Source organism: Arenibacterium sp. CAU 1754 (assembly GCF_054482635.1).
In genome coordinates, this window is record NZ_JBTLRG010000005.1 from 120,482 (window position 1) to 230,038 (window position 109,557).

118 protein-coding genes (1 of these 118 running past the window's edge) are annotated in these 109,557 nt (G+C 60.8%); 60 read left to right on the forward strand and 58 right to left on the reverse strand.

The window, feature by feature from the left end; all coding sequences use genetic code 11:
* The 5 genes from atpA to ACXYMO_RS17130 all read left to right on the forward strand — a co-directional run.
* Positions 1-1,364 carry the 3' portion of a F0F1 ATP synthase subunit alpha gene (gene atpA / locus ACXYMO_RS17110; RefSeq protein ID WP_458879951.1) on the forward strand. Its footprint begins 175 nt before the window's first position, so 1,364 of the gene's 1,539 nt are visible here — the last part of the coding sequence; its start codon lies off the left edge, out of view; it ends in the stop codon at positions 1,362-1,364.
* A gap of 14 nt (positions 1,365-1,378) precedes the next feature.
* Positions 1,379-2,260 (forward strand): F0F1 ATP synthase subunit gamma, encoded by an 882-nt coding sequence (locus ACXYMO_RS17115; RefSeq protein WP_458879952.1) that lies wholly within the window; start codon positions 1,379-1,381, stop codon positions 2,258-2,260.
* 18 nt (positions 2,261-2,278) lie between these two features.
* On the forward strand, positions 2,279-3,703 hold the full coding sequence (atpD, locus tag ACXYMO_RS17120) for a F0F1 ATP synthase subunit beta (protein ID WP_458879953.1): 1,425 nt from the start codon (positions 2,279-2,281) through the stop codon (positions 3,701-3,703).
* Positions 3,704-3,714: 11 nt separating this feature from the next.
* Positions 3,715-4,131, forward strand: coding sequence for a F0F1 ATP synthase subunit epsilon (locus tag ACXYMO_RS17125; protein ID WP_458879954.1), 417 nt, complete (start codon positions 3,715-3,717; stop codon positions 4,129-4,131).
* Between the two features lie 116 nt (positions 4,132-4,247).
* Positions 4,248-4,598, forward strand: coding sequence for an H-type lectin domain-containing protein (locus ACXYMO_RS17130; protein ID WP_458879955.1), 351 nt, complete (start codon positions 4,248-4,250; stop codon positions 4,596-4,598).
* A gap of 96 nt (positions 4,599-4,694) precedes the next feature.
* Here the strand turns inward: ACXYMO_RS17130 and ACXYMO_RS17135 are convergent, their stop codons facing one another.
* Entirely contained in the window at positions 4,695-5,714 is a 1,020-nt protein-coding gene (locus ACXYMO_RS17135; RefSeq protein WP_458879956.1) for a ribose-phosphate pyrophosphokinase, read from the reverse strand.
* Positions 5,715-5,820: 106 nt separating this feature from the next.
* Here ACXYMO_RS17135 and ACXYMO_RS17140 point away from each other — a divergent pair, with 106 nt between their 5' ends.
* Positions 5,821-6,423 carry a DsbA family protein gene (locus tag ACXYMO_RS17140; protein WP_458879957.1) on the forward strand — a complete coding sequence of 201 codons (603 nt, stop codon included), beginning with the start codon at positions 5,821-5,823 and terminating at the stop codon, positions 6,421-6,423.
* Between the two features lie 2 nt (positions 6,424-6,425).
* The gene (locus ACXYMO_RS17145) at positions 6,426-7,244 is read left to right on the forward strand and encodes an alpha/beta fold hydrolase (protein ID WP_458880152.1); all 819 of its coding nucleotides are present in this window, start codon (positions 6,426-6,428) and stop codon (positions 7,242-7,244) included.
* On the opposite strand, the gene ACXYMO_RS17150 is transcribed toward ACXYMO_RS17145, so the two are convergent.
* The 9 genes from ACXYMO_RS17150 to ACXYMO_RS17190 form a co-directional block, all read right to left on the reverse strand.
* The gene (locus ACXYMO_RS17150) at positions 7,234-8,277 is read right to left on the reverse strand and encodes a threonine aldolase family protein (RefSeq protein ID WP_458879958.1); all 1,044 of its coding nucleotides are present in this window, start codon (positions 8,275-8,277) and stop codon (positions 7,234-7,236) included. The genes ACXYMO_RS17145 and ACXYMO_RS17150 overlap by 11 nt on opposite strands.
* Positions 8,277-8,747: a YcgN family cysteine cluster protein gene (locus ACXYMO_RS17155; RefSeq protein WP_458879959.1), complete on the reverse strand. Its 471-nt coding sequence runs from the start codon at positions 8,745-8,747 to the stop codon at positions 8,277-8,279. Before ACXYMO_RS17155 ends, ACXYMO_RS17150 begins: the two co-directional genes overlap by 1 nt.
* The gene (locus ACXYMO_RS17160; RefSeq protein WP_458879960.1) at positions 8,744-9,676 is read right to left on the reverse strand and encodes a bifunctional riboflavin kinase/FAD synthetase; all 933 of its coding nucleotides are present in this window, start codon (positions 9,674-9,676) and stop codon (positions 8,744-8,746) included. The genes ACXYMO_RS17155 and ACXYMO_RS17160 overlap by 4 nt, the downstream gene beginning before the upstream one ends.
* Positions 9,677-9,869: 193 nt before the next feature.
* Complete coding sequence (locus ACXYMO_RS17165) at positions 9,870-10,550, reverse strand: aspartate/glutamate racemase family protein (RefSeq protein ID WP_458879961.1); 681 nt, start codon at positions 10,548-10,550, stop codon at positions 9,870-9,872.
* Positions 10,551-10,556: 6 nt separating this feature from the next.
* A complete protein-coding gene (locus ACXYMO_RS17170; protein WP_458879962.1) occupies positions 10,557-11,279 on the reverse strand; it encodes an ABC transporter ATP-binding protein in 723 nt (240 codons plus the stop codon).
* Positions 11,280-11,282: 3 nt separating this feature from the next.
* Positions 11,283-12,065: an ABC transporter ATP-binding protein gene (locus ACXYMO_RS17175; protein ID WP_458879963.1), complete on the reverse strand. Its 783-nt coding sequence runs from the start codon at positions 12,063-12,065 to the stop codon at positions 11,283-11,285.
* Positions 12,062-13,042 (reverse strand): branched-chain amino acid ABC transporter permease, encoded by a 981-nt coding sequence (locus tag ACXYMO_RS17180; RefSeq protein WP_458879964.1) that lies wholly within the window; start codon positions 13,040-13,042, stop codon positions 12,062-12,064. Before ACXYMO_RS17180 ends, ACXYMO_RS17175 begins: the two co-directional genes overlap by 4 nt.
* A 4-nt stretch (positions 13,043-13,046) precedes the next feature.
* Positions 13,047-13,916: a branched-chain amino acid ABC transporter permease gene (locus tag ACXYMO_RS17185; protein ID WP_458879965.1), complete on the reverse strand. Its 870-nt coding sequence runs from the start codon at positions 13,914-13,916 to the stop codon at positions 13,047-13,049.
* Positions 13,917-14,002: 86 nt separating this feature from the next.
* On the reverse strand, positions 14,003-15,190 hold the full coding sequence (locus tag ACXYMO_RS17190; RefSeq protein ID WP_458879966.1) for an ABC transporter substrate-binding protein: 1,188 nt from the start codon (positions 15,188-15,190) through the stop codon (positions 14,003-14,005).
* Between the two features lie 109 nt (positions 15,191-15,299).
* On the opposite strand from ACXYMO_RS17190, the gene ACXYMO_RS17195 reads away from it, so the two are divergent.
* The 4 genes from ACXYMO_RS17195 to ACXYMO_RS17210 all read left to right on the forward strand — a co-directional run bounded on the left by ACXYMO_RS17195 (position 15,300) and on the right by ACXYMO_RS17210 (position 19,588).
* Positions 15,300-16,139 (forward strand): GntR family transcriptional regulator, encoded by an 840-nt coding sequence (locus tag ACXYMO_RS17195; RefSeq protein WP_458879967.1) that lies wholly within the window; start codon positions 15,300-15,302, stop codon positions 16,137-16,139.
* Between the two features lie 291 nt (positions 16,140-16,430).
* Entirely contained in the window at positions 16,431-17,675 is a 1,245-nt protein-coding gene (locus ACXYMO_RS17200) for an efflux RND transporter periplasmic adaptor subunit (protein ID WP_458879968.1), read from the forward strand.
* Positions 17,668-18,372 carry an ABC transporter ATP-binding protein gene (locus ACXYMO_RS17205; protein ID WP_458879969.1) on the forward strand — a complete coding sequence of 235 codons (705 nt, stop codon included), beginning with the start codon at positions 17,668-17,670 and terminating at the stop codon, positions 18,370-18,372. Before ACXYMO_RS17200 ends, ACXYMO_RS17205 begins: the two co-directional genes overlap by 8 nt.
* On the forward strand, positions 18,329-19,588 hold the full coding sequence (locus tag ACXYMO_RS17210) for an ABC transporter permease (RefSeq protein ID WP_458879970.1): 1,260 nt from the start codon (positions 18,329-18,331) through the stop codon (positions 19,586-19,588). The genes ACXYMO_RS17205 and ACXYMO_RS17210 overlap by 44 nt, the downstream gene beginning before the upstream one ends.
* A 171-nt stretch (positions 19,589-19,759) precedes the next feature.
* On the opposite strand, the gene ACXYMO_RS17215 is transcribed toward ACXYMO_RS17210, so the two are convergent.
* Together ACXYMO_RS17215 and ACXYMO_RS17220 are read right to left on the reverse strand one after the other, a co-directional pair.
* Positions 19,760-20,203 (reverse strand): MaoC family dehydratase, encoded by a 444-nt coding sequence (locus ACXYMO_RS17215; RefSeq protein WP_458879971.1) that lies wholly within the window; start codon positions 20,201-20,203, stop codon positions 19,760-19,762.
* A gap of 102 nt (positions 20,204-20,305) precedes the next feature.
* Complete coding sequence (locus ACXYMO_RS17220; protein WP_458879972.1) at positions 20,306-21,181, reverse strand: TIGR01459 family HAD-type hydrolase; 876 nt, start codon at positions 21,179-21,181, stop codon at positions 20,306-20,308.
* A gap of 196 nt (positions 21,182-21,377) precedes the next feature.
* On the opposite strand from ACXYMO_RS17220, the gene ACXYMO_RS17225 reads away from it, so the two are divergent.
* A complete protein-coding gene (locus ACXYMO_RS17225; protein ID WP_458879973.1) occupies positions 21,378-21,749 on the forward strand; it encodes a hypothetical protein in 372 nt (123 codons plus the stop codon).
* Positions 21,750-21,821: 72 nt separating this feature from the next.
* Here ACXYMO_RS17225 and ACXYMO_RS17230 read toward each other — a convergent pair whose 3' ends face one another.
* Complete coding sequence (locus tag ACXYMO_RS17230) at positions 21,822-22,742, reverse strand: manganese-dependent inorganic pyrophosphatase (protein WP_458879974.1); 921 nt, start codon at positions 22,740-22,742, stop codon at positions 21,822-21,824.
* Positions 22,743-22,856: 114 nt separating this feature from the next.
* The gene (locus tag ACXYMO_RS17235) at positions 22,857-23,840 is read right to left on the reverse strand and encodes a TraB/GumN family protein (RefSeq protein ID WP_458879975.1); all 984 of its coding nucleotides are present in this window, start codon (positions 23,838-23,840) and stop codon (positions 22,857-22,859) included.
* Between the two features lie 122 nt (positions 23,841-23,962).
* Here ACXYMO_RS17235 and ACXYMO_RS17240 point away from each other — a divergent pair, with 122 nt between their 5' ends.
* The 3 genes from ACXYMO_RS17240 to groL all read left to right on the forward strand — a co-directional run bounded on the left by ACXYMO_RS17240 (position 23,963) and on the right by groL (position 26,787).
* On the forward strand, positions 23,963-24,634 hold the full coding sequence (locus tag ACXYMO_RS17240) for a DUF2161 domain-containing phosphodiesterase (protein ID WP_458879976.1): 672 nt from the start codon (positions 23,963-23,965) through the stop codon (positions 24,632-24,634).
* 155 nt (positions 24,635-24,789) lie between these two features.
* Complete coding sequence (locus ACXYMO_RS17245; protein ID WP_458879977.1) at positions 24,790-25,077, forward strand: co-chaperone GroES; 288 nt, start codon at positions 24,790-24,792, stop codon at positions 25,075-25,077.
* A 66-nt stretch (positions 25,078-25,143) separates the two neighbouring features.
* Positions 25,144-26,787: a chaperonin GroEL gene (gene groL / locus ACXYMO_RS17250; protein WP_458879978.1), complete on the forward strand. Its 1,644-nt coding sequence runs from the start codon at positions 25,144-25,146 to the stop codon at positions 26,785-26,787.
* 582 nt (positions 26,788-27,369) lie between these two features.
* On the opposite strand, the gene ACXYMO_RS17255 is transcribed toward groL, so the two are convergent.
* From ACXYMO_RS17255 to ACXYMO_RS17265, 3 genes are all read right to left on the reverse strand, one after another.
* Complete coding sequence (locus ACXYMO_RS17255; RefSeq protein ID WP_458880153.1) at positions 27,370-28,008, reverse strand: glutathione S-transferase family protein; 639 nt, start codon at positions 28,006-28,008, stop codon at positions 27,370-27,372.
* 65 nt (positions 28,009-28,073) lie between these two features.
* Positions 28,074-29,018: a glutathione S-transferase family protein gene (locus ACXYMO_RS17260; RefSeq protein ID WP_458879979.1), complete on the reverse strand. Its 945-nt coding sequence runs from the start codon at positions 29,016-29,018 to the stop codon at positions 28,074-28,076.
* A gap of 67 nt (positions 29,019-29,085) precedes the next feature.
* Complete coding sequence (locus ACXYMO_RS17265; RefSeq protein ID WP_458879980.1) at positions 29,086-29,766, reverse strand: haloacid dehalogenase type II; 681 nt, start codon at positions 29,764-29,766, stop codon at positions 29,086-29,088.
* A gap of 480 nt (positions 29,767-30,246) precedes the next feature.
* Here ACXYMO_RS17265 and ACXYMO_RS17270 point away from each other — a divergent pair, with 480 nt between their 5' ends.
* From ACXYMO_RS17270 to ACXYMO_RS17285, 4 genes are all read left to right on the forward strand, one after another.
* Positions 30,247-30,735 carry a GNAT family N-acetyltransferase gene (locus ACXYMO_RS17270; RefSeq protein WP_458879981.1) on the forward strand — a complete coding sequence of 163 codons (489 nt, stop codon included), beginning with the start codon at positions 30,247-30,249 and terminating at the stop codon, positions 30,733-30,735.
* Between the two features lie 68 nt (positions 30,736-30,803).
* The gene (locus ACXYMO_RS17275) at positions 30,804-31,646 is read left to right on the forward strand and encodes a DMT family transporter (protein ID WP_458879982.1); all 843 of its coding nucleotides are present in this window, start codon (positions 30,804-30,806) and stop codon (positions 31,644-31,646) included.
* A 42-nt stretch (positions 31,647-31,688) separates the two neighbouring features.
* Positions 31,689-32,468 carry an esterase/lipase family protein gene (locus ACXYMO_RS17280; protein ID WP_458879983.1) on the forward strand — a complete coding sequence of 260 codons (780 nt, stop codon included), beginning with the start codon at positions 31,689-31,691 and terminating at the stop codon, positions 32,466-32,468.
* Positions 32,465-33,616 carry an alpha-D-ribose 1-methylphosphonate 5-triphosphate diphosphatase gene (locus tag ACXYMO_RS17285; protein WP_458879984.1) on the forward strand — a complete coding sequence of 384 codons (1,152 nt, stop codon included), beginning with the start codon at positions 32,465-32,467 and terminating at the stop codon, positions 33,614-33,616. The genes ACXYMO_RS17280 and ACXYMO_RS17285 overlap by 4 nt, the downstream gene beginning before the upstream one ends.
* A 2-nt stretch (positions 33,617-33,618) precedes the next feature.
* Here the strand turns inward: ACXYMO_RS17285 and ACXYMO_RS17290 are convergent, their stop codons facing one another.
* The 3 genes from ACXYMO_RS17290 to ACXYMO_RS17300 all read right to left on the reverse strand — a co-directional run bounded on the left by ACXYMO_RS17290 (position 33,619) and on the right by ACXYMO_RS17300 (position 35,502).
* Entirely contained in the window at positions 33,619-34,686 is a 1,068-nt protein-coding gene (locus ACXYMO_RS17290) for a 5-(carboxyamino)imidazole ribonucleotide synthase (RefSeq protein ID WP_458879985.1), read from the reverse strand.
* Positions 34,679-35,167, reverse strand: a complete 489-nt coding sequence (purE, locus tag ACXYMO_RS17295) for a 5-(carboxyamino)imidazole ribonucleotide mutase (RefSeq protein ID WP_458879986.1) — start codon at positions 35,165-35,167, stop codon at positions 34,679-34,681. The genes ACXYMO_RS17290 and purE overlap by 8 nt, the downstream gene beginning before the upstream one ends.
* A 110-nt stretch (positions 35,168-35,277) precedes the next feature.
* Complete coding sequence (locus ACXYMO_RS17300) at positions 35,278-35,502, reverse strand: YdcH family protein (protein ID WP_458879987.1); 225 nt, start codon at positions 35,500-35,502, stop codon at positions 35,278-35,280.
* A gap of 163 nt (positions 35,503-35,665) precedes the next feature.
* On the opposite strand from ACXYMO_RS17300, the gene ACXYMO_RS17305 reads away from it, so the two are divergent.
* The 4 genes from ACXYMO_RS17305 to ACXYMO_RS17320 all read left to right on the forward strand — a co-directional run bounded on the left by ACXYMO_RS17305 (position 35,666) and on the right by ACXYMO_RS17320 (position 38,166).
* On the forward strand, positions 35,666-36,079 hold the full coding sequence (locus tag ACXYMO_RS17305) for an Hsp20 family protein (protein WP_458879988.1): 414 nt from the start codon (positions 35,666-35,668) through the stop codon (positions 36,077-36,079).
* Between the two features lie 3 nt (positions 36,080-36,082).
* Positions 36,083-36,307 (forward strand): DUF1150 family protein, encoded by a 225-nt coding sequence (locus ACXYMO_RS17310; protein ID WP_458879989.1) that lies wholly within the window; start codon positions 36,083-36,085, stop codon positions 36,305-36,307.
* A gap of 98 nt (positions 36,308-36,405) precedes the next feature.
* Complete coding sequence (locus ACXYMO_RS17315) at positions 36,406-37,293, forward strand: PhzF family phenazine biosynthesis protein (protein WP_458879990.1); 888 nt, start codon at positions 36,406-36,408, stop codon at positions 37,291-37,293.
* A 6-nt stretch (positions 37,294-37,299) separates the two neighbouring features.
* A complete protein-coding gene (locus tag ACXYMO_RS17320) occupies positions 37,300-38,166 on the forward strand; it encodes a glycosyltransferase family 10 domain-containing protein (protein ID WP_458879991.1) in 867 nt (288 codons plus the stop codon).
* A gap of 165 nt (positions 38,167-38,331) precedes the next feature.
* Here ACXYMO_RS17320 and ACXYMO_RS17325 read toward each other — a convergent pair whose 3' ends face one another.
* The 3 genes from ACXYMO_RS17325 to trxB all read right to left on the reverse strand — a co-directional run bounded on the left by ACXYMO_RS17325 (position 38,332) and on the right by trxB (position 42,943).
* Positions 38,332-40,047 carry a bifunctional sulfate adenylyltransferase/adenylylsulfate kinase gene (locus ACXYMO_RS17325; RefSeq protein ID WP_458879992.1) on the reverse strand — a complete coding sequence of 572 codons (1,716 nt, stop codon included), beginning with the start codon at positions 40,045-40,047 and terminating at the stop codon, positions 38,332-38,334.
* A 210-nt stretch (positions 40,048-40,257) separates the two neighbouring features.
* Positions 40,258-41,901 (reverse strand): adenylate/guanylate cyclase domain-containing protein, encoded by a 1,644-nt coding sequence (locus tag ACXYMO_RS17330; RefSeq protein ID WP_458879993.1) that lies wholly within the window; start codon positions 41,899-41,901, stop codon positions 40,258-40,260.
* 97 nt (positions 41,902-41,998) lie between these two features.
* Positions 41,999-42,943, reverse strand: a complete 945-nt coding sequence (gene trxB, locus ACXYMO_RS17335; RefSeq protein ID WP_458879994.1) for a thioredoxin-disulfide reductase — start codon at positions 42,941-42,943, stop codon at positions 41,999-42,001.
* Positions 42,944-43,157: 214 nt separating this feature from the next.
* Here trxB and ACXYMO_RS17340 point away from each other — a divergent pair, with 214 nt between their 5' ends.
* The gene (locus ACXYMO_RS17340) at positions 43,158-43,658 is read left to right on the forward strand and encodes an Lrp/AsnC family transcriptional regulator (protein WP_458879995.1); all 501 of its coding nucleotides are present in this window, start codon (positions 43,158-43,160) and stop codon (positions 43,656-43,658) included.
* 3 nt (positions 43,659-43,661) lie between these two features.
* Here the strand turns inward: ACXYMO_RS17340 and ACXYMO_RS17345 are convergent, their stop codons facing one another.
* From ACXYMO_RS17345 to lgt, 5 genes are all read right to left on the reverse strand, one after another.
* Positions 43,662-44,453, reverse strand: coding sequence for a Hint domain-containing protein (locus ACXYMO_RS17345; protein WP_458879996.1), 792 nt, complete (start codon positions 44,451-44,453; stop codon positions 43,662-43,664).
* A gap of 355 nt (positions 44,454-44,808) precedes the next feature.
* Positions 44,809-44,961, reverse strand: a complete 153-nt coding sequence (locus ACXYMO_RS17350) for a hypothetical protein (RefSeq protein WP_458879997.1) — start codon at positions 44,959-44,961, stop codon at positions 44,809-44,811.
* Positions 44,962-45,242: 281 nt separating this feature from the next.
* A complete protein-coding gene (pgeF, locus tag ACXYMO_RS17355; protein ID WP_458879998.1) occupies positions 45,243-45,998 on the reverse strand; it encodes a peptidoglycan editing factor PgeF in 756 nt (251 codons plus the stop codon).
* The gene (locus ACXYMO_RS17360; protein ID WP_458879999.1) at positions 45,995-47,062 is read right to left on the reverse strand and encodes a class I SAM-dependent methyltransferase; all 1,068 of its coding nucleotides are present in this window, start codon (positions 47,060-47,062) and stop codon (positions 45,995-45,997) included. Before ACXYMO_RS17360 ends, pgeF begins: the two co-directional genes overlap by 4 nt.
* Positions 47,059-47,955: a prolipoprotein diacylglyceryl transferase gene (gene lgt / locus ACXYMO_RS17365; RefSeq protein WP_458880000.1), complete on the reverse strand. Its 897-nt coding sequence runs from the start codon at positions 47,953-47,955 to the stop codon at positions 47,059-47,061. Before lgt ends, ACXYMO_RS17360 begins: the two co-directional genes overlap by 4 nt.
* A gap of 95 nt (positions 47,956-48,050) precedes the next feature.
* Between lgt and ACXYMO_RS17370 the strand changes: the two genes are divergently transcribed.
* From ACXYMO_RS17370 to ACXYMO_RS17385, 4 genes are all read left to right on the forward strand, one after another.
* A complete protein-coding gene (locus ACXYMO_RS17370) occupies positions 48,051-48,299 on the forward strand; it encodes an accessory factor UbiK family protein (protein ID WP_458880001.1) in 249 nt (82 codons plus the stop codon).
* Between the two features lie 297 nt (positions 48,300-48,596).
* Complete coding sequence (locus ACXYMO_RS17375) at positions 48,597-49,097, forward strand: type III secretion system chaperone family protein (RefSeq protein WP_458880002.1); 501 nt, start codon at positions 48,597-48,599, stop codon at positions 49,095-49,097.
* A 37-nt stretch (positions 49,098-49,134) separates the two neighbouring features.
* The gene (gene proC, locus ACXYMO_RS17380; protein ID WP_458880003.1) at positions 49,135-49,950 is read left to right on the forward strand and encodes a pyrroline-5-carboxylate reductase; all 816 of its coding nucleotides are present in this window, start codon (positions 49,135-49,137) and stop codon (positions 49,948-49,950) included.
* On the forward strand, positions 49,943-50,281 hold the full coding sequence (locus ACXYMO_RS17385) for a tRNA-binding protein (RefSeq protein WP_458880004.1): 339 nt from the start codon (positions 49,943-49,945) through the stop codon (positions 50,279-50,281). Before proC ends, ACXYMO_RS17385 begins: the two co-directional genes overlap by 8 nt.
* Here ACXYMO_RS17385 and ACXYMO_RS17390 read toward each other — a convergent pair.
* Positions 50,278-50,886, reverse strand: a complete 609-nt coding sequence (locus tag ACXYMO_RS17390) for a thymidine kinase (RefSeq protein ID WP_458880005.1) — start codon at positions 50,884-50,886, stop codon at positions 50,278-50,280. The genes ACXYMO_RS17385 and ACXYMO_RS17390 overlap by 4 nt on opposite strands.
* A 471-nt stretch (positions 50,887-51,357) precedes the next feature.
* On the opposite strand from ACXYMO_RS17390, the gene ACXYMO_RS17395 reads away from it, so the two are divergent.
* Positions 51,358-51,816 (forward strand): hypothetical protein, encoded by a 459-nt coding sequence (locus ACXYMO_RS17395; RefSeq protein WP_458880006.1) that lies wholly within the window; start codon positions 51,358-51,360, stop codon positions 51,814-51,816.
* 8 nt (positions 51,817-51,824) lie between these two features.
* Here the strand turns inward: ACXYMO_RS17395 and ACXYMO_RS17400 are convergent, their stop codons facing one another.
* Positions 51,825-52,952, reverse strand: a complete 1,128-nt coding sequence (locus ACXYMO_RS17400; protein ID WP_458880007.1) for a beta-ketoacyl-ACP synthase III — start codon at positions 52,950-52,952, stop codon at positions 51,825-51,827.
* 325 nt (positions 52,953-53,277) lie between these two features.
* Here ACXYMO_RS17400 and ACXYMO_RS17405 point away from each other — a divergent pair, with 325 nt between their 5' ends.
* Positions 53,278-55,071: a PHA/PHB synthase family protein gene (locus ACXYMO_RS17405; RefSeq protein WP_458880008.1), complete on the forward strand. Its 1,794-nt coding sequence runs from the start codon at positions 53,278-53,280 to the stop codon at positions 55,069-55,071.
* Between the two features lie 10 nt (positions 55,072-55,081).
* Here the strand turns inward: ACXYMO_RS17405 and ACXYMO_RS17410 are convergent, their stop codons facing one another.
* The 4 genes from ACXYMO_RS17410 to ACXYMO_RS17425 all read right to left on the reverse strand — a co-directional run bounded on the left by ACXYMO_RS17410 (position 55,082) and on the right by ACXYMO_RS17425 (position 62,795).
* Positions 55,082-55,330: a ParB N-terminal domain-containing protein gene (locus ACXYMO_RS17410; protein WP_458880009.1), complete on the reverse strand. Its 249-nt coding sequence runs from the start codon at positions 55,328-55,330 to the stop codon at positions 55,082-55,084.
* 266 nt (positions 55,331-55,596) lie between these two features.
* Positions 55,597-57,558, reverse strand: coding sequence for an acyltransferase family protein (locus tag ACXYMO_RS17415; protein WP_458880010.1), 1,962 nt, complete (start codon positions 57,556-57,558; stop codon positions 55,597-55,599).
* Positions 57,559-58,057: 499 nt separating this feature from the next.
* On the reverse strand, positions 58,058-61,387 hold the full coding sequence (gene carB / locus ACXYMO_RS17420) for a carbamoyl-phosphate synthase large subunit (protein WP_458880011.1): 3,330 nt from the start codon (positions 61,385-61,387) through the stop codon (positions 58,058-58,060).
* Positions 61,388-61,556: 169 nt separating this feature from the next.
* A complete protein-coding gene (locus ACXYMO_RS17425; RefSeq protein ID WP_458880012.1) occupies positions 61,557-62,795 on the reverse strand; it encodes a class I SAM-dependent methyltransferase in 1,239 nt (412 codons plus the stop codon).
* Between the two features lie 175 nt (positions 62,796-62,970).
* On the opposite strand from ACXYMO_RS17425, the gene aspS reads away from it, so the two are divergent.
* Complete coding sequence (gene aspS, locus ACXYMO_RS17430; RefSeq protein WP_458880013.1) at positions 62,971-64,746, forward strand: aspartate--tRNA ligase; 1,776 nt, start codon at positions 62,971-62,973, stop codon at positions 64,744-64,746.
* Positions 64,747-64,750: 4 nt separating this feature from the next.
* Positions 64,751-65,530, forward strand: coding sequence for a BglII/BstYI family type II restriction endonuclease (locus tag ACXYMO_RS17435; protein ID WP_458880014.1), 780 nt, complete (start codon positions 64,751-64,753; stop codon positions 65,528-65,530).
* Here the strand turns inward: ACXYMO_RS17435 and ACXYMO_RS17440 are convergent.
* Entirely contained in the window at positions 65,510-66,142 is a 633-nt protein-coding gene (locus ACXYMO_RS17440; RefSeq protein WP_458880015.1) for an MT-A70 family methyltransferase, read from the reverse strand. The two genes, ACXYMO_RS17435 and ACXYMO_RS17440, sit on opposite strands and share 21 nt — an antisense overlap.
* A 218-nt stretch (positions 66,143-66,360) precedes the next feature.
* Here ACXYMO_RS17440 and ACXYMO_RS17445 point away from each other — a divergent pair, with 218 nt between their 5' ends.
* From ACXYMO_RS17445 to ACXYMO_RS17455, 3 genes are read left to right on the forward strand one after another with little or no spacing between them, the layout of a single operon-like run.
* Complete coding sequence (locus ACXYMO_RS17445) at positions 66,361-67,737, forward strand: DUF1800 domain-containing protein (protein WP_458880016.1); 1,377 nt, start codon at positions 66,361-66,363, stop codon at positions 67,735-67,737.
* A 10-nt stretch (positions 67,738-67,747) separates the two neighbouring features.
* On the forward strand, positions 67,748-68,968 hold the full coding sequence (locus tag ACXYMO_RS17450; protein ID WP_458880017.1) for a DUF1501 domain-containing protein: 1,221 nt from the start codon (positions 67,748-67,750) through the stop codon (positions 68,966-68,968).
* A 49-nt stretch (positions 68,969-69,017) separates the two neighbouring features.
* The gene (locus ACXYMO_RS17455) at positions 69,018-69,740 is read left to right on the forward strand and encodes a GNAT family N-acetyltransferase (RefSeq protein ID WP_458880018.1); all 723 of its coding nucleotides are present in this window, start codon (positions 69,018-69,020) and stop codon (positions 69,738-69,740) included.
* A 49-nt stretch (positions 69,741-69,789) separates the two neighbouring features.
* On the opposite strand, the gene ACXYMO_RS17460 is transcribed toward ACXYMO_RS17455, so the two are convergent.
* Positions 69,790-69,936, reverse strand: coding sequence for a hypothetical protein (locus ACXYMO_RS17460; RefSeq protein WP_458880019.1), 147 nt, complete (start codon positions 69,934-69,936; stop codon positions 69,790-69,792).
* 1 nt (position 69,937) lies between these two features.
* Positions 69,938-70,657: a response regulator gene (locus ACXYMO_RS17465; RefSeq protein WP_458880020.1), complete on the reverse strand. Its 720-nt coding sequence runs from the start codon at positions 70,655-70,657 to the stop codon at positions 69,938-69,940.
* Between the two features lie 147 nt (positions 70,658-70,804).
* Between ACXYMO_RS17465 and mce the strand changes: the two genes are divergently transcribed.
* The 3 genes from mce to ACXYMO_RS17480 all read left to right on the forward strand — a co-directional run bounded on the left by mce (position 70,805) and on the right by ACXYMO_RS17480 (position 72,970).
* A complete protein-coding gene (gene mce / locus ACXYMO_RS17470) occupies positions 70,805-71,209 on the forward strand; it encodes a methylmalonyl-CoA epimerase (RefSeq protein WP_458880021.1) in 405 nt (134 codons plus the stop codon).
* 30 nt (positions 71,210-71,239) lie between these two features.
* Positions 71,240-71,515, forward strand: coding sequence for a DUF1467 family protein (locus ACXYMO_RS17475; RefSeq protein ID WP_458880022.1), 276 nt, complete (start codon positions 71,240-71,242; stop codon positions 71,513-71,515).
* Between the two features lie 135 nt (positions 71,516-71,650).
* Positions 71,651-72,970 carry a ferredoxin reductase family protein gene (locus ACXYMO_RS17480; protein WP_458880023.1) on the forward strand — a complete coding sequence of 440 codons (1,320 nt, stop codon included), beginning with the start codon at positions 71,651-71,653 and terminating at the stop codon, positions 72,968-72,970.
* 115 nt (positions 72,971-73,085) lie between these two features.
* Here ACXYMO_RS17480 and ACXYMO_RS17485 read toward each other — a convergent pair whose 3' ends face one another.
* The 5 genes from ACXYMO_RS17485 to ACXYMO_RS17505 all read right to left on the reverse strand — a co-directional run bounded on the left by ACXYMO_RS17485 (position 73,086) and on the right by ACXYMO_RS17505 (position 76,649).
* The gene (locus ACXYMO_RS17485; protein WP_458880024.1) at positions 73,086-73,793 is read right to left on the reverse strand and encodes an EI24 domain-containing protein; all 708 of its coding nucleotides are present in this window, start codon (positions 73,791-73,793) and stop codon (positions 73,086-73,088) included.
* Positions 73,778-74,356 carry a nitroreductase family protein gene (locus ACXYMO_RS17490; protein ID WP_458880025.1) on the reverse strand — a complete coding sequence of 193 codons (579 nt, stop codon included), beginning with the start codon at positions 74,354-74,356 and terminating at the stop codon, positions 73,778-73,780. Before ACXYMO_RS17490 ends, ACXYMO_RS17485 begins: the two co-directional genes overlap by 16 nt.
* A 66-nt stretch (positions 74,357-74,422) precedes the next feature.
* Positions 74,423-74,998 (reverse strand): isopropylmalate isomerase, encoded by a 576-nt coding sequence (locus ACXYMO_RS17495; RefSeq protein ID WP_458880026.1) that lies wholly within the window; start codon positions 74,996-74,998, stop codon positions 74,423-74,425.
* Complete coding sequence (locus ACXYMO_RS17500) at positions 74,995-75,549, reverse strand: sugar O-acetyltransferase (protein WP_458880027.1); 555 nt, start codon at positions 75,547-75,549, stop codon at positions 74,995-74,997. Before ACXYMO_RS17500 ends, ACXYMO_RS17495 begins: the two co-directional genes overlap by 4 nt.
* Entirely contained in the window at positions 75,546-76,649 is a 1,104-nt protein-coding gene (locus ACXYMO_RS17505) for a class II histone deacetylase (protein WP_458880028.1), read from the reverse strand. The genes ACXYMO_RS17500 and ACXYMO_RS17505 overlap by 4 nt, the downstream gene beginning before the upstream one ends.
* Before the next feature lie 92 nt (positions 76,650-76,741).
* On the opposite strand from ACXYMO_RS17505, the gene ACXYMO_RS17510 reads away from it, so the two are divergent.
* Positions 76,742-77,032, forward strand: a complete 291-nt coding sequence (locus ACXYMO_RS17510) for a DUF167 domain-containing protein (protein ID WP_458880029.1) — start codon at positions 76,742-76,744, stop codon at positions 77,030-77,032.
* Here the strand turns inward: ACXYMO_RS17510 and ACXYMO_RS17515 are convergent.
* On the reverse strand, positions 77,005-77,247 hold the full coding sequence (locus ACXYMO_RS17515; protein WP_458880030.1) for a hypothetical protein: 243 nt from the start codon (positions 77,245-77,247) through the stop codon (positions 77,005-77,007). The two genes, ACXYMO_RS17510 and ACXYMO_RS17515, sit on opposite strands and share 28 nt — an antisense overlap.
* Positions 77,248-77,370: 123 nt before the next feature.
* On the opposite strand from ACXYMO_RS17515, the gene ACXYMO_RS17520 reads away from it, so the two are divergent.
* From ACXYMO_RS17520 to ACXYMO_RS17530, 3 genes are all read left to right on the forward strand, one after another.
* Positions 77,371-78,093, forward strand: a complete 723-nt coding sequence (locus ACXYMO_RS17520; protein ID WP_458880031.1) for a M48 family metalloprotease — start codon at positions 77,371-77,373, stop codon at positions 78,091-78,093.
* Positions 78,094-78,183: 90 nt separating this feature from the next.
* Positions 78,184-78,441 carry a DUF6455 family protein gene (locus ACXYMO_RS17525; RefSeq protein WP_458880032.1) on the forward strand — a complete coding sequence of 86 codons (258 nt, stop codon included), beginning with the start codon at positions 78,184-78,186 and terminating at the stop codon, positions 78,439-78,441.
* 9 nt (positions 78,442-78,450) lie between these two features.
* Positions 78,451-78,717, forward strand: a complete 267-nt coding sequence (locus ACXYMO_RS17530; protein ID WP_458880033.1) for a DUF6455 family protein — start codon at positions 78,451-78,453, stop codon at positions 78,715-78,717.
* On the opposite strand, the gene ACXYMO_RS17535 is transcribed toward ACXYMO_RS17530, so the two are convergent.
* Positions 78,714-78,956 carry a CDGSH iron-sulfur domain-containing protein gene (locus tag ACXYMO_RS17535; protein ID WP_458880034.1) on the reverse strand — a complete coding sequence of 81 codons (243 nt, stop codon included), beginning with the start codon at positions 78,954-78,956 and terminating at the stop codon, positions 78,714-78,716. The genes ACXYMO_RS17530 and ACXYMO_RS17535 overlap by 4 nt on opposite strands.
* 285 nt (positions 78,957-79,241) lie before the next feature.
* On the opposite strand from ACXYMO_RS17535, the gene ACXYMO_RS17540 reads away from it, so the two are divergent.
* Entirely contained in the window at positions 79,242-79,766 is a 525-nt protein-coding gene (locus tag ACXYMO_RS17540; protein ID WP_458880035.1) for a hypothetical protein, read from the forward strand.
* Here the strand turns inward: ACXYMO_RS17540 and rimO are convergent.
* Positions 79,750-81,120, reverse strand: a complete 1,371-nt coding sequence (gene rimO, locus ACXYMO_RS17545) for a 30S ribosomal protein S12 methylthiotransferase RimO (protein WP_458880036.1) — start codon at positions 81,118-81,120, stop codon at positions 79,750-79,752. The two genes, ACXYMO_RS17540 and rimO, sit on opposite strands and share 17 nt — an antisense overlap.
* A gap of 95 nt (positions 81,121-81,215) precedes the next feature.
* Between rimO and ACXYMO_RS17550 the strand changes: the two genes are divergently transcribed.
* Positions 81,216-83,159: an AsmA family protein gene (locus ACXYMO_RS17550; RefSeq protein WP_458880037.1), complete on the forward strand. Its 1,944-nt coding sequence runs from the start codon at positions 81,216-81,218 to the stop codon at positions 83,157-83,159.
* 59 nt (positions 83,160-83,218) lie between these two features.
* Here ACXYMO_RS17550 and ACXYMO_RS17555 read toward each other — a convergent pair whose 3' ends face one another.
* The 4 genes from ACXYMO_RS17555 to ACXYMO_RS17570 are packed head-to-tail and all read right to left on the reverse strand — an operon-like array spanning position 83,219 to position 87,914.
* Complete coding sequence (locus tag ACXYMO_RS17555; protein ID WP_458880038.1) at positions 83,219-84,715, reverse strand: phosphomannomutase/phosphoglucomutase; 1,497 nt, start codon at positions 84,713-84,715, stop codon at positions 83,219-83,221.
* 22 nt (positions 84,716-84,737) lie between these two features.
* Positions 84,738-85,577: a 3-deoxy-8-phosphooctulonate synthase gene (gene kdsA, locus ACXYMO_RS17560; RefSeq protein ID WP_458880039.1), complete on the reverse strand. Its 840-nt coding sequence runs from the start codon at positions 85,575-85,577 to the stop codon at positions 84,738-84,740.
* Positions 85,574-87,277 carry a capsule biosynthesis protein gene (locus tag ACXYMO_RS17565; RefSeq protein WP_458880040.1) on the reverse strand — a complete coding sequence of 568 codons (1,704 nt, stop codon included), beginning with the start codon at positions 87,275-87,277 and terminating at the stop codon, positions 85,574-85,576. Before ACXYMO_RS17565 ends, kdsA begins: the two co-directional genes overlap by 4 nt.
* Positions 87,255-87,914, reverse strand: a complete 660-nt coding sequence (locus tag ACXYMO_RS17570) for an ABC transporter ATP-binding protein (protein ID WP_458880041.1) — start codon at positions 87,912-87,914, stop codon at positions 87,255-87,257. Before ACXYMO_RS17570 ends, ACXYMO_RS17565 begins: the two co-directional genes overlap by 23 nt.
* A gap of 291 nt (positions 87,915-88,205) precedes the next feature.
* Here ACXYMO_RS17570 and ACXYMO_RS17575 point away from each other — a divergent pair, with 291 nt between their 5' ends.
* The 4 genes from ACXYMO_RS17575 (at position 88,206) to ACXYMO_RS17590 (ending at position 90,658) form a co-directional block, all read left to right on the forward strand.
* Positions 88,206-88,829, forward strand: a complete 624-nt coding sequence (locus ACXYMO_RS17575; RefSeq protein ID WP_458880042.1) for a uracil-DNA glycosylase family protein — start codon at positions 88,206-88,208, stop codon at positions 88,827-88,829.
* Complete coding sequence (locus ACXYMO_RS17580; protein WP_458880043.1) at positions 88,819-89,613, forward strand: SseB family protein; 795 nt, start codon at positions 88,819-88,821, stop codon at positions 89,611-89,613. Before ACXYMO_RS17575 ends, ACXYMO_RS17580 begins: the two co-directional genes overlap by 11 nt.
* Positions 89,614-89,620: 7 nt before the next feature.
* The gene (locus ACXYMO_RS17585) at positions 89,621-89,974 is read left to right on the forward strand and encodes an MmcQ/YjbR family DNA-binding protein (RefSeq protein ID WP_458880044.1); all 354 of its coding nucleotides are present in this window, start codon (positions 89,621-89,623) and stop codon (positions 89,972-89,974) included.
* Positions 89,975-90,142: 168 nt separating this feature from the next.
* Complete coding sequence (locus tag ACXYMO_RS17590) at positions 90,143-90,658, forward strand: YHS domain-containing (seleno)protein (RefSeq protein WP_458880045.1); 516 nt, start codon at positions 90,143-90,145, stop codon at positions 90,656-90,658.
* A gap of 68 nt (positions 90,659-90,726) precedes the next feature.
* Here ACXYMO_RS17590 and ACXYMO_RS17595 read toward each other — a convergent pair whose 3' ends face one another.
* Entirely contained in the window at positions 90,727-91,293 is a 567-nt protein-coding gene (locus ACXYMO_RS17595) for a GcrA family cell cycle regulator (protein WP_458880046.1), read from the reverse strand.
* A 403-nt stretch (positions 91,294-91,696) separates the two neighbouring features.
* Here ACXYMO_RS17595 and ACXYMO_RS17600 point away from each other — a divergent pair, with 403 nt between their 5' ends.
* The 3 genes from ACXYMO_RS17600 to ACXYMO_RS17610 all read left to right on the forward strand — a co-directional run bounded on the left by ACXYMO_RS17600 (position 91,697) and on the right by ACXYMO_RS17610 (position 95,032).
* Positions 91,697-92,872, forward strand: coding sequence for an acetylornithine transaminase (locus tag ACXYMO_RS17600; RefSeq protein WP_458880047.1), 1,176 nt, complete (start codon positions 91,697-91,699; stop codon positions 92,870-92,872).
* A 75-nt stretch (positions 92,873-92,947) separates the two neighbouring features.
* Positions 92,948-93,874: an ornithine carbamoyltransferase gene (argF, locus tag ACXYMO_RS17605; RefSeq protein ID WP_458880049.1), complete on the forward strand. Its 927-nt coding sequence runs from the start codon at positions 92,948-92,950 to the stop codon at positions 93,872-93,874.
* 153 nt (positions 93,875-94,027) lie between these two features.
* Positions 94,028-95,032, forward strand: a complete 1,005-nt coding sequence (locus ACXYMO_RS17610) for a 2-dehydropantoate 2-reductase (protein ID WP_458880050.1) — start codon at positions 94,028-94,030, stop codon at positions 95,030-95,032.
* Here ACXYMO_RS17610 and ACXYMO_RS17615 read toward each other — a convergent pair.
* Together ACXYMO_RS17615 and ACXYMO_RS17620 are read right to left on the reverse strand one after the other, a co-directional pair.
* The gene (locus ACXYMO_RS17615) at positions 95,029-96,510 is read right to left on the reverse strand and encodes an inorganic phosphate transporter (RefSeq protein WP_458880051.1); all 1,482 of its coding nucleotides are present in this window, start codon (positions 96,508-96,510) and stop codon (positions 95,029-95,031) included. The two genes, ACXYMO_RS17610 and ACXYMO_RS17615, sit on opposite strands and share 4 nt — an antisense overlap.
* Positions 96,511-96,618: 108 nt before the next feature.
* Positions 96,619-97,077, reverse strand: coding sequence for an NUDIX hydrolase (locus ACXYMO_RS17620; RefSeq protein WP_458880052.1), 459 nt, complete (start codon positions 97,075-97,077; stop codon positions 96,619-96,621).
* A gap of 188 nt (positions 97,078-97,265) precedes the next feature.
* Between ACXYMO_RS17620 and gndA the strand changes: the two genes are divergently transcribed.
* Both gndA and ACXYMO_RS17630 read left to right on the forward strand, forming a co-directional pair.
* Positions 97,266-98,693: an NADP-dependent phosphogluconate dehydrogenase gene (gene gndA, locus ACXYMO_RS17625; protein WP_458880053.1), complete on the forward strand. Its 1,428-nt coding sequence runs from the start codon at positions 97,266-97,268 to the stop codon at positions 98,691-98,693.
* The gene (locus ACXYMO_RS17630) at positions 98,690-99,442 is read left to right on the forward strand and encodes an SDR family NAD(P)-dependent oxidoreductase (RefSeq protein WP_458880054.1); all 753 of its coding nucleotides are present in this window, start codon (positions 98,690-98,692) and stop codon (positions 99,440-99,442) included. The genes gndA and ACXYMO_RS17630 overlap by 4 nt, the downstream gene beginning before the upstream one ends.
* 14 nt (positions 99,443-99,456) lie before the next feature.
* Here the strand turns inward: ACXYMO_RS17630 and ACXYMO_RS17635 are convergent, their stop codons facing one another.
* The gene (locus ACXYMO_RS17635) at positions 99,457-100,707 is read right to left on the reverse strand and encodes an Hsp70 family protein (protein ID WP_458880055.1); all 1,251 of its coding nucleotides are present in this window, start codon (positions 100,705-100,707) and stop codon (positions 99,457-99,459) included.
* 160 nt (positions 100,708-100,867) lie between these two features.
* Entirely contained in the window at positions 100,868-101,206 is a 339-nt protein-coding gene (locus tag ACXYMO_RS17640; protein ID WP_458880056.1) for a hypothetical protein, read from the reverse strand.
* Positions 101,207-101,386: 180 nt separating this feature from the next.
* Between ACXYMO_RS17640 and lepA the strand changes: the two genes are divergently transcribed.
* Complete coding sequence (gene lepA, locus ACXYMO_RS17645; protein ID WP_458880057.1) at positions 101,387-103,186, forward strand: translation elongation factor 4; 1,800 nt, start codon at positions 101,387-101,389, stop codon at positions 103,184-103,186.
* Between the two features lie 111 nt (positions 103,187-103,297).
* Here lepA and ACXYMO_RS17650 read toward each other — a convergent pair whose 3' ends face one another.
* On the reverse strand, positions 103,298-103,414 hold the full coding sequence (locus ACXYMO_RS17650) for an entericidin A/B family lipoprotein (RefSeq protein WP_458880058.1): 117 nt from the start codon (positions 103,412-103,414) through the stop codon (positions 103,298-103,300).
* 589 nt (positions 103,415-104,003) lie between these two features.
* Here ACXYMO_RS17650 and ACXYMO_RS17655 point away from each other — a divergent pair.
* Both ACXYMO_RS17655 and ACXYMO_RS17660 read left to right on the forward strand, forming a co-directional pair.
* Positions 104,004-104,180: a hypothetical protein gene (locus tag ACXYMO_RS17655; protein WP_458880059.1), complete on the forward strand. Its 177-nt coding sequence runs from the start codon at positions 104,004-104,006 to the stop codon at positions 104,178-104,180.
* 105 nt (positions 104,181-104,285) lie between these two features.
* Entirely contained in the window at positions 104,286-104,795 is a 510-nt protein-coding gene (locus ACXYMO_RS17660) for a PhnA domain-containing protein (protein WP_458880060.1), read from the forward strand.
* Positions 104,796-104,804: 9 nt separating this feature from the next.
* Here the strand turns inward: ACXYMO_RS17660 and ACXYMO_RS17665 are convergent, their stop codons facing one another.
* Together ACXYMO_RS17665 and ACXYMO_RS17670 are read right to left on the reverse strand one after the other, a co-directional pair.
* Entirely contained in the window at positions 104,805-105,008 is a 204-nt protein-coding gene (locus ACXYMO_RS17665) for a hypothetical protein (RefSeq protein WP_458880061.1), read from the reverse strand.
* Between the two features lie 140 nt (positions 105,009-105,148).
* Positions 105,149-105,907, reverse strand: a complete 759-nt coding sequence (locus ACXYMO_RS17670) for an alpha/beta fold hydrolase (protein ID WP_458880062.1) — start codon at positions 105,905-105,907, stop codon at positions 105,149-105,151.
* Between the two features lie 92 nt (positions 105,908-105,999).
* Here ACXYMO_RS17670 and ACXYMO_RS17675 point away from each other — a divergent pair, with 92 nt between their 5' ends.
* From ACXYMO_RS17675 to ACXYMO_RS17690, 4 genes are all read left to right on the forward strand, one after another.
* Positions 106,000-106,374 (forward strand): hypothetical protein, encoded by a 375-nt coding sequence (locus ACXYMO_RS17675; protein WP_458880063.1) that lies wholly within the window; start codon positions 106,000-106,002, stop codon positions 106,372-106,374.
* A gap of 75 nt (positions 106,375-106,449) precedes the next feature.
* Positions 106,450-107,046, forward strand: a complete 597-nt coding sequence (locus ACXYMO_RS17680; RefSeq protein WP_458880064.1) for a TetR/AcrR family transcriptional regulator — start codon at positions 106,450-106,452, stop codon at positions 107,044-107,046.
* 91 nt (positions 107,047-107,137) lie between these two features.
* Positions 107,138-107,809 (forward strand): PspA/IM30 family protein, encoded by a 672-nt coding sequence (locus tag ACXYMO_RS17685; protein WP_458880065.1) that lies wholly within the window; start codon positions 107,138-107,140, stop codon positions 107,807-107,809.
* A 35-nt stretch (positions 107,810-107,844) separates the two neighbouring features.
* Positions 107,845-108,123 (forward strand): hypothetical protein, encoded by a 279-nt coding sequence (locus ACXYMO_RS17690; RefSeq protein ID WP_458880066.1) that lies wholly within the window; start codon positions 107,845-107,847, stop codon positions 108,121-108,123.
* Positions 108,124-108,204: 81 nt separating this feature from the next.
* On the opposite strand, the gene glyA is transcribed toward ACXYMO_RS17690, so the two are convergent.
* Entirely contained in the window at positions 108,205-109,500 is a 1,296-nt protein-coding gene (glyA, locus tag ACXYMO_RS17695) for a serine hydroxymethyltransferase (protein WP_458880067.1), read from the reverse strand.
* Positions 109,501-109,557 lie beyond the last annotated feature (57 nt).

Here is a 109,557-nt window from a genome sequence, read left to right on the forward strand (position 1 = left end):
TCATGGGCATGGCCCTGAACCTGGAAAGCGACAACGTCGGTGTTGTTATCTTCGGCTCGGACCGTGACATCAAAGAAGGTGACACCGTCAAGCGGACCAAATCGATCGTGGACGTTCCGATCGGGGACGAACTGCTGGGCCGCGTCGTTGACGGTCTGGGCAACCCGGTTGACGGCAAGGGTCCGATCAACACGACCAAGCGCGGCGTTGCCGACGTCAAGGCGCCGGGTATCATTCCGCGTAAATCGGTTCACGAACCGATGGCAACCGGCCTGAAATCGGTTGACGCGATGATCCCGATTGGCCGCGGCCAGCGCGAACTGATCATTGGTGACCGCCAGACCGGCAAAACCGCCGTGGCCCTGGACACCATCCTGAACCAGAAATCCTACAACGACGCCGCCGGCGACGACGAAAGCAAGAAGCTGTACTGCATCTACGTTGCGATCGGTCAAAAGCGTTCGACCGTTGCGCAGCTGGTGAAGAAGCTCGAAGAATCCGGTGCCATAGAATACACCACCGTCGTGGCCGCAACCGCGTCCGAGCCTGCTCCGATGCAGTTCCTCGCGCCGTATTCCGCCACCGCGATGGCCGAACACTTCCGCGACAACGGCCGCCATGCCCTGATCATCTATGATGACTTGTCCAAACAGGCCGTATCCTATCGCCAGATGTCGCTGCTGCTGCGTCGCCCGCCCGGCCGCGAAGCGTATCCTGGTGACGTTTTCTATCTCCACTCCCGCCTGCTGGAACGTTCGGCCAAGCTGAACGAAGACAATGGCGCCGGTTCGCTGACGGCTCTGCCGGTCATCGAAACCCAGGGTGGCGACGTGTCGGCCTTTATTCCGACCAACGTGATTTCGATCACCGACGGTCAGATCTTCCTTGAAACCGAACTGTTCTACCAGGGTATCCGCCCTGCCGTGAACACCGGTCTGTCGGTTTCGCGTGTGGGCTCTTCGGCTCAGACCAACGCGATGAAAACCGTTGCCGGTCCGGTGAAACTGGAACTGGCTCAGTACCGCGAAATGGCGGCCTTCGCTCAGTTCGGCTCGGACCTCGATGCGGCGACCCAGCAGCTGCTGAACCGTGGTGCACGTCTGACGGAACTGATGAAACAGCCGCAGTATTCGCCGCTGACCAACGCCGAAATCGTCTGTGTCATCTATGCCGGTACCCACGGGTATCTGGACAAGATCGCCGTCTCCGACGTCGGCCGGTTCGAAACAGGCCTGCTGGCGCATTTGCGCGGCAAGAAACAGGACCTGCTGGACTGGATCACCACGGAAGACCCCAAGATCAAGGGCGACGCCGAGGATAAAATCAAAGCAGCGCTGGACGAATTCGCCGCTGACTTCGCATAAGGGGAGATAAGGCAGTGCCAAATCTCAAGGACCTTAAAAACAGGATCGAGTCGGTCAAATCGACCCGCAAGATCACCAAAGCCATGCAGATGGTGGCCGCGGCGAAACTTCGCCGCGCCCAGGACTCTGCCGAGGCAGCGCGCCCCTATGCCGAACGGTTCAATGCCGTGATGGCGGGGCTGGCCGCATCGGTCGGAGGCAACGACAGCGCGCCCAAACTGCTCAGCGGGACGGGCAACGATCAGGTTCACCTGCTGGTGGTGATGACCGCCGAACGCGGGTTGTGTGGTGGTTTCAACTCCAACATCGCCCGTCTGGCCCGGAATCACGCCGACAAACTGCGTGGCCAGGGCAAGACGGTGAAAATCCTGACTGTTGGCAAAAAAGGCCGCGACTCGATGAAGCGTGACTATGGCGATCTGTTCGTCGGTCACGTCGATCTGAGCGAAGTCAAACGTGTCGGCTATTCCGACGCGCAGGGCATCGCACGGGACGTTCTTTCGCGCTTTGACGCGGGCGAATTCGACGTGGCAACGATCTTCTTTGCCGAGTTCGTTAACGTGGTGACGCAGATCCCCACAGCCAAGCAGATCATCCCGGCCGCCTTTGAGGCGGACGAGGGTGAGGCCGGTGATACCGATACCGTGTTCGACTATGAACCCGGTGAAGAGGAAATCCTCGCCGACCTGCTGCCGCGCGGCGTGGCAACGCAAATCTTCAGCGCCCTGCTGGAGAATGGCGCCTCGGAACAGGGTGCCCGGATGAGCGCGATGGACAACGCAACCCGCAACGCGGGCGATATGATCGACAAGTTGACCATCCAGTACAACCGTTCGCGTCAGGCCGTCATCACCAACGAGCTGATTGAAATTATTTCCGGCGCGGAAGCGCTGTAAGAAAACCGGAGACGAAACATGGCTAATGCAAAAGGCAAGGTCACACAGATCATCGGCGCCGTCGTCGACGTGCAGTTCGATGACGCACTGCCCGAAATTCTGAACGCGTTGAACACGACCAACAACGGTAAAAAGCTGGTGCTGGAAGTTGCTCAGCACCTGGGTGAAAATACCGTTCGCACGATCGCGATGGACGCCACCGAAGGTCTGGTGCGCGGCGCCGAAGTAACCGACACGGGTGCTCCGATTTCGGTTCCGGTTGGCAACGCCACCCTGGGCCGCATCATGAACGTCGTGGGCGAGCCCATTGACGAAAAAGGCCCCGTCAACGCCGACGAAACCCGCCCGATCCACGCCGAAGCGCCGGAATTCGCGGATCAGTCGACAGAATCCGAAATTCTGGTCACGGGCATCAAGGTCGTTGACCTGCTGGCGCCCTATTCCAAGGGTGGTAAGATCGGCCTCTTCGGCGGTGCCGGCGTGGGCAAGACGGTTCTCATCATGGAACTGATCAACAACATCGCCAAAGTGCACTCGGGCTTCTCGGTTTTCGCCGGTGTGGGTGAACGGACCCGCGAAGGGAATGACCTCTACCACGAGATGATCGAATCCAACGTGATCAAGCCCGACAACCTGTCGGAATCGCAAGTGGCACTGGTCTATGGTCAGATGAACGAACCTCCGGGAGCCCGTGCACGCGTTGCTCTGACCGGCCTGACACTGGCCGAACAGTTCCGCGACCAGTCCGGTACCGACGTTCTGTTCTTCGTCGACAACATCTTCCGCTTCACTCAGGCGGGCTCCGAAGTGTCGGCCCTTCTGGGTCGTATTCCTTCGGCTGTGGGTTACCAGCCGACGCTGGCCACCGACATGGGCGCCCTGCAGGAACGCATCACCTCGACCAAGTCGGGCTCGATCACCTCGGTGCAGGCCATCTACGTTCCCGCGGATGACCTTACCGACCCTGCGCCTGCGACTTCGTTTGCGCACCTGGACGCGACCACGGTTCTCAACCGTGCGATTTCGGAAAAGGGTATCTACCCCGCCGTTGACCCGCTCGACTCGACTTCGCGTCTGCTCGACCCGTCGATCGTGGGCGAAGAGCACTACAAGGTTGCAACCGACGTTCAGCAGATTCTTCAGCGGTACAAGTCGCTGCAGGACATCATCGCGATCCTCGGCATGGACGAACTGAGCGAAGAAGACAAACTGACCGTGGCCCGCGCCCGTAAGATCGAGCGTTTCCTCAGCCAGCCCTTCGACGTTGCTCAGGTCTTTACCGGTTCGCCGGGCGTGCAGGTTCCGTTGGACGAAACCATCGCATCGTTCAAGGCCGTTGTGGCCGGCGAATACGATCACCTGCCCGAAGCAGCCTTCCTCATGGTTGGCGGCATCAACGAAGTGATCGCCAAAGCCGAAAAAATGGCTGCTGACGCAGCCTGAGGAGCAGCCTGATGGCAGATACAATGCAATTTGACCTCGTCTCGCCCGAGCGCAGCCTTGCTTCGCTTCAGGTGAAACAGGTCCAGATCCCCGGAGCAGACGGGGACATGACGGCAATGCCCGATCATGCCCCGGTCATCACGACACTGCGCCCCGGTGTATTGCGTGTCGAAGGTCCCGAAGGAACGATGGAATACGTCGTTTCGGGTGGGTTTGCGCAGCTCAACAGCGACAGCCTCTCGGTTCTGGCGGAAAAAGCGATCCCGCTGAACGAAGTGACCCGCGAGCATATCGATGAACTGATCGAAAGCGCCCGCGCCGCCCACGAAGCGGCCAAGGAGACCTTCAAGAACGAACCCGGCCCCGTCGATGACGCGGCCAAGCTGTTGTCGGACATGGTCGCCCTGGGCGAACATATCAACGTCTGACGCGGCGCGCGATACGATGCTTTTTGAAACCGGCCCCATTGCGGGCCGGTTTTCTTTTGCCTCGCATTGGTTCAAAAGCAGATTTGAAAATTTTGTGAAAAGTAAAATGCGGTACCATGAAACGTCTCAGTAATCATTTGATCGGCGTCGAACAGGGCGATGTCGTCATTTTCTCCGACTTCGAAGATGGCGGGGATATGTGGACGGGCTCGGGCCCGCGCGAACGCCGTCGCGCGGTGACGTTCAGCACCGCCTTTACCCAGATTCCGTCGGTTCAGACCTCGGTTTCCTTGTGGGACGTCGATACCGCCTCGGCCATGCGGGCCGAGGTGCTGGCCGAGAACATCACGACAACCGGTTTCGATATCGTGTTCCGCACCTGGCTGGACACCCGTATTGCCCGTATCCGCGTCGCATGGATGGCCATCGGTGAGTTGGAGCACGAAGACAACTGGGATATCGACTGACTGCCCCGGTCCCGCGTCTCTGAAAACAAAACCCCGCCGCCAGCGTATGTGGCGACGGGGTCAGGATGTCGGTGCCTGCCGCTGGCAAGCCTGCGGTCAGTCCATCGCGTAAAGCGACTCGTAAATCGGTGACAGGGTTTCGTCCTCGAACAGCGAGGAGACCGACGTGCCGTTCCAGATGTTCAGGATCGCCTGTGCGAATACCGGCGCGGTGGGCACGATGCGGATGTTGGGCGCGGCCAGAACCGATTTGCTCGGCTGGATCGTGTCGGTAATCACCAGCGATTTCATCACCGAATGGGTCACACGTTCCACGGCAGGGCCGCTCATCACGCCGTGGCTGATATAGGAGTGCACTTCCTTGGCGCCGTTTTCCATCAGCACCTCGGCCGCTTTGCACAGCGTGCCGGCCGTGTCGCACATGTCATCGACGATGAGGCAAATCTTGCCCTCGACATTGCCGATCACGGTCATTTCGGCAACTTCGCCCGGTTTTTCGCGCCGCTTGTCGACGATCGACAGGGGCGAATTGATCCGCTTGGCCAGTTCCCGCGCGCGGGCCACGCCGCCCACGTCGGGGGACACGACCATCAGCTCGTCCATCTGGTTCTTGAACTGCGCCTTGATGTCCAGCGCGAACACGGGCGAGGCATAGAGGTTGTCCACCGGAATATCGAAAAAGCCCTGAATCTGTGCCGCGTGCAGGTCCATGGTCAGGATCCGCTCGATGCCCGTGCCCACCAGCATATTGGCCACCAGCTTGGCCGAAATCGGGGTCCGCGCCTTGGTGCGCCGGTCCTGCCGGGCATAGCCGAAATAGGGCAGAACCGCCGTGACACGCGCCGCCGACGACCGGCGCAGTGCGTCGGCCATGATCAGCAGTTCCATCAGGTTGTCATTGGCCGGATTCGATGTCGGCTGGATAATGAACATGTCCTCGCCGCGGACGTTTTCGAACACCTCGACAAAGATTTCGCCGTCGTTGAACCGCTCGACCCGCGCATCCACCAGACCGGTGTGAACACCGCGATGCATGGTCATACGGCGGGCGATGGCGTTCGCCAAAGGAAGATTGGCGTTCCCAGCGATCAGCTTGGGTTCAGTCATGTTCGGCATGGATTGGTTCCCCGGGGGCAGCAAGGGTATGTGACAGATTCGTGATGTTGACACCGCTTAGCATGGCCTTACCGTCACGCAAAGATTTCCCGGGGAGAAAACACAGATGACCGCCATTGATTACTTTTTTACGACATTGTCGCCCTATACCTACCTGGCCGGCACCCGGTTGGAGCAGATCGCGGCACGACACAACGCGACGATCACCTATAAACCGATCGATTTGATTGCCCTGTTCGGGCGCACCGGTGGCACGCCCCCGGCCCAGCGGCACCCGGCCCGGCAGGAATACCGTGCCCAGGAACTGATGCGCCAATCGCGCAAACTGGCGATGGCGTTCAATCTGAAACCGGCCCACTGGCCGACCAATGCCGCGCCATCCGCCTATGCGATCATCGCCGCCCAGAACGCCGGGGGCGGCGATCTGGGCAAGCTGGTGCATTGCTTTACCCGCGCCTGCTGGGCCGAGGACAAGGACGTTGCCGATGACGCGGTCGTGCGCGCCTGCCTGCAAGACGCCGGTTTCGATCCGGCACTGGCCGACAGCGGCTTGCTTGAGGGGGCCGAAACCTATGCCGCCAATCTGGAAGAAGCCGCCAACCGTGGCGTCTTTGGCGCGCCGTTCTATATCACCCCCGACGATCAGAGGTTCTGGGGCCAGGACCGTCTACCCGATCTGGACGCCCATCTTGAGGAACTGAATTCGTGACCATGGCACTGACACCGGCGCAGCCCCTGGCCAGCCGTACCTTTGGAACTGGCCCGCGCAAGGTGCTGGCCCTGCATTGCACCATCGCCCATGCCGGGGCCTGGCGCGCGCTGGCCAACGCAATGGCGGATGAGATCACCCTGATCGCACCTGACATGCTGTCCCATGGCAAAAGCCCGGATTGGGACAAAAAGGGCGACTTCCAGGATCGCATGGTCAAGGCGGTCGAACCGTTTCTGGATGAGCCGATGGATGTGGTCGGGCATTCCTTTGGTGCCACGGTCGCCTTGCGCCTTGCGGTCGATTACCCTGACAAGGTGCGCAGCCTGACCATGATCGAACCGGTCTATTTTGCCATCGCCGCACAGGACGCGCCCGACATTCTGCGGGAACAGACAGCTAAGGCAAAACCCTTTCACGATGCGGTCACCGCAGGAGAATACGAAAATGCGGCCCGCATCTTCAATCGCAGCTGGTCGGATGCCGACGGCCCTCGCTGGCCGGACCTGCCCGAAGCAACGCGCACCGCGATGACGCGCGGTGTTCAGATCGTCCCGGCCTGCAGCCCGTCCATCATCGACGATTGTCACGGGTTGCTGAAACCCGGGGTTCTGGATCGGGTGGCCATGCCCGTTCTCTTGCTGCGCGGGGATCAGACGGATGAGATCATCGGGATTGTGAACGACGGGCTTGCGCGTCGATTGCCTGATGCCGACAATCAGGTAATCGCCGGGGCAGGGCACATGCTGCCCATTACCAACCCGGTTGAAACCGCCGCCGCATTGCGCAGCGTGTTTGTCCGTGCGCCTCTTACCCCCTGAGCAGGGACAGGAACTGGTCGATCTGCGCCGCGCTGATCGACCAGTCGCAAACCAGCCGCGCAGCGATCATTTCGTCCGGGTCATCGCCCTCAAGCGACCCGTTCCAGATGTAATACTTGGCCCCTGCGTCATGCAGGCGCTGATGCGCCGCACGGGGGAACGCAGCAAAGATCATGTTGGCATCGGGTTGGTGCAGGAACGTGGCCCCCGCCGCCTCAAGCCCCTTGGCCAGGCGGGCACGGTTTTCATTGGCCGCCCGGGCCGAGCGCAGCCAGAGATCATCGCTCAGATAGGCGTCCATTTGTGCCGACAGGTAGCGGTGTTTGGAAAACAGATGCGCCCCGCGCTTGCGGCGCAATTCGAACTCGCGCGCCTTGGCAGGGTCAAACAGAATGACCGCCTCGACACCCATGCATCCGTTTTTGGTGCCGCCGAACGACACCACGTCGACACCGCTTTTCCATGTCATTTCAGCCGGGGTGCATCCCAAAGCGACCAGCGCATTGGCAAACCGCGCTCCGTCCAGATGCACGGGCAGTTCAAACTCTTTCGCGACGCCTGTCAGTGCGCGCAATTCCTCCAGCGTGTACACCGATCCGCGCTCGGTCACCTGTGTAATCGACACCGGTCCGCGCTGGGGGCCGTGCACGTCGCGGGTTTCCTCGTTGGCTATGCTCGCACGCAGCGCCTCGGGCGTCATCTTGTCCCCGCCCGGCACAAGGGTCAGCTTTGCGCCCCCCGAATAAAACTCGGGCGCGTTGCACTCATCCTCGTGGATGTGGGCGACGGGCGAACAGAACACGGTGTCATAGGGGGCCGTCAGGCAGGCGAGCGCCAGCGCATTGGCTGCTGTCCCCGTCGCCACCAGATAGACCGCCGCTTCGGGCGCCTCGAACGCATCGCGGATCCGGGCGCGGACGCTGTCCATGATGCCATCCGCGCCATAGGGCAGGGCGAACCCCTCGTTCGCTGCGCTCAGCGCGTCCATGATTTCCCGGTGCACCGGGCCTGCATTATCCGAGGCGAAATACATCAGGTAGGCTCCTCAATCAGGTAATCTTCCCAGTCTTCTTCGGGCACTTCGAATTCGGGGATGGTCCACCCGCGCACCGACACACCCGCGTGATGCACCGTATCCGGATTGCCCGAAATCAGCGGGTGCCAGTCAAACAGCGGCCGCTCCTCATACACAAGGCGATAGGCGCAGGTGTCAGGCATCCAGTAAAGATGATCCGGGATATTGTCGGGCTTCAGCACGATGCATTCCGGCACGAACTGATGGCGGATCTCATACTGCGCGCACCGGCAGGTGCTGTCGTCCAACAAACGGCAGGCAATTCGCGTCAACGCGATCTGGCCCGTGTCTTCGTCTTCCAGCTTGTTCAGGCAGCATTTCCCGCAACCATCGCACAGCGCTTCCCATTCCTTTTGGGACAGCTTGGTCATGGGCTTACGCTCCCAGTACCGTTTGGCCAACCCGGTGCGGTCGATAGGATCACTCATAAGGGGGCCAAAATCTTGCGGGCGCGGTCGCAATCGGCATCCATCTGCGTGATCAACGCCTCAAGGCTGTCAAATTTCTCTTCCGGGCGCAGATGTTCGATCAGGGCCACCGACAGGGTCGCGCCATAAAGATCGCCCGAGAAATCAAAGACAAAGGTTTCCAGGTTGGGCCGGTTCACGCCAAACATCGGACGCACGCCCAAACTGGCGGCCCCCTTGAAGCTGCCCGCATGGGCGCCATCCAACACGTCAATCAGAACAGCATAGACGCCATGGGCGGGCGGGTGCAGCCCCTCGATCGACATGTTCGCCGTCGGATAGCCCAATTCACGTCCGCGCTGTTCGCCGCGGATCACCTTGCCCTCGATGCGGTGCCAGTGGCCCAGCATCGCGGCGGCATCGCGTGGGCGCGCCTCGCTGAGCGCCGTGCGGATCGCGGTCGATGAGACGGTATTTTCGCTGCGCTCCAACAGCGGTGCAACGGTCACGCCGAACCCGAATTCCCGGCCGAACCGTTCAAGGTCGCGCGCGGTGCCGGTGCGCCCTTTTCCGAAACAGAAATCGGCGCCCACAACCACGTGGGTCATCCCCAGACCATCGCAAATGACGTGGCGGGCAAATTCCATTGGCGTGAGGCTGCTCAGCGCCGAGTTGAAATTCAACTCATAGAGCCGCGCGATCCCCAGCTTTTCCAGCCGGTGACGGCGTGCCTCGGGGCTCATCAGGCGAAAGGGCGGTGCATCGGGGGCGAAGTATTCGCGCGGGTGCGGTTCGAATGTCAGAACGCCCAACGGAGCATCCGGCGCGGCCTGACGGGCCAGATCGATGACCGACTGGTGGCCCAGATGCACGCCGTCAAAATTGCCAATCGCGACGCTTGCGCCGCGATCCATTGGCTCTACGAAGTGATAGTCCCGGATGATCCGCATACTGGTTGCGTAGCGTTCCCCGCCCGCGCGTGCAAGTGGGCGATTATCGCCCTGTGCCGGTAACATCGCGGCATGAAAGAAAAAGACGCTATCTTGCCGTTTTGGATGTCCGCCGTGCGGGACAGATCAGTCAAGGGTCTGCTTCAGATACCTGTATCCATGCCAAGGAACCATCTGAGTATTATCTGAACTATTACGCCGAGTAGGCCCCCATTTTCGAGGTGCGCAGCTTGTTGTTCACCAGTGCCTCGGCAAAGGTGACACCGGCCGTTACGCCGTCGATGACAGGAAGGCCGAATTCCTCGCTCAACTGTGCGAGGAGGTCGGCCATTCCGGCGCATCCCAGAACGATCGCCTCGGCGCTGTCCTGTGCTATTGCGGCACGGAATTCCGAGCGGATTTTTTCAAGCGTTGCAGGATCGCCTTCTTCAAGTTTCAGGACCGGAATGTCTGTCGCGCGAACGCGGGCGCATTTCTGTGCCAGCCCATAGCGCATCAGGTTGTTTTCAATCCCCGGCACGGACCGCGACAGGGTCGTGATGACGCTGAATTTGGTCGCGATCATGCTGGCTGCGTGAAAGGCGGCCTCGCCGATGCCCAGGACGGGCACGTTCACCAAGGTGCGCACGGCATCAAGCCCGGTATCATCAAAACATGCGATGACAATCGCATCGACATCCGGGTACAGCGCAACCTCGTCCAGCAATCCGGGCACACAGGTGGCGACATCCAGAAATCCCTGAATGCTGGCGGGTCCGTTTTTCGAATTGGTCGCAATGATTTCCGTGTCGGGTCGTGCGACGTCACGGGCCACTGCCGCGATTTTCCGCGTCATCGAGGCGGTTGTATTCGGGTTCACGACGAGAATTTTCATGTCCGATCACACCTCCCCGCCCAGATAAGCCGCCTTGATCCGATCGTCATGCAGCAATTCCCTGGAGTTGCCTTCGATCACCACCTTGCCCGTTGCCATGGCATAGGCGCGGTGAGAAATGCTCAGCGCCATGCGGGAGTTCTGTTCGACCAGCAGAACCGAAACACCTTCGTCGCGATTGATCGCAACGATGGAGCGCGCGATGTCCTGTACCAGTTTCGGAGCGATCCCGAGGCTCGGCTCATCCAGCAGCAGGAGCTTGGGCTTGGCCATCAGAGCGCGGCCGATCACCATCATCTGTTGCTCGCCCCCTGACAACGTCCCGGCGGCCTGGCCGTAACGCTCCTTCAGACGAGGGAACCGGGTCAGGATACTGTCCAGCGTGATCTGAATGTCAGCCTTGTCGCTGCGGGTGAAGGCCCCCATCATCAGGTTGTCCTTGACCGACATGAACGGAAACACACGGCGGCCTTCCGGCACCATGGCAATGCCACGCTTGACGATGTCAGAGGGATCGGTGCCGTCGACGCGGGCGCCCTCAAACGTCACCGTTCCCTTCACTGGTTTGGCCAGACCGGTAATCGCGCGCAAAATCGATGACTTGCCCGCGCCGTTGGCCCCGATCAGGGAGACGGTTTCCCCCTGATTTACAGTCAGAGACACACCTTTCAGCGCATAGACATGATCATAATAGAGTTCGACGTCTTTGAAATCCAACATGGGTGTCATGGCTTAGATCCCGATCTCATCGTCGGCGCTGCCAAGATAGGCTTCGATGACTTTTTCATTGTTCTGGATTTCAGAAGGTGTGCCCTCGGCGATCTTTTCGCCAAAGTTCAGCACGACAATCCTGTCTGAAATATTCATGACCGCAGGCATGTCGTGTTCTACCAGCATTACCGTCACGCCGCGTTGATCGCGCACGGATCGCACCAGATTGACCATGTTCATGGTTTCTTCGTGGTTCATGCCCGCAAACGGCTCGTCCAGCAACAGCACCTTGGGATCGGTCGCCAGACCAATTGCAATACCCAGAGCGCGCAGGTTGCCCTGTGGCAGATTGCTGGCCAGCTCGTTGCTGATCTCTGACATGCCCAGGAATTCCAACAGCTCATCAGCATATTTCCCAAATGCGACCACGTCCTCCTTTGCGGTTCTTGACCCCCAGAAATAACCGGCAAGCGAGGCCTTGGCCCTGAGATGCTGGGCGACGACAACGCTTTCGCGCACCGTCATGCTTTTGAAGATCGTGGTTTCCTGAAACGTCCGTACGATGCCTTTGCGTGCAACGATGTGTGGTTTCAGATTCGAGATACGTTCCCCGCGATAGAGCACCTTACCCGACGTGGTCGGCGTAAAAGACGAGATCATCTTGAACAATGTGGACTTGCCGGCCCCGTTCGGCCCAATGACCGAGAGGATCTCGTTTTCGGCCACATCGAAACTGATGTCATTGTTTGCGATGAGGCCACCGTATTTCTTGGTGACGTTTTTCACTTGGACAAGGGCGCTCATTTCTTGCCCCCCTTGCCTAACCGGACGCTGAGCAGGCCGTTGGGAAGAAAGCGGATCAACGCGATCAGGATGATCGAGTAGACAAGCATCTGGTATTTGCCGAGTTCAAACAGCAGGTCCCATCCGAAATAAAGCACCAGTGTGCCAAGCATGGGCCCGAAGACATAGCCGAGGCCGCCGAGGAAGCAGTTCAGCATGAAGTTGACCGAATCCGCGACCTGAAAACTCGAGGGGTAGACCGATTGCGCGATTGACCCGAACATCGCCCCGCCAATTCCACCGAAAAAGCTGGAAATCGCAAAAATCACGATGCGGATATACGATATGTTGACGCCGATGGAGCTGGCGAGCTCTTCGTTCTGTTGCATCGATCGGCAAAGATGTCCAAGCCGGGAATTCACCAACCGGTAAAGCGCGGCATAGGTCACGATCATCAGGATGCAGGCCGTGTAATAGAAGGCAAGCTTGGTGCTTTCCATTGCGCCGAAGTCGGGAACAAGAGGAATCCCGAACAGGGACAGGCCGGATGGCAGCGGAATATTCGAAATGCCCTTGGCCCCGTTGGTAATTGGCAGCGCAAGGGCCGTCAGGGTCACCACCTGGGTCAGCACAAGCGTGATCATAGCGAAATAGACACCGCGCAGCCGCAGAATCGGCAGGCCAATCAGCACTGCAACCAGCGCTGCGAAAAGCCCTGCGGCGGGCAGCGAAATCCAGAAGGACCAACCGGCTTTGACCACCAGAATAGCCGAGACATAGGCCCCGATCAGCGCAAAGGCGCCTTGCCCGATATTGATCCGACCGATGTAGAAGGTCAGCCAGACGCCGGCGCTCGCAATTGCCAGAAGCGCCACGGATGTCAGTGTGAAATAGAAATCCCAGCGACCTGTTGCGCCGATCATGAGGGGGACGCCAACGAAGATGGCAAACAGGAAGATGCCAACTCCGACCAGCTGTTTTGCTGAAAAGTTCAACATGCGCTCACCCCCACGGCTTGCCCATCAGACCCTGCGGCCGGATGGCGAGGAAGATCATCAGAGAGATGAAAATGAGCAGGTAGGTGATGTCACCATATTGCGAAAGCACGGCGAGGCCGATGGCCTCCATGAAGCCCAGAATGATGCCACCCCAAATGGCACCGGAAATCACGCCAGCGCCGCCGATCATTACCATCATGAACGCCTTGATCGATGTTGGCCCGCCCATCCCGAGGTTCACCCCCGTGATCGTGACCAAAAGACCGCCCACAAGGCCAGCCAGCATCGCACCAAGCGCAAAGCCGATCATGGAATAGCGATCCACATTGACGCCCATCAACTGGGCGGCGGTCCGGTCCTGCGCCAGCGCGCGCAGTGCACGGCCCGTTTTCGTGTATTGCATCAGGCCGATGAACGCGACAATCGACAGGATCGCGAGCAGACAGATCAAGATCCGGTCATACGGCATGATCAGTCGGAAATCGTAGTTGAAGACTCCGTTGACGATCTTGGGAACGCCACGCTGTTTTTCACCGAAAATAATGAGGATCAGGGCATCCAGCAGAAAGGCAATGCCTGCCGCCAGCAACATGGTGCTTTCTTCGCGGGCCGACCCCTTGATCACCGGTGCGAAAAGGAATTTCTCGATCAGCGCCCCGAGGATCGCCAAGGTGATACATGACATCACAAGGGCCAGAACGAACGGCACGCCCCATTGTCCGTAGACTGTATAGGTGACGAAACCGCCGATCACATACATCTGCCCATGGGCAAAGTTGAGGACGTTCATCAGGGCAAATATCAGGGTCAGACCAAGCGCGATCATTGCGTACTGCGACCCCAGATAGACACCGTTCGCCAATATCTGTTCCATGCGGGCTTTCTTTCCAGGAAGTGCCCCGGCCCATGCGGCCCGGGGAGGGTCTGCTCACGGACACCCCAAAAGCAGACTGGGTCGCTTCAGTCGACTTCGGCGACGAACAGGGTTTCGAAAGCACCGTCCTGATAGACATTCACCACCAGCGGAACCGCAACCTGACGCTTTTGGCCAAAGGACGACATGCCCACATAGCGCAGCTTTGCATCGCCGTTCATGTAGGGGTTCGGCGCTTCAAACGCGTCCATCGTCGTTTGAAACGCTGCCACGTCTGTCATCGCTGCCGGATTGGATTTCAACGTCTCAAGGATATATTCCAAAGCGTAAACCTTGGTGTTGGACTCGTCATTATACTCGCCAAACATCTTGGTATAGCGATCAACGAACTCATTCATCATCGGCGATGCAAGCTCGGGCGTTGAGGCGCCACCGACCGAGATGAAACCGTTTGCCAGGTCACCGGCCCCTTCCGCCAAAACACCGGCGTCCTGCGCCGTCTCTGTCGAAATCACGCCCTGAAAGCCCAGCTCGCGGGCGGACCGGATCAACTGTGGCGCGTTCGCGGGCGACACACCGGACAGCACCAGAAGGTCAGGTTGTGTGCGCATGACGGGTGTCAGCACGGGGGTGAAATCCGTGGTGTCGACTTGGTAGGTCACGTTTGCCGAAACAACTTCGAGACCAAGAGCCTCGGCCGCAGCAACACCGCCGTCACGCTGGCTCAGCGGGTCGGATTCGTTTGCCGCGATAAAGGCAACGGTTTTGACGCCCTTTTCCTCCATCAGGTATTTATAGATCGCCGGACCAGACTGGTAGTTGGCAACCATGCCAAGAACCGCGTTGGACGCAGGCGCGGTATAAAGTTCCTTGGGGAAGGCATATGGGAAATACATGATCCCGTTGGCCTCGGCCACCGGGCGCACGGCTGCCGCCCCGTCATCAACGTTTGGCCCCACCACATAGTGAATGCCTTCCTGGGCCATCTTCTCCATGCCCGCAATCGCGCGCTTGGGATCTTTTTGATCATCGAAGGACACGATCTCGATATCATAGGTGGTATCGCCGATCGTGTATCCACCGGTCTCATTGATCCAGGCTGCGCGGGTCTCCATCGAGCGTTGATTCGAGATGCCCCAGGCTGCCGCCGGTCCGCTGGTCACGCCAACAAAACCGATTTTCAGAACCGGGTTTTCTGCAAAGGCGGCGCTTGCCCCGAATGCAGACAATGTTGCAGCCGTCAGGGCCGCTTTCATGAGTGATCTTCTTTGCATTGCAAACTCCCGTTGAGTCGATTTCAGCGCCTTGCGCGCCAATCTTGGCCGGCAGTTCGATGGATGCACCATGCTTGCCGCGCCTTTACCCCACGATTGTTAACAATCTGTGTCAACATATTTTCTTATTTCGGTCGACAAAATTGCAGGCCGGGTCATAAGTTGCCTTGAGTATGAGCAGAATATGTCATCCAATGTTACTAATAACGCCGGTTTGGAAAGGTCACCTGTGAACGTCGAGCATCAGAAAAATGCAGTAGAAGAATCGGGTTTTTCGCTTGAAACCGAGGAAAATCTAATCGTTCAGCGGATCTACACAGCAGTTATGGAACAGCGGTTGGCCCCAAGAACGAAGTTGAGCGAAGCGCGCCTGTGCGAAGCGTTTGGCGTAGGCCGTATGCGGGTGCGTCGCGCTCTTCTGCTGCTCTCCAGCCAGGGAATCGTTGATTTGCAGTCGAACCGGGGGGCCTATGTTGCCTGCCCTGACAAGGACGAAGCCAATGACGTTTTTGCAGCCAGAATGCTGATCGAGCCACCGCTGGTCAGACAATTGGCGCAAAACCATAGCGAGACCAATCTGAAACTTCTCACCGATCACATCGCGCTTGAAGACGCCGCGCGAAGGAAGAAAGAACGCACCGAGATTATTCGTCTTTCCGGTGAATTTCATACCAAGCTTGCGCAGGCGACCGGGAACAAATTCATCTCGCGTATGATGCGAGAACTCGTGACCCGCACGTCTTTGATCGTCGGTCTCTTCGGGTCTTCGGAAAATGAAAGCTGTCCTGACGACGAACACACCGATATTCTCGACGCAATTCAGTCCCGCGATCCGGAACGCGCCGAAGAGCTTTTGGTGTCTCATCTGAACCACATTCAAAACGGTCTTGATATGGAAACGCGCCAAAAGCCACAGGACGACCTGATAGAGATTCTTGGCTCAAACTGATCGCATTCGCCGGGTTCGACGGATTACGGTTCTGGATGCTCCAAAACTGGCTGGCGACCGACTATCATCACTGTCCGAGGATGACCCCGCGATTGTTGCGCGCCCCCTCCGTCAAAGCTGTGACCAAAGCCTTGGCCAGGCTGAGGAAACGCGCGAAGCGTAGCGGGTGGTTCGGTCTTACCATGGGTCCGGGGGCAGCCCTGCAGGCCTGGCTCCTGGTCTGATCAGGATCAATGCGGCCTTGAATACAGAAATGTTAGGTTTGCAGCGAAAGCACTTTCAGGATCAGTGATGAACGAAATTCGCGAAGATATCGCGCAGACCTTGCAACTTGGGACGCGGCGGCGGGGCTGGCGGGTCGGGGCCTTTCTCAGTGTTGCCGGGATCATTGCCGCGGCTGTTTTATGGTATGCGGTCATTATGCCCGGAGGGGCCGACCGGGTCCGATACGTCACCGCCACTGCCGGTCGCGGTGATCTAATTGTAACCGTCACTGCCACGGGCACCATCGAACCGACGAACCTTGTTGAAATTTCCAGCGAACTGTCCGGCAAGCTGGCCTCGGTCGAGGTCGACTTCAACGACACGGTGACTGTCGGGACGGTCCTGGCACATCTCGACACGCGCAAACTCGAGGCGCAGTTGATGATTGCCAAAGCGTCGCTTGACGCTGCCATCGCACGCGTCGCTGTCGCACAGGCGTCACTGGACGATGCGCGCGAGAAATACGAAGCGGCGCTTGATCTGGAAGCGCGCGGCGTGACCTCGCATCAAGACTTTTCCACGAAACAAGCAACCTTCAAAAGGGCGCAGGCGGAACTTCAATCGGCGCTGGCCGACAGAAACCTGGCCGAGGCCAGTCTCGATCTGCGCCAGACCGAACTTGATCAGGCCTGCATCTGTTCCCCCATCGAAGGCATCGTTCTGGACCGGGCAGTGGATCCGGGGCAGATCGTGGTGGCTTCGCTTTCGGCACCGGTTCTCTTCACCGTCGCCCAGGATCTGGCGCAGATGGAGTTGCAGGTCAATGTGGACGAAGCTGATATTGGCCGCGTCAGCGTTGGGGAAAAGGCGTCCTTCACTGTCGATGCCTATGACGAAAAGCAGTTCCTGGCCGAAATCTCGGAAGTACGGTTCTCACCAGAGATCGTGGACGGCGTGGTGACGTACAAGACAATCCTGACCGTCGATAATTCAGACCTGTTGCTGCGACCGGGGATGACCGCCACGGCCGAAATCATAGTTGCCGAGATTTCCGATGCTCTGGTTGTTCCCAACGCGGCGCTTCGGTACACGCCGCCGCAAGAATTGGACACCGACGGCGAAGAGGATCGTAGCGGACTTCTTGGCATGCTGATCCCCGACCAGCAGGATGACCGCGCGGCAATCGATGACAAGACGCTTTGGGTTCTGAAGGACGGCGTTCCGATGGAAATCTCGGTAAAGTCAGGCGACAGCGATGGCCGATTCACCACGATCCTACAAGGCCCGCTGTCCGAAGGAGACGTGGTGATCACGGACCAGATCGATGACTGAGGCCGCCGTCGTCGAGATGGAAGACATCAGCCGCGTCTACGGCGAAGGCGACATCGCCGTGCGGGCGCTGGATCACGTTGACCTGACCATTGAGGCCGGAGAGTTCATTGCCATCATGGGGCCCAGCGGTTCCGGAAAATCGACTGCAATGAATGTCATCGGCTGCCTCGATTCCCCGACAAGCGGCCACTACAGGTTCTGCGGGGTTGAGGTCGGGACCCTGACGCGTGACCAGCGCGCACTGCTCAGGCGGCATTACCTGGGTTTTGTATTTCAGGGATACAATCTCCTCCCACGCACCAGTGCGCTGCATAACGTTGAACTGCCTCTGATCTACAAGGGTGTCGGCCGCGCCGACCGCAAGTTGGCGGCGACCGAGGCCCTGCGCAAGGTCGGGCTTGCCGACCGCGCCCATCACGACCCCAGCGAGCTTTCGGGCGGCCAGCAGCAGCGTGTCGCGATTGCCAGGGCGCTTGTCGGCAACCCGCAAGTGATCCTTGCAGACGAGCCGACGGGAAATCTGGATACCAAGTCGTCAGCCGAAATCATCGAGATGTTGCAGAGACTCAACCGTGACGAAGGGCTGACCATCGTCATGGTAACGCACGAAAAAGACATGGCTGCCTACGCGGAGCGGCTGATCTGGATGGTGGATGGTCGGATCGAACGCGACGACCGTAAGGCACGGGTCGCCTGAGATGCTGGGCGAAACCATCCGCCTGGCGATCCAGGCCATCTTCCGGAACACCATGCGGTCGCTTCTCACAGTGCTGGGCATCGTCATCGGTGTGGCAGCTGTAATCGCCATGGTGACCGTCGGTCAGGGCTCGACCGCGCAAGTCACGGCAGATGTCGAGAAGCTGGGAACCAACGTCGTCATGGTGCTGCCGGGGCAGGACACAATGCAGGGTGGACCCGGCGGAACCACTGCTGCCCAGATGTTCACCTTGCGCATGAACGACGAGGTGCAGGACCAGATCGCCGATGTGGTTATTGCCGCCCCAATCAGTCAAAGCCGCGCGCGCGTGATCTTTGGCAATGAGAACCGCCGCACCGATGTGGTCGGAACCGACAATCGGTATTTCGAAGCCGCGCGTTGGGAGTTGAGCCGTGGCCGCCTGTTCGAAACCGGCGAAATTCGATCGGGGCGCACAGTCTGCGTCATAGGTCAAACCGTGCGCGACAGCCTGTTTGGGAACGCCGACCCCATAGGCGAGACGATCCGCATCAAGACATTGTCCTGTGAAATCGTCGGACTTCTGAAGTCCAAGGGCGCATCGACATTCGGCAGCGATCAGGACGACTTTGTGATCATGCCACTGAAAACCTTTCATCGCCGTGTCGCAGGGAATACCGACGTTCAGACATTCTTCCTATCGGTGCGCGACGGCGCCTCGGTCGAACGCGCGATGGACGAGATCACGGTCTTGATGCGCGATTTGCGTCGCATTGGCCGGGGCGAAGAGGATGACTTCGAAGTTCTGGACATGAAACAGTTCGCGACGATGCTGTCGGGCATCACCGACATCCTGACCGGGCTGCTTTCGGCGGTTGCGGCCGTCAGTCTTCTGGTCGGCGGTATCGGGATCATGAACATCATGCTGGTCTCGGTGACAGAACGCACCCGTGAGATCGGCATCCGGCTTGCGATTGGTGCGCAGGCGCGTCAGGTTCTTATGCAGTTTCTTGTCGAAGCCATGATATTGTCCCTGATTGGCGGGCTGATCGGCATCGGTCTGGGGCTCGGGTTTGCAATTCTCGGGGCGAGGTGGCTTTCGATTCCCTTTACTCCGGACTTCGGTGTGATCCTGCTTGCTTTCGGTTTCTCGGCGCTGGTCGGTGTTGTTTTTGGCTTCTTTCCGGCGCGGCGTGCCGCACGGCTCGACCCGATCGAAGCCCTGCGCCATGAGTGACAGAACATCCCGAGGAGAGGCGCCTGATCGTTGGTTCCCAAGGCGGGTTCGCGCTTCACTTCGGACGTGAAAGAGGGCGCTGGGTTCAGGTGATTTCGTTGTGACGTTCAGGTTCGGCACAAAAAAGGCCGGTCAACCCGGCCTGTTTTCTGTTCTTTCCGATCCGGCGGATCAGTCGAACTTGCGGCTGGGCGCCAGAACGGTGGCTTCGCCGATCAGGACCTTCTTGCCGTCGACCGAGCAATGGCAATCCAGACGCACGCGGCGCTTGGCCGGGTCGATGTCGATCACCTTGACCTCGGCATAGACCATGTCGCCGGGGCGGACGGGCGCCAGGAATTTCAGAGACTGGCCCATGTATACCGTACCATGGCCCGGTAGCTGTTCGCCGATCACGGCCGAGATCAGACCCGCGGTCAGCATCCCGTGGGCGATCCGGCCCTCAAAGATCGTGTCGCGGGCATAATCGTCGTCCAGGTGCACCGGGTTCCGGTCGGTCGAAACCTGCGCGAACATTTCAATATCTTCGTCCGTCACCACTTTGCGCAGATGACGAGACATGCCCATTTCGATGTCTTCGATACAGATCGTGCCGCGGGGCAGGTTATCCAACATGGTGTCCTCTTACCTGAACGGGTCAGCAATTTTAAGTCGGGCGACGCCCGGTTCAGGTAACTTTATTACTTTGCAGCCGCAGAAAATCAACCCCTTTTTAGGTCAGCGCAAATGACCGATCGTGTAGGTCGGATTTGACATTTCCCTTGCAAGATAATCACTTAGCGCATCGGCGTCCGGCTGGTGCGACGTTTTTGTTTCCTGCGCGGCAAGTCCGCCGGAAATGAACAGAGAATCGATATCTTCGCCCATCGCGCCGGCGACATCCGTGTGGATGCCGTCGCCAATCGCCAGAATGGCCGAATCCGGCACCGATTTGCCCAACTCGCTCAGGCGGCGGCGCGCCAGGTCATAGATGGGGGGATGCGGTTTCCCGAAATAGAGGCTCTCACCGCCCATCTCGGTATAAAGCCGGGCCAGCGCCCCGGCGCACCATTCCCGCGTGTCGCCACGGTCAACGACGATATCGGGGTTCGCGCACAATAGTTTCAGACCCTTCTGTTTGGCATAGAGGAAATCGGGCCGGTTCACATCCGGGTCGGCCAGCGGATCGAACGGGCCGCAACACACGATGCCTTGGGCCTCGGGCAGGGGGACGCGCGTGATATCGACCGGGTCATCAACCACCTTGATCGGATCAAAGAATTCCTCGTCTGTCTCGGGGTTGCCCATGAAATAAACCTTTTCCCCCACCGCGCCCCGGAACATTGCCGCGCGGGCGCTGTCGCCGGATGAGGCGATCGTGTCCCAGGCGTCGGCGGGCACGCCGAACCCTTCGATCTGGGTCTGCACGCTGGTGCGGGGGCGCGGCGCGTTGGTCAGCAGGACAACGACGCCGCCCCGCTTTCGATAGGCCTGCAATGCGGCGACCGCGTCGGGCAGGGCGGTCACACCATTATGGACACAGCCCCAAAGATCGACAAACAGCGCCTCATAAGGATCCGAGATTTCGGCCAGTGATTGGATGATGCGACTCATGAACGGTGCCTTTCCTGTCAAACCCGGCGCGGGCGCGCCGCTTATCCCAAGATATGCCGGAGATGCCGATGCGGTGCCACAGGGAAAAACCCGACTAAACCGATGGCGGTTTTCTGCTCACGCCATTTGGGCCGGAAAAATTCATGCTTACTTAAACATTCCAAAAGCAATATGTGATTCTCCGTTTTCTTAACAGATGAAAAAGAAAGTCCAATCCATGTTGTCCTCCCCCCTCAATCGATTTCTTGTTCCCGTCCTGGCCGCAGCCGTTCTGAGCGCAAATGCTGGTGCCGGTTATGCCGCGCATGCCAACCCCTGGGCCGATGACGGTGACGTGGTGCAAGAGCAGTTTCACGACGTGAACCAAGGAAAATCTGTTGGAACGCCCGGCGAGGACGAGATGCGCGGCGTGATGAGCCGGAACGCCCATGGCAAGCTGGGTGGCGATGTGGGCCGTGCGGGCATGGCCGGATCGGGTCAGGGCGGCGCGGCTGGCGCAGCTGGCGCTGGCAATGCGGGCGGCGGTCATGGCGGCGGAGCTGGAAACGGGGGCGGGGCGCGCAACTGAACCTGGTCCGCCAGGACGTCCAAACGAAAAAAGGCGCCCCGATGGGCGCCTTTTCTATCTGTTCAAAACGGATCAGATCTTGAGGTTGGGGATGATCTGCTTTTTGCGGCTTACGACGCCGGGCAGAACCACGGTATCGCCGGTCGCCTCGGCACCAAAGCTTTTCGAGGCGACGGTTTTCACCAGATCGTTGGGCACCAGCAGGGTCGATTCCTCGTTCAGGATATCGACGACAAACAGCAGAACCTGCTCGACACCATCCTCGGCGGCGACGGTCTTCATCGTCTCCATCAGGCTGTCCTTGCGGTCCAGAACTGTCGCGGGCGATGTGGTTTCCAGAACCGAAACCCGGAACTTGGTGCCGTCCACTTCGTATTCCTTGCTGTCCATGCGCAGCAGTTCGGCATCCGAAAAGGAGGAAACATCCGACTTGGCGGCGAACATTTCGGCGGCATAGTCGGGGATCGAAATCCCCAGTTCACCGGCCAGCTTTTCAGCAACGGCCTTGTCATGATCGGTCGTGGTAGGCGAGCGGAATTCCAGCGTGTCCGAAAGGATGCAGGTCAGCATCGCGCATTTGACCGGGTCGGGCATTTTTACCATGTCCTCGCCGATCATGTCATACATGATCGTCGCGGTGCAGGCGACCGGGCGGATGGTAATGTCGATCGGGCCTTTGGTTTCCAGGCCGCCAACCAGCTTGTGATGGTCGATGATCGCCTGGATGTCGGCGTCATTGATCCCGTCAGGCAGCTCGGCGGGGTTGTTGGTGTCCACGATCACAACCGGCGCATCGGCGGCCACGCTGCTGATGATGGTGGGCTTGTCCAGTTCCCAACGCTCCAGCATAAACGCGGCCTCTGTATTGGGCTCACCCAGCAGAACCGGGGTCGCAGGGGTGCCTATTACCTCGTTCAGGTACCAGGCCCAGATGATGGGCGAACCGGTTGAATCGGTGTCGGGCGACTTGTGGCCAAAGACTTGGATTGTCATTGCAGCATCCTGTGATCGGTGGAATTTTGCGCGACTTATACGAGCGTGCACATGGCTTGTCACCCTTTGGCGTCGCCCTGCGGCAGAACGTCTGAACCCACCTGATCCGACACATCAGAACGGGGCGCGTTCCAACCGGTATCCGGCCTTTTTCAGCAGGTTCAGAATGCCGTCGCGCCCCGGCAAATGCGCCGCGCCAACCGCAACCACGATGGTGTCGCCCTTGACGCTCATCATCCGGGGTACCCAGTATTTGTTGCGCCGGATCAGCATGTTGCTTTCGTAATGCCGCCACAGCCGGGCCCGGTCGGCGCGCGTTCCGGGCATTTCCGCCATGAACCGCCATTCTTCGATGATCATGCCCTGCGCCACGCGTTGCTCGAAATAGGCCTCGCGCATGGTGAAAAAGCTGTATTCTGCCGATTGCTGCGTGCGCAGTTCGAACATCAGTATGCGCGCGCGGTCCTTGAGGGGGCGTTGTGCCTCAAGATTCGCGTGGTAGTCGGGGTTTTCCAGCGATCCGGTCGGCACCCGCTTGCGCCGGGCCAGTTTTTCGATCCGCATGTCGAGCCCGTTGTCCGCAAACGGCCCGCGTGGCCCGCACGAAGATTGCGACAGCATCAGTGACAACACCCACGGGCGCAGCCGGGCGGCGATTTCGGGGGCAAGCCCGACCGCACGCGCGGCGGTCCCAAGGTCGGCCCAGTCCCGCGCCGACATCACATCGGGGAGGGTTGGACCCGTCTGGATGAAAAAGAAGGGCGAATTTGGGGCCAGCTTGTTCCAGAAACGGTCGAAATCGCGCTGGGTCACTTCGAACAGGACGGCATCGGCCCGTTCGATCACCGGCTGAAGGCGGCGCATGATCGCGGGCAGGCGCGGATCGTTCACATGCATGGTGCCGATCACGTGGATGCTGCGCCCGCCTTTCCTGGCCACCCAGTGATTGCCATAGGAAAACGGCATCGTGGCTTCGGCGCGCTGCAGCGCGGCCTTTTGCGTTGCGCTCAGGCTGGGGCGAATGTCGCGCCCGATGCACTCGGCCGCCGCCGCCAGCGGGGCGAGGCCGAGCAGGGCAATCAGAAGAAACCGTATCATGGCAAACCTTGTGAACCGGCGTTTGTGCGACGCTAGTGACTGGTGGCGCGCGCAGCAAGGCCTCTGCGTTTTTGCCGCACGGGCGGACTTGGAACAGCGCGGACGCCTTGCTAAGAACCCTCATGGTAAAACTGACGGAAACCGCGCTCTATCCACCGGTCAAGGCACTGCTGGAGCGGCAGGGCTATACGGTCAAGGGCGAGGTCGGTGCCGCCGATGTCATGGCGGTGCGCGCCGATGATCCACCGGTGATCGTGGAACTGAAAACCCGGTTCAGCCTCAGCCTGTTCCATCAGGCCATTGCCCGTTTGTCGGTCACCGATCATGTCTATGTGGCCGTGCCCAAACCCACCGGCAAAACCGCGCGCCGCGCGCTCAAGGACAATACCGCATTATGTCGGCGGCTAGGTCTGGGCCTGATCACCGTGCTGGCCGATGGCCGGGCCGAGGTGCAATGTGATCCCGGCCCCTATGCGCCGCGCAAATCGAAAAAGCGAACCGCCCGTCTGTTGCGCGAATTCGACCGGCTTCAGGGGGATCCCAACGCAGGCGGGGCCACGCGCCACGGCATCGTCACCGCCTATCGTCAGGACGCGCTGCGCTGTGCCGCGCATTTGGCTGAACACGGGCCAACCAAGGGCGCGATGGTCGCTAGGGCCGCGCAAGTCCCGCAGGCGACCCGCATCATGGCCGACAATCACTATGGCTGGTTCGAGCGGGTGGAAAAGGGCATTTATGCCCTGACGACCGAAGGGTCCCAAGGCCTGAAACACTGGGCTTACAGCTGGGACTGAAGCCGCGAAAATTTTGCCAACCCCCCTGTTGACTCATCTCGGTCCTGCCCCTAGCTATGCGCCATTAGCACTCAGCCAAGTCGAGTGCTAATGGTCGCCTCGGCAGGGACGGGGGACCGAACGGAAATAACTTTGAGCCTCAAGGAGCTGCAAAGATGGCATTGAAACCGCTTCATGACCGCGTGCTGGTTCGCCGCACGGAAAGCGATGAGAAAACTTCTGGCGGGCTGATTATCCCCGACAGTGCAAAAGAAAAGCCCAGCGAAGGCGAAGTTGTTGCTTGCGGTGAAGGCGCACGCAAGGACAGCGGCGAACTGATCGCGATGGCTGTGAAAGCTGGCGACAAGATCCTGTTCGGCAAATGGTCGGGCACCGAGGTCACCGTCGCAGGCGAAGAACTGCTGATGATGAAGGAAAGCGACATCATGGGGATCATCGAGTAAGCCACCGCGCTGCTCTGATTTCCTATCGCTGAACTGAACAAGACATTCTCAAAAGGAGAAAAAGACATGGCTGCAAAGGACGTCAAATTTGACACCGATGCCCGCAACCGGATGCTCAAGGGTGTGAACATCCTGGCCGACGCGGTAAAAGTGACCCTGGGCCCCAAAGGCCGTAACGTGGTTTTGGACAAATCCTTTGGCGCACCGCGCATCACCAAGGACGGTGTATCGGTTGCCAAGGAAATCGAACTGGAAGACAAGTTCGAGAACATGGGCGCCCAGATGGTCAAGGAAGTTGCTTCCCGGACCAATGACGAGGCCGGCGACGGCACCACCACTGCGACGGTTTTGGCTCAGGCCATCGTCAAGGAAGGCATGAAATCGGTTGCCGCCGGCATGAACCCGATGGACCTCAAGCGCGGCATCGACATGGCAACGCTGAAGGTCGTCGAGGCGATCAAAGCGGCTGCGCGTGACGTGACCGACAGCGATGAAGTCGCTCAGGTCGGCACCATCTCGGCCAACGGCGAAGCCGAAATCGGCCGCCAGATCGCAGACGCGATGCAGAAGGTCGGCAACGAGGGTGTCATCACCGTCGAGGAAAACAAAGGTCTGGAAACCGAAACCGACGTGGTTGAAGGTATGCAGTTCGACCGCGGCTACCTGTCGCCCTATTTTGTCACCAACGCTGACAAGATGACTGCCGAACTGGAAGACTGCATGATCCTGCTGCACGAGAAAAAACTCTCGTCGCTGCAGCCGATGGTTCCCCTGTTGGAATCGGTGATCCAGTCGCAGAAACCCCTGCTGATCATCGCCGAAGACGTCGAAGGCGAAGCGCTGGCAACCCTGGTTGTCAACAAACTGCGCGGCGGTCTGAAAATCGCTGCTGTCAAGGCACCGGGCTTCGGCGATCGTCGCAAGGCCATGCTGCAGGACATCGCGATCCTGACCGGCGGTCAGGTCATCTCCGAAGACCTGGGCATGAAGCTGGAGTCGGTGACCATGGATATGCTTGGCGGTGCCAAGAAAATCCAGATCACCAAGGACGAAACCACCATCGTTGACGGTCACGGCTCCAAGCCCGAAATCGAAGCGCGCGTGGCTCAGATCCGCAACCAGATCGAAGAAACCACGTCCGACTACGACCGTGAAAAGCTGCAGGAACGCGTTGCCAAGCTGGCAGGCGGTGTTGCAGTCATCCGCGTCGGCGGCATGACCGAAGTCGAAGTGAAAGAGCGTAAAGACCGCGTTGACGATGCTCTGAACGCAACCCGCGCTGCTGTGCAGGAAGGCGTTGTTGTGGGCGGCGGTGTTGCTCTGGTTCAGGCGGCCAAAGCGCTGGCCGGTCTGGAAGGCGAGAACAACGACCAGAACGTCGGCATCAACATCGTGCGTAAAGCCATCGAAGCGCCCCTGCGCCAGATCGCTGAAAACGCCGGTGTGGACGGTGCAGTTGTTGCCGGGAAAATCCGCGAAAGCGACGATGTCACCTTTGGCTTCAACGCTCAGACCGAAGAATATGGCGACATGTTCAAGTTCGGCGTGATCGACCCGGCCAAAGTTGTGCGCACTGCTCTGCAGGACGCGGCATCGGTTGCAGCTCTGCTGATCACCACCGAAGCAATGGTTGCCGACAAACCGTCCAAAGACGGCGCGGGCGCCGGTGGCGGCATGCCCGACATGGGCGGAATGGGCGGCATGATGTAAGCCAGCCTATTTGGTAAAAACATTTGAAAGGGGCTGCCAATCGGCGGCCCCTTTTTCCTTGAGGTCCACCGGTTCCCAGCCGACAGGTTTCCTAAATGTGATCTAAAGGGGTTGGCCCATCAGCGGGCGGGCCAGACGGTGGCAATCCGCATGATAACCGCGCGGGCAATCGTGCACGCTACGCGGCGAAAACTCTAGAAATGTTTGGTTGTCCCGTCGCAAGACTGACCCAAATCGAAAAAAGTGTGACGTCTTCTGCGAGCCCACTTTGACAAATGCTGCAAGGTGTCTAAATGACCTGCAAATGGCGGACAGTGACGATTTGGTTGGTCACGACGATAGCCCATGCACATCGGATGACACGCCGCCATGCATCTCGGTAACTACGACGCCGGACACCTGACGGCACCCGAGGAGTGGTTCCAAGATCGGCCGATACTCAACCCAGTCCTGGACCTTTTCACCCCCGCTTATGTAAGTTGATAGCTCTGGTTTTTCGGAGTTTTGGAGGGGAAGGCCGCAATCTCTGCATTCGGATTTAATCCATCCCCTTCCATTGGTCATTTCAACAAAGGGTTTTCGCTAAGGCATGGGAACGTCGGTTGTAAACTTGGGAACAGAATAACCAGCTTGCACCGCCGGGCGTTCAGCGATGCGCAAATACCAGTCCTTGATGTTTGGAAAAGCGTTCAGGTCAACTTCTTGCCATTCAAAGCGGGACACCCACGGCCAGCATGCCATGTCTGCGATTGAATAGGTTCCCCGGTCTGCCCCTGCTATGAAATCGCGCCCTTCCAAGCGAGTGTTCAGAACAGTGTACAAACGCTGCGTTTCGGCGGCGTAACGCTTCTCGGCGTATTCCGATTTGCCTTTGTTATACTTCACAAAGTGATGGGTCTGTCCCAGCATTGGGCCCAAACCGCCCATTTGCCACATCAGCCATTCAACCATCCGCCAATATTCGGGGCCTTTGCATTGAAACTTTTTGTACTTGTCCGCCAGATACATCATGATCGCTCCGGACTCCATCATGTGAATGCCGGTCTCCTGATCGACAATCGCTGGAATGCGGTTGTTCGGCGCTATTTTTAGAAAATCCGGCGCGAATTGCTCATCCTTGGTGATGTCGATTGAATGAGCTTTGTAAGGGATGCCAAGTTCTTCGAGGAGGATCGAAACCTTGCGGCCGTTCGGTGTCGTCCATGTGTAGAGATCTATCATCGGCCAGCCTTTTCCATTTGTTGGTTCACGTCTTGCCATTTTTTGATTTTGAGCAGCGGAACCCATTACAACAAGTCTATCCGGTAGCCGGATCGTGGGAAATGGACGCACACAGTGCCCACATCTTCTGCGAAGCGTTCGATAACGACGGTCTCGGCATCGGCGTAGCGCAACTTCCCTGCGACGGGTTGCTCGCCGCCATTCACGTCAGGTCGGACCGTTACGGACTGCCCGATCGAGAGGCCCTGAGGGTCATGAGGTGCCACACCAGTCTCGGCGGTTGGTTCCAGGTTCTTTGCGCGCGAAATGGCATCCTGCGGGTCCATATCGATGGCGGTTCCATGGCCGATGCCCTGGATATTCGCCTCCCAGCGGACGAGGTCTTTGAATTCCGACAGAAATGATGGCCCGTCTGCCCATCGGCCGCGCAAGAACCAGACCACGTGGTAGAACTGTGCGTCTATCGCTGCAGGCTGCGGACCGAGCAAGAATGCCCGCCCGTCAGACATTTGCGTGTTCAGCCATGACAGCGGCGCGCGCATTTGTGACACCAGATGAGGAAGATCGGCGTTGGCTTGTTTCAACGCTGCCGCCCAGTCCTCTCCGAGGTATAGCCGCCCACGATCCGCCGCAAAATCCTTGTCCAGCTGATCGCCAGCCGCACCCAGAATGTGGCGCACGGTTTGGTCGAACAAGGCCCCGTCCGTCCATCGGCTTAGGCACCACATCAAGCCCTGATCGGACGTGGGCATGAAGGTCGGTGAAGGGAATCGCCGTTCAAGTTCGCGGATGATACATTGGCTATCACAGTAGATGTCCGCTCCGATCTGCATGACCGGTGTGCGCCGATAACCACCGGTCAGCGCCGTCAACATTGGTTTGGGTGGCAGGCGCGGAATTTCCACCTTGCGCCAGGTAAGTCCTTTGATGCCAAAGGCAACCCGAACTTTTTCGGCAACAGGCGATTGCGGGTAGGCGTGGAAGATGACCTCGGACGTTGGATCAGACAATTTGTATTCCTTTTCGGAAGTTTAGCTCGACCATGTCGCAAGTCGTGTTTGGTTTGGGATTGGGTGGTCAGGTGTTCAGTTCGAGGGCGTAGTCCGCAACATCTTGCAGCGATGAGCCAATCCGGTGCGGCTTGACGCCCAAGCGTTCCAGCGGAAGCCCGTATCGATTAAGCCAGATGGTGCGGTACCCGAACCAGGTTGCTCCGCAAATGTCCCAGCAGTTCGAAGAAACGAACAGGATCTCTTTCGCATCAAAGCCCAAGGCATCAGGTCCCATTTGATAGGCTTCCGGCGCTGTCTTGAAACGCTTGACGGTATCGACGCTTAATACATGCTCGAAATATCCTTCAAGCCCGGAGGCTTTGACGGCTTGATCGAGCATCCATGGCGTTCCGTTTGACAGGATCGACAAGGTGATCCCGGCGTCCTTGAGGCGAAGCAATTGCTCAGCGTTCTCGGGAAAGGCAGAAAGCTCGGCGTATTGACCCATCAGGCGGTCCCGTGAGCCAGGGGTCAGTTCCAGGCCAAGTGCCGCACAGGCATAATCCAGGGCGTCGCCTGTCACTTGCCAGAAGTCCGCGTATTTGTCGCACAGGGTGCGTAGGCGGGTGTATTCGATTTGTTTGTCGCGCCAGATAGTGGCAAGTTGCGCGCCTTTTCCGGGGAAAAGCTCTTCGGCCAAAGAACTTACCGAATAGACATCGAATAGGGTTCCGTAGGCGTCAAAGGCGATGGCATTTAGTGGCATTTATTTGTCCTCTGTCATGTTGGTTTAGTATTCTAGGAATACAGGTACATATGGCCTTGCAAATTAAAAACCTGCACACCTGAAAATTGCCCCCGGGGCTTAGCACAAGCCCGCTGTATCGCCTAAAACGCCGACTCAGAGCAAAGCGACAAAACTTAAGGACGAGGCCATACAGGTCCTTTTTCGCAGGAACAATCAACCTCTCACTAGAGGACGTATGCCGAACCAAGAGTAGGGACTTTTTTCGGCGACTTTGTCCGCGTCTGAGACATTCGGTGGTGGGCTTTACTTCAACCGAAATCTGCTGGGTGCTTCCGCCGCAAAATGGGTGGACAGGCTCACCCGAAAACTTTCTTCATCGGGGTTTGGTGAGGCCAAAGGGCGATGACGCCCCGCGGGGCGACAAGATGTACAAATCGAACATCGACCTCCATAAGACGCCTAGAAACCGCACTAATTTCATTTCCCCCGGAGATCTCCATGGCCATCGCCCCCGACTATCTGCGCGAACTCAAAGCGGGCGAAGAGCCCCAGGTCGATGCCTTGCTGCGTCTGGCCTTCGGCGGCCCGGACGAGGCGCAGTTGGTCAAATCCCTGCGCAAGGACCGCGCCATGGCGGGCGAACAGGTGATGACTGCCGAGGGTGCGATCATCGCCTATTGCGCCCTGTCCCACATGACCGCGCCAAAGGGGTGGCTCTGCCTTGCGCCGGTGGCTGTGCACCCTGATTTTCAAGGCCGCCGCATTGGTAAACGCATGGTGGGTCTGGTCGCCGAATGGGCCCGCATTTCGGGCCGGTTCCTGGTGGTTCTGGGCGACGTTGCTTTTTATGAACGCGCCGGGGTCAGCGCCGCGCGTGCCCGCAATCTGACCTCGCCCTATCCCATCGATCATACGCTGCTTGCTGGTCCGGGTGATGCCGCCCCCCAGGAACAACTGATCTATCCCAGGGCCTTTGGCGGCGGGTAAAACGCCCACACGCAACCGTGCGGTCCAAGACCCTTGCGCTTTGGCCCGAAATCCGGCCCAGTGCGCATATGCGTTTGTTTTTGCTTATCCTTCTGACAATGTGCGCCTTTGCGGCCAATTCCATCCTGAACCGTCTTGCGGTCGATGGGGGTCATGCTGATCCGGCAAGTTTCGCGGTGATCCGCGTGCTTTCCGGGGCGGTCGCGCTTGTTGTCCTGGCACGTCTGCGGGGGCGCCTGCTGACATGGGGGCTGCGCCAGCGGGCCGTCGGCGCGGGGACGCTTGCGCTCTATATGGTCGGGTTTTCCGTGGCGTACCTGACGCTGGATGCCGGGCTGGGGGCCCTGATCCTGTTCGGCGTCGTGCAGATGACCATGTTCACAGTCTCTGCCATGAGCGGAACCCGCCCGCCGCCCCGCCAACTGAGCGGCGCGGCCGTCGCCTTTGTTGGTCTGGTTCTGGTACTCTGGCCCGGAGCAGAGGGTGGTGTCACGTTGCGCGGTGCCGCCTTCATGATCGCCGCTGGCATTGGCTGGGGCCTTTATTCCCTGGCGGGTCGCAGCGAACCGGACGCCCTGACCGGGACGGCGGCCAACTTTTGCCTGGCCCTTCCGTTGACCTTGCTGGCCCCGCTTATCGCCGGAGTGCCCATGCTGATTCAACCCACAGGACTCGCCCTGGCTGTCCTGTCCGGCGCGGTCACATCGGGCATGGGGTATGCCTTGTGGTACAGTCTTTTGCCGCGCCTGTCGGCGTCGTTTGCAGCGACATTGCAACTCAGCGTGCCGGTCATCGCCGTGGCCGCAGGTGTGGCTTTTCTGGGGGAAACGGTCGGTCTGCGCTTTGTCGTCGGCGCGGCGCTGGTCCTGGGGGGCATCGCGCTGTCCCTGCGCAAAACACCGGGGAATTAGCCGACCTTCCATGACCGGCAAAATCGGCGTATGCCAGCGCCCATGCGATGGTTGATTGCCCTGCTCCTGTTCCTGCCCCTGCCTGCTGCAGCCGACTGTGTCGTGCTGCTGCATGGTCTGGCGCGCACCGATGCGTCCTTTGCCATCATGGAGGAGGTTCTGTCCGCGCGCGGCTATGAAGTGTACAGCCCTGCCTACCCGTCGACCGATCTGCCCATTCCCGAGCTGGCAGAAACAACGCTTCCGAATGCGTTCAAGCTGTGTGGCGATCAAACCGTGCACCTCGTGTCCCATTCCATGGGCGGCATCCTCATCCGCTATTGGCTCAAGGATCATCGCCCGGAAAACCTGGGCCGTGTCGTCATGCTGGGCCCGCCCAACCAGGGCAGCGAACTGGTGGATGAACTGGGCGACATCGCCGTGTTCGGCCTGTTGAACGGCCCCGCAGGCCTGCAACTGGGGACCGACGAAAACAGCCTGCCCCGCCATTTGCCACCCGCCGATTACACGGTCGGGATCATCGCCGGATACCACACGCTGAACCTGGTGTTTTCCGCGATCATCCCCGGCCCCGATGACGGCAAGGTGTCGGTCCAGTCCACCTTCGTGCGCGGCATGGTCGATCACGTCAGCCTTCCGGTGACCCATACGTTCATGATGAACAACCCGCGCGTCATTGCCGAAACGCTCCACTTCCTTGAATTCGAGCGCTTTCACGCCGAAATCTCGTGGGTGGACGCGATGGCCGAATTGGTGAATGAAACCTGCCGGGGGCTGGGTCTCTGCGAAGACGGCACACAGGAGGGAGAGCCCAGCCGATGACCCCGTTGGAGATGGACCTGACCGGCGCCGAGGTCCTGCACCCAGACGATGGAGTGCGGCGTGCGCCCCTGTCCCTGTCCGGTGGGCAGGTCGTGGGCGACACGACCGGGCGGGCGGTGGACCTGACCGGATACCTGGTTCTGCCGGGCATCATCGACCTGCATGGCGACGGGTTCGAACGCCATCTTGCGCCGCGTCGCGGCGCGATGAAGCAAATGACCGAAGGCGTCATCGCGACCGAGGCGGAACTGGCGGCCAACGGGATCACCACCGCCGTTCTGGCGCAGTTCCACAGCTGGGAAGGGGGCTTGCGCGGCCCTGACTACGCCGCGCAGGTGTTCGAGGCCATCCGCGCCGTGCGCGGCGATCTGGTGACCGACCTGCTGGCGCAATTGCGGTTTGAAACCCATATGCTGGACGATTACGCGGACCTGCCCGCACGAATCGCCCAATGGGGCGTGTCCTATGTCGTGTTCAACGACCACCTGCCGCATGATCGTCTGGCCGAAGGGCGCAAACCGCCCCGGCTGACCGGTCAGGCGCTCAAGGCCGGGCGCAACCCGGACCGTCATTTCGCAATGCTGCTTGACCTGCACGCGAACACGGATCGCGTACCTGCGGCACTGGACGACATTTGCGCCAAACTGTCCGCGCAGGGAATCCGCATCGGCAGCCATGATGACCACAGCGCCGAGGATCGCAAGATTTGGCATGCGCGCGGGGCCAGGATTGCCGAATTTCCCGAAACCGCCGAGGCGGCGGAAACCGCCCGCGCACAGGGGGATCATATCGTTCTGGGCGCGCCCAACCTGGTGCGGGGCGGATCGCATAAGGGCAATGTCAGCGCACTCGATCTGGTTGCCATGGGCCTGTGCGATGCGCTGGCGTCGGATTATCACTACCCGTCGCCGCGCCGTGCCGCGCTGATGCTGGCCCAAAGCGGGCTTTGCGACATGGTACAGGCCTGGGCGCTGGTCTCCTCGGGGCCCGCGCGGGTTCTGGGGCTTGAGGACAGGGGGCAGTTGATACCGGGCCAGCGCGCTGATCTGGTGATCCTCGACGCCGGTACAAAACGCGTTGCCGCCACCATGGCGGCGGGGCGGTTCAGTTACCTGAGCGGCGATGTGGCGGCGCGTTTCTTCGCCTGATCCTAGCGGACAATCCGGTTCACATGGCCCATCTTGCGGCCTGGCTTGACCTCGGCCTTGCCGTAAAGATGCAGCGCGGTATCAGCCGCACCCGCAAGGGCGGGCACCCGGTCCATGTCATCGCCGATCAGGTTTTCCATCACCACATCCGCATAGCGCTGCCCGTTGCCCAGCGGCCAGCCAACCACGGCGCGGATATGCTGTTCGAACTGGTCCACGGTGCAGCCGTTCTGGGTCCAGTGGCCCGAATTGTGCACGCGCGGGGCGATTTCATTGACGATCAATCCTTGGGCGGTGACAAACAGTTCGACCCCCAGAACCCCAACGTAATCCAGCGCATTCAGGATGTTGGCGGCCAGCAGAACCGCATCGGTGCGCTGTGACGGGCTCAGCCGGGCAGGGACCGTAGTGGTGTGCAAAATACCGTCGCGGTGCACGTTTTCACCGGGATCGAAACAGGCCACATCGCCGGTCACGCCGCGTGCCGCAATGACCGAAACCTCGTGGCTGAAATCCACGAACCCTTCCAGCAGGGCGGGCGCGCCATTCATTTCATCCATGGCGTGCGCGGCATCCTCGACCCGGTTCAGTCGTGCCTGTCCCTTGCCGTCATAGCCGAACCGGCGGGTCTTGAGGATCGCGGGCGCGCCGATGTCGCTCAGCGCTGCCTTGAGCGCGGGAAGATCGGGAATGTCGGCAAAAGGCGCGGTTTTCAGGCCCAACCCTTGCAGAAAAGTCTTTTCCGTCAGGCGGTCCTGACTGATCCGCAGTGCCTCGCGCCCCGGACGGATCAGGCGGTGCCGTTCCAGAATGTCCAGCGCGGTGGTGGGGATGTTTTCGAACTCATAGGTGATCACATTGACCGACTGCGCGAAGGCCTCAAGCGCGGCTTTGTCCTCGTAAGAAGCGGTTGTCAACTGCGCCGCAACCTGACCGGCGGGCGGGTTGGCGCCCGGTTCATAGATATGGCAGGCAAACCCAAGCCGCGCCGCCGCGACCGACAGCATCCGGCCCAACTGACCGCCGCCCAGAATTCCGATTGTGGCGCCTGTGGCCAAGGGGTCAGTCATCGCTCGGCTCCTCGGGGATCGAGGCCGAAAGCGCCGCACGCCAGTTGTCCAGCCGCTGGGCAAGCGCCGGGTCCTGCAACGCCAGAATGCCCGCGGCCATCAGCCCCGCGTTGGCCGCGCCCGCCGCGCCGATGGCCATGGTGGCGACCGGAAAGCCGCGCGGCATCTGCAGGATGGAATACAGGGAATCGACACCCGACAGGGCACGTGTCTGCACCGGAACGCCGATCACCGGCACACGCGTCTTGCTGGCCATCATGCCGGGCAGATGTGCAGCCCCGCCCGCGCCCGCGATGATCACCTGCAACCCGCGGTCGACGGCGGTTTTGCCATAGTCCCACAACCGGTCCGGCGTGCGATGGGCCGAGACGATTTTGGCCTCATATGGCACGTCCAGCGCGTCCAGAATTTCGGCGGCCTCCTTCATCGTCGGCCAGTCCGATTGGCTGCCCATGATGATGCCTACTTGGGTCTTTTGCATAACCTGCCCTCGTCGTGAAAGAGCGCGCACTATAGCCAACCCAATGGCTTAGGCAATGTCACGTTGCATATCTGTGTCCGGGGTTGCAGCCATGCCGCGCCTGACCGTGATCAGGCAATGATATCGGGGGTCAGCCGGTCCTCGATCTGGGCGATCAGGTCCTTGAGCCTGAGCTTTTGTTTTTTCAAGCGCCGGATCGTCAACTGATCGCCTGTTCCTTTTTCAACAAGGGCTTCGATCGCCTGATCCAGATCGCGGTGCTGACGGCGAAACACTTCCAGTTCCACACGTAACACATCGTCGGTTTTCATCGACAGATCAGTCGGGGCATTCATCAGGGCGACTCGCGGGTAAGCTTCTGGCGAGCCTTCACTTTACAGGGAGAAGATGTTTTCGCCTAGACCTTGTTAATGCTGGGATTTCTTCCCATATTCCTCTTGCGCGGTTGCCGAACCGGGACCGTGCGCACCGTCGCTTTCGTATCAAAGGACGTATCACGTGTCGAAACTTACACTGGGCTCACACCCGCATATGCTGGGATTTGAGCAATTGGAACGCCTGCTGGAACGTACTGCAAAGTCCGGCAGCGAAGGTTATCCTCCGTTCAATATCGAGCAGACATCAGACCATTCCTATCGCATCACCCTGGCCGTGGCTGGATTTGCCGAGGATGAGCTGGCGATCACCGTTGAAGACCGGCAACTGGTGATCCGTGGACGCCAACGCGACGACAGCGAAGGCCGGGTTTTTCTGCACCGCGGTATCGCGGCACGCCAGTTTCAGCGCGTCTTTGTGCTGGCCGAGGGTGTCGAGGTCGGCGAGGCGATCATGGAAAACGGTCTTTTGCACGTCGATCTGACCCGTGCGGTTCCAGATGCCGTGGTTCAGACGATCAACATCAGGAAAGGGTAAGACATGAACACTCCATTTGATTTCGACGATTCGGACAGCCGCATTGTGTACGTCAAAACGGTTGCTGTTGCGGATCTGCCCAGCGAATTGCGCGACGAGGCGGGCGAGTTGGAACAGCTCTATGCCGTGCACGACGCTGAAGGTCAGCAACTGGCGCTGGTTGCCACGCGTCAACTTGCGTTCACGCTTGCGCGTCAGAACGATTACGCCCCCGTCGCGGTGCATTGATCGGATCGGCCCCAAGGGGCAATAATCACATCTTGCGCCCCGCGTGCTGAACCGCCATGCCTGTGGCACATGGGTTAAAAAGCGACGCGGGGCGACATATGCCGGAATTTCAGTTCGACTGGGTCGATGCCTTTTCCGACCGGGCTTTTGGCGGGAACGGATGTGCCGTGGTGCATGACGGCGCGGGGCTGGATGACCAGACCTGCATGAATTTCGTGCGCGAAACCTCACTTGTCGAATGTACATTCACTGGTCCGTCGGACGTGGCGGACGTGCGGGTCCGGTATTTTCTGGCCAGCCGTGAAATCCCGTTTGCCGGACATCCCACCATTGCTACCGTCGCCGCGATGAAAGACCGGGGCATGATCAAGGGCGGTGACCTGGTTCTGGAAACCGGCGCCGGGCTGGTGCCGATCCGGATCACGGACGATCAGATCGAAATGACCCAGGTCGCGCCGCAGTTCGGGCCGATGGTCGAGCCTGAGATGGTCGCCCAGGCGATCAACCTGACACCCGAAGATATCATTGCGCCGCCGCAGATGGTGTCGACCGGATTGCCGTTCTGTATCACGATATTGCGCGATCATGCCGCCCTGCGCGCCGCGCGGATCAACCCCGAGGCCTTACGCGCGCTGGCGGCATCAAACGGGTATGACGGCGACGACATGGCCGAACCCTTCCTGGTGACATTGAAAGGCGCGACCGAGGCGGGTGAGACGTTTTCGCGGCTGCTTCTTGCGCCGCCCAGCCCGCCCGAGGACCCATTCACAGGGTCTGCGACAGGGGCGATGGCGGCCTATCTCTGGCATCACGGAATGATTGCGGGGGACAGTTTTGTCGCGCAACAGGGCCACTGGATGGACCGGCCCGGCCAAGCGACAGTCACACGTGTCGGCTCGCCCGATGCAATGACGGGCGTGCGCGTGGCAGGCGCCGGGTTCGTGTTGATGCGGGGCAGCGTTTCGCTCCCTGCCGGGCGGGGATAGGTGCGTATGACCGACCAGGACCCTGCCATCGCCATCCTGCCCTATGGCACGCCGCAGAATGTGACACTGGCCGCGCGCTCGACAGAAGATCTGATCTGGCCGCTGGGGTGTCCGGCGCGTCTGAAAGGGGCCACCGTGGGCGATATGGGCGCGGCGGATCACCTGATCGTCTATCCCAAGACCATCTCCCATTTCAGCCCGCGCCGCGGGCTGCGGGCGCAGATTTCGCTGATCCTTGGCGAACCGTCGATCATTCACACCAAGCACCTGAATTTGCTGCGCGTGACGCACCGGCGCTTTTTTCGGGTGCTGACGTTCAATGAAACCCTTCTGGGCCGCATTCCCAACGGCATTTTCTTTCCTTTCGGCTCAACCTGGGTGCCCGAATGGCGTGATCTGCCGCTGAACAAGACCGAGATGACCTCACTGATCGCCTCGGCAAAGCGCGACACGACGGGCCATAAACTGCGCCACAGCGTGGTGGACTGGATCCGCCAAACAGGTCAGCAGGTCGAGGTCATGGGGCGCGGATACACCCCGTTCGAGCGCAAGGCCGACGGGCTTGCGCCGTTTCGCTATTCGGTAGTGATCGAGAACATGCGCGAGCCGAATTATTTTTCCGAAAAGCTAGTCGATGCGGTGCTATGCAGCACGGTGCCAATCTATTGGGGGTGTCCCAACCTGGACCGGTTTGTCGATCCCGACGGCATCATCCAATGTGCGTCGCTGGAGGATATCCAGCGTGCGGTGCAATCGGTGTCCGAGCGGGATTTTGAAGAGCGCCTTCCGAAAATTCAGGCAATGCAGCCGGTTTTGGACAGCTTTGGAGATATCGACAAGCGCGCAGCGCAGGCCATTCGCGACAGTCTCTGACCGCAAAGGCGCGCCTGCGGCGCATTCGATTTGCTTGCGGCACTGCGTGCCGGTTGGGGCGCTGCCCCAAACCCCGGAGTTTTTGGGCAAGATGAAGGGGGTCAGGAAAGAAAAAACCCCGCAGCCCGAAGGCGCGGGGTTTCGGCATGGTCAAGACGGGGCGGATCAGCCCGAAATCAGGCCCATGTTTTCCAGTTTCAGAAGAACCTGGTGGGCGCAGTTGTCCACATCGGTGCCTTCGGTTTCGACCCGCAATTCGGGGTTTTCGGGAACGTCATAGGGGTCGGAGATGCCTGTGAATTCCTTGATCTTGCCTTCGCGGGCCAGTTTGTAGAGCCCCTTGCGGTCGCGGCGTTCGCATTCTTCGATGCTGGTGGCCACGTGGACCTCGACGAAGGCACCAAAGGATTCGATGTCTTCGCGCACGGCCCGGCGGGTGGTGGCATAGGGTGCGATCGGGGCACAGATAGCGATACCGCCGTTCTTGGTGATCTCGGAGGCCACATAGCCGATGCGGCGGATGTTGAGGTCACGGTGCTCCTTGGAGAACCCCAGTTCCGAGCTGAGGTTCTTGCGGACGATGTCGCCATCGAGCAGTGTCACGGGGCGACCGCCCATTTCCATCAGCTTGACCATCAGAGCGTTGGCAATGGTCGATTTTCCCGAGCCCGAGAAACCGGTGAAAAACACGGTGAAGCCCTGCTTGTTGCGCGGCGGACGGGTCCGGCGCAGTTCGTTGACCACCTCGGGGAAGGAGAACCATTCGGGGATTTCCAGACCTTCGGCCAGACGGCGGCGCAGTTCGGTGCCCGAGATGTTCAGGATGGTCACGTCATCCTTGTCGGCGATTTCATCCATGGGTTCATACTGGGCGCGTTCCTGCACCCAGACCATGTGTTTGAAGTCGACCATTTCGACGCCGATCTCGTCCTGGTGTTTGCGGAACAGGTCCTGCGCATCATAGGGGCCGTAGAAATCTTCACCGGCAGAATTCTTGCCGGGTCCGGCGTGGTCGCGGCCGACGATAAAATGGGTGCAGCCGTGGTTCTTGCGGATCAGTCCGTGCCAGACGGCCTCACGCGGGCCGGCCATACGCATTGCCAGGTTGAGCAGCGACATGGTGGTGGTGGCGGCCGGATATTTGTCCAGCACGGCCTCGTAACAGCGCACGCGGGTGAAGTGGTCGACATCACCGGGTTTGGTAAGTCCCACGACCGGGTGGATCAGCAGGTTGGCCTGTGCCTCGCGCGCGGCGCGGAAGGTCAGTTCCTGGTGCGCGCGGTGCAGCGGGTTGCGCGTCTGGAAGGCCACGATACGACGCCAGCCCAGCTTGCGGAAATAGGCGCGCAATTCGTTGGGCGTGTCGCGGCGGGCGCGGAAATCATAATGGATCGGCTGCTGGATGCCGGTTACCGGGCCACCCAGATAGATTTTGCCGGCGGTGTTGTGCAGGTAGTTCACGGCCGGATGGGCATCGTCATCGGCGCCGAAAACCATTTCGGCCTCGTGCGATTTGTTCGGCTCCCACCTGTCGGTGACAGTCATGGTGGCCAGAATGACGCCTTCCTGATCACGCAGGGCGATATCTTCGCCAAGTTCCAGGCCCTTGGCGAAGTCCTCGGTAACATCCAGCGTGATGGGCATCGGCCACAGGCTGCCATCGGCCAGGCGCATGTTGTCGACGACGCCGTCGTAATCCGCCTCGCTCATGAACCCTTTCAGCGGGTTGAAGCCGCCATTCATCAGCAATTCCAAGTCACAGATCTGGCGCGGGCTCAGGTCGTGACTTTTAAGTTCACCTGCCTCAACTTTCAATTTCTGGGCAGAGTCGTGGGAAACATACAGCTCGGGGATCGGAGCCAGATTGCTAAGCATGGTCATGTGAGAACTTTCAGTTTTGCGTGTGCGGCATGGGGCCGTGTGACCCGGTCGGGCAGCGCATAGACCCTGTCGGCGGCAGAAGTCTAGGTGAAGTTTCGGGTTTTTGCGTCATTATGCGGATTTGGCGGCGAAAAACGCCGTTGAGGCCCGGTTTTGGCCCCTAAACTGGCCGGATTGGCGATTTTTGGCCTGTTTTGGCCGTGTCCATGGTCACCTGGCCAGAAGCTGTTCCAGATCGCGCGCCTTGGCGATGGGCAGCGACTCGACCGGGGTGCGCACGCCGCGCAGGTCCATCCGGGTCAGGGGCAGGTCGGCAACGTCAATTCCGGCACTGCTCAGGACGGTCGAGGAGACAAGAACCTCGACCCCGATATCCTTGGTCTTGGCCTCAAGCCGGCTGGCGGCATTCACCGTTTCACCAATGATGGTGCGGGGTGCATTTCCGGCGGCGCCGATTTCACCCAGAACGAGGTTGCCCAGATGCAGGCCGATCCCGATACGCAACTCCGGGGCACCCTCGCGGGCGAGGCTTTGGTTGAACGTCTCCAGCGCGGCGCCGATCCGGGCGGTGGCCTGCAATGCGGCGCGGGCCGAGCTGGATTCATCCGCCGTTTCAAACAGCGCCAGCAGCCCGTCGCCCAGGTATTTGTCAACCACCCCGCCGGTGCCGGTGATGGCCGGAACGATCGCATCAAAGAACCGGTTCAACAGGAACACGACATCATAGGGCAATTGCCCCGTGGTGCGCGCGGTAAAGCCGCGAATGTCCAGAAACAGAACCGCCATGCGCCGTTCCTGACCGGCGCTGGCATGGGCGCGGGCGCGGCGTCCGTCGGGGCGGAACACGCGAAACACCGTCATCGGATGGCTTGGGCGGATTTGGCATGCCAGCCGCGTGCCCGGCGGTGCGTTCACCGCCTGAAGGCTGCGCAGTTCCGCGTCGCTGGGCGGGTGGAGCATATCGGCGCCGTCCTCTATCACGACTCGGCAGGTGGTACAGCGCCCGCGCCCGCCGCACAGCGCGGTGTGTGCCACGCCGTGGGCGCGCGACATTTCAAGAAGGGTGGGCCCGCGTGCTGCGCTGATGTCGGGGCCGTCAACATAGCGCACCCTGACCGATCGGCGGCGCCCGATGATCTTTCGCCCAAAATGCACCACTGCGGTCAGGATCAGTGCCGCCCAGATCACCTGCAGGGTGACCTCGGTTATGCGGGCGAGTGCGGCAAAGGTTGCGCCACTGGGCCAGTTGAACTGCTGCAGCAAGGTGCCCCACTGCGCGCTGTCGGTCTGGAGCGCCGCCAACCGCCGACCCTCGGTCAGAAACCCGGCCAGCGCAAAGGAGGGTACCAGCACCATCGCGGCAACCAGCAGGGGTTGCGCGCGCCGCCACCACGGCAGGTTGCGTAACCAATAATGCAGGCCAATACAGCCATGGGTCCAGACGATCAGCAGCAACAGGCTCTGGCGCCAGCCATCGGGGGTGCCAAAGATCAGGCCAATCAGATACCCCATCCGATCATTCACATCGAACAGTTCATGTGCCGCGCGGGTGTAAACCACGTGTGCCGTCAGAAACAATGGGATCAACAGGCCCAGAGCGATCTGCATCGCCTCGCTCAGAGGCATTCGCAGGGTTCGCCGCCCAGCCAGCTTGACCAGGGCCAGCCCCGCATGGATCAACAGCGCCCCATATAGCAGAACCGAGCCCGGCCAGCTGCGGGTGATGACCTGCCGCCACTCCTGACCGCGCTCCAGCAAGTCGGGCGAGATCAGCCCGAACCCGATGTTCAGGAAATGAAACAGCGCATAGGTGAACAGCACGAGACCCGACGCGATGCGCAAACGGGTTGCCAAATTGCCTCGCCACAGGACGTTCACGCCGCCCGACCTCCGTCCTTGCGCAGTGTCGTCAAACCTTGCGGCGGGGCATGGGCCGGGTCAAGGGCGTGGATCAGTCATCCTGCTCGGCAAGGAAACGTTCGGCATCCAGCGCGGCCATACAGCCCATTCCGGCGCTGGTGACGGCCTGACGATAGACGTGGTCGGTCAGATCGCCCGCGGCGAACACGCCGGGCACCGAGGTTTCGGTGGTTCCCGGTTTGGTTTCCACGTAACCGCCGTTGTGCAGGTCCAGGACATCCTTGACCAGTTCGTTGGCCGGGGCATGCCCAATGGCCACGAAAACGCCCTTGCAGGGAATTTCGGTCACTTCGCCGGTTTGCACGTTCTTGATCTTCACGCCCTCAACGCCCAGCGGGCTGTCGGTGCCGATGACCTCGTCCAGTTGGTGATGCCACAACGGTTCGATCTTTGGATTCTTGAACAGTCGGTCCTGCAGGATCTTTTCGGCGCGCAATTCGTCACGGCGGTGGATCAGCGTGACCTTGCTGGCGAAATTGGTCAGGAACAGCGCCTCTTCGACGGCGGTGTTGCCCCCCCCGATCACGACGATTTCCTGCCCGCGATAAAAGAACCCGTCACAGGTGGCACAGGCGGACACGCCAAAGCCCTTGAATTTTTCTTCGGACGGAAGGCCCAGCCATTTGGCGCGCGCGCCGGTGGCCAGGATGACCGCGTCGGCGGTATAGACCGTGCCGCTATCACCGGTGGCGGTAAAGGGGCGTTTGGACAGGTCCAGATCGGTGATGATGTCGCCGATGATCTCGCATCCCATGGCCTTGGCGTGGGCCTCCATCCGAACCATCAGATCGGGGCCCTGAACCTCGGTATCGCCGGGCCAGTTTTCGACCTCGGTCGTTGTGGTCAACTGTCCGCCGGGCTCGATCCCCTGCACCAGAATGGGGTTCAGCATGGCGCGCGATGCGTAAACACCCGCCGTGTAACCGGCCGGGCCGGACCCGATGATCAGAACCTTGGTGTGACGTGTTTCGGCCATGACTTTTCCCGCTTGGTGAACATGACGGCCCACTGCCGCCGGGCTTTGCATATAGACGGCGATGAAACGGGCTTAAACCCCCTTTGCACGGTGATGTGACCGCAGGGCAGGGCCTGACGCTCAAAGATGTGCGAATATTATTGCGCGCAGACGAAACATTATTGCGCGCGCCTCTGGCGCTGCTATAAGAACCGCAAACCTCAGGGGGAAATTCATGGTCACCACGCGACTCGATCCTATTGATCGCAAAATCCTGTCAGAACTTCAGGACGACGGGAGAATGACCAACGTGGAACTGGCGCGCCGTGTCGGCATTTCCGCGCCGCCCTGTCTGCGCCGGGTGCGCACCCTGGAAGAATCCAAGCTGATCCGCGGATATCATGCCGAGGTGAATGAGCGCGAGCTTGGCTTCGAGGTGCAAGTCTTTGCCATGGTTGGGCTGGACAGCCAGGCCGAGGCCGAACTCAGCGCCTTTGAGGATCGTTGCCGCCAATGGCCGCTGGTGCGAGAATGCCACATGCTGAACGGTGAGGTGGATTTCATCCTGAAATGCGTCGCCCCCGATCTCAGCAGCTTTCAAAGCTTCCTGACCGGCGAATTGCTGACCACGCCCAATGTGGCCAGCGTGAAAACGTCGTTGGTGATCCGTGTCGCCAAGGACGAACCCGGCGTTCCCTTTGATGTACTCGAAGAACGGCTCAGCCAGAATCCCTGAAGCTCAGGCGGTCATGGCCGCCCCACCAATGACGTCACTGTCAGAGCGCGGGTAACACATCGGCCCGAAATCGCTGAAACTGTCCACGTGGCTGAACATGGTCAGGAAAAGTGACCGCAACGAATGGTTCACGATCTTTCCGGCGTCTTCGCCCGGATGATAGGTTTCAAACTCAAGCCCGCCAATACAGATGGTGCTGTGCGTCTTCAGGCACAGGTGGAACATTTCCACCGCCGTCGGCGGCGCGGTTTCGATCACATTGTTGCCGTCTATGAATTCGCGCACCGGGGTCAGCATCTGGATGCCGCCGGCCACGCCGCGCATGTGTTCGGGGGTGTAAAGCAGCCGTGCCGACGGACCCGTCACCACAAAGGACATCGGGCGCTGCATCCCGAAGGAATCGGCCATGATGCGGGTCAGGTGCATGTTGCGCCCTTGCGGACCGGGGCGTCCGGGAACAATCGTGGTGCTTCCTTTCCACAGTAGCGGCTGGGCGTCGCCCTGTGCTGTGATCACCTCGTCGCCCGGCAGGATGTCTTCGATCGCGACGGGCCCTTGTGATGTCTGGATCATGGTGCCGCGTGAGAACGCACAGAACGCATCTTCGAACAGCGGCAGGGCAGGGGCAATGTGACGGGTTTCGGCAATATTGCCATTGGGCAGAAGCGAGCTCACCTCGTAGCGGCGCAATTGCGGTTTGGGACGCGCGCGCAGGGCTGCAGGATCACCATCGACAGGGGAAGTGGTTCTGATAGCGCGCTGCGCAGCACGCGACAGCGAGGCGGGGATCGTCATGGGGTTCGGCCCTTTCAATTCGGGTCGATCTGCGTCGGCCCCCACCGACAACGACAGACCAACAAGTACTCGTTAGCTGGTTCTGCGATATGGAACAAATGGCGGGTTTCCGCTTAATTTGTCAATAAGATTTGACAACTGACGCAACGGCAGTTGCCAATTTGTCAAAAGGCGCGGGATTGTTCCTGAAACAGTGTGTAATGCACCGGTAAGCTCCCAAGAAAAGTTGTCCAAAAGCCGCGAAAAAACCCGCCCCGTCAGGGACGAGGCGGGCTCTTTTACCCGGCCGGACGGGGGCAGCAACCGGCTGGGGTTCGCGAAAAGGTGCGGCCCGAAGGCCGCGGAGGGAAAACCGTTATCCCAGTCGCGCCTGGCGCGATGAACTGTTGTCTGTGGACCGGCGCGCGATCATCTGTGCGCGGCGTGCGCCCCGGCTCCAGGGCATCTCCGTTTCGCCTTTGCGGGTTGTTTCGACAACCGATTTGATAAAGCGCGACTTGCGGGTCATTGTTTCTGTTTCCTACTGCTGCCCCGGGCGTGTGCCCAGATTGTTTCTTGAAGCCACTGTCTGCCCGCAATCTGGCAGCCATTTGGCGCGCAGAAGGAAATTCACCAAGTCTGGCGAAAAAATCGGCGACAGGGTCAAAGCTGTGTACCGGCATCAATTCAAGATATTGTAAATAAATGGTAAAATTTTAAATGTCGGCCGGGTATTCGACGGTCTGTGTCGCTGTAGACCGCTTGAAATATGGCGCAAATGGGTCGCCATTGGCCATATTTGCGCCCGTGCTACAGCCGGATCGCCGATATCAGCCGGCCGTAATCGGCCTCTTTCTCATGCGTGCTGCGGCGGTAGGAATAGAACCGGTCGGCATCCGAATAAGTGCAATGGCGCGTCCATTCCGCATGACCGATGCCCGCGCGCCGCAACCGGTGCAGACCAAAGGCGGGCAGGTCAAATTGCATCCGGTCCTCGGCCCCACCTGCAAAGAACTGCGCGTTTTGGGGGTCGTCAGCCATGAATTCGTCGAAAAACTCCGGGCCCACCTCATAGGCGCGCTGGCTGATGCTGGGGCCGATCACGGCAATCGTGTCTTCCCGTCTGGCGCCCAGCTCTTCCATTGCCTCCAGCGTCGCTTCCAATATGCCGTCGAGCGCCCCACGCCATCCAGCATGGGCTGCGCCCACCACCCCGGCGTCGTGATCGGCGAACAGAACCGGCTGGCAGTCGGCCGTCAGAATCGACAGCGCCACGCCGGGCGTGGCCGTGACCATGGCATCAGCCCGCGGTTTGCCGTCCAGCGGGCCATCGACCCTGAGAACATCGGCCGTGTGGGCCTGATGAACGCCAATCAGGGCCTCGGGCGGGACGGCCATCGCCTGGGCCACGCGGGCGCGGTTGATGGTGACCATGTCGCTCTGATCCGACGACCCGGCGCCACAGTTCAGACCCTTGAACACACCCGAAGACGCACCGCCACGACGGGTAAAGAATCCGTGATGGGCAGGGATCAGGTGTTCCGATGTGAGAATTTCCAGCGTCATGGGTCCAATCCGGGGGGCGCGGTTGCTGATTCAGGATAAAGGCCAAGTACCTTGAACAGGTTTCCCATTTCCCCGGGGTGCGTCAACCGGCGATGTGCACTGACGACCTGGTCCAGCGCCTCGCCGCTCTTTTGCTCGGCCAATGTCTGCGCGCGGTGCGTAATCCCGAGGCGTTCGAGGAATATGCCCTGTGGGGTCAGCCGGGTATGGGCGCACCCGGCGCGCCGCGCGGTGTCTGCGATCAGTTCGAAATCCACATGCGCGGTCAGATCGGCGGATCCGGGGGTTTCAAGAATTGGTACGCTTTTGTGATCGCGCAACGCCTGCACCGTATCCCCGAGAGAGCGCCAGTCGCCATAATCGACGATCAGCGCGGCGCCGCCATGATCGGCGATGCGCCGGGCAATCACGTCGACAATCGGCGCTGCGGCGGCGCAGTGTTCCACGATGTTCCCGGCCCGCGTATCCGCCAGCCGGTGATCCAGCGCCGGATGCGGGGCCTCGGCGGCCAGCCCGATTACCAGATCATCGCCGTTGAGCCCGATGCGCCGCTCGCACCAGCCGGTGTTGCCGCGTTGAAACTGGCGCACGGGCAAGGCATCGAAAAATTCATTGGCCACCAGAAACAGCGGCTGCGCGGGCAGGGCGTCAACGGTTTCGATCCAGCGCGGGTCGTATTGGCCAAGAGCGTCCGCTTGCGCGGCACGCAATACGGGCGAGGCTTCTAGCAGGATCACCTCGGCGGCGGCTGCAAATCCGGGAACACGTCCCGCCGCCCGCAGGGCATCGGCCATCAGCGTGCCGCGCCCCGGCCCCAACTCGGCCAGGGTAAAGCGCGGGGAACTGCCCTGATCGATCCAGGCCTGCGCCAGTGAAAGTCCGACCACTTCGCCGAACATCTGGCTGATCTCGGGGGCGGTGATGAAATCGCCCGCCACGCCCAGCGGATCGCGCGTGACGTAATAACCGAAGTCAGGGTGAAGCAGGCAGTCGACCATGTAATCGGCCATGCTGATTGGCCCGTTTTGACGGATGCGTGCGGCAATCACGCCTGCAAGGGTCATGCCGACGCGCTCCGCCGGGCCTGCAGGACGAGCCAGAGCCCCAGCACGATCATCGGCAGGGACAAAAGCTGACCCATGGTCAGACCCCAGCCCCCCACGTGCCAGGCCAGCCCCAGCGGGTTGCCGGGTTCGACGAATTGCGCATCCGGCTGGCGCACGAATTCGACCAGGAACCGCGCCGCGCCGTATCCGGCAAAGAACACACCCGCCACCCTCCCCGGCGCCCGGAACGCGCCACGCCGATAGACCAGCCACAAGAGGGCGGCACCAAGGACAAGGCCCTCCAACGCCGCCTCGTAAAGCTGCGAGGGGTGGCGCGCGCAGTAACCCGCGACGATGGTCATGCCGCAGTCCTGCGCCGCCGGGCCGGGAAAAACCACACCCCAGGGCAGGTCCGTCGGGCGCCCCCAGAGTTCGGCATTTATGAAGTTGGCCAGCCGTCCCAGCAGCAGGCCGGGCGGGACGGAATGGGCGATGAGGTCGGCCGCGCTGAGACGCGGGATCGACTGGCGCCAGGTGTAAAACCAACTGGCCGCGATCACGCCGAGCAATCCGCCGTGAAACGCCATGCCGCCCTGCCAGACCTTGAGTATTTGGGACGGGTTCTGGAGGTAGTATGCGGGCTGGTAGAACAGAACAAAACCAAGTCGCCCGCCGACGATGACGCCGATCACGATATAGGTCAGCAGATCCTCGATCTGGCGCGGGGTCAGCGGTGCATCGCCACCGGCCCAAAGTTCCGGGCGTTTGACCGCCCGCACGGCCAGCCATCCGGCGATCAGGATGCCGGCGATATAGGCCAGCGCATACCAGCGCAGGGCGAATTCCATCCCGAATAGGGTGATCGAGAAAATCTCGGGCGAGAAATCGGGGAATCTGATGGCTGCCTGCATATGCGTCTCAATGCCTCTGCGCGCGGGGCGAAGTCAACCTTGCCCCTTTGGCGCTGCGCACCCATATAAGGCGTAACACGAGATGGAGAACCCCGATGCAAACGCGCAACAAGATTCTGGATGATATTTCCCAGCTGATGACCAACGCGATGGGTGTCGCGCAGGGCGCAAAGAACGAAGCCGACACCGCTATGAAAGGCCTGATGGATCGCTGGCTGGCCGACCGCGACTTTGTAACCCGCGAAGAATTCGACGCCGTGCGCGCGATGGCGCAAAAGGCGCGAGAAGAGAACGCGGCGCTTGAGGCCCGGATTGCCGCGCTTGAAGCCAAGCTGGGCGACTGATCCAAAGGCGGCGCTGCCGCGCCATTCCAAATTCTACCCCTTGCGGGGGCGATACACAGAACCGCGTTAGGCACGGTTTTGGAACGAGTGTGCCGGGATTGCGCCGATATCTTGGGCGAAATCACGGTCTGTCCACAACTTATTGCCTGCCTCCCCCAAATAGGGGGTTGCCAGATGGATCCTGACAGCCCACCATATTTGGTATGGACACGGGGGGTCGCCCCGGTCCCTAGAGCAGGCACCTAGCAATAGCGGCGCCTTCCGCGCTGCACCGCTAGAGATCAGTGAGGTGGCACCATGGCCCTTTCCGAGCAGTATCTGGAAGACGAAATTCACCCCATCGACATCGTCGAGCACCTGGCCGAGCATCACGACTGGGATTTCGATCGCATCGGGGATGATCAGATTGCCATGGCGGTCGAAGGCCAGTGGCGCACCTATTCCATCACGCTGGCCTGGTCCAACTATGACGAAACCCTGCGGTTGGTCTGTACCTTTGAGATGGAGCCGCCCGAGGAAAAGCTTCCTCAGCTTTATGAACTGCTGAATTCGATGAACGATGCGTGCTGGGCCGGGGCCTTTACCTACTGGGCCGAGCAGAAGCTGATGGTCTATCGCTATGGTCTGGTTCTCAGCGGCGGGCAGGTGGCCTGCCCCGAACAGATCGACACGATGATCACATCCGCCGTTCTGAGCGCCGAGCGGTATTATCCGGCGATCCAGCTTCTGGTCTGGGGAGACCGAACGCCAAAGGACGCCATGCAGGTCGCCATTGCAGAGGCATATGGGCGCGCGTAAACCTGAGCCCTGAACCGCAAGGGAAAGGGCTGCGCATATGGACATGTCTGAAATCGCCGACCGCGGGCTGGTTCTGCTGGGCTGTGGCAAGATGGGGTCGGCGATGCTGGCCGGATGGCTGGCGGACGGGCTTCCTGCGGCGTCGGTCTGGGTGATCGACCCGGCGCCGTCTCACTGGCTGCGCGGCACCGGGGTCAATATCAACACAACTCTGCCGGACCGGCCCGCCATCGTGCTGATCGCGGTCAAACCCCAGATGATGGGCGAGGCGCTGCCGACGCTTGCGGCGCTGGGCGGGGGGGAAACCCTGTTTGTTTCGGTCGCGGCGGGCACGCCGATTTCCGCATATGAGGCCGTTTTGGGGGCTGACACCCCGATCATACGGGCCATGCCCAACACGCCGGCCGCGATCGGAAAGGGGATTACCGCGCTGATCGGCAATGCCCACGCAGGCGCAGGCGACATGGACATGGCCGACTCACTGCTGGCTGCCGTGGGCCAGACCGTGCGGCTGGATAGCGAATCGCAGATGGATGCCGTCACGGGCGTGAGCGGGTCGGGGCCGGCCTATGTGTTCCACCTGATCGAAACGCTGGCACGGGCCGGCGTGGAACAGGGGCTACCCGAAGATCTGGCGATGCAACTGGCCAAGGCGACCGTCGCCGGGGCCGGTGCGCTGGCCGAAGCAAGCGACGAAGACCCAAGCCAATTGCGCATCAACGTCACCAGCCCGAACGGCACCACGCAGGCGGCGCTGGAGGTTCTGATGGAGCCCGATACCGGATTCCCCGTCCTGCTGTCGCGCGCCGTTGCGGCGGCCACAAACCGGTCAAAGGAGTTGTCCCGTGGCTGACATTTCCTTTGATGATTTTCTCAAGGTGGACATCCGGGTTGGCACGGTAACGCGGGCCGAACCCTATCCCGAGGCACGCAAACCGGCGATCAAACTATGGGTCGATTTTGGCGGCGACATCGGTGAACGCAAATCCTCGGCCCAGATTACGGCGCATTACGCGCCCGACACCCTGATCGGCAAACAGGTGATGGCCGTGGTCAATTTCCCACCCCGCCAGATCGGCAGGTTCATGTCCGAGGTTCTGGTCCTGGGCCTGCCGGACGAAAAGGGTGAAATCGTTCTGATCGCGCCGGATCAGACGGTGCCCGATGGCGGGCGCATGCACTAGGCGGGTGTGCCCGGTTTCTCGGTGGGGCGATCGCCAACCGCCTCGCGCCAATGACGCCGACACAGCGAGACGTATGTTTCATTGCCGCCGATCTGCACCTGAGCTCCGTCGGTAATGGCGCGCCCGTTTTCATCCTGACGGATCACCATCGTCGCCTTGCGTCCACAGCGGCAGATGGTCCGCACCTCGCGCATTTCATCGGCAAGGGCCAACAGCGTGGCCGACCCGGGAAACAGCTCGCCCCGGAAATCGACGCGCAGGCCATAACACAGCACCGGCAGGTTCAGATCGTCCACCACGCGGGCCAGTTGCCAGACCTGGTCGGGCGCCAGGAACTGTGCCTCATCGACGAAAACACAAGCAACCGGTCCTTGTTCCAGACGGGCCCTGACCATGGCGAACAGATCATCGCCGTGATCGAACATATCCGCATCCGACCCGATGCCGATCCGCGATGCAATCCGCCCGGTGCCTGCGCGCCCGTCAATCCGCGCGGTCAGCAGATAGGTGTGCATGCCGTGTTCGCGATAGTTATGCGACGCCTGCAACAGAATCGCCGATTTACCTGCGTTCATGGTCGAGAAGTTGAAGAACAGTTTGGCCAAGAAAAGGTCCTGTCATCGGATCAGCAGCGGTTTTATGGCCAAGTGGCCCCGCGGGATCAAGGCGATAGCGCGGGTTTTGACAGCCGGGGGCAAGCGAAAAACCTCTGCCCTTAAGGCAGAGGTTCCTCATGTGGGTGCGGGAGTTAGACATTACACGGCACTACGCGCCCCACCTGTGCCAGCATCTGCGAGAAAAATTGCACGTTTCCGGGATTTCGACCCTGGGGATGGAACCGTGCGATCCATCAATTGCAGCGCTGTTCGGCTGTACCAGCCGAGTCCGCAACCCGCAAAACCGCGCGGATTGCGGGATACTCTTGAACGGGCGGGATGCCCCGCCTGACACTCTTTATACCCCCACAACCTGAGGGATAGAAAACATATGCCATATGGACTAGAAGTCATTAATGGGAAAAGAACTGTGCCATTCCCCTTGGTTGGGATGGGACACGGCACGCCGGGAAAGTGAAAATGGCAGACATAGGTAACTATTTGAAAAAGCACACAGAAGCCTTGGTCAAGGATGTGGGAATCGAGGCCGCCTGTGAAATAACGGGCAAGTCGAAGGCGACTTTGGGGCGGTATTACTCCGACAACGACGAACATGCCGACCGATTCATTCCGGTGGACGCGGTCGCGCGGCTGGAAGCGGCGTCAAGTTATCCCCATGTGACCAGCGCGCTTGCCGAGTTGATGAACATCACGCTGTCTTATGACGAGCGTAAGCCCAACACCGAAAAAAGCGGTGGCGTGAATTCAGATGTGATCGCGTTGAGCCAGCGGTTCGCCATGCTGATGAGCGAATATCAGCAATCCATCGAGGACGGCATCATCACCGTGAACGAGGCCAAGCGTCTGTTGAGGGAAACGCTGATGCTGCAGCAGGTGCTGATCGACATGAAACTTCACCTGGAAACCGAAAGCGGCTGAGACCAGTCTCAGCCGTGGCGCTGCACCAGAACCGAGCCGACGGAATACCCGGCGCCAAACGAACAGATCAGCCCGATATCGCCGTCTGACAGGTCGTCGGAATATCTCGAAAACGCGATGATCGATCCGGCCGAGGACGTATTGGCGTAATCTTGCAGGATATTGGGCTGTTCGCCGGGCTCGGGCGTGCGGCCCAGTACCTTTTTGCCGATGAAATCGTTCATCGACTTGTTCGCCTGGTGCAGCCACAGGCGTTTCATGTCATCGCTCGAGACACCTTCGTCGGCCATGTGCTCGGCGATATGCTGGCTGACCAGCGGCAACACCTCTTTGAACACCTTGCGGCCATTCTGCATGAACTGCATGTCGCGCCGGTCCTCGACCCCGTCGGGACGCGAGCGGCGCAGGAATCCGTTGTTGTTACGGATGTTGTTTGAAAACTCGGTCGCGCAGCGGGTTGAGCGGATCTCGAAATAGGGGGCCTTGGCATCCTCGGCGCGCTGAATGACGGTGGCGGTGGCCACGTCGCCAAAGATGAAATGGCAGTCTCGGTCGCGCCATTCCAGATGGCCGGAACAAATCTCGGGGTCGACGACCAGCGCGCATTTGACCGATCCGGCGCGCACCATATCGGCGGCGGCCTGAATGCCGAAGGTGGCCGAGGAACAGGCCACGTTCATGTCGAATGCAAATCCGCCTGCGCCCAGCTCTTTCTGAATTTCGATGGCCACGGCGGGATAGGCGCGTTCCATGTTCGACGCGGCACAGATCACCAAGTCGACCTGTGAGGCATCTATGCCTGCCTGTGCCAGTGCCTTTTGCGCGGCATCGACGCCCATTTCGGTCATCAGCGAGGGTTCCTCGTCGCTGCGCTGGCGCAGAGAGGGATACATGCGGTCGGGATTCAGAACGCCGTCCTTGTCGACGACATGGCGCTGCTCGATGCCCGACGCCTTGAGGATGAACTCTTCCGAGGAATGTTCCAGAGGTGTGAACGTGCCGGCGGCGATGGCCTCGGCGTTCTTGGCATTGATCCGGTCAGCATAGGCGTTAAAGGCCGTGACCAGTTCCGCGTTGGTGATGATCTGGTCTGGCGTGAAAACGCCGGTTCCGGTGATGGCTGGAATGTGGGTCACGTCTGGCTCCGCTGCAGGGTATCGCGAAATCTATAGACGCTCGGCCGGGGCGACAAGGGGCCGGTGCGGCCCCTTGTCGAATGCGGGATGGATCAGATGATTGGCACCAGCGGTATGCCGCCACAGGCCGACAGGGCAAGGAGGGCGGTCAGGATAAGTGTCAGGCGCATTTGTTTGTCCTTTGTTATGCTCGAATGGTGGGCAGGCTAACACAACGACTGTGGCAGCTTCATGGCCGCAATTTCATTTCTGCGGCCGGATGTGTCCTTGCTGCTTGCGCCAGGTCAATGCGCGCAGGGACGGAAATTGCGATGTCTGGCTGGCGATGAACAGAGAGGAAAACAGGATCGTGACCGAAACCGGTTCAAACCCAACTTCCGAGCGGCACAGGTCGCTGGCCCCGCATGACCCTGATCGGGACACGATGGACATGATCGATACGGCGTTTCGTGCTTGGCTCAGTACATTTACCGGTGGGCTTTCGCCTGGAGCGCTGGGCGAAATGGCCTTTGACTGGGGCATTCACTTGGCGACGTCGCCGGGCAAACAGATCCAGTTGGCACAGCTTGCGACCGAAAACGCGCTGGAGTTTTCGCGCTATATCGCCCGGTGTGCCCTGGGCAAGGGGGAACAGGACTGCGTCACCCCCGAGGCCCATGATCGCAGGTTCAGCCATGAAGGATGGGACCGGCAACCGTTCAACGCCTATAAACAGGCCTTTCTTCTGACCGAGAAATGGTGGGATGCTGCAACGACCGGTGTGCGGGGTGTCAGCCGGGCGCACGAGCGCGCGGCCAATTTCACGGCACGTCAACTTCTCGATTCCGTGTCGCCCGCCAATTTTCCGCTGACCAATCCCGAGGTGCTTGCCAAAACGGTCAGCACGAACGGCCGCAACCTGATCGACGGGATGAAATTCGCGGCCGACGATCTCAGCCAGATCATGCTGGGGGAAAAACCGCCCTTGCCCGAGGATTTCAAGGTCGGGGAAACGCTGGCGATCACACCGGGCAAGGTGGTGTATCGCAACCACCTGATGGAATTGATCCAATACGCGCCCAGCACCGAACAAGTCCGTGCCGAGCCGATCCTGATCGTGCCTGCGTGGATCATGAAATATTACATTCTCGATCTCACGTCGCAGAACTCATTGGTCAAGTTCCTGACCGACCAGGGGTTTACCGTCTTCATGATTTCATGGCGCAACCCCGGTGCCGAAGATGCGGACATGGGATTGGTGGATTATCTGGAAAACGGCCCCATGGCTGCGCTGGATGAAGTCATCGAACGCACCGGGGCCGATCAGGTGCATGCGGTGGGCTATTGTCTGGGTGGCACGCTGCTCAGCATCGCGGCCGCCGTCATGGGGCGCGATGGGGATGACCGCCTGGCCAGCATGACATTGCTGGCCGCGCAGATGGATTTTACCGAGGCCGGGGAGCTGACCCTGTTCATCAGCGAAAGTCAGGTCGCCTTTCTAGAGGATATGATGTGGAAGAACGGCTATCTGGACGCCAGCCAGATGGTCGGGGCGTTCCGGATCCTTCGATCGAACGACCTGATCTGGTCGCGCATTCAGCACAAATACCTGATGGGCGAACCGCCCAGTCACCATGACATCTCGGCATGGAACGCCGACAGCACGCGTATGCCGTATCGGATGCATTCGGAATACCTGCGCGATCTGTTCCTCGACAACAAGTTCGCTGCTGACCGGTACATTCTGGGGGGGCATCCGGCCTCGCCCGATGATATCCGGCTGCCGATCTTTGCGGTGGGCACCGAAACCGACCATGTCGCGCCGTGGAAATCGGTGTTCAAGACCGGGGCGCTGACCCGGTCGGACGTGACTTTCGTTTTGACCAACGGTGGCCATAACGCCGGGATCGTATCCGAACCCGGCCACCCGCGCCGACATTACCGCGTGCGGGTCAATCTGGATAGCGACAGGGATCTGTCCGCAGATGACTGGAAAGACCTCGCCCAAGAGCACGAAGGGTCGTGGTGGCCCGAATGGACGGTCTGGCTGGCCGGTCTGTCAACGGGCGATCCCGTCGATCCGCCGCGCATGGGAGAGGGGCTGTGCGATGCGCCGGGGACCTATGTGCTGATGCGATGAAACCGCCGTTTCAATGCAGGCGGGCGCGCACAAGATAGGCTAAAATTGTCGGCTCTCCCAGGGCCCGCAGCGCCTCGAGCCGGTGCAGACCTTCAACCAGAATGAACCCGGCCCCATCGGCACGCAGTTGAATGGGTGTTGTCTGGCCGTGTTCAATCATATCTTCGGCAATGATCTGCACCTTGGCCGGATCCAATGTTTTGCTGCGCTTGGCGGGGACGCGGATATCAGCAAGGGCGACGGTTTGTTTCTGAAGCATGCGCGAGCATGACCGGATTGGGGGGAATAGGCCAGTGCTGATTGCAGGGCAGGCGCTGCAGAGATTGAAACGCGGTTCGGACTGAGCTGCTCCCAAGCGGCGGGGTGAGTGATGAAAGGCCAACCGTATCGGGCCAGGACTGATGACGGTGCAATGGCGGAAGGTCTGCTTTGCGGACAAAGCTGCCTTTTATAAAATCTTGGGCACGGCGCTATTGGCCAGCAGGACAAGCACGACCTTTTTTCGGGCAGACCGTTGGATCTTGGCTAACGGAGGCCTTCTTTCAACGCGTCAAAAAGCAACTGGTTTCCCAATGGTGCCAGGTGCACTGCGTCTGCAAATATCGGCACTCCATCTATTTCATGAGGGCAGGTTTCAGACCCGCAGAATGCTTCTGTCGGGTCAATATAAACTGCATTCAACTCTGCTGCGAGAGCGAGGAGGCGATTGCGGACTTCCATGGTGCGCTGCTCGTATACCTCGCGGGTCAGTTTCCCCACTTCGTCATGAAAACGGATCGCGCGCACCATAGAGTCCGGGACAGATTCCAGATGTTCCGGCACAGGCCCAACAATAAACACCCTGTGACGTTTAGGTATGGAAGCAATCAAGTCGCGGAGCCTCGCTTCGGCTAGGTCGCGTGGATCACCATCAAGCGGTTTCAAATCCCGCCCTATCAAATCTCTCTCACCAAGGGTCGTGAGGTCGGTATGATGGTAGCCTAAGAAATACATCGGCCAACGGGCGAAGAGGAATACATCCGAAGCCTGTTGTTCTGTAAGCCGGGCGAGCACTGAATCGTTCGCCGCAAGGCACCTGGTCACATTTGTGTTCTCGTGCGCCAGCCCGGCCAATGGAGCGCATGCGGGCGTGACGAAAGCCAAGCCGCCGACATGCCGGTCGAGCGCCAGTTTGTCGAAAGCAGCCACTGCACTGTTCGCCATACTATCGCCCCACAAGAGCATGGGCCTCCCAAGACCGTCCGCACGCCCCAACGCACAAGAACCGCCTGCGTCTTGATCGTACCAACAGTCGTCCCAGCGGTCATTTCCAATTCTTCCCTCGGCCAGGATTACCGCAATCTGAGAACTGGCCTCGTCGTCGCGCCCAACACTGAGGACCGACATCAAACCAGCTAGCCCGACGATGACCATTGTTTGAACCGCATAGCCTGAAAAAAGCGCGCGATTGCGCGTGGGAATTTCCATCCTGCGAAAAGGCGCTTCTATCACCCGGAGGGAAAGATAGCCCAGCAACAGCGATCCGATGATTACCAAAACACGCGTAGTGTCGCTCAGATCATAACCCACGTATTCTAGGAAAACGATCAGCGGCCAATGCCAGAGGTACGTAGAATAGGAGATGCGGCCAATGAAAGCCATCGGTCGCGCCCCTAGAAGCCTTCCAACCAGCGATCTTTCGGGCCGCGCGAACAAGATAAGCCCGAGCGTGCCAGCCACAACCAGCAAAGCGCCGGGTCCTGGATGCAGCAGCGTTTCGTCGAAAACAAAGACTGGCACCAGTACTGCGAATAGCGCCGCCGGTGCGACCCCCGGCAGGCGCGGGAGGTCGCGTCCCCGCGTCACGACATATGCCAGTCCCCCCGCCGCAATTTCCCAGATACGGAATAGGCTGGAGAAATAGCGCGCATCGGCGTTGTGTATGGTTTTTCCTGAAAAAAGCGTCAGCCCCAGCGAAACCACGAAAGCAACCGCCAGAAGTACCGCAAAAGCCTTAGCGTTTCGTCCCATCAGAAGCGCGAGCCATGGCACCAAGAGGTAGAACTGCTCTTCGATCGACAATGACCAGGTGTGCAACAGCGGGTTTGCTCCGGCAGTAGGTGCGAAGTACCCCGCCTCTCCCATCAATATGAAGTTGTTGATAAAAAAGCTCGAGCCCAGAAGGTAACGCAGGAAGTCCTGCCGTTCGTGCGGCAGGAACAGGAGGAAGACAACCAACGTAACCACGAGGTAGCACGTAAATGCCGCAGGGATCAGTCGTCGGATCCGACGCGCGAAGAAATCTAGCACATCGAAACGGCCCATCCGCAGATTGTCGTGGATGTGTCCACAGATTAGCCAACCCGAGAGGACGAAGAAGACATCGACACCCAGGAATCCACCGCTCCAGTCCGAGAAACCGACGTGGAAACCCAGAACAAAAAGGATCGCAAGCGCTCGTACACCATCCAACTCAGGACGATAAGTTTCGCCTTGTTTAGGGTGCATGTAGTTTCAAACCTCATTGCCACAAAGCCGGTCAGGGCTGTAATGATTTCAAGGATTTAACAGCCGATTGGCATGCTTGACGACAGAAACCCAGGCGAGCACGACACAAAGAAACCTGGTCCACCGATAAGCCACATCGTCCGATCAATCGGGATCGACAGGTTCATGGCCAATCACAATGGATTGCTTTCGGCCCTGACCTGTCCTTGGCTTTGCATAGTCGCAATTTCGGCTTCAGGTCAATCGCACGGGCTTTGAAAATGGAGCTTCCTGCGAGTTCCTGCACTAGATGGCTGACATAGCAAGGATTACGCCTAATAAGATTTTGAATGTCCGCTTTGCTTTAGGTCGTGTAATGCTTTCGCAGCTGGAGAGAATTAGAGTTTTCCGCCCTTCGCGACAGATGCTGCGCGCGTAGCCAATGTCAACTTCGGGCCGCGAGCCGCCATTCACTGCGTTTAGCGTGAAGGGAAACCTGAGCTTTCGGCGGGCTCGCCTTTCACCCCTGTAGCGATTTCACCCCGACATCCCCTTCGGCCTGCGCCTTGATCGCCAGCGCGGCGGCGTGCGACCCCGCAGCAGTTGTGAAATAGGGGATCTTGTCATAGAGTGCGACCGAGCGGATATCCTTGGAATCCTCGACCGCCTGCGCGCCCTCGGTGGTGTTCATCACCAGCTGGATGTCGCCGTCCTTCATCATGTCCACGATGTCGGGGCGGCCTTCATACACCTTGTTCACCTGCTTACAGGGCACGCCCTGTTCGGCCAGCCAGCTTTGCGTGCCGCGGGTGGCGACGATGTCAAACCCCTGCGCGACCAGCACATTTGCGGCCTCAAGCATATCGGCGGTCTTGTCCGCGTCCTTGATCGAAATGAACGCGCGGCCCGTGGCGGGCAGGACCATGCCGGCCCCCATCTGCGCCTTGAGAAAGGCACGCGGGAAATCGCGGTCCCATCCCATCACTTCGCCGGTCGAGCGCATTTCCGGGCCCAGGATCGTGTCCACACCGGGGAAACGGGCAAAGGGCAGAACCGCCTCTTTCACCGAGAACCAGGGCATGTTCGGATCGGCCAGCGTCATCGGATCGGCCATCGGCAGCGGATCGTCATACCCGGCGGACGGATAGGGCGCGCGCATCGGGAAATTGCTCAGCGGCTCACCTGCCATGACCCGTGCGGCGATCGAGGCAATCGCGCTGTCGGTGGCCTTGGCCACAAACGGCACGGTGCGCGACGCGCGCGGGTTCACTTCGATCAGGTAAATCTCGCCGTCCTTGACCGCGAACTGGATGTTCATCAGGCCGACCACGTTCAGTGCACGGGCCAGCGCGTTGGTCTGTACCTTCACCTCGGCGATGATGTCATCGGGCAGCGAATAGGGCGGCAGGGAACAGGCGCTGTCTCCCGAATGCACACCAGCCTCTTCGATATGCTGCATGATGCCTGCCACATGTACGTCCTTGCCATCACAGATCGCATCAACGTCCAGTTCGACCGCGCCGGACAGATAACTGTCAAGCAACACGGGGCTGTCGCCCGACACGACCACGGCCTCGGAGATATAGCGCTCCAACTGGGCCTGATCGCGCACGATTTCCATCGCGCGCCCGCCCAGCACGTAGGAGGGGCGGATCACCAGCGGGAACCCGATGTCCTTGGCGATTTCGAACGCTTGTTCGTCGGTCGACGCGATGCCGTTGTTGGGCTGTTTCAGGCCCAGTGACTGCACCAGTTGCTGGAACCGTTCACGGTCTTCGGCCAGGTCAATGGCGTCGGGCGTGGTGCCCAGGATCGGAATGCCTTCATCCTGCAGCGCATTGGCCAGCTTCAGCGGCGTCTGGCCGCCGAATTGGACGATCACACCGTGCAGCGTGCCGTTTTCCTGCTCGACCCGCAGGATTTCCATCACATGCTCGAACGTCAGCGGTTCGAAATACAGCCGGTCCGAGGTGTCATAGTCGGTCGAAACCGTTTCCGGGTTGCAGTTGACCATGATGGTTTCATAGCCGGCATCCGTCAGCGCAAAACAGGCGTGACAGCAGCAATAGTCAAATTCGATCCCCTGGCCGATCCGGTTGGGCCCGCCTCCCAGAATGACGACTTTCTTGCGATCCGAAGGGCGCGCCTCGCATTCGACCTCGCCCATCATCGGGGCTTCGTAGGTGGAATACATGTAAGGTGTCTGCGCCTCGAACTCGGCGGCGCAGGTGTCGATCCGTTTGAACACGGCCGTGACGCCCATGTTGTGGCGGGCGCGGCGCACGTTCGCCTCGTCCCGGCCGGTCAGCTTGCCCAGGCGGGCATCGGTGAACCCCAGCATCTTGACCGCGCGCAGACCTTCTTCGGTCGTGGGCAGGCCGTTTTTCTTAAGCTCTTCCTCGGCCTCGACGATTTCGCGGATGCGGGCCAGGAACCAGGGGTCAAACATGGTGACGCCGTGGATTTCAACATCGCTCAGCCCGTGGCGCATCGCCTGCGCGATGGTGCGCATCCGGTCCGGCGTCTGCTTGCTGATCGCCTTGATCACGGCGGCCTTGTCCGGCGCGCCGGGGATGTCGACCTCGTCAAACCCGGTCAGGCCCGATTCCATGCTGGCCAGCGCCTTTTGCAGGGATTCGTGAATGGTCCGGCCAATCGCCATCGCCTCGCCCACGGATTTCATCGCCGTGGTCAGGTAGGGCTCGGAGCCTGGGAATTTCTCAAACGCGAATTTCGGGATCTTGGTGACGACATAATCGATGGTCGGCTCAAAGCTGGCGGGCGTCACCTTGGTGATGTCGTTGTCCAGCTCGTCCAGCGTATAGCCAACGGCCAGTTTCGCCGCGATCTTGGCAATCGGGAAACCCGTCGCCTTGGACGCCAGCGCCGATGAACGCGACACTCGCGGGTTCATTTCGATCACGACCATGCGGCCATCCACCGGGTTGATCGCCCATTGCACGTTCGATCCACCGGTTTCCACGCCGATCTCGCGCAGAACAGCAATGCTGCCGTTGCGCATGATCTGGTATTCCTTATCCGTCAGGGTCAGGGCAGGGGCGACCGTGATGCTGTCGCCCGTGTGCACGCCCATCGGATCGACGTTTTCGATGGAACAGACGATGATGGCGTTGTCGGCAGTGTCGCGCACCACCTCCATCTCGTATTCTTTCCAGCCCAGCAGGGATTCATCGACCAGGATCTGGCCCATCGGCGACGCGTCCATGCCCGAGCGGCAGAAATGTTCGTAATCGTCGCGGTTATAGGCCACGCCGCCACCTGTCCCGCCAAGCGTAAAGGCCGGGCGAATGATGGCGGGCAGGCCGATGTCTTCAAGCGCCTCCAGCGCGATCGCGACCCCGGCGGCCAAGTCCTTTTTCCCATTTGCATCTTTGGGCGCGGTGACGATGGTGGCCTTGGGGTTTTCGATGCCCAGCCGGTCCATCGCCTCGCGGAACAATTTGCGGTCCTCGGCCATTTCGATGGCTTCCCGCTTGGCGCCGATCATCTCGACCCCGTATTTCGCCAGAACGCCCATTTCCTCCAGCGCAAGCGAGGTGTTCAACCCGGTCTGCCCGCCCATCGTGGGCAACAGGGCATCGGGGCGTTCCTTTTCGATGATCTTGGCAACAACTTCGGGGGTGATGGGTTCAATGTATGTCGCATCCGCCAAACCGGGGTCGGTCATGATCGTGGCCGGGTTCGAATTGACCAGGATCACCCGGTACCCTTCTTCGCGCAGCGCCTTGCAGGCCTGGGCGCCGGAATAGTCGAATTCGCAGGCTTGCCCAATCACAATGGGACCCGCTCCGATGATCATGATCGACTGGATGTCGGTTCTTTTCGGCATGACATGGCCCCTATGCTGTTGAATCAGGCACCCCCAAAGTGCCCAAATTGTCCTGCGTTATAGGCATGGGGACGATGGGTGCAAGGTACAAACCGCCGCGTTTGCGGGCAAAGCGCGCAATAGCGATTGAGACAGACCGGCGCGGGCGCCAACCCGCGCCGCCGAGAGATCATTCCGCGGCTTCGCTTCTCTGTTGGATGTGGGCGGGGCGGCGCGCATAAAGATAGTCGCGTGTCAGCGGCACCGCATCGCGCTGGTGCGCCAGTTGAAACTGGAACACAGCCTGTTTCTGTTCCTCGAACGCCAGAATGCAAACGATCAGGTAATATCGCCACATCCGCACGAACCTGTCGTCATGGGTTTTACGCACCTCGTCCAGGTTGGCGTCAAACCGGGCCAGCCAGCGGCGCAGGGTCATCGCGTAATGCAAACGCAGCACCTCGGTGTCACAATTCCACAATCCCGACCGTTCGATCGGGCCGGCCAGTTTCGACAGCGACGGCACATAGCCGCCTGGAAAGATGTATTTGTTGATCCATTCGGCCTGTGCCATCGGCGGGCCGGTGCGCCCGATTGAGTGGATCAGCGCAATGCCATCACTGGCCAGCAGGTCCGCCACCTTTTCGAAATATTCGTCGTAATGGGGCAGCCCGACATGTTCCAGCATTCCGACCGAAACGATCCGATCGAAGGATTCGTTCAGTTCCCGGTAATCCAGCAGCCGGAAATCGATCACCTCGGACAGACCGGCATCCGCCGCGCGGCTGCGGGCAAGCTCAAGCTGGTTCCGGGACAGCGTCACACCGGTAACGCGCGCCCCGAAATCGCGCGCCAGCGTGATCGCCATGCCGCCCCAGCCGCACCCGATGTCCAGAACGCGCATGCCCGGCTCGACCCGCAGCTTGGCCGCGATATGCGCCTTCTTGGCCTGCTGGGCGGCCTCAAGTGTCATGGCGGGGTCGGTGAAATAGGCGCAGCTGTATTGCATGTCGCTGTCCAGAAACAGGCGATAGAGATCATTGGACAGGTCATAGTGATGCGCCACGTTCGAGCGCGCCGCGTCGGGCGTGTTGCGCTGAATCCAGGTGCCAAGGTAAAGCCGCGCCCGGTTGAACATCCGCACCCAGGGCGGCATCGCCTCGCTGCGCCAGTTGCGTTGGATCAGACGGATCAACGCTTCGACGTCATCGTTTTCCACGATGACCTTCTGATCCATATACGCCTCGCCCAGAGTCAGGTCCGGGCGTGTGCACAACCCACGCAACACGGCGGTGTCGCGGATCTCGATACCTGCCTTCAGTGTCCCTCCGGGGCCGAATGTGGCCATGCGTCCGTCGGGATAGGTGACACGCAGCTGTCCGTTCAGGATCAGGCGCGACACCATTCTGTCAAAAACGGTCTCCCACATGTCTTTCCCACCACGGTGTGACGCGCATTTTTGCGGCGCGCGTAGCACCATACACCAACCTGCGTTTTTCCCAAAGCGACATTGCGGTTCTGCGCGTGAATGATCCTGCCCCTTGACTTCCAAAGGCTGGCAATGTGTATCGGCGCGACAGTTTTACGCCCGAAGGGACAAAAAGATGCACGCCTATCGCAGCCATACCTGCGCCGATCTGACTGCCGCAAACGTCGGTGATACCGTCCGCCTGTCCGGGTGGGTCCATCGCGTGCGTGACCACGGCGGGGTGTTGTTCATCGATCTGCGCGACCACTACGGCGTGACGCAAATCCTGTGCGATGGCGACAGCGCCGCTTTCAAGGAACTGGAAAAGGTGCGCAGCGAATGGTGCATTCGCATCGATGGCGAGGTCAAGGCGCGCGATCCCGAACTGGTGAACCCGAAACTGCCCACCGGCGAAATCGAAGTCTACGTGCGCGATCTCGAAGTGCTGGGCGCCGCCGCCGAGCTGCCTCTGATCGTGTTCGGCGATCAGGAATACCCCGAGGAAACCCGCCTGCGGTATCGCTATCTCGACCTCCGCCGCGAAGCGATGCAGCGCAACATGACCCTGCGCAGCGACGTGGTGGCGAGCATTCGCAAACGCATGTGGGATCGCGAATTCCGCGAATACCAGACGCCGATCATCACTGCGTCCTCGCCCGAAGGCGCGCGCGACTTTCTCGTGCCGTCGCGTCTGCATCCGGGCAAGTTCTATGCGCTGCCCCAGGCCCCGCAGCAGTTCAAACAGCTGATCATGGTGTCGGGCTTTGACAAGTATTTCCAGATCGCGCCCTGTTTCCGCGACGAAGACCCGCGCGCCGACCGCTCGCCCACCGATTTCTATCAGCTCGACATGGAAATGTCCTTTGTCACCCAGCAGGACGTGTTCGACACGATCCAGCCGGTCCTGATCGGTATTTTCGAAGAGTTCGGCGGTGGCCACAAGGTCGACAAGCACTGGCCGCAGATTTCCTATCGCGATGCCGCGCTGTGGTATGGCACCGACAAACCCGACCTGCGCAACCCGATCAAGATGCAGGTTGTCAGCGAACATTTCGCCGGCTCGGGCTTTGCCATCTTCGCCAAGCTGCTGGAACAGGACGGCACTGAAATCCGCGCCATTCCCGCCCCCGGTGGCGGCAGCCGGAAATTCTGCGACCGGATGAACGCCTTTGCCCAGAAAGAGGGTCTGCCCGGCATGGGCTATATCTTCTGGAGGGATCAGGGCGACGGGATGGAGGCCGCCGGTCCGCTGGCCAAGAACATCGGCCCAGAACGCACCGAGGCGATCCGCCAGCAACTGGGTCTGGGCGTCGGCGATGCTGCCTTTTTCCTGGGCGGCAAACCCAAGGCATTCGAGGCTGTCGCCGGGCGTGCCCGCGTGGCCATCGGCGAGGAACTGAACCTTGTCGACAAGGACCGTTTCGCCTTTGCCTGGATCGTCGATTTCCCGATCTTCGAAAAAGACGACGAAACCGGCAAGATCGATTTCGAACACAACCCGTTCTCCATGCCCCAGGGCGGGATGGAGGCGCTGGAGGGCGATCCGCTCAAGGTGCTGGGGTATCAGTATGACCTAGCCTGCAACGGGTACGAGCTGGTGTCGGGTGCGATCCGGAACCACAAGCCGGACATCATGTTCAAGGCATTCGAAATTGCCGGTTATGGCAAGGACGAGGTCGAAAAGCGCTTTGGCGGCATGGTCAACGCCTTCCAGTACGGCGCCCCGCCGCACGGTGGCTGCGCGGCTGGCATCGACCGGATCGTGATGCTGCTTGCGGATGAGGCCAATATCCGCGAGGTCATCATGTTCCCGATGAACCAGCGCGCCGAGGACCTGATGATGTCCGCGCCCAGCGACCCGATGAGCGACCAGCTCATGGAGCTGGGCCTGAGGGTCATTCCGCAGGAGTAAGCCGATGCTTCAGCAGTTGCGCGATCAGGGCTTTGACGTGGCCACGCGCAACCATGCCGAGGCGATCCTGTCCTTTGATTTCGCCGGGGAACTGGCCGATCTGGTCCGGGCCCTGTCGACCTATCGCATCGGCATGGCCGAACTGATCGGCGGGGGCGGCGGCGAAAGCGGGCAGACCCAGCGACTGCGCCATGCGCTTGATGATGCGGGATGGGCCAAGCATCAATTCGCCGTTCAGACCATCGTCGACGGTATCCAGCGCGAAGGTATCAGCCACGAGGTGGACCATGTCCGGTTCACCCCTTCCGGCGCCCTGGCGCTTGAGATCGAATGGAACAACAAGGATCCGTTCTTTGATCGCGACCTTGAGAATTTTCAGCGCCTGCACGCCCTTTCGGCCATCAGTGTCGGGGTGATCGTCACCCGCGGCGCCTCCATGCAGGACCGGTTCCGCGACCGTATCACCGGTTGGCTGCGTACCAATGACCTGTCCAGCGAGGGGGATCTTGAACGGCTGGGCATCGGCGACCGCACCGCGCGTCAACAGGCCCGCGTCGCCGCGCAGGTCGCGCGCGGCACCCCGTTTCACGAAGCCTTTGCCGCCACCTTCGTGGCCGACAAATTCGGGCCCTCGACGACCCATTGGGCCAAGCTGGAAGATCGCGTTGCGCGCGGCGTGGGCAACCCGTGCCCCTTGTTGCTGGTGGGATTGCCCGATACGATCCTGACGGACGAGGCGCCGCCGGATCAGACCCCGCCGGACTTATTCAGCCGCGACACCTGAGTTATAGGCATAGGTTTTCCAGCCCGGCTTGTAATCGGCATCCGCCTGATTGCCCCAGACGGTCCACCCTTCACGCACACCGCGCCCGAAAAGTTCCAGATAGGGGCCCCAGGAACAGCTTTCGATCAACTCGTACTGTTCATCGGGTTTGCGTGAATGTTCGCGCTTGCGGGTTTGCAGCATGTTCACCTGCCGCCGCCCCGGCGCCAGGGTGCGGGCGTTCTTGCCCCGCGTGCCGAACAGCAAAATCTCGGTCACATTGCGGAAGTAAAACCCCACGCCACGCCCGTCACTGCCGCCATCCTTGCGGATCTTGTGCCAGATGATGTTTGATTTGTACTCAAACCCCCAGGCGTTCAAAACCTGCAGCCCGTCGGGCAACAGCGCATTGGGCACCCACATGTAACAATGGGCCGTGTCCTCAAGATAATCGGCCACCGGCAGGGCACAGATATCGTCCAGCGTCATGGTCGGATAGCGCGCCAGCCGCTTGTGTTCCGGGGCGACCTTGCCCGTGCGGTTGGTGAACCGCCAAGGCGGGTCGGCCATCACGGTAGCGAAACGGTCATCGCCCAGAAACTTGGACAGGTCTTGTGCGGGTGAATCTGACATATCCAACATATAGCGCGGGTATTTCCGTGATGTCACGCGCCAGTTTCACGGCGCGCCTTTGGAACATTAGCGGAACATCCGGGCAGGCGCAAAACATTTTCCGCGCCAATCCGCCGATAGTGCGACGGATTGCGCTTGCCGGTGCGTTTAACCGCTACCAGACAAGGAATTGCCCTATATATCTGAAGGTAACGGTTGATCATGGCAGGTACAGGACGGTGACCTTTTCCCCCGAACTCGCAGATATCCGGTTTGGTTGCGGCCTGTCGCCCGATGCCGCGCCCCCGGCGTCGCCCGAGGCGATGCTGCAGGGGCTGACCGGCCCCGACCGAATGGCGCAACTCTATCCAATCGACACGTTCACCACCTTTCGCGCAACCCTGGTCGAAGGCAGTCGGCTGCGCAAGAAATCAAAGACGGACAAATCCAACACCGACCTGCGCGAGCAGATCAAAAGGCATAACCGTCAGGCCGTTGCGACCAGCCAGACATGGTTTGCCAACACCCTTTTACGTTGGAGCCAGACCGACACCGCATTGCGCGAACGGCTGGTGGCGTTCTGGGCCGATCATTTCACCGCCAAGGGCAAGATGGCCGTCATGGCGGTGACCCCCGCCGCCTATGTCGAAGAGGCCATACGCCCCAACATCACCGGGACCTTTGCCGACCTTCTGGTCGCCACCACAACCCACCCCCTGATGCTGCATTTCCTCGATCAGAATACCTCGGTCGGGCCGGGCAGCAAAGCGGCTGAGCGGAACAGGAAATTGAAAGGCCTGAACGAAAACCTCGCGCGCGAGGTGCTGGAACTGCACACGCTGGGGGTCGACGGTCCATACACTCAGCAGGATGTGCGCCAACTGGCCGAACTGTTCACGGGCTTGACCTATACCGTCAAATCCGGGTTCCAGTTTCGGCAGGCGTTTTCGGAACCGGGCAGCGAAACGGTTATGGGCAAGACCTATGGCGGCGATCCGGCCAAGCTGCGCCATGTGGTGCAGGCGCTGCGCGATCTGGCGGTGCATCCGGCCACCGCGCGCCATGTCGCCCGGAAACTTGCCGTGCATTTTGTCGCTGATACCCCGGATCCCGATCTTGTGGCCCATGTGGCCAACCGGTTTCAGGAAACCGGGGGCGATCTAATGGCGGTCTACGGTGCGCTGCTGGAACATCCCGCCGCGTGGGCCGAGCCGCGCAGCAACATCAAACCGCCCGTCGATTTCATCGCCTCTTCGCTGCGCGCGTTGCGTGTGGGTCCGGCGGCGATGGGGGCGCTGGATCAGCGTGGCCTGCGCCGGGGGCTGCTGGTGCCGCTGCGGGTGATGGGCCAGACATGGCAGCGCCCCAACGGGCCGGATGGCTGGGCCGAAGAGGATGCCGCCTGGATCACGCCACAGGGCATTTCCGCGCGTTTGCGCTGGGGGATGAGCGTGCCACAACTGCTCATCGCCGATCTGCCGGACCCGCGCATCTTTGTCACCCAGGCCCTTGGCCCATATGCGGATGCGGCGGTGGAATTCGCCGCCAGCGCCGCCGAAAGTAAAGCCGAAGCGATCGGGCTGGTTCTGGCCGCGCCCGCGTTTCAGCGCCGATAGGAGTATGGCCATGGTTTCCAATCTGTCCCGCCGCGCGTTTCTGGCCCGTACCGCCGCCATCGGGTGTTCCGCGGCAGCCAGTCCACTGTTGACCCCGGTCAGCTTTGCCGCCGCCCCCTGGGATGCGCGGCTTGTGGTCATCGTATTGCGCGGCGGAATGGATGGGCTTGACGTCGTACGCCCCTATGGTGCGCCGGAATTTTCTGCGCTGCGCGGCACACTGTCCGAGGGCGTTGTAAACGGCTCGCACGACCTTGACGGGTTCTTTGCGCTGCACCCGGCGTTGGCGCCGCTGATCGATCTTTGGAACCAGGGCGATCTCGGCTTTGTCCACGCGGTCTCGACCCCCTATCGCAACAAGCGCAGCCATTTTGACGGGCAGGACCTGCTTGAGGCAGGCACACAAACGCTGGACGGTGCGCGGGACGGTTGGCTGAACCGGATGCTGGGGCAGGTGCCCGGGGTCGAGCCGCGGACCGCCTTTTCCATCGGCCATGGCGAGATGAAATTGCTTTCCGGTGAAGCGCCGGTGGCTGACTGGTCGCCCGATGCCGATTTGGTCATGAGTCCCCAGGCCCAGCGGCTGGCCGAACTGGTCATGCAATCCGATCCGGCGCTGCATGCGGCCCTGCAAGAGGCGTTGATGCTCTCGGAGGATGGTGAGGCCCCCGCGATTCTGGGGGCCGAGGATGAAGAGATGATGCAGATGTCCGCCCCGGCCCCGGCCAAGGGGCGCGCGCATCTGGCCGTGGCCGAGTTTGCCGCCGAACAGCTGCGCGGCGACACGCGGGTGGCGTCTTTTTCGATCAATGGGTGGGACACGCACAACCGGCAGGGCCGCGCCATCGCACCGGCGCTGAACCGATTGGCCGACACCATTCTGGCCCTGCGCGCCGGGGTGGGGGCCGAGGTCTGGCAAAAAACCGCGATTGTCGCGATGACCGAATTTGGCCGCACGGTGCGCGTCAACGGGACCGGGGGCACCGATCATGGCACCGGGGGCGCAATGCTGCTGGCTGGCGGGGCAATTCGGGGCCGCAAGGTCTATGGCGACTGGCCCGGACTGGCCGAGGCCGACCTGTACGAGCGGCGCGACCTGATGCCTACGGGCGATGTGCGGGCCCCGTCGGCTTGGCTGATGCGCGGGATGGCTGGGTTGGACCGGGCCACGCTGGAAACCGTCATTTTTCCGGGGCTCGATATGGGCAGTGACCCCGGTCTTCTTCTGTAAGGGGCGTCTTGGGCTTGGCGCGGATCATTCAAAAGCCTAGGTTGCTGGAATGACAGAGCAAAACCCAGATCGCCCCATTGGTCCCGTCGTCGAAAACTGGCGCGTTCCGCCCCGCCCCGATGGCGCGGTTCTGACCGGGCGCCATGCCCGTCTTGAACCGCTGGACGCCGATACGCATTCCGCGCTTCTGTTTCGCACCTACGCCGGTCAGGACTGGGTCTGGGACTACATGCCTTACGGGCCATTTTCCTCGGCGGCGCAATATCACCGTTGGGTGCGCGACACGGTCGCCAACCCCGATCATCTTTTCTATGCGATCATGGACCTGGAAACCGGGGAATATGGCGGCGTTGCCAGCTTTCTGCGCATTCAGCCCGAGGCCGGGTCGATCGAAGTCGGGAACATCAACTATGCCCCCGCCCTGCAACGCACCCGCGCCGCGACCGAGGCGATGGTGCTGATGATGCGCTGGGCGTTCGAATCCGGCTACCGGCGCTATGAATGGAAGTGCAACGCGCTGAACCGCCCGTCCCGCGCGGCGGCACAACGGCTTGGGTTCAGCTTTGAGGGTGTGTTTCGTCAGGCGCTGGTGGTCAAGGGGCGCAATCGCGACACCGCCTGGTTTGCGGCGATCGACAAGGAATGGCCGGCGCTGAGCGAGGCCTATCGCGTCTGGCTGGACCCGTCGAATTACGACGCCAACGGCAAACAGATCGAACGGCTGAGCGATTTGACACAACTGGTGCGCGTGGCTTCAGACCCGACGCTTTGACCGTATCGGACCCGGTTACCCGGTCCACCCCGGATTCGGCGGGGTCATATCAGCCATGTGGTTTCAGTAGAAAAAATCGCAGGGTTTCGTGGCTTGTCTGCTGGCGGTTGCGCCGCACCGTTCGGGCGGCGAACCAGGCCTGCAGGTAAAGCGCGATCAACAGGGTTGTGACGGTCAAAAGTACTGTTGCGAACATATCAGATGGCCCTCTTGTGCTGCAAACGTTCCTGTACCAGCCCGGCAACCCGCGCCGTGCCAATAGAGACCGACGCGCCGGTGCGCCGTGCATGGGCCAATTCGGCGGCCGCCTGTGCCAGCGGTTGGTCATCGGAACTGCGCGCCAGCCCGCCCAGGAACTGCGCCACATAATCCAGCGTTTTGTCCTCGACCGGCGCACTCAGCACATCGGCCACATGGGCCAGATCGTCCTGCAACGCCATTTGATCGGGAAAAACGGTTTCGTCCCGAACGATGCGCGGCCCCGGAGGCTGACGGTCAGGCGGCAGGTGAGACAGGACGGCAGACTGGAACATGGCCAGCGAAGTGACCGGTTTCGCCAGAAACCCGTCGGCGCCGGCAGCAAGGGCCGCTTCTTCGCCGAAATCATCACCCGAGGTGCCCAGAATGGCCGGGACACGCGGGCTGGCGTTGGTCAGCTCTTCGATCAGGTCGATGCCCGACCCGTCCGGCAGGCCCAGATCGACAATGATCACAGAGGGGCGATAGACCTGCAAATGCCGTCGCGCGGATTTCAGGCAATCGGCCCGGCGGATGCGCGCGCCGCTGCGCAGGCACAAAAGGCGCATTGCTTCGCAGGCAAACCGGCTATCCTCGACAACCAGAATGGTCAGGCCCAGCAAGGGCCGGTTTGGCGTCGGCAGACGGTGTGTTGCGGTCAGGGCGTTAGAATCATCCATGGCAAGCTCCTCTCAACAGTCCACCTCAGGCTAGGGGGTGATGGCTAACGCGGGGTTAATGGCGGGGCTGAGGTAATACGTCCCCTTGCCCTTGCCGTGCGCACGCCGCATAACCCGCGCCAAAGTCAGGATTTTGAGGAGACCGTCATGATTGGTCGTTTGAACCATGTCGCCATCGCAGTGCCCGATCTTGAGGCCGCGTCCGAACAGTACCGCACCGCATTGGGTGCCAAGGTCGGCGCCCCCCAGGACGAACCCGATCACGGTGTGACCGTGGTGTTCATCGAACTGCCAAACACCAAGATCGAACTGCTTTATCCATTGGGCGAAAACAGCCCGATCACCGGCTTTCTTGAAAAGAACCCCTCGGGCGGCATCCACCATGTCTGTTACGAGGTCGACGATATCATCGCCGCGCGCGACCACCTGCAGAAAACCGGCGCCCGCGTTCTGGGCAATGGCGAACCAAAGATCGGTGCCCATGGTAAACCGGTGCTGTTCCTGCATCCCAAGGATTTCAATGGATGTCTGGTCGAACTGGAACAGGTATAAAGGCGCACACCCTTTGAAAGGAGGCCACCAATGGCCATCACCTCCGCCATCGTTCTTTTTGCCGTGATCTGGTTCATGACCTTTCTGGTCGCCCTGCCGATCCGCGTGAAAACCCAGGGTGACCTCGGGGACATCGTTCCCGGCACCCACGCGGGCGCGCCCGAGGAGCATCACCTCAAGAAAAAGGCGATCATCACCACCATCGTTGCCTTTGTTTTGTGGGTCATCATCAGCGGCATTATCCTGTCGGGATGGATCAGCGTGCGCGATCTGGACTGGTTCAACCGGATGGGTCCAGCCAACTGACCCCGTCCGCGACATGAGTTTGTTTGCCGAAATCCGTGCCCGGTTTGATCCAGGTCCTTTTTTGGCGCGCACAGATCGGCAACATGGGGACACACAGGGTGCAAGCATGCACCCTTGAACAATCGGGTGCTTGCGATGCCTGCGGGTCTGCTTTTCCTTTTGTATCTGTCGGTGGCGCTTGCGCCGCTGGGGCTGGCCTGGGCGCAAGGCCTGCCGCCGCGTGGCGGCTGGGATGAACTGGCCAGCGGCGCGGGGCTGTTGGCGCTGGCCATGTTGCTGGCCGAATTTCCCATGTCGGGGCGGTTTCGTGTCATTTCGCGCCGGGTGGGCATGGACGTCACCATGCGGTTCCACCAGTTGTTGGCGCGCACGGCGCTGGTTTTGGCCCTGATCCACCCGTTTCTTTACCGGGGCGAGCGGGATGCGCCCCTAGTGTGGGATACAACGCGCCAGTTGACCCTGTCATGGCAACCCGAAACCATCCTGCCCGGGGCCGTGGCATGGTTACTTTTGCCGGTGCTGGTCGGGGTCGCGCTGGCGCGCTCGGACCCGGGGCGCAAATACCAGTGGTGGCGGTTGTTTCATGGGGTAGGGGCGCTCATCATCGTTGTCTTCGGCGTCTGGCATGCGCTGGTCGCCGGGCGCTATAGCACGGATCCGACTTTGACGGCCCTTTGGCTCGGGTTTCTGGGCGTGGCTGTTCTGACCCTGGTCCGGGTCTACCTGGTTGCGCCGCTGATCCAAAGCCGCCACCCGTGGCGCGTGACCCGCGCGGCCCACGTGGCCGAGCGCACTTGGGAAGTGGTGCTGACCCCCGACGGCCATGACGGGATGCGGTACAAGGCGGGACAATTTGCATGGCTGAACATCGGGCACAGCCCGTTTTCGCTGAACGAAAACCCGTTTTCCATCGCCTCGGCCCCGTCCGGCGGGTCTGATATGCGCTTTGTGATCAAGGAGCTGGGCGATTTCACCCGCAGTCTCGGTCAGATCGAACCCGGCGCGCGCGCCTATCTGGACGGCCCGTTCGGTCATCTGACACTGACCGGACGCACGGCTCCCGGTGTGGCCCTGATCGCTGGTGGCGTCGGAATCGCCCCCTTGCTGGGACTCCTGCGCGAAATTGAGCTTTCTGGCGACGACCGGCCCGTCACGCTGATTTACGCAAACCGCCACACAGGTCAGATCGTCGACAAGCAGATGCTCGATGCTTTGGCGGCGCAGGGCAGGGTCAGTGTGGTGCATGTGTTGTCCGAACCGCCGCAAGGCTGGCAAGGCGAAACCGGAATGGTCGATGTGTCCCTGCTGAAACGTCATTTCGACACGGTAGAACACAAAGAGTGGGACTATGTCCTGTGTGGCCCGCCCCCGATGCTCAAAGCGGTCGAGCGCGACCTGATCGCGCTGGGCATCCCCTCGGGTCACATTCTGAGCGAGGCGTTCAGCTATGATTAAACCCCTGTCACGTATGACGGCCCGCGCGCGCATTCGCACCGTGTTCTGGGCGTTCAACATCCTGATCGGGCTGGGGCTGATAGCCTTTGCCCTGCGCGGGGTTGTGGGCTGATCCTTAGCGGGCGCTGGCGTTCAGGCTGTGAAAGATATGGGTAAAGGTTGCCGCACCCAGCACCGGGATCACCAGGTTCATCAGCGGGATCGACAGCGGGATCGCCATCAGCACACCGGCTGCCCAGATGGTCGCAGTGTGGCGCGCGCGCAATTCTTTTGCACCTTCGCGACCGATGCGACGCATCGCGGCCAGCGTGAAATATTCCCGACCCAAGAGAAACCCGTTCAGCCCGTAAAAGATGAACGGCGCGGCCGGGGAAAAGATCAACATCAGCACAAAGGCGACCGCATTGGCCGCCACCAGAACGCCAAGAAAGTTGATACTGTCGCGAATGGCCTCGGAGATCGGGACATGCAGCGCCTTGGGCAGGTTCGGGTAATGGCGATCCTCGACCGCCTGCGCGACCTCCTCAAGGAACATCGACGTGATGGCCGAGGCGACGGGGATCATCAGGAACACCGACAGGACCAGCATCAGCAACAGCGACGACCAGCCGAGCAGATCGTCAAGCCAGCGCACCTCGCCGATCAGGGGCAGGGTGGAGGTTTCGCCGACGAACGTGCCGATGATCCACAGGAAGGCCGCATAGGCGGCCACCAGCAGGACGATGGTCAGCAGGATGCCAATAAATAGGACCTTGCGAAATTTCCGATCGCCGATCTGACCGATGGCCAGCAGGAAGGCGCGAAAAATCACTGGCGCACCCATTGTGTGATCGCGCTCAGATCCGGGCGCGGGCGTTCGGGCGGGCCGGCGCGTTCGGTGCCGATGTGGATGATTCCGGCAATACGTTCATGGTCAGCCAGCCCAAAACCGTCGCGGCGGAATGCGGCGTCATGGCTGGGCCAACCCGACAGCCAGTTGGCACCCCAGCCCGCTGCCAGCGCCGCATTGACCAGCGCAAGGCACACGGCCCCGGCGGAATAGCTTTGTTCGATGGGCGGGATCTTTTCGCTGGGTTTTTGCACCTCGACCACAACTACGGCCAGATTGCCCAGATCGAACTGGCTGCGCGCCTTGGCGCAATCCTCGTCCGACTTGCCCAACGCGCGCCCGCATGCTTCGGCCAGATCACCCAGACGTCCCATGGCCCCCTTTTCGATCACGATGAACCGCCACGGCTCCAGCTTGCCATGATCGGGCGTACGCGCCGCCGCCGTCAGCAGGGTGGTCAGCGTGTCGGCATCCGGAACCGGCGTCGTCAGCGTCTTGGCCGGGCGCGACCGGCGCGTCAGCAGAAATTCGAGGGCTGCGGGATTGGGGGCGGGCATATGTGAAACCTTTTTACATCTTGCATTCTATGTCTGGTCTGGGCCTGCGGAATTCAAGCGCAATTTTCAAGGGGGCGGGTGTCTGTTCCAGAACACCAGCCCCCAAAGCGCATTCAGCGCAATCAGGAATATCCCGCCTAGCTCCAAAAGCCAGTTCATTCGCACATTCATGACCGAGGACAGGATGAACGCGTCGAAATGATGAAACCCGATGGCGCGCACGGCGATAAAGGTCATCAGGCAGATCACCCCGGCCAAGGCAATTCCGATGTGGCTCAACTGGCGGCGCAGGGCCAAGAACAGGAAAACTCCGATCACCGCACAAGCGGCCAGAACGCCCATGATGAACCGGTATTGAAAGGCGCGTCGCTCACCATACCACCCCTGTATCTGGGAAACGCACCGACCGAGTGCGGTCAGGGCCGATTGCAGATCAAGCTGCTTGTTCACCATCAGGGCCATCAGCAGAATACCCATGACCAGCCCGAACCGGCGCACGCCCGCATGGGGCGAGCGGGAAAACCCCGCAAAACACAACAGCCCGGCCAGACCATAGGCGGCCACGGTGACCCATCCCATGATGCTGGGGTCGCCAATGGTCGGCGACCAGCGGGCGGCGACACAATCAAAAAGCGCGTTCATGGTTTGACGGCCCGTGCCGGGTTGCCCACGACTGTGGCCCCGGCGGCCACATCGTGGGTTACCACGCTGCCGGCGCCGATAATTGCATTGTCGCCCACCGTGACACCCGGCAACAGTATCGCGCCGCCCCCGATCCAAACCTGTGATCCGATGGTCACCGGGCGCGCGCGCTCCAACCCTTGGGTGCGCAACGCGGGATCGCGGTGATGATCCGCGCAGTAAATCTGCACGGCGGGGCCGAACATCGTTTTGCGCCCGATGGTCACCGGGGCCGTGTCCAGAATGGTGCAGCCCGCATTCATATAGACCCCAGCCCCGACCGAGATATTGATCCCATAGGCGCAATGAAACGGCGCCTCGATCAATGCATCCTCGGCCATCGCGGCAAATGTGGCACGCAGCTTTGGCCCCGCGCCGCCGCGCGCCCGCGGGGGCAGGCTGTTGTGTTCATGCACCGCTTCGCGCGCCCGCATCTGGATCTCCAGCAACTCGGGATCCAGACAGCAGTACCAGTCGCCCGCCATCATCTTTTCCCGCGCGCTGCGGGTCATTTGAATGCTTGCGCCATGTCGCCGATCAGCTCCAGTTGGAAGGCCTCGAACCTGGCCGAGGGTTGGCGAACGTTGAAATTATGCGCCAGCGGATCGGGTGCGGTGATATTGCTTCCGGCCAGTTCGGCGATGGTCGCATGCCCGCAGAAGGGGACGTAGACTTCGGAATATCCACCCTCATGCACCAGAACCAACCGTCCGTCGCACAGGTCGGTCGCCGCCGCCTTCACCCGGGCGGTCATCTCCCTGAAGGTGTCCGCCGTGACCATCATCTGCGCCAACGGGTCATAGATTGATGCATCGAACCCGCAGGCTACGATGATCATGTCGGGCTGAAACCGGTCCAGTGCCGGGCGCACGATCTGATCCATCACCGCAAGATAGCCCACATGACCAGTGCCGGCGGGCAAAGGCACGTTGATGTTGCACCCGTCGCCCGCACCCGTGCCCCGGTCGGTGATCGCGCCGGTATCCAGCGGATAGTTTCCCTCCTGGTGCAGGGAAATGGTCAGCACATCGTCACGGTCATAGAATATTGCCTCGGTGCCGTTACCATGGTGCACGTCCCAGTCGATGACCGCGACCTTGCCCAGCCCGTGCCGCGCCTTGGCGGTCTCGATCGCGATGGCGATGTTGGCCAACAGGCAGAACCCATTCGGGAAATCAGGCAGGCAATGGTGCCCAGGCGGTCGCGATAGGGCATAGGCGTTGTCCATGTCGCCACTCAGGACCGCCGCAACGGCCGCACTGGCCAACCCCGTGGACAGGGCCGCAATCTCGAACCCGCCGGTGGCAAAAGGCGTACGCTGGCCCAGCTCGCCCCCTCCGGCATCCGACAGGCGTTTGAATTCGCTCAGGTAACTTTCGGGATGGATGCGGGCCAAGTCCTCCCAACTGGCGGGATCGGCACTGCGCACATCCAGATCGCCGATCAACCCGGTCACATCCATCAGGTTCTTAAGCCGCCGCTTGGTTTCCGGGTTCTCGGGCAAGCCGCCTGCGGCCAGCGGCTGCACCAGACCGCCGATCTGCATGGTTGCGGCATAATTGCCCCCTGCGTGCCAGAAACACCGCTCGTCCCAGAAAAAACCGGTCGCCATTGTCAAATCTCCCGTGGTTTGGTGCGAAATATTCACCTGCCACGGCCAAAAGTCTATGGCGCAATCCCGCCAATCCGGTGCAGCGTGCCCCCATGGCGAAAGCAAAACTCAGAAACCTGCCAGATCTGTCCGATCTGGCCGTGCCCGATGCCCGCATTGCGGTCCGCGTGACGCCAAAAGCGGCGCAGACCAGCCTGAAACGCGACGGCGATCACCTGCGCGCGACGGTCACCGTGGCTCCGGAAAACGGCAAGGCCAACGCCGCCGTTCAGGCGCTTTTGGCGGCGGCCCTCGGCGTGGCGCCATCCCATCTGACATTGGTGTCGGGACAGACCGCCCGGAACAAGGTGTTCGCCTACTCGGACCGGACGTCGCGCACCTGATACACACCCTCGGGCAGATCCAGCGCCGCCCCAAGGTCGCGCAATTGCTCGGGCGACAGGGTGACGCGCATGATCTGTTCGGTGCGCGGATCCAGCTGTTCGATGGTCACGCATTCGGCAAAGCTGTTGATGACGACATCCTCTTGCAGGGGCGCGCTGCCCTCATCGACAAGAGTGATCACTGTTGAGTCGAATTCATGCTCGATCGTAAACATAATGCCAAAGTGACCCGCTGCGCGCCCCTTTGCAAGCGGCATTCCCCGCTAACCGCATCCCCCCACTGGAAGCCGCTGCTGGCTGTGCTAATCTTTGCCCAACGAATGAAGAAAGGACTGTTCATGCGCCGGATTCTTGTGGCCATGGCCCTGTTTGTCGGGGCCTGTGATGTGGTGATCGAACCCTCTGCGCCGGGTGTCCCGGTGCCGGTCAGCGCGCAGGCGCAATCCCAACCCGCGCTCAGCCCCGATCAGGCTGCGCGCAGCTTTGCCCAGGTGGTCGCGGCGGTCGAACCCGTGGCCGAGCGGGAATGTCGCCGCCTGACCCCGTCCAGCAACTGCGATTTCCGCATTGGCGTTGATCCGCGCCGCAACGCCCCGCCCAACGCCTATCAGAGCGAGGATTCACAGGGCCGTCCGCAGATCACATTCACCCAGTCGCTGATCGCCAGCGCCCGAAATGCCGATGAGCTTGCCTTTGTCATGAGCCACGAAGCCGCGCACCACATCCGCAGCCACCTGGCCCGTCAGCGCCGCAACGCGGCCACCGGTGCGGTCATCTTTGCCGGGCTGGCCACGCTGACCGGGGTGGACCCCAGCAACCTGGACACGGTGCAGGAACTGGGCGCGGCGGTCGGGGCGCGCAGCTATTCCAAGGAATTCGAGCTTGAGGCCGATCAACTGGGCACGATTATCGCCCACCGCGCCGGGTTCAACCCGCTGCGCGGTGCCGAATTCTTTGCCCGCATTCCCGATCCGGGCGACCGGTTCCTTGGCACCCACCCGCCCAATGCCGCGCGTCTGCAAACCGTGCGGCGCACCAGCGCGCAGCTGGGCCTGCTTTAGGGCCGATCCGGTCATTTGACCTGCATCAAGGGGCGGCGCGCGCCGTCCTGATACCTTGTGGCCAAGATCGAACGCCACAGGGGGGCCATCATGACCGATCAAACAACCCTGAAACGCCACGCGGCCTTGCTGGACAATATGGCCAGCGCGCTGGGCATCGACCTTGAACAGGCGACCCTGTCGGCGCAATTGCCGTTCGATCAGGTTGCTGACGCGGTGCTGCGCTGTACCGGGTGCAGCGCGCCCGATCATTGCGCCCACTCGCTGGACCAGGGCGGTGCCCGCACCTCCGCTCCGGGATACTGCCGCAACCGCGATCTATTGGCGGCGCTGAAACCGACCAACTAGGGGGCAGCCATGGAACCGCTGGGAGAACTGATGAAACACGTCCGGCTGGTGTCGGGCATGGCCAAGGTGACCGAGGCCGACCTTGTCGCCGCCTATGAAAGCGGCGCGCTCAGCCAGGAAGACTGGGCCGCGCTGGTCCAGACCTGCCGCACCTGCGGTTGGGCCAACCGGTGTGAGGACTGGCTGCAACAGACCTACCCTGTCGAGGAGGCCCCCAAACCCTGCCTCAACCGCGCCCGCCTGAGCGCGCTGAAAAAGCTGAAAGAAACGCTCTAAAGTTTGGAATGCGTCCCGTCACACAGGGGCGCCTTGCCGGTCGCCTTGCAGCCGCAAAAGAACACCTTTTTATCCGCCTCTGCGGTGTATTTCACCGGGGTGATCCCGGTGTCCTTGTGCGACCCGTCGCAAAACGGCTGGGTCCCCGATTTCCCGCAAGCGCACCAGAAATAGGTTTTCCCCTCGCTCACCTCGACCGGATAGGGGGCTTTCTGGGCAATGATCGGGGCTTCTGACATGGCTGGGGTCTCCCTTGGCTGATTTGAAGGGGAGGATAGCGCGGTCTGGGCGAAAGAACAGTCTCGCGTTCAGGAGTGCCAAATTCGTGCAAAGCACGAATAGCGCCCGACCCTCCCCCCGGGAGGGCGCTTCACGCCCACCCAGGGTCGGGCGCTGGCATTGTCAGTGTCAGCATGTTTGAATTTTGAGGCATCTAGGTTTTTGTTAGCGTGTTCATTTCAGAAAGGAGTTCTTTGTGGCCGAAAAATTTGAAGTTCGTACTCAATCCGAAATTTTCATTCACAATGATATGTTTAGTTGTGCTGATTGGTACTTTAAAAAAATCAATGAAAAAATTTTCGGAGGAGAAGCGTACTGGGGTTGGCTATGACATGACGGCATGTCTTTTGTTCTCCGCATTCTCGATTGAAGCAAAGATCAACTTTGTTGGCTGGAAAGTCTTAGAGAAGGGGTGGCCGGAGCGAGCCAACTTGCGAGAAAAGATAGACCTTCTTAACGAAATACTGGGTTTAGACCTCAATTGGGGAACTAAGCCTCTTCAGACTTTAGCAAAATTGAAAAAGTTCAGAGACACTATTGCGCACGGAAAACCGGAAATCGTGGATGAAACAAAAGTGGTGAAAGTCGAGCCAGAAGTCTGGGATGCATTAAAGGGTCAGTGGGAAGCTGTTATTAATGAAAACTTCGTCGCCGACTGTCGCAACGCAGAGAAAGAGCTGTGGGACTTAATGCTAGAAAAAGCAGATATTCCTGAACACCAAACCCTTACTCACGGCGGTCATTCGTTGGCATTCATTCGGGAAGCTTGAGTTTGCCCCACAAATCATACTCCCCGGCCTCATCCACCTCAACCGTAACGATATCGCCGGGTTTCAACGTCTCGAACCCCTCATCAATAAACAGGTTCCCGTCAATCTCGGGGGCGTCGGCCTTGGTGCGGCAGGTGGCGGCGTCTTCGTCGACCTCGTCCACGATTACCTGCATCGTCTGGCCCACCTTGGCGGCCAGTTTCGCCTCGGAAATTTCCTGGCTTTTGGCCATGAACCGGTCCCACCGGTCCTGTTTGACCTCTTCCGGCACATGATCGGGCAGGGCGTTTGACCGCGCCCCATCAACGTTTTCGTACTGAAAACATCCAACGCGATCCAACTGTGCCTCGTCCAGCCAGTCCAGCAGGGTCTGGAATTCCTGCTCGGTCTCCCCCGGGTACCCAACAATAAAGGTCGAGCGCAGGGTGATATCAGGGCAAATCCCGCGCCAGGCGGCGATTTCGTCCAGCGTTCTGGACCCCGCCGCCGGGCGTGCCATGCGTTTCAGCGTATCGGGGTGGGCATGCTGAAACGGGATGTCCAGATAGGGCAAAATCCCCCCCTCGGCCATCATCGGGATCAACTCGCGCACATGCGGGTAGGGATAGACGTAATGCATCCGCACCCAGGCCCCCAGCGTGCCCAAATCGCGCGCCAGATTGAGGAACGGAAACTTGGTTTCCCGATCCTTCCAGTCGGTGCCATAGGCGCTGGTGTCCTGCGAGATCACCAAGAGTTCGCGCACCCCGTTTTCAACCAGCTTTTCGGCCTCGCGCATCACCGCATGGGCCGGGCGGCTGGCCAGTTTGCCGCGCATGTCGGGGATGATGCAGAATTTGCATTTGTGGTTACAGCCCTCGGAAATCTTGAGGTAGCTGTAATGGCGCGGCGTCAGCGACACGCCCGTGGCCGGCAGCAGGTCGATGAACGGGTCCGGGTCGGGCGGCACGGCGGTATGGACCGCATCCAGCACCTGTTCGTACTGGTGCGGGCCGGTGACGGCCAGGACCTTGGGGTGGGCGCCGGTGATATACTCCGGCTCGGCCCCCAGGCAGCCGGTCACGATCACCCGGCCGTTCTCGGCCAGCGCCTCGCCGATCGCCTCAAGGCTTTCGGCCTTGGCGCTGTCAAGAAACCCGCAGGTGTTCACGATGACGGCATCGGCCCCTGCATAATCGGGCGAAATCCCGTACCCTTCGGCCCGCAGGCGCGTTAGGATGCGTTCACTGTCCACCAAAGCCTTGGGGCATCCCAGCGACACCATGCCAATGGTGGGCTGTCCGGGGCGCGGCGTATCGGACATGCGCGCGCGCGGGGCAAGGTCGGGGCGAAGATCGGGCGGATTGGTGCTCATCCCCGCCATATACGCAGGCCCACGCCCGGTGCAAAGGCTTTGCGCGCGGATATCCGCAGGGTAGGATAAGGAAAACAGCAGGCGGAGCAGATGTCATGCGGTGGATTTTTCGAATAATCGGGGCGCTGATCGTTGCGGCGGTTCTTTTGGTGGGTGTCGTTCTGATGCTGCCGGGGGAAAAGATCGCAAAGCTCGCCGCCGACCAGCTGCGCGCCCAGACCGGGCGCGAGGTGTCGTTTCAGGGCGATGTGACGTTCAGCTTGTGGCCGGTGCTGGGTGTCGAAACCGGCCCCGTGACCGTCGCCAATGCCGACTGGGCCGGGCCCGAGCCGATGTTGCGTGCACAAAGCCTGTCCATCGGGGTCTCGGCGCCCGATCTTGTGCGCGGCGCGATCCGGGTGAAACGGGTGGTGGCCGAGGCGCCGGAACTGAACCTGCAACGGCGCGCGGACGGGCGGGTGAACTGGGCATTCGAAACCCCCGCCGCGCCGAGCGCAGGTACCGGGCAGGGCACGGCAGCCAAATCCCGGCGCGAGATGACGTTGGAACAGATGCGCCTCAAGAACGCGCGCCTGACCTACCTGGCCGAAGGCGAGTCCCCGGTGACCTTTGCCGGGGTCGATGTCGATCTGGACTGGCCTGACCCCGCCGGGGCGGCCGATCTGCGCATAGCGATGGCCCCGAACGGGCAGGCGGTGTCGGTCGCGGCACAGATTGCCTCCTTCGCCGCGTTCATCGATGGCGCCGTTTCGCCGCTTACCGCGCGGATCAAGGCGCCTGGCAGCACGGTTGATTTCGTCGGGCGCGCCGCCAGCACGGGTGAATCCGCAGGCCGGGTCACGATCAAGACAACCGATACCGCCCGCTTGCTGTCCGCGCTGGGCGCAGGGGCCGTCGACATTCCATCCGGGGCCGGGCGCAGCGCGGATATTTCGGGCGATGTGACCTATACCACCGACGGGCGCGTCTCGCTGCGCGACATGCTGATCGGGCTGGACCAGAATCGCCTGTCCGGCGCGGCGGATGTTACCCTGGGCGACAGGCCCATGATCACCGCAAGGCTGAGCGCCGATGCGCTTGATTTCAGCGCGCTGGGCGACGGGCCGACGCAAACCGGTGGTGCGGGCACATCATCTGGTGAAACCGGATGGTCGCGCGTTCCGATTGACGCCAGCGCGCTGCGCCTTGTCGACGGGACAATCAGCCTGACCGCCAAAAGCATCAAGACCAGCACAACCCAATTGGGCGATACCAATGCAGTGCTTCAGATCGACCGGTCGCGCGCCGTTTTGGAATTGGCCCGCGTCACCGCCTTTGGCGGTACGCTGACCGGTCAATTGGTGGCCAACAACCGCAAAGGGCTGTCCGTGGGCGGCAAACTGCGCGCCTCGGATATCGAGATGAAATCGGCCCTGACCGATCTGGCCGAGGTCAAGCGCCTGTCGGGCAAGGCCACGGTCGAATTCGAGTTTCTGGGTGTGGGCCAGTCCGTCGATGCGATCATGAAATCGCTGTCGGGCAAAGGCAGCCTGAAAATGGCGCAGGGCGTGATTTCGGGGATCGACCTCAATGCGCTCATGCGCTCGGGTGAGGGCGGCGGCACCACAGTATTCGACAGCCTGACGGCCACCCATGTCATCACCAACGGCAATCTGATGAACGAGGACCTGTTGCTGCTATTGCCGAATTATCGGGCCGATGGTGTGGGGCGCATCGGATTGGGCGCACGGGATATCGACTATCTGTTCACCCCGGTGGCGACACGCGCCAACGCGGGGCAGGGGCTGGCCGTGCCGGTGCGCATCAAGGGGCCCTGGTCAAACCCCAGTATCCGCCCCGATCTTGAGGGAGTGATGAAGGCGCGCGCCGATGAAAAGATCAAGGCGCTGGAAGAGGAAACCAAGGCCAAGGCCAAGGAAAAGCTGATCAAGGAACTGGATGTTCAGGTCCCCGAAGGCCAGTCCGCCGAAGAGGCGATCAAGGACAAGCTTGAAGACGAGGCCAAGAAAGGTCTGCTCAAGCTGCTTGGCAAGGACTAATCCAAAACAAAACGGCCCCGCGGTTGCCTGCGGGGCCGTTTGCGGACTGAGGCCGGGCCTCAGATCGTTTGATCGTAATCACCGACCGAGGGCTCGGTACGGATCACGTCATCGATCTCTTTGAAAATTGCGCGCAGTTCCGCGTCGCTTTCGGGGCTTTCGCACACAACGACAAGGTTGGGTGTGTTGGATGATGCCCGTACCAGACCCCACGCGCCGTTGTCCAGAATAACCCGCGCGCCGTTGACGGTGACCACCTGTGCGATCTTGCGTCCGGCCAAGGTTTCGCCCGCATCTGCCTTGGCCACCAGCTTGGCCACCAGCCGCTCAAGAACGTCGTATTTTTCCGTGTCCGGGCAATAGGGCGACATGGTCGGCGTGGCATATGTTTTCGGCAGCGCCTTGCGCAGGTCCGACATGGACATATCCGGGTTGCGATCCATCAGCTTGCAGATTTCCACCGCCACCCGCATCCCGCAGTCGTATCCGCGCCCGATGGGTTCGGCCAGGAAATAGTGCCCGGATTTTTCGAAGCCCGCCAGCGCGCCAATTTCCTTGACCCGGCGTTTCATATGCGAATGGCCGGTTTTCCAGTAATCGGCCTTGATATCGTATTTCTGCAATTCAGGATCGCTGGCAAACAATCCTGTCGATTTCACATCGGCCACAAAGGTCGAACCGGGGTAAATCTTGGCCAGATCGCGGGCCATGATGACCCCGACCTTGTCGGCGAAAATTTCTTCTCCCTCGTCATCGACCACGCCGCATCGGTCGCCATCGCCATCAAAGCCCAGTGCGAAATCGGCCCCCGACGCTTTGACGCTGTCGGACATGTCATGCAGCATTTCCATCGCTTCGGGGTTCGGGTTGTAATTGGGAAAGGTGTAATCCAGCTCATTATGGCTCGGCACGACCTCGACCCCCAGACGCTCGAACAGTTCGGGTGCAAAGGCGGATGCGGTGCCGTTGCCGGTGGCGCAGACCACCTTGAGCTCGCGGGTCATTTTGAAATCGCCCACCAGATCTTCCAGATAGGCCTCGCGCACGCCATGCACGAATTCATACCCGCCACCGGGGCGGTGTTCACCATCGCCGTTCAGCACGATGTCACGCAATTCGGCCATTTCGTCGGGGCCATGTGTCAGCGGGCGTTCAAAGCCCATCTTTACTCCGGTCCAGCCATTAGGGTTATGGCTCGCCGTGACCATCGCCACGGCGGGCACGTCCAGATGGAACTGGCTGAAATAGGCCATCGGCGACAGGGCCGGACCGATATCCTTGACGGTGATCCCGGCCTGCATCAGCCCCAGCATCAGCGCGTTCTTGATCGACAGCGAATAGTCGCGGTAGTCATTGCCGACGGCGATCACGGGGTCGATCCCGCGCCGCTGCATCTGGGTGCCCAGACCCAGGCCCAGGGCGGTCATGCCGGGCAGGTTGATTTCCTCGGGGTATTTCCAGCGGGCGTCATATTCGCGGAATCCGGTGGGCGTGATCATTGCATCACGCAGAAATTCCCACGTGTTCGGAGTTACCTTCGCGGCAGGTTTGTTCATTTCAGACTCTCTTGAAATCGGATTACAATTGGACCGGATTTGCCTTGGCAATCCCATCCAGCGCCATCAACGTCTCGATCAGCTTTGGCATATCGTCCAGACGGATCATGTTCGGACCGTCGCTGGGCGCGTTATCGGGGTCCTGGTGGGTTTCGATGAACACCGCACCAACACCAATGGCCACGGCGGCGCGCGCCATGACCGGCGCGAATTCACGTTGTCCGCCGCTTGACCCGCCTTGCCCGCCGGGCTGTTGCACGGAATGGGTGGCGTCCATCACCACCGGATACCCTGTCTTGGCCATCTGCGGCAGCGACCGCATGTCGGCAACCAGGGTGTTATATCCGAATGTCGTGCCCCGCTCGGTCAGCAGGATGCGGTGATTGCCGGTGCTTTCGATCTTTTCTACGATGTTGGGCATTTCCCAGGGCGCCAGGAACTGGCCCTTTTTGACGTTGATCGCCGCGCCGGTGTTTCCGGCGGCCAACAGCATGTCCGTCTGGCGGCACAGGAACGCCGGGATCTGCAGGATATCCGCCGCCTCCGCGGCAGGGGCGCATTGCGCCTCGTTGTGGACATCGGTCAGCACCGGCACATGCAGCGACTTGCGAATATCGGACAGGATCGCCAGACCCTGTTCCATGCCCAGGCCGCGTTTGCCCGACAGCGAGGTGCGGTTCGCCTTGTCATAGGACGCCTTGAACACGAATTGCGCGCCATTGGCCGCGCAGATCTCCTTCATCCGTCCGGCGATCATCTGCGCGTGATCCGCGCTTTCCAACTGGCAAGGACCGGCGATAACGGTCAACGGGCGGTCATTGCCGATCGTCAGATCAGCGACTGAAACATGTTTTACGGTCACGAGGTTACCTGTTCGCGAAGAATGGAGGCCGTCAGGGACATCATCAGATAGATGCCCGAGAAGATGAGAAAAGCCAGAACGGTGTTTTCGAACTTGCGGGGATAGGTGGGGTCCTGGCTGGGCACGGGTTGTACGGATGTGGTCAGATACCGCACTTGCCGGTTGGCTTCCATCCGCGTTTGTTCGACCTGCTGCAACGCCGATTGCAGCATCAGATCGCGGGTTGCCAGATCGGCCTGCGCCATCTGGATGCGCACGGTCAGCTGCGCCAGCGAATTTTCGCCCTTCGACGCGTCGACCATCCGGTTGTTGAGGTCGGCCAGCAGGTCGCGCAAACGCCCGACATCCGCCGCGACACCATCGACCTTGGCCCGGTTGGGGCGCGCATTGTCCATCAGCGCGGCCAGTTGCAGTTCCTTTTCCTGCAATTGCAATTCCACGTTGTTGATCTGCCCGCGCAGGCTGGCAATCACGCCTTCCGGGTCCAGAATGGCACCCTGCTGCTGCAATTCGACCAGGTCTTCTTGCGCTTTGCGGCGTTCGATGCGGGCATTTTCGAACCCTTCCATCGCGTCTTTCATCTGGTCCGCGCGTTTTTGCTGGCTCAGGTTGTTCACCCGGTCCTCGGCGTAGGAAATCAAACGGCTGTTGAATTCGCTGGCCACCTGCGGATCGGCCGCCGAAACTTCCATCCGGATCACGCCCTCGGTTGGGTCATACCCGATCTTGATGTTTTTGGAGTAGGTCTTGTACGCCTCTTCGTTGGACGGGTTGTCGGTCAGACGCTGGATCGGGTCGATCCAGTCCTGCGTGAAATGCGCCTTGAACCCGATATCCTGATCCAGCCGCAGCATCGCATCCTTGGACTGCAGATAGGATTGCGTGGCAATCGAATCCTGGCTGGTGGCAAACTGCGTCCCGGTCAGCAGCCCGCCCAGACCCGAACCGCCCAGATTGTCGGCCTGCAGGATCATGAATTCGGATTTGGCCGAATACATCGGCGTTGCAACCTTATAGAAATACCACCCGACGATCGCTGTCGGCAGGAACACGAAAAATGCCAGACGGGTCAGCAACAAAACCAGCTTGCGCCGGCGGCGCAGCATGATGTCCCGCTGGATTTCCGAGATTTCGCGATTGCGCCTTTCGGCCGGGCTCATCTCGGTCGAGGGCAGGGTGGTCTTTTCCGCCGGGACCGTCTGGGGCAACTGAACCCGGTCCGATTTCGACTTGCTTTCGGCCGCTGCGGCCTCGGCGGCCGCGGTGGCGCTGGCAAAGGCATCGGGCGCGCCCCCTTCATGGGGCTCCGCGCCGCCCTTGGGCACAACCAGTTCCAGCATGTTGTTGCGCGAAAACGGATCGATCCCGTGCTGACGCAACAGGCGCACCGCGTCATAGTCGGACGTGGCGGCCAGCTTGTGTTTTTGTGCCACGCGGCGCGCCATGCGCAATTGTCGTCCGGTCAGGCCCTCGCGCTTGATCGCGTCGATCTCGGCCTCGGCGCTGGTTTCGCGGGGCGTCTCTACCTGTCCCTCGCGCGCAGGCTCCTGTTCGGGCTGGGGCTTTGCTTGCGCAGCACCTTCGGTCTCATCGGGGCCGGGCACGGGGCGCGCCTCCGGCGGCTCGGCCTCGGGGGCCGCTGCCTGATCTGCAGCGTTACGACGGACGCGGAATTTCTTAGCTTTGGGTTTCGTAGTCATAAAGCCGCTTTGCTTCTTCCAGTGTATCGAACATGTGCAGTTGCCCGTTCATCAGAACGGCTGCGGATCGAGCGTATCTTTCAAGCGTCGCGGGCGAATGCGACACGATGATGATGGTGGTGGTGCGCAGCCGCTCCTCAAGGATCGAACCGGCCTTCTTGTTGAATTCCACATCTGTTGATCCGGGCATGCCCTCGTCGATCAGGTAGATGTCAAAATCCAGCGCCAGCATCAAGGCGAACGAGAACCGCGCCCGCATGCCGGACGAATAGGTGCCCAGCGGCTGGTCGAAATATTCACCCAGATTGCACAGCCACCGGCAAAAGGATTCCACATAGTCGGGGTCAAGGCCGTAGAGTTTGGCGATATAGCGGCTGTTCTCCATCGCCGATACCTTGGTGACCACACCCCCCATGAACCCCAGCGGAAAGGACACGTTGCACATCCGGCGCACTTCGCCCTCATCCGGTTTTTCAAGGCCAGCCATGATGTTGATCAGGGTCGTCTTGCCGGTGCCGTTGGGGGCCAGAATGCCCAGCGAATTGCCCAGTTCAACCCGCAGCGACACCCGGTCCAGGATCACCTTGCGCTGGCTTCCTGTCCAAAACGATTTACTGACATCAACCAGTTCAAGCATAGTTGTTTCCGGCACTGCCCGTGCGGCCTTGGTCAACGACGGGCTTGTTGGTTTGGTTCGTGATGTGGCCGTTCCCCTTTAGCAGAGGGCTGTTAACGGCGTATTTGCCCATTTGATCCATATTATGTCTAAATGCGATAGAAATATCCAATGCCAATTGGGCGCAAGGGGAGAAGGCGGCGTTTCACGTCACAACGCGTGGCGGCGGCGGGCATCTTCCGCCGACCGCATCGCAATGCAAGCGGGGCCTGTTTGACCTTTGGGGGCGAGGCGTTTCATACAGGTGGCACCATGTCACCCGAACCCCTTCCCTCTGCACCCGGCGCCGCCCCTTTGACAGATCGTATCCGGGCCTGCACCTTATGCGCCGTCCGGTTTGCCGCCACCCATACGGCCCATGAACCGCGCCCGGTTGTGTGGTTTCGCCCCGGCGCCCGCATCCTGATCGCGGGGCAGGCACCCGGTGCGCGGGTGCATGCTTCGGGGCGGCCCTTTACCGACCCTTCGGGCGACCGTCTGCGCAACTGGCTGGGCATGGATGAAACCACCTTTTACGACCGCGACCGGGTGGCCGTCGTGCCCATGGCGTTTTGCTTTCCCGGCTATGACGCCCGCAAGGCCGATCTGCCGCCGCCGCCGATCTGCGCCAAGACCTGGCACGATCAGGTGATGCGGGACCTCGACACCGTGCGCCTGACCATCCTTGTCGGTGGCCATGCGCATCGCTGGCACCTGCGGACCAGGACCCCGGTCACCGAAACGGTCGCCGGATGGCGGGACCATGCGCCGCGCATTTTCCCGTTGCCGCACCCGTCCTGGCGCAATACCGCTTGGCTCAAGAAAAATCCGTGGTTCGCGCGCGACCTGTTGCCGGTGCTGCGCAAAACGGTGCAAGAGGTACTGCATGAGCGATAACAAGACACCGCTGGATCACGCCCACGCCGCGATGGAGGCCGCCCCCGAGGACGCAGCCCGCCGGATGCGCTTTTACGAACGGCTCGCGGATGGCGAACTGTTCCTGATGCTGACCGAAGAGGCCGAGGGCGAAAATATCTCCCCCGAACTGTTCGAGGTCGCCGAGGGGCGCTTTGTTCTGGTGTTCGACCGCGAGGACCGGCTGGCCCGGTTCGCGGGCCGCCCCGCGCCCTATGCGGCCCTCTCGGGGCGCGCCCTGGCCCAGATGCTGGCGCCCCAGGGCATCGGCATGGGCCTGAACCTCGACGTCGCCCCGTCCTCGTTCCTTGTTCCGGCCGAGGCGGTGGCCTGGCTGGCCGACACCGTCGCCCACACCCCGGACGAGGTCGAGGCCCGGATAGACGAGGTCAGCGCCCCCGGTGGATTGCCCGAGTCCCTGATCACCGCGCTGGATGCGAAACTCGCCACGGCCACCGGGCTGGCGGCCAGCGCCTATCTGGTCGGCGTCACTTATCAGTCCGGCGGGCGTGGCCACATGTTGGCCTTCGTCGATGCGACCGAGGCCGCGCGCGGCGCCCTGGCCAAGGCGGCAGGCGAGGCGCTCACCTTTTCCGGGATCGAGGCAGGGGCGATGGATGTGGGGTTCTTCGCCGCCTCTGATCCGGTTGCCGCGAAACTGGCCCGTGTCGGTCTGCGCTTTGATCTACCCGAACCCGAGCAGCCGCAAACCCTTGCCCCCTCGGCCCCCGGTCGCGACCCCGACCGCCCGCCGATCCTGAAATAACCGCGTCATGACCCGCGACGAGTTCAACGCCTTTTGCGCCGGATTGCCCGCCACGACCCATGTGGTCCAATGGGGCAACGCCGACGTCTGGAAGGTTGGCGGCAAGGTCTTTTCCATCTGCGGCTGGAACGACGGCAAGGCCGCCTTTACCTTCAAGGCATCCGACATCGCGTTCGAGGTGTTGTCGGACAACCCCGGTATCCGCCCGGCACCCTATCTGGCCTCGCGCGGGCTGAAATGGTTGCAACAGTATGCGGACCCCGGCCTGTCGGATGCAGAACTGAAACATCACATTCAGGTGTCCTATGACATGGTCGTGGCAGGGCTGACCCGAAAAAAACGCGCCGAAATAGGGCTTTAGCCAGTTTCACCCGAATACTCCGGCACGGCAAATTGACCCCTTGTGCATCACGCGGCCTCTTGCCCGGTCACACCCGCGTTAGGGGGGGATCCGCGCCCGCCGCATGGGCCCTATCCTATATTCACCGGCCGACATCAGGCCGGAGCGCATCTTACATGAGGATCAGACATGAAACGTTTTGCATTGGCCTTCGCCGCTGCCGCCGCGTTCGCTATGCCCGCCTTCGCCGGCGATCAGTATGTCGACACCACCGGGTTTGCCGTGTCGGGATTTGACGTGGTCGCCTATCGCAGCCTGCCGCAATCCGACATCGGCACCCCCCAGGCCGAAGCCGTGCCAGGGCGCGCCGATATCACGGCCGACTATAACGGCGCGACCTTCGCCTTTTCCAGCGAAGAGAACCGCGACAAGTTTGTCGCCAACCCCGCCTATTACGCACCCCAGTACGACGGCCACTGCGCCTATGGCGTCAGCAAGGGCGGCAAGGTGCCGGGCAACCCGAACCTTTGGCGCATCGTTGAGGACAAGCTGTACCTGAACATCACCAAGAATGTCGTCGGGTTCTGGGAAGAGGACATTCCCGGCAACATCAACCTGGCCGAGGGCAATTGGGTCAAGATCGAACCGGCCGAGGCCTCGCCCCGACCGATCCCCAACTTCTCCTCACCCGCGCCGGTGAACTGAGCGCAAAAGGAAACGGCGGCCCGGGTATCCGGACCGCCGTCTGCATCAGAACAGGTGCACCAATGGCGTCAGCGTTTGCGATCGCGCCGCGCACTCATCGGCTGGAACGCGACGCCGACATGGGCCTCGCAATAAGGCTTGCCCGCCTGAACGGGCAGACCGCAGAACCAGAAATCCGGCGTTGCCGGATCGCCGACGGGCCATTTGCAGGTCCGCTCGGTCAGTTCCATCAGGCTGATCTTCTTGGCCTTCTTTTCGACCTCGTTCACCTTGGCCAGCGCCTCGGGGCTGATCTCATTGGCCGAGGGTTGCGGCGGCAATGGCTGGCCGGCGGGAATGATCTGGCGGCGGGCCGGAATATTCGGCTTGGCCTCGGGCGTAGCTGGACGCGCGGCCTCGGTCTTGGGCGATGGTTTCGCCTCGGGTTTGGGCTTGGGCGCGGGTTTCGCCTTGGCCTCGGTCTTGGGCGATGCGGTGGCAGCGCCCGTGGTCCGGTTCGACAGTCCCAGACGATGGACCTTGCCGATAACGGCATTGCGGGTCACGCCACCCAGCTCCTTGGCGATCTGGCTGGCCGATTGACCTTCGCCCCACATTTTCTTGAGCAGTTCGACGCGCTCGTCAGTCCAGGACATTGATAGCCTTTCCAGTTAAAAAGCGGCCCCCTAATGCGGCCGCCTTCGATATCTTGGTTCTGTTCTATTTTAGTCACTCCGGGCCCGGTTACAAGGTGTGTTGCACACCCGACCCCATGGCGAACGCGTTATTTTCATCCCTTGCGCCCGCGAACCGTGGTTTGACGCGGCCCAAGGACGGGCGCCTGGTGCAAATTGGGCTTCCCTTGTGCGGCGTTGTGGGCTAACGCTGCGGCATGAGCCAACACGCGCACATCCTGATTGCCCGACGCCGACGCTGACCCAGCGCTTCGGCCCGTTTGTTCATTCGTGCCCCGGATCAGGGGCGACCTTACCCAAATCATTGACGAAACCGCCTGTCATGAGGCACTCATGAAGGCTCAACTCCAAAAGGGATGATCCGATGATCGCATCCGTTCTGCCGACCTATAACCGCGCACCTTTGACCTTTGTCAAAGGCGAAGGCACCTGGCTGATCGAGGCGGACGGCCGACGTTTTCTGGATCTGGGCGCCGGCATTGCCGTGAACGCGCTGGGCCATGCGCACCCCGCGCTGGTCAAGGCGATCACCGATCAGGCCCAGGCGCTCTGGCACACCTCCAACCTCTATCACATCCCCCAGCAAGAAGCGCTGGCCGACAAGCTGGTAGAGACGACCTTTGCCGATACGGTGTTCTTCACCAACTCGGGCACGGAATCCTGCGAACTCGCGGTCAAGATGGCGCGCAAATACTGGTACGATCAGGGCAAACCGGAAAAGACCGATATCATTACGTTTGAAGGCTCTTTCCACGGCCGCTCCTCGGCCGGGATCGCGGCCGCGGGTTCGGAAAAGATGACCAAGGGCTTTGGCCCGCTTCTGCCCGGGTTCGTGCACCTACCCTGGGGCGATCACGACGCGCTGCATGCGGCGATCACCGATACCGTGGGCGCCATCCTGATCGAACCTGTGCAGGGCGAAGGCGGCATCCGCCCTCTGCCCGACCAATGCCTCAAGGGCCTGCGCGATCTCTGCGACGAACACGGGCTGCTGCTGATCCTGGACGAGGTCCAGTGCGGCGTTGGCCGCACCGGCAAACTCTTCGCTCATGAATGGGCAGGGATCGACCCCGACATCATGTTGGTGGCCAAGGGCATCGGCGGCGGCTTCCCGCTAGGCGCGGTGCTGGCCACCGAAAATGCGGCCTCGGGCATGACCGCAGGCACCCATGGCTCCACCTATGGCGGCAACCCGCTGGGCTGCGCTGTGGGATGCGCGGTGATGGACACGGTCACGGCGCCGGGCTTCCTTGACGGCGTGAACGCGAAAGCCGGTCTGCTGCGCCAGAAACTCGAAGGGCTGATTGCCACACACCCCGACATCTTCGAAGAGGTGCGCGGCGCGGGCCTTATGCTGGGCCTCAAATGCAAGGTGACCAACATGGACTTGGTCAATGCCGGGTACGACAACCTCGTCATTACCGTCCCGGCGGCCGACAACGTGATCCGCCTGCTGCCGCCGCTCACCATTTCCGAGGATGAAATCGCCCAGGCCGTCGACCGTCTCGATGCCGCTGCCACGGCGCTTCAATCCACCTGACCTTCATCTTGCCAGAAAAACTCCGGGGGTCCGGGGGCAGAGCCCCCGGCCTCTTCCAGACAGAAGTGACACGATATGAACCATTTTCTCGACATTCATAAAACCGACGCCACCGCGCTCAGGTCCATCATCGACAATGCCGGAACCATGAAGAACGCGCGTCTCGGCCGCCCCAAGGGAGCCCCGGACGACGAACAGCCGCTGGCCGGACGCATGGTGGCGCTGATCTTTGAAAAACCCTCGACCCGGACCCGGGTGTCCTTTGACGTGGGGGTGCGCCAGATGGGCGGGCAGACCATGGTGCTGTCGGGCAACGACATGCAGCTGGGCCATGGCGAAACCATCGCCGACACTGCCCGCGTGCTGTCGCGCTATGTGGACATGATCATGATCCGGACTTTCGATGAGTCCGTTCTCACCGAGATGGCCGAATACGCGGACGTGCCGGTGATCAACGGGCTGACCGACCGCACGCATCCCTGCCAGATCATGGCCGATGTGATGACCTACGAGGAACACCGCGGACCGATCGCCGGGAAAAAAGTGGTCTGGACCGGGGACGGCAACAACGTCTGCGCCTCTTTTCTGCATGCGGCGGGGCAGTTCGGGTTTGATCTGACCTTTACCGGCCCGGCGCAACTGGATCCCGAGGACGAATTCATCGGTTTCGCCCGCGAAAAGGGCAGCAAGGTGATCATTGAACGTGATGCTGCCACGGCGGTCGACGGCGCCGATCTGGTGGTGGCCGACACATGGGTGTCAATGCACGATGCCCAATCGGCGCGCGAACGGCGGCACAACCTGTTGCGCCCCTACCAGGTGAACGAGGCGCTGATGGGCCAGGCCAACAAGGACGCGCTGTTCATGCACTGCCTGCCCGCCCACCGCGAAGAGGAAGTGACGAGCGCAGTCATGGACGGGCCGCAATCGGTGATCTTCGACGAGGCCGAAAACCGCCTGCACGCGCAAAAGGCGATCATGCGCTGGTGCCTCGAGGTCTGACCCGGGTCCTTTCCGCACAGGGCGTGACCCGATTGCGCGCTACCGCGCATTTCAGATCCGCAAATCACGATGCAATACGCCGTTCTGCCCGTGCCGCTGGTGGCCGGGCGGGACGGCGGATAAGCTGGTGCTGACAGGCGTGGGAGGATGTGGATGACAGACCCAGTGATCGTGGTGGCCGGGGCAGGGTCCATCGGTGTCTTCGTCGGCGCTCTCCTCGCCACGGCGGGCAGGCGGGTCACCCTTTTGGGGCGGCCCCGCGTTCTGTCGCAGATAGCGGAGCACGGCGTGACGGTCAGCGATTTTTCCGGGCTTCAGCGCGAGATCCCTGCCTCCGCCTTTGTCCTGTCCGAGGACGCCGCCACGCTGAAACAGGCCGATCTGGTTCTTGTCACGGTCAAGACCGGCGCCACGGGGGAGATAGCCGACCTGATCGCGGCTCATTGCAACGCGTCCGTACCCGTCGTCAGCCTGCAGAACGGGCTTGAGGCGGCTGAAACCCTGCGTCAGGCGCTGCCCGGGCGTGATGTGCGTGCGGGCATGGTTCCGTTCAACGTGGTGCCGCGCGGGCGCGGCGGCTATCACCGGGCCAGCAGCGGTGACATCATCATCGCCAGCGGTCCTGCGCCTCTGGCCGAGTTGCTGAGTGTCCCTGACCTCACCGTGACGCAAAGCGATGACATCACGGGCATTCAATGGGGCAAGCTTGTCATCAACCTTAACAATGCGCTGAACGCCCTGTCCGGTCTGCCGCTTCAAAATCAGCTGATGGATCGTGACTGGCGCCGCCTGATGGCCGACCAGATGGCCGAGGCGTTGCGTGTCCTGCGCGCGGCGGGCATCAGGGTCATCCCCTCAACCCCTGTTGCCGCGCGCCTTATCCCGCATATCCTGCGCCTGCCGACGCCGCTGTTTCGCCGGATCGCCGCGCAGATGCTGACCATCGACCCCAGCGCGCGCACCTCGATGGCCTATGACCTGAAGCAGGGCCGCCCAACCGAAATCGCTGCGCTGCAAGGTACAATCGTTGATCTTGCCCGCGCCCATGGCCTGACCGCGCCGTTTAATGAAAGGGTCATGGCGCTGATCCGGGCGGCCGAGCGGGAACCGCCCGACACCCGCAAACCCATGGCGGTGGACGATATCCGCCGCGCCTAGACGACGATCAGGTTCAGAAGAAGGAAAATCGCCGCCGACATGGCCGCCGCCGCCGGGACGGTAATGACCCAGGCCGCGACGATGGTCATGAAATGCGACCGCCGCACCAGTTTGCGGCGCCGGCGCTCTTCGGCGGCCAGGCGCTGCGTGACAGGTTTCGCGTTGTTGTTCTGACGCAACCGCCGTTCCATGAACCATTCGCGGAAAAACCCGACTCCGAACACGCCGCCAACGGCGATGTGAGTCGAACTGACTGGCAGGCCCATCCAGCTGGCCACGATCACGGTCATCGCCGCGCTCAGTGCCACGCAATAGGCGCGCATCGGGTTCAGCTTGGTGATCTGCGATCCGACCATGCGGATCAGTTTCGGGCCGAACAGGAACAGGCCGAACGAAATGCCAAAGGCCCCGATGACCATGACCCACATGGGAATGGCCACTTTCGACGCGAAATCGCCAAACTCGGCCGCGTGGACGATGGCGGCGAGCGGACCCACGGCATTGGCCACGTCATTAGCCCCGTGCGCAAAACTCAAAAGCGCCGCCGAAACGACCAGCGGCAGACCGAACAATGTCTTGATCGACTTGTTTCGGTTTTCCATGCCTTCCGACTGGCGACGGATCAGCGGGCGGGTAATCAACACGACCACGACGCCAATCACCAGACCGGCGATCAGAGCCGTGGGCAGGTCGATCTTGACGATCTTCTTCAAACCTTTCAGCGCCAGATAGGCCGAAAATGTCCCGGCCATCAGCCCGACCAGCACCGGCACCCAGAACCGTGCCGCGGCGATCTTGTCCTCGCGATAGATGACCCGCCATTTGATCAGCGCCAGAAACGCCGCTGCGATCACGCCGCCCAGAACCGGCGAGATGACCCAGCTGGCGGCGATCTTGCCCATTGTGGGCCAGTTGACGGCCGCCATGCCGGCGGCGGCAATCCCGGCGCCCATGACGCCGCCGACAACCGAATGTGTGGTGGACACGGGCGCCCCGACCCATGTGGCCAGGTTCACCCACAGGGCCGATGAGATCAGCGCCGCCATCATAGCCCAGATGAAAACCTTGGAATCCTGGATGCCGGCGGGATCGATGATGCCTTTGGAGATGGTCGATACCACGTCGCCCCCGGCCAACAGTGCGCCTGCACTTTCGCAGATGGCGGCAATCAGGATCGCACCGCCCATGGTCAGCGCCTTGGCACCCACCGCAGGGCCCATGTTGTTGGCCACGTCATTGGCACCGATATTGATCGCCATATAGGCGCCAAAGGCCGCCGCCGCGACCACGATCAGGTTGGTTGGTTCCTGCCCGAAGAAAACCGCCGCAGCCAGCCCGGCCATCACGATAAAGGCCAGCGCGATGCCCGACCCCACCATTGGGCGCGAAACATAGGTGGTGGCATATTCGACCTGGCTGATCCGGTTCAGGTCCGTATCAAGCGTTTTCCACTGTTTACCAAGCGGTGTGTTCGACATCGTTGCGTCCGTATCCAGGGAGGAATTTCAGGACGCGCCTAAGGGGTCTGTCCCGAGCACGCAACAAAAACCTTGCGTACGGGACATATTTGCCCGGTCAAACCGGACTTACAGATCGCGCAGGATGCTTTGTAGGCCCGGCTCCTGAACCATATTCGCCGCTTCTTTGGGGCTGACCCACTGCCGGGTGCGTTCATCCGCCTCGGGATAGGATTTCGACAGCTGCTCGACCTCGGTCAGATACACTTGTGTCTCCACCGTGGTTTCTGCGCCATTGTCCAGTTTCTTGGAATATTCGAACATGCCCAGCGGCGCAGATTGGATGCGCGCATCGGCGACACCGGCCTCTTCCCAGGCTTCTCGCAGCGCGGCCTCGGCCCCGTTCAGCCCGTTGATCGGCCAGCCCTTGGGCAGGATCCAGCGGCCCGTGTCGCGACTGGTGATCAACAACACGTCCTTGCCCTTTTCGGTCGGGCGATAACACAGCGCGGCAACCTGCACGCGCTTGGGTCTAAAGAAGAGCGGTCTGAGAATCTCTTCCCAGGCTAGTTTCAAACTGTTCGTCATTTTAATTCCTCGGCACTGCTCGCCAATTTTTTTATATGTGTGCTAATTATATATTAAAAAACTCCTGAAAATGCAAGGTTAGCGGGTTTCTGGCGCTGTTTTGCCGCGTAGCGGCTGACCCCGGGGGGCCTTGAACCCGGCGCTCAGGGGGGTAAAGCTGAAATGGCATACCAAAACGGAGCGGCAGGATGAACAAGGCCGAAATCGGAGTTTACGGTCTGGGCACGATGGGCGGCGCCCTGGCGCTGAACCTGGCCGAAAACGGATTCCGCGTGGCCGTCACCAACCGGGAGTCCGACTGGATATCGTCCTTCATCGACGGCGCTGGTGACCTGGCCGCCCGGCTTGATCCGCATGAAACGCTGGCTGGGTTCGTGGCCTCGGTCGCCCAGCCGCGGGTCCTGTTGTTCATGATCCCGTCTGGCGCGCCGATGGATGCGATGATTTCCCAGCTGCGCCCGCTGCTCGACAAGGGCGATATCATCATCGACGGCGGAAACGCAGATTTCAACGACACGCGGCGCCGTGTGGCCGAACTCGACGGGTCGGGCCTGCATTTTGTGGGCATGGGCGTTTCCGGCGGGGCCGAGGGCGCGCGGCATGGTCCGTCGATGATGGTGGGCGGCACCGATCACAGCTGGGACCAGATAAAACCTCTGGCCAGGGTGATTGCCGCGAAATATGGCGATGACCCCTGCGTGGCCCATGTCGGTCCCGACGGGGCAGGGCATTTCGTGAAGACGGTGCACAACGGCATCGAATATGCCGATATGCAGATGATCGCCGAACTTTACGGCCTGTTGCGCGACGGTGCCGGATGGGACGCGGCGCAGATCGGCGCGCTGTTCGCGGAATGGAATGACGGGCCGCTGAATTCCTTCCTGATGGAGGTCTCGGCCCACGCCCTTGCGACCTGTGATCCCGAAACGGGCCGCCCGCTGGTCGATGTGATCCTGGATCAGGCGGGGCAAAAGGGCACCGGCCGCTGGACCGTGATCGAGGCGCTGAAACTGGGTCAATCGGCCAGCGCCATCGAGGCGGCGGTCGGCGCGCGCGGCTGGTCCTCGGAAAAGGCTGCCCGCGAACAGGCCGAAGACATTCTGGACCGGGCCGCGCACCCGGCCGATCTGCCGGACCCGGGCACTCTGGCCGATGCCATGCTGGCCGCGCGCATTCTGTCCCATGCCCAGGGGTTCCGCATCCTTGCCACCGCATCCGGGGAGTTCGACTGGTCACTGGAACTGGCCCGCATCGCCGAAATCTGGCGCGCCGGCTGCATCATCCGTTCGGCCCTGCTGGACGATTTTACCGCAGCCCTGCGCGACGGCCCGCCGCATGGCCATCTGATCCTGGCCCCATACGTGCAGCAGCGGCTTGGCCACGCTATCCCCGCCCTGCGCAGGACGGTGGCGGCGGCGGCCCTGCGCGGTCACGCGCTGCCGGCCATGTCCTCGGCCCTGTCATGGTACGACGCGATGCGACAGGGGCGCGGCACTGCCAACCTTATCCAGGCCCAACGCGACCTGTTCGGCAATCATGGGTTTGAGCGTGTGGATCGCCCCGGTCAGTTTCATGGCCCCTGGGACCAATCCCTCAACGAGGAGAACAAAAAATGAAAACTGCCCTGGTAACAGGTGCCGCGCGCGGCATCGGACTGGCCACCACGAAAATCTTGCTGGAAGAGGGTTGGCGGGTCGCCATGTTGGACCGGGACGAACCCGAACTGCTGGCCCAGGCTGGCCAGCTGCAAAACGTGCTGCCCATCATTGCCGATGTGTCTGACCCCGAACAGGTCGATCGCGCGCAGGATTATCTGGCGGGCGAATTCGCAAGCCTGAACGGTCTGGTCAACAACGCGGGCGTGGCCGATTTCGGCCCGATCCGCGAAACCACGTTCGAGCGCTGGCGCACCGTGATGGAGACCAACCTCAACGGCCCGTTCCTGATGACCCAGGCCTTTACCGGCATGCTGGCCGCCTCCGGGGCCGGGTCCATCGTAAATATCACCTCGATCTCGGGCCTGCGCGCCAGCACCTTGCGCGTGGCCTATGGTACGTCCAAGGCGGCGCTGGGCCAGCTGACCCTGCAACAGGCCGCCGAACTGGGCGAACTGGGCATCCGCGCCAACGCCGTGGCCCCGGGACCGGTTGATACGAAACTGGCGCTGGCGGTGCATTCGCCGGAAATCCGTGCCGCCTATCACGATGCGATCCCGCTCAACCGTTATGGGCTGGAACATGAAATCGCACACGCCATCACCTTTCTGCTCAGCGACAATGCCAGCTATGTGAACGGCCAGATCCTTGCTGTGGATGGCGGGTTCCAGGCCGTCGGCATTGGCCTGCCCGCACTGCGCACCGAATAGGGGCAGCGCGGCTGTTACATCCGCGCCGAGGCGATCGCCAGCCCATCGGTGACGGCGGTGAACACTTCGCTGAAGGAATGCCGGGCAGCGGGAAATTGATCTTTCATGGTGTCCGAAACCATCGCCATCAGGCTGGAACCGCCAACATAGATGACCCTGTCGATCTGCGCGATATCGATCCCCGCAAGGCGCAATGTTTCTTTGGCGCCGCTGCTCAGGGCGTCGGCATGGGGCGCAAGAACATTGGCCAGCGCCCCGGTCGGCAACGGGGCCGACAGGTTTCGCTCGATCTGGTCCAGATCAATGCGGGATTGCGCGTTGCCGGAATTGGCCGCGATTTTTCCGCGTTCGACGGCAAAGGCCAATTCATGCCCCAACTCGTCCTCGATCACGGTAACGAGGCGGTTCAGCTTGTCCGGTTCAATGGCAAGCCGGGCCATTTCCTGAACCATGCGGCGATTCTGAGCGGTATAGAGAAAGGGGATCTTCTCCCACGTGGCCAGGTCATTGAAGATTGCGTTTGGCACGGGCGATGCACCGGGGCCAATCACCTTTCGCAACTGGGTGCCCTTGCCCAGCAGAGGCATCACGCGGTCAATGTTGATTGTGCGGTCGAAATCGGTGCCCCCGATGCGCACGCCGTGATTGGCCAGGATCGTGATGCCTGCATCCCCCGACCGGAACAGTGAGAAATCCGAGGTGCCGCCGCCGATATCGACGATCAGACCGATCGCGCCCGACTGCTCCAGCGCGCCGCTGGCAATGGCGGCGGCCTCGGGTTCGGGCAGGAAATCGACCTCCCTGAACCCCGCCGCCAGATAGCAGGCCCGCAGATCCGCTTCTGCCTGCGCCTCGCGCGGGTCGTCAATACCGTGAAAGACCACCGGGCGCCCCGAAAGGGCGCGCTCGAAGGTCAGGCCGGCGTCGGCCTCGGCCCTGGTTTTGATCTGATTGAGGAAGCGGGCGATGATCTCCACGAATGTGACGCGCTGGTTCAGGATCTGGCGCTTTTCATGCATCAATGACGTGCCCAGCACGCGCTTGAGCGCCCGCATAAAGCGCCCGTCGGCACCGCTGAGCAACGCCTGATTGGCCGGTTCGCCGGTCAGGGTCTGCCGGGTTTCGAAATCAAAGAAGAACGTCGTGGGCAGAGTTGTCTGTCCTGGCGCCATTTCAATCAGCCGGGGATTGCCATCGTGCAAATACCCTGCGGCTGAATTGGAGGTGCCAAAATCAATACCCAAAACGTGGCTTGGCACGGCCATCTCGATCCCTCCCGACAATCAAACGAAGGGCGCGTCTCTATGGGCGCGGGCGGGGGCCGTCAAGCGTCAACATCCCGTTCGGCGGCGAAGGCCGGTCTCGCAGGAAACGCCTGGGCGTGCCCAATAAGAGATGCTGGGGACAGCGGACCGCGACAGGGGCTCAGCTACAGACCTTGGCGGCCTGCGCGCCGAACGCTTTCCACCGCTTCCAGAAGGCTTCGTTGGATGCATTGTCGGACTGGCGGATGTCCTGCGCGCTCTGTGGGTTCGAAAAGAACGACGCGCCGCGCCGCTGGTCCGAAGACGACAGCGAGGCATTGGCCACGCTCTGCACGCATCCGCACCGCTCACGCGAGGCTGCCTTGCGTCCGGCCTGCAGACAGGCGGTTGCGATGGGGCCGCTGGCCGAACGTGCCACCGGCCCGCCCGACCGGTTCGATCCTCCGCCGCACGAAGATAGAAATGCCACAACCAGAAGTGCCGTGAAGATACGCGTCATGTCTCTGCCTCAACCCGAACCGGCCTGCGCATCTGATGTGCGGTGAGCGCCGGAAATATTATGTACGCCAACCCAAGTATGACGCAACTGCAGTGCAGTTTCAATCAACCCGCGCCGGATGGTGCCCTGTGGCTGCGATCCCCATTGACCAAGTCACAAATCCGCATCATATCCCCATCCATGACAGAGCTCGCACATATCCGCAATTTTTCGATCGTTGCCCACATCGACCATGGGAAATCCACGCTTGCCGACCGCCTGATTCAGGAAACTGGCACGGTTCAGGACCGTGACATGAAGGAACAGCTGCTGGATGCCATGGACATCGAACGTGAACGCGGCATCACGATCAAGGCCAACACCGTCCGCATCGATTACAAGGCGGACGATGGCGAAACCTATGTGCTGAACCTGATCGACACCCCTGGCCACGTCGATTTCGCCTATGAGGTCTCCCGCTCCATGCGCGCGGTCGAAGGCTCGCTCCTCGTCGTGGACTCCACCCAGGGCGTTGAGGCGCAGACCCTCGCCAACGTCTATCAGGCCATCGACGCGGATCACGAGATCGTCCCCGTCCTGAACAAGATCGACCTGCCGGCATCCGATTGTGACCGCGTCGCCGAACAGATCGAAGACGTCATCGGCATCGACGCCTCCGAAGCGATCCGGGTCAGCGCCAAAACCGGCGTCGGCATTCACGAAACGCTTGAGGCCATCGTTCGGAAACTGCCCGCCCCAACAGGCGACCGCGATGCCCCGCTCAAGGCGATGCTCGTGGACTCCTGGTATGACTCCTACCTCGGCGTGATCGTTCTGGTCCGCATCATGGACGGCGTCCTGAAAAAGGGCGACCGGGTCAAGATGATGTCGAACGGGTCGGTCCACCTTGTCGACCGTATCGGCGTTTTCCGCCCGCAGATGGAAATGATCGGCGAACTGGGCCCTGGCGAAATCGGCTTTCTCACGGCGTCGATCAAACAGGTCCGCGACACCCGCGTGGGCGACACGATCACCCACGAAAAACGCGGCTGTGACAAGGCTCTGCCGGGCTTCAAACCCTCGCAGCCGGTGGTCTTCTGTGGTCTTTTCCCGGTGGACTCGGCCGAGTTTGAGGATCTGCGCGACGCTATTGAAAAGCTCGCCCTGAACGACGCGTCCTTTTCCTACGAAATGGAAACCTCTGCCGCGCTTGGCTTTGGCTTCCGCTGCGGCTTTCTCGGCCTGTTGCACCTCGAGGTGGTCCGCGACCGGATCGAGCGTGAATATGACATCGACCTGATCACCACCGCGCCCTCGGTCGTTTATCACATCCACATGCGCGACGGCACGATGCAGGAGCTGCACAACCCCGCCGACATGCCCGACCTGACCCATGTGGACCACCTTGAAGAGCCCCGGATCAAGGCCACCATCCTTGTGCCCGACGAATACCTCGGTGATGTGCTCAAACTCTGCCAGGACCGCCGCGGCATCCAGCTCGACCTCACCTATGCCGGCGCGCGCGCCATGGTCGTCTATGACCTGCCTCTCAACGAGGTGGTGTTCGACTTTTACGACCGCCTGAAATCGGTGACCAAGGGCTACGCATCGTTCGACTATCAACTGACCGAATACCGCGAGGATAACCTCGTGAAAATGTCGATCCTCGTGAATGACGAACCGGTCGATGCCCTGTCGATGATGGTCCACCGTGACCGGGCAGAGGCCCGCGGCCGCGCCATGGTTGAAAAGCTCAAGGACCTGATCCCGCGCCACATGTTCAAAATCCCGATCCAGGCGGCCATCGGCGGCAAGGTCATCGCACGCGAAACCTTGTCTGCCATGCGCAAGGACGTGACCGCCAAATGTTATGGCGGCGACGCGACCCGGAAAAAGAAACTGCTGGAAAAGCAGAAGAAGGGTAAGAAAAAGATGCGCCAGTTCGGCAAGGTGGACATCCCGCAAGAGGCCTTCATCTCGGCGCTCAAAATGGACAGCTAACTGCCCATTTTAAGAGCGCGTCCGCGAAAGCGATTGGCAACGCCGGTTGCGTGCGACGCCCTGTTGATCTGAAGTGGCCAGGAACAGACACCCATGCGCGCGCAGGACAGGTTAGAAAACCTTCTGAATTCCGCGCCCTGCCGATTCGAGATCGCGTCCGACGCCCTTGGCGGTTTCGCAAGCGGTCAGTGTCATCAGCAGGCTGAACAGCAACACCAGTCGGATCATCGGACGCGTCCTTTGCAAAGAAAACTTGCAGATGCCTAGCACAGGCCGCCGGTGGGTTGCCAGACGATCGGTGGCACGGCTGAACCGGCGTGGCCCCAGCGTCGCAAATTTCCGCCAACAGTGCCGAAGCAAAGCCTCGGATCGGGTCGGCAGGCACTTTGGGAGCTTGGGATGCAAACCGGACATGGGGGCAGGTCCAAAAGAAATCTGGTTGATGCCGCGCCACCGTACCGTGCGCTGCCCTCGTGAAGCGGGGGACGTTTGCACGCATCGGAATACAGGAGTGACAACCCGGGGTTGTGGTGATTCGGGCCGGATACCACCCGAACTCAATGAAGATGCCGTAACGTTTTTCGATGTTTCGGAGCATCGTATGGCGGTCCACACAGCTGAACGCGAACCATTCCATTTGGGCGAAAATGTGTCTAAACTTCTGCAAATAAAGGGTTATCATAGAGGGCGAAAACAGTACGCGCGCATAATTTCCATTTTGAAAACAGAGAGTTTCCAAAAGATTACTTTGAAATATCCCTATTTATCACTCAACCTGTGATTGCTTACACACCACGCAGTGAACTGGGAGACTACAATGAACATCAACTACGCCACGATCGCCCGCGCCCGCCGCATCGCCGCCCTCGCAAAAATGAGAACGCGCCAATTCGATCTGCCCGGTGTTTCCGCAACAGAGAAACTGCGTGAAGTGACCAATGGAGAAATCCAGGCAATGGTGCAGTTCGTGTCAATGCGCGCCGCCGCACGGTAAACTATACCTGTGGCTGGCGTCGGGTGGGGTGCCAGCCACAGGTTATGTTGACGGCGCGAAGATGCGGATATACCTGCCGGAATACTAAGTTTCCGGATTTGATATATGACCTGCTCTCTCTGCGCCGCCGACACGCCTCTGACGTCCGTTCCCGTCGCAGGGGGACTAGACGAGGCCAGCACAGACGTTTGTGCCATATGCGTGTCCCAAATCGAGGACACAACCGATCCGAACCACTGGCGATGCCTGGCATCGTCGATGTGGTCCGAAGATGCAGCTACCCAGGTCATGGCGGCGCGGATGCTCAGGCGCCTCGCCGACCATGACTGGGCCCGCGACCTGGCTGATCAACTCTGGTTGCCCGACGACATTCAGGCCTGGGTGGACAACGAGGCCTCACAAAGCGCTCACAAAGACAGCAATGGTGCACCGCTTGCAGCGGGGGACACGGTGGTTCTGATCAAGGACTTGCCGGTCAAAGGCGCGAATTTTACCGCCAAGCGCGGCACGGCCGTGCGGGGAATTTCTCTGGTCGCCGACAACCCTGCCCATATCGAAGGCCGGGTCGAAGGACAGCGCATCGTCATTCTGACCGAGTTTGTGAAGAAGCGATAAGCGGGCTGCTCAGGACGTGGTCTGCGGCTGCGGCTCGGGTCGCGGCCGCAGGGCAAGAAGCACTCCAAACAGCATTATGGCAATTGAAAAGCCGGCCCAGCATCCGGCGACGTACCAGCCCATCATGATCAGGGGACCCGCGTTCAGGGCGAATCCGGCATAGGTCGCGCTGACCAGTCCGGACAGTATGGATATCGTCAAAAGAATCGCCATGATTACATCCCTTTTCAGCAGCTTAGGCTGCTGGCGGCATGCCATCATGTCTGGATTGCGGAGAAAACAACGCGAGATGTGTCAGAGGCTTTCTTGCAAACCCTTAACATATTGAAAAATATAAAGATAAATAGCGTCAGTCAGGCGTCCAGAAAGATGCGCGCGGCAGCTTCGAATTCCCGTGGCTTTTCCGCATGCAGCCAATGCCCCGCACCGGGGATCTTTGCGAACCGGGCGCGGGGAAACCGCGCGCGGATCACATCGCGATGATCCGGGGTCACATAGTTCGAGTCGCCCCCTGACAGGAACAACGTCGGGCCGTCCCACGTGGCCTCGGTTTCGGGAAAGGACATGATCCGGGGCATTTCAGCCTCAAGAACGTCCAGATTCAACCGCCAGCGATGTCCCTGGATATCAAGCGACTGGGTGAAAAAGCTTTGCAGGCTCTTGTCCACGCCCAGATCGGCAAGCAGGGCTTCGGCCTCGGACCGGCGGGTCACGACCGACAGATCGACCGCGCGCATCGCCTGAATGAAGGGCAGTTGCGAGTGCGTGTAGGTCACCGGTGCGATATCGGCCACGACAAGGCGATGAACCGCCTTTGGGTGACGCAGCGCCAACATCATCGCAGATTTGCCGCCCATGGAATGGCCCACTACATCCGCCTGGCCGCCGATATGGGCGATCACCTCGGCGAGGTCATCGGCCATGTCCTCATAGCCATGACTGTCGGTCCAGGGGCTGGAACCGTGGTTGCGCATATCCACGGCAAACACTTGCCGCGTGTCAGAAAGTCGCTTGGCAATCACACCCCAGTTGCGCGCCGATCCGTAGAGGCCATGCGCAATCACAAGGGGCGGGGCCTGGGTGGGCGTGCCATGGGTGATCAGGTTCAACATGGGGTTGTCATACCCTGCACCCCGGTCCTGTGCCAGACCCGTTGAGGGGGCGAACAACAAAGGTTAACATCGCGCACAAAGGGGAGTTGGGTGTGAGTACGAGCCAAGATTATTTTGCCAGGGCCGAGGAGCTGGCGGACCTGCTGCGCGACAAGATGGGCGTCAGGGCCAAGTCCTTTCCGGCGGCCTTTCAAAAGGCCAGACGGCGGCTCCCGCGCAAGGTCCAAAAGCAAGGCGATACATTGATCGCGGGTCTTTCCGAAATGAGCCATCCCAAGCTGCGTCAGACAGTTGATACCGCCCGCCTGGATGCGGCCGATGCTGACATCCGCGAATTTCTTCAGTCGATCGATGTGGCGGACCGGCGCAAAGGCTGGTGGCTTGGCGTTCTGGGGGGTGTCGCGTTCAACATTCTCGCCGTGCTTGCCATTGTTTTGGTGTTTCTGGTCTGGCGCGGTTATCTGTGAATTGACGCAGTTTGTTGGCTTGCGACAGGGTCGGGCGCGCGTTAAGCTTTGAACGACGTTCAAAGTGGGGTCCGCATGTCCGAAAAAACCCGAGAAAGAAAGGCCCGCCTGCGCGAAACGCTGATCGATGTGACCGAGGCACAGATCGTCAAAGGCGGGATGCAATCGGTCAAGGCGCGTGATCTGGCGAAACAGGCGGGCTGTGCCCTGGGTGCGATTTACAACGTCTTTGATGATATCAACGCGCTGATCATGGCCGTGAACGGGCGCACCTTTCGCAAGATCGGCGCAGCCGTGTCCGTGGCGGTTGAACGCTCCAGGGACAAGCCGCCCAACGATCAACTGATCGAGATGTCTTATGCCTATCTGGCGTTTGCAGCGGAAAACACGCATCTGTGGCGCGCCTTGTTCGACCTTCAGATGCCTGCCGACGGCCCGGTGCCGGAGTGGTACCTTCAGGAATTGTCCCAGCTCTTTGCCATGATCGCGGCCCCCCTTTCGAAAATCTTTCCCGACTTTTCGGAACGTGAACTGGACCTGATGACACGGGCGTTGTTTTCATCTGTGCACGGGATCGTCCTTTTGGGGTTGGAGAACCGCATCTCGGGCGTGCCGCATGAGAACATCAAAATCATGATCGCCCAGGTTCTACGCCAAATCGGAAACAAGTAAACTTTTTGAACACTGTTCATTTTTAGACTTGAACGGCGTTCACGAATATGTATGTTGCTGTCATGAACGACGTTCACGATAGGAGGCGAACATGTTCGGAACTTTGAAAACGCTGATTGCGGGCGCGAACGCAAGGGCGGAAGAGAATATTCGCGACATCTATTCAATTGAATTGATTGACCAAAAGATTCGCGAAGCCGAAGCTGGGCTGAAGGCCGCCAAGTTTTCGCTGGCCAGCCTTATTCAGCGTGAGCGCGCCGAGAATTGCCAGATCGTGACGCTGAACCACCGGATCATGGATTTGATCGACCGCGCCAAAGAGGCGCTGGAAAACGGGCGCGAAGATCTGGCCGGCGAGGCGGCCCAGGCCATCGCCGACATGGAAAACGAGGTGGAGTTGCGCCAACAGGCGGTCTCAAGGCTGAGCACGCGGGTTCTGCGCCTGCGTCAGTCTGTCGAAACCGCGAACCGGCGCATCATCGATTTGCGCCAGGGGGCCATGGCGGCCCGCGCGGTGCGCAAGGAACAGGCCATTCAAACCCGCCTGAACCGCACCGCCGGCGGCGACAGCCCGATGGACGAGGCCGCGGACCTGATCGCGCGGGTCATGAAACAGGACGACCCGTTCGAGCAAAGCGAAATCCTGCGCGAAATCGACAGTTCTCTGAACCACGAAACGGTTGCCGACCGGATGGCCGCCGAAGGGTTTGGCGCGCATTCGAAATCCACCGCATCGGACGTTTTGAAACGTCTCAAGTCGTAACTGAAATCACTGAACCAGTTTGAAGGAGAAGAAAAATGCACATCGACCAAAATGAAAACAACTTGATCATCATGCTGAATGTCGCGGGCGTTCTGATTGCCTATGGCCTGCTGGCCCTGTCGCTTTACTTGTCGGTGGACGTGCCGCTGGCGACCAAGGGCTATTGGGGCATGGGTATTCTGCTGCTGACCATCAGCCTGATCAACGTTGTGAAATACCGCTTTGACTGGCGCTCGAGCGCCGACCGCCTGCGCAAGATCGAAGAGGCCCGCAACGAAAAACTGCTGGAAGAGGCGTTGAAGGATCAGAATTGATCCTGCTGCGATCTGACATGAAAAACGCCCGGGGTGATCCTGTCACCCCGGGCGCATTTTTCTTCGAAGGTCGGTTTCAGATCACAGGTTGGGGTAAATCGGGAAGCGCGCGCACAGATCGGCGACTTCGGCCTTGACCTTGGCTTCGACCTCGCCATTGCCGTCTTCGCCGTTGGCTGCCAGCCCATCGACCACTTCGATGATCCAGTCGGCGATCTGGCGGAACTCGGCCTCGCCAAACCCGCGGGTGGTGCCGGCGGGTGAACCCAGACGGATACCGCTGGTCACGGTCGGCTTTTCGGGATCAAACGGAACGCCATTCTTGTTGCAGGTGATATGCGCCCGGCCCAGTGCCTTTTCGGTGGCGTTGCCCTTGACGTTCTTGGGGCGCAGGTCGACCAGAACCACATGGGTGTCGGTGCCATGGGTCACAGTGTCGAGCCCACCCTTGATCAGCTGATCGCTCAGCGCCTGGGCATTGGTGATGACCTGCTTGGCATATTCTTTGAACCCGGGGCGCAGCGCCTCTCCAAAGGCAACGGCCTTGGCGGCGATCACATGCATCAGCGGACCGCCCTGAATGCCGGGGAAGATGGCCGAGTTGACCTTTTTCGCGATTGTCTCGTCATTGGTCAGGATCATGCCGCCGCGCGGACCGCGCAGGGTCTTGTGCGTCGTGGTGGTCGCCACATGCGCATGCGGGAAGGGCGAGGGGTGTTCACCCGCCGCAACCAGACCGGCGAAATGCGCCATGTCCACGTGCAGATAGGCGCCAACGCTGTCGGCGATTTCGCGCATCTTGGCAAAATTGATCTGGCGCGGGATGGCCGAACCACCGGCGATGATCAGCTTGGGCTGGTGTTCCTTGGCCAGTGCTGCGACCTGATCGTAGTCCAGCATGTTGTCCTGTTTGCGCACGCCATACTGGATCGCGTTGAACCATTTGCCCGACTGGTTCGGCTTGGCGCCGTGGGTCAGGTGACCGCCCGCGTCCAGCGACATGCCCAGAATGGTGTCGCCCGGTTGCAGAAGCGCCTGGTACACACCCTGGTTTGCCTGCGAGCCCGAGTTCGGCTGAACGTTGGCGAATTCACAATCGAACAGCAGCTTGGCGCGGTCGATCGCAAGGTTCTCAGCCACGTCCACGAACTGGCACCCGCCATAGTACCGGCGGCCCGGATACCCTTCGGCGTATTTGTTCGTCATGACCGAACCCTGCGCCTCCATCACGGCGGCGGAAACGATGTTTTCCGACGCGATCAGTTCGATCTCGTCGCGCTGGCGACCCAGCTCGGAGGTGATCGAGCCAAAGATTTCGGGGTCGCGCGTGGCGAGTGTTTCAGTGAAGAACCCAGTGTCACGATGAGACGCGGTCATGTCATGCTCCGATAGCAGGGAATAAGGCCTTGATAGGCCGGGTTCGTATCGGAAAGC

What these genes read in the sequence shown, in the direction of transcription:
- ACXYMO_RS17225 (WP_458879973.1), top strand. Translation starts at nt 21,378, where the DNA reads ATGAAAAAGAAAGTCCAATCCATGTTGTCCTCCCCCCTCAATCGATTT.
- gndA (WP_458880053.1), top strand. Translation starts at nt 97,266, where the DNA reads ATGAACAAGGCCGAAATCGGAGTTTACGGTCTGGGCACGATGGGCGGC.
- ACXYMO_RS17180 (WP_458879964.1), bottom strand. Translation starts at nt 13,042, where the DNA reads ATGTTGAACTTTTCAGCAAAACAGCTGGTCGGAGTTGGCATCTTCCTG.
- ACXYMO_RS17280 (WP_458879983.1), top strand. Translation starts at nt 31,689, where the DNA reads ATGCGATGGTTGATTGCCCTGCTCCTGTTCCTGCCCCTGCCTGCTGCA.
- ACXYMO_RS17265 (WP_458879980.1), bottom strand. Translation starts at nt 29,766, where the DNA reads ATGCCACTAAATGCCATCGCCTTTGACGCCTACGGAACCCTATTCGAT.
- ACXYMO_RS17270 (WP_458879981.1), top strand. Translation starts at nt 30,247, where the DNA reads ATGGCCATCGCCCCCGACTATCTGCGCGAACTCAAAGCGGGCGAAGAG.
- ACXYMO_RS17210 (WP_458879970.1), top strand. Translation starts at nt 18,329, where the DNA reads ATGGTCGGATCGAACGCGACGACCGTAAGGCACGGGTCGCCTGAGATG.
- ACXYMO_RS17230 (WP_458879974.1), bottom strand. Translation starts at nt 22,742, where the DNA reads ATGACAATCCAAGTCTTTGGCCACAAGTCGCCCGACACCGATTCAACC.
- aspS (WP_458880013.1), top strand. Translation starts at nt 62,971, where the DNA reads ATGCACGCCTATCGCAGCCATACCTGCGCCGATCTGACTGCCGCAAAC.
- ACXYMO_RS17505 (WP_458880028.1), bottom strand. Translation starts at nt 76,649, where the DNA reads ATGGCGACCGGTTTTTTCTGGGACGAGCGGTGTTTCTGGCACGCAGGG.
- ACXYMO_RS17345 (WP_458879996.1), bottom strand. Translation starts at nt 44,453, where the DNA reads ATGACGATCCCCGCCTCGCTGTCGCGTGCTGCGCAGCGCGCTATCAGA.
- ACXYMO_RS17635 (WP_458880055.1), bottom strand. Translation starts at nt 100,707, where the DNA reads ATGGCCGTGCCAAGCCACGTTTTGGGTATTGATTTTGGCACCTCCAAT.
- ACXYMO_RS17495 (WP_458880026.1), bottom strand. Translation starts at nt 74,998, where the DNA reads ATGAACGCGCTTTTTGATTGTGTCGCCGCCCGCTGGTCGCCGACCATT.
- ACXYMO_RS17235 (WP_458879975.1), bottom strand. Translation starts at nt 23,840, where the DNA reads ATGATACGGTTTCTTCTGATTGCCCTGCTCGGCCTCGCCCCGCTGGCG.
- ACXYMO_RS17600 (WP_458880047.1), top strand. Translation starts at nt 91,697, where the DNA reads ATGATCGCATCCGTTCTGCCGACCTATAACCGCGCACCTTTGACCTTT.
- ACXYMO_RS17170 (WP_458879962.1), bottom strand. Translation starts at nt 11,279, where the DNA reads ATGACACCCATGTTGGATTTCAAAGACGTCGAACTCTATTATGATCAT.
- ACXYMO_RS17515 (WP_458880030.1), bottom strand. Translation starts at nt 77,247, where the DNA reads ATGTTTACGATCGAGCATGAATTCGACTCAACAGTGATCACTCTTGTC.
- ACXYMO_RS17165 (WP_458879961.1), bottom strand. Translation starts at nt 10,550, where the DNA reads ATGAAAATTCTCGTCGTGAACCCGAATACAACCGCCTCGATGACGCGG.
- ACXYMO_RS17580 (WP_458880043.1), top strand. Translation starts at nt 88,819, where the DNA reads ATGAGCGATAACAAGACACCGCTGGATCACGCCCACGCCGCGATGGAG.
- ACXYMO_RS17525 (WP_458880032.1), top strand. Translation starts at nt 78,184, where the DNA reads ATGACCGATCAAACAACCCTGAAACGCCACGCGGCCTTGCTGGACAAT.
- ACXYMO_RS17140 (WP_458879957.1), top strand. Translation starts at nt 5,821, where the DNA reads ATGACCGCCATTGATTACTTTTTTACGACATTGTCGCCCTATACCTAC.
- ACXYMO_RS17510 (WP_458880029.1), top strand. Translation starts at nt 76,742, where the DNA reads ATGGCGAAAGCAAAACTCAGAAACCTGCCAGATCTGTCCGATCTGGCC.
- ACXYMO_RS17405 (WP_458880008.1), top strand. Translation starts at nt 53,278, where the DNA reads ATGAACAGAGAGGAAAACAGGATCGTGACCGAAACCGGTTCAAACCCA.
- ACXYMO_RS17185 (WP_458879965.1), bottom strand. Translation starts at nt 13,916, where the DNA reads ATGGAACAGATATTGGCGAACGGTGTCTATCTGGGGTCGCAGTACGCA.
- ACXYMO_RS17340 (WP_458879995.1), top strand. Translation starts at nt 43,158, where the DNA reads ATGGTCACCACGCGACTCGATCCTATTGATCGCAAAATCCTGTCAGAA.
- purE (WP_458879986.1), bottom strand. Translation starts at nt 35,167, where the DNA reads ATGCAAAAGACCCAAGTAGGCATCATCATGGGCAGCCAATCGGACTGG.
- ACXYMO_RS17550 (WP_458880037.1), top strand. Translation starts at nt 81,216, where the DNA reads ATGCGGTGGATTTTTCGAATAATCGGGGCGCTGATCGTTGCGGCGGTT.
- ACXYMO_RS17190 (WP_458879966.1), bottom strand. Translation starts at nt 15,190, where the DNA reads ATGCAAAGAAGATCACTCATGAAAGCGGCCCTGACGGCTGCAACATTG.
- ACXYMO_RS17630 (WP_458880054.1), top strand. Translation starts at nt 98,690, where the DNA reads ATGAAAACTGCCCTGGTAACAGGTGCCGCGCGCGGCATCGGACTGGCC.
- ACXYMO_RS17440 (WP_458880015.1), bottom strand. Translation starts at nt 66,142, where the DNA reads ATGTCAGATTCACCCGCACAAGACCTGTCCAAGTTTCTGGGCGATGAC.
- ACXYMO_RS17245 (WP_458879977.1), top strand. Translation starts at nt 24,790, where the DNA reads ATGGCATTGAAACCGCTTCATGACCGCGTGCTGGTTCGCCGCACGGAA.
- ACXYMO_RS17325 (WP_458879992.1), bottom strand. Translation starts at nt 40,047, where the DNA reads ATGACCATGCTTAGCAATCTGGCTCCGATCCCCGAGCTGTATGTTTCC.
- ACXYMO_RS17150 (WP_458879958.1), bottom strand. Translation starts at nt 8,277, where the DNA reads ATGTATTTCGCCTCGGATAATGCAGGCCCGGTGCACCGGGAAATCATG.
- ACXYMO_RS17205 (WP_458879969.1), top strand. Translation starts at nt 17,668, where the DNA reads ATGACTGAGGCCGCCGTCGTCGAGATGGAAGACATCAGCCGCGTCTAC.
- ACXYMO_RS17520 (WP_458880031.1), top strand. Translation starts at nt 77,371, where the DNA reads ATGCGCCGGATTCTTGTGGCCATGGCCCTGTTTGTCGGGGCCTGTGAT.
- ACXYMO_RS17425 (WP_458880012.1), bottom strand. Translation starts at nt 62,795, where the DNA reads ATGTGGGAGACCGTTTTTGACAGAATGGTGTCGCGCCTGATCCTGAAC.
- ACXYMO_RS17610 (WP_458880050.1), top strand. Translation starts at nt 94,028, where the DNA reads ATGACAGACCCAGTGATCGTGGTGGCCGGGGCAGGGTCCATCGGTGTC.
- ACXYMO_RS17480 (WP_458880023.1), top strand. Translation starts at nt 71,651, where the DNA reads ATGCCTGCGGGTCTGCTTTTCCTTTTGTATCTGTCGGTGGCGCTTGCG.
- ACXYMO_RS17175 (WP_458879963.1), bottom strand. Translation starts at nt 12,065, where the DNA reads ATGAGCGCCCTTGTCCAAGTGAAAAACGTCACCAAGAAATACGGTGGC.
- ACXYMO_RS17435 (WP_458880014.1), top strand. Translation starts at nt 64,751, where the DNA reads ATGCTTCAGCAGTTGCGCGATCAGGGCTTTGACGTGGCCACGCGCAAC.
- ACXYMO_RS17220 (WP_458879972.1), bottom strand. Translation starts at nt 21,181, where the DNA reads ATGAGTCGCATCATCCAATCACTGGCCGAAATCTCGGATCCTTATGAG.
- ACXYMO_RS17145 (WP_458880152.1), top strand. Translation starts at nt 6,426, where the DNA reads ATGGCACTGACACCGGCGCAGCCCCTGGCCAGCCGTACCTTTGGAACT.
- ACXYMO_RS17300 (WP_458879987.1), bottom strand. Translation starts at nt 35,502, where the DNA reads ATGAATGCCCCGACTGATCTGTCGATGAAAACCGACGATGTGTTACGT.
- ACXYMO_RS17665 (WP_458880061.1), bottom strand. Translation starts at nt 105,008, where the DNA reads ATGGCGATTCTTTTGACGATATCCATACTGTCCGGACTGGTCAGCGCG.
- ACXYMO_RS17575 (WP_458880042.1), top strand. Translation starts at nt 88,206, where the DNA reads ATGTCACCCGAACCCCTTCCCTCTGCACCCGGCGCCGCCCCTTTGACA.
- ACXYMO_RS17685 (WP_458880065.1), top strand. Translation starts at nt 107,138, where the DNA reads ATGTTCGGAACTTTGAAAACGCTGATTGCGGGCGCGAACGCAAGGGCG.
- ACXYMO_RS17215 (WP_458879971.1), bottom strand. Translation starts at nt 20,203, where the DNA reads ATGTTGGATAACCTGCCCCGCGGCACGATCTGTATCGAAGACATCGAA.
- ACXYMO_RS17315 (WP_458879990.1), top strand. Translation starts at nt 36,406, where the DNA reads ATGCCGGAATTTCAGTTCGACTGGGTCGATGCCTTTTCCGACCGGGCT.
- ACXYMO_RS17275 (WP_458879982.1), top strand. Translation starts at nt 30,804, where the DNA reads ATGCGTTTGTTTTTGCTTATCCTTCTGACAATGTGCGCCTTTGCGGCC.
- rimO (WP_458880036.1), bottom strand. Translation starts at nt 81,120, where the DNA reads ATGAGCACCAATCCGCCCGATCTTCGCCCCGACCTTGCCCCGCGCGCG.
- ACXYMO_RS17360 (WP_458879999.1), bottom strand. Translation starts at nt 47,062, where the DNA reads ATGACCCTTGCAGGCGTGATTGCCGCACGCATCCGTCAAAACGGGCCA.
- ACXYMO_RS17135 (WP_458879956.1), bottom strand. Translation starts at nt 5,714, where the DNA reads ATGCCGAACATGACTGAACCCAAGCTGATCGCTGGGAACGCCAATCTT.
- ACXYMO_RS17670 (WP_458880062.1), bottom strand. Translation starts at nt 105,907, where the DNA reads ATGTTGAACCTGATCACCCATGGCACGCCCACCCAGGCCCCGCCCCTT.
- ACXYMO_RS17125 (WP_458879954.1), top strand. Translation starts at nt 3,715, where the DNA reads ATGGCAGATACAATGCAATTTGACCTCGTCTCGCCCGAGCGCAGCCTT.
- ACXYMO_RS17655 (WP_458880059.1), top strand. Translation starts at nt 104,004, where the DNA reads ATGAACATCAACTACGCCACGATCGCCCGCGCCCGCCGCATCGCCGCC.
- ACXYMO_RS17485 (WP_458880024.1), bottom strand. Translation starts at nt 73,793, where the DNA reads ATGGGTGCGCCAGTGATTTTTCGCGCCTTCCTGCTGGCCATCGGTCAG.
- ACXYMO_RS17415 (WP_458880010.1), bottom strand. Translation starts at nt 57,558, where the DNA reads ATGCACCCTAAACAAGGCGAAACTTATCGTCCTGAGTTGGATGGTGTA.
- ACXYMO_RS17690 (WP_458880066.1), top strand. Translation starts at nt 107,845, where the DNA reads ATGCACATCGACCAAAATGAAAACAACTTGATCATCATGCTGAATGTC.
- ACXYMO_RS17255 (WP_458880153.1), bottom strand. Translation starts at nt 28,008, where the DNA reads ATGATAGATCTCTACACATGGACGACACCGAACGGCCGCAAGGTTTCG.
- mce (WP_458880021.1), top strand. Translation starts at nt 70,805, where the DNA reads ATGATTGGTCGTTTGAACCATGTCGCCATCGCAGTGCCCGATCTTGAG.
- ACXYMO_RS17500 (WP_458880027.1), bottom strand. Translation starts at nt 75,549, where the DNA reads ATGACCCGCAGCGCGCGGGAAAAGATGATGGCGGGCGACTGGTACTGC.
- ACXYMO_RS17290 (WP_458879985.1), bottom strand. Translation starts at nt 34,686, where the DNA reads ATGACTGACCCCTTGGCCACAGGCGCCACAATCGGAATTCTGGGCGGC.
- ACXYMO_RS17455 (WP_458880018.1), top strand. Translation starts at nt 69,018, where the DNA reads ATGACAGAGCAAAACCCAGATCGCCCCATTGGTCCCGTCGTCGAAAAC.
- atpD (WP_458879953.1), top strand. Translation starts at nt 2,279, where the DNA reads ATGGCTAATGCAAAAGGCAAGGTCACACAGATCATCGGCGCCGTCGTC.
- ACXYMO_RS17285 (WP_458879984.1), top strand. Translation starts at nt 32,465, where the DNA reads ATGACCCCGTTGGAGATGGACCTGACCGGCGCCGAGGTCCTGCACCCA.
- ACXYMO_RS17530 (WP_458880033.1), top strand. Translation starts at nt 78,451, where the DNA reads ATGGAACCGCTGGGAGAACTGATGAAACACGTCCGGCTGGTGTCGGGC.
- ACXYMO_RS17155 (WP_458879959.1), bottom strand. Translation starts at nt 8,747, where the DNA reads ATGAGTGATCCTATCGACCGCACCGGGTTGGCCAAACGGTACTGGGAG.
- proC (WP_458880003.1), top strand. Translation starts at nt 49,135, where the DNA reads ATGGACATGTCTGAAATCGCCGACCGCGGGCTGGTTCTGCTGGGCTGT.
- ACXYMO_RS17160 (WP_458879960.1), bottom strand. Translation starts at nt 9,676, where the DNA reads ATGCGGATCATCCGGGACTATCACTTCGTAGAGCCAATGGATCGCGGC.
- ACXYMO_RS17490 (WP_458880025.1), bottom strand. Translation starts at nt 74,356, where the DNA reads ATGCCCGCCCCCAATCCCGCAGCCCTCGAATTTCTGCTGACGCGCCGG.
- ACXYMO_RS17350 (WP_458879997.1), bottom strand. Translation starts at nt 44,961, where the DNA reads ATGACCCGCAAGTCGCGCTTTATCAAATCGGTTGTCGAAACAACCCGC.
- ACXYMO_RS17570 (WP_458880041.1), bottom strand. Translation starts at nt 87,914, where the DNA reads ATGCTTGAACTGGTTGATGTCAGTAAATCGTTTTGGACAGGAAGCCAG.
- ACXYMO_RS17650 (WP_458880058.1), bottom strand. Translation starts at nt 103,414, where the DNA reads ATGATCCGACTGGTGTTGCTGTTCAGCCTGCTGATGACACTGACCGCT.
- ACXYMO_RS17620 (WP_458880052.1), bottom strand. Translation starts at nt 97,077, where the DNA reads ATGACGAACAGTTTGAAACTAGCCTGGGAAGAGATTCTCAGACCGCTC.
- ACXYMO_RS17450 (WP_458880017.1), top strand. Translation starts at nt 67,748, where the DNA reads ATGGTTTCCAATCTGTCCCGCCGCGCGTTTCTGGCCCGTACCGCCGCC.
- ACXYMO_RS17410 (WP_458880009.1), bottom strand. Translation starts at nt 55,330, where the DNA reads ATGCTTCAGAAACAAACCGTCGCCCTTGCTGATATCCGCGTCCCCGCC.
- argF (WP_458880049.1), top strand. Translation starts at nt 92,948, where the DNA reads ATGAACCATTTTCTCGACATTCATAAAACCGACGCCACCGCGCTCAGG.
- ACXYMO_RS17615 (WP_458880051.1), bottom strand. Translation starts at nt 96,510, where the DNA reads ATGTCGAACACACCGCTTGGTAAACAGTGGAAAACGCTTGATACGGAC.
- ACXYMO_RS17375 (WP_458880002.1), top strand. Translation starts at nt 48,597, where the DNA reads ATGGCCCTTTCCGAGCAGTATCTGGAAGACGAAATTCACCCCATCGAC.
- groL (WP_458879978.1), top strand. Translation starts at nt 25,144, where the DNA reads ATGGCTGCAAAGGACGTCAAATTTGACACCGATGCCCGCAACCGGATG.
- ACXYMO_RS17475 (WP_458880022.1), top strand. Translation starts at nt 71,240, where the DNA reads ATGGCCATCACCTCCGCCATCGTTCTTTTTGCCGTGATCTGGTTCATG.
- lepA (WP_458880057.1), top strand. Translation starts at nt 101,387, where the DNA reads ATGACAGAGCTCGCACATATCCGCAATTTTTCGATCGTTGCCCACATC.
- ACXYMO_RS17465 (WP_458880020.1), bottom strand. Translation starts at nt 70,657, where the DNA reads ATGGATGATTCTAACGCCCTGACCGCAACACACCGTCTGCCGACGCCA.
- ACXYMO_RS17585 (WP_458880044.1), top strand. Translation starts at nt 89,621, where the DNA reads ATGACCCGCGACGAGTTCAACGCCTTTTGCGCCGGATTGCCCGCCACG.
- ACXYMO_RS17370 (WP_458880001.1), top strand. Translation starts at nt 48,051, where the DNA reads ATGCAAACGCGCAACAAGATTCTGGATGATATTTCCCAGCTGATGACC.
- ACXYMO_RS17540 (WP_458880035.1), top strand. Translation starts at nt 79,242, where the DNA reads ATGATATGTTTAGTTGTGCTGATTGGTACTTTAAAAAAATCAATGAAA.
- ACXYMO_RS17200 (WP_458879968.1), top strand. Translation starts at nt 16,431, where the DNA reads ATGAACGAAATTCGCGAAGATATCGCGCAGACCTTGCAACTTGGGACG.
- ACXYMO_RS17680 (WP_458880064.1), top strand. Translation starts at nt 106,450, where the DNA reads ATGTCCGAAAAAACCCGAGAAAGAAAGGCCCGCCTGCGCGAAACGCTG.
- trxB (WP_458879994.1), bottom strand. Translation starts at nt 42,943, where the DNA reads ATGGCCGAAACACGTCACACCAAGGTTCTGATCATCGGGTCCGGCCCG.
- carB (WP_458880011.1), bottom strand. Translation starts at nt 61,387, where the DNA reads ATGCCGAAAAGAACCGACATCCAGTCGATCATGATCATCGGAGCGGGT.
- ACXYMO_RS17130 (WP_458879955.1), top strand. Translation starts at nt 4,248, where the DNA reads ATGAAACGTCTCAGTAATCATTTGATCGGCGTCGAACAGGGCGATGTC.
- ACXYMO_RS17660 (WP_458880060.1), top strand. Translation starts at nt 104,286, where the DNA reads ATGACCTGCTCTCTCTGCGCCGCCGACACGCCTCTGACGTCCGTTCCC.
- glyA (WP_458880067.1), bottom strand. Translation starts at nt 109,500, where the DNA reads ATGACCGCGTCTCATCGTGACACTGGGTTCTTCACTGAAACACTCGCC.
- ACXYMO_RS17535 (WP_458880034.1), bottom strand. Translation starts at nt 78,956, where the DNA reads ATGTCAGAAGCCCCGATCATTGCCCAGAAAGCCCCCTATCCGGTCGAG.
- pgeF (WP_458879998.1), bottom strand. Translation starts at nt 45,998, where the DNA reads ATGACGCTGGAAATTCTCACATCGGAACACCTGATCCCTGCCCATCAC.
- ACXYMO_RS17555 (WP_458880038.1), bottom strand. Translation starts at nt 84,715, where the DNA reads ATGAACAAACCTGCCGCGAAGGTAACTCCGAACACGTGGGAATTTCTG.
- lgt (WP_458880000.1), bottom strand. Translation starts at nt 47,955, where the DNA reads ATGCAGGCAGCCATCAGATTCCCCGATTTCTCGCCCGAGATTTTCTCG.
- ACXYMO_RS17595 (WP_458880046.1), bottom strand. Translation starts at nt 91,293, where the DNA reads ATGTCCTGGACTGACGAGCGCGTCGAACTGCTCAAGAAAATGTGGGGC.
- ACXYMO_RS17590 (WP_458880045.1), top strand. Translation starts at nt 90,143, where the DNA reads ATGAAACGTTTTGCATTGGCCTTCGCCGCTGCCGCCGCGTTCGCTATG.
- ACXYMO_RS17395 (WP_458880006.1), top strand. Translation starts at nt 51,358, where the DNA reads ATGGCAGACATAGGTAACTATTTGAAAAAGCACACAGAAGCCTTGGTC.
- ACXYMO_RS17640 (WP_458880056.1), bottom strand. Translation starts at nt 101,206, where the DNA reads ATGACGCGTATCTTCACGGCACTTCTGGTTGTGGCATTTCTATCTTCG.
- ACXYMO_RS17240 (WP_458879976.1), top strand. Translation starts at nt 23,963, where the DNA reads ATGGTAAAACTGACGGAAACCGCGCTCTATCCACCGGTCAAGGCACTG.
- ACXYMO_RS17460 (WP_458880019.1), bottom strand. Translation starts at nt 69,936, where the DNA reads ATGTTCGCAACAGTACTTTTGACCGTCACAACCCTGTTGATCGCGCTT.
- ACXYMO_RS17565 (WP_458880040.1), bottom strand. Translation starts at nt 87,277, where the DNA reads ATGACTACGAAACCCAAAGCTAAGAAATTCCGCGTCCGTCGTAACGCT.
- ACXYMO_RS17310 (WP_458879989.1), top strand. Translation starts at nt 36,083, where the DNA reads ATGAACACTCCATTTGATTTCGACGATTCGGACAGCCGCATTGTGTAC.
- ACXYMO_RS17320 (WP_458879991.1), top strand. Translation starts at nt 37,300, where the DNA reads ATGACCGACCAGGACCCTGCCATCGCCATCCTGCCCTATGGCACGCCG.